Origin of the sequence: Rhizorhabdus antheiae, from assembly GCF_049889055.1 — a bacterium.
Lineage (GTDB): Bacteria > Pseudomonadota > Alphaproteobacteria > Sphingomonadales > Sphingomonadaceae > Rhizorhabdus.
Genome location: NZ_JBLTWO010000002.1, coordinates 507,050 through 618,340, shown reverse-complemented (window position 1 = coordinate 618,340; position 111,291 = coordinate 507,050). Strand labels below are relative to the sequence as shown.

Sequence of the window (111,291 nt, the reverse complement as noted above, 5' to 3'; positions counted from 1 at the left end):
TCAGCTATGTCCTTGGCCGTTTCGCGCCGGATGAAGAATCGGCAAGGGCGATCCTCGACTATGCATTGCTCTACGCCGACAGCGACCTCGGCAGCGTGCGCTATGCCGACTGGCCGCAGGGCGTGAAAGGCCATTTCCTGACCCGCTCGCCCCCCGAAGGCCATATCCTGCCATGATCTATGCGTCGGTCGATGCGGTCGACAAGGCCCTGCGCGATATCGGTGAGGCGGATGCCGACGCGATCGCGGTGGCGCGTCTGCGTCAGGACAGTCTGACCAAGCCGAGAGGATCACTCGGCAGACTGGAGGAACTGGCACTGTTCATGGCCGGTTGGCAGGGCAGACCGATCCCGACGTTCGACAAAGGGAAGGTCGTAGTCTTCGCGGGCAATCACGGCGTCGCCGCCCGCGGCGTCAGCGCCTTTCCGGTCGCCGTCACCGCACAGATGGTTGCGAATTTCCAGGCAGGCGGGGCGGCCATCAATGCGCTCGCCTGCGCCGCAGGTCTCGCGCTGGAGGTCGTCGCGATCGAACTCGATCGACCGACCGCCGACTTCACCGAAGGGCCGGCGCTCTTGGTCGACGAATGCCTCGAAGCGCTGTCGATCGGTGCGGGGACGGTATCCCCGGACCTCGATCTGATCGTGCTCGGCGAAATGGGCATCGGCAATTCGACGGCAGCGGCCGTGCTCGCAGCGCGCAGTTTCGGGGGCGCAGTAGCGCTGTGGACCGGGCCAGGGACCGGCGTCGACGATGCCGGGATGGCACGCAAGATCGCGGTGGTCGAGGCGGGGCTGGCGCGGCATCGCGACGCTCCGTCCACGGCCTTCGAGACGCTGCGTCGTCTGGGCGGTCGTGAGATCGTGGCGATTGCCGGCGCCGTCCTGCACGCGCGGCAATTGCGCGTCCCCGTCCTTCTCGACGGCTATATCTGCTGTGCCGCCATCGCTCCCCTTGCAGCGGACAATCCGGCGATCACGGCCCATTGCCTCGCCGGCCACCGATCGGCGGAACCCGGCCACATCCGCCTGCTCGAGCGGCTCGGCCTGCGCCCCTTGCTCGACCTCGACATGCGCCTGGGAGAGGGGAGTGGCGCGGCGCTCGCGGCGATGCTGGTCCGGGCGGCGCTCGACGCCCATGCCGGCATGGCGAGCTTCGCGGAAGCGGGGGTCGCTGACCGCGCATGAGACCGTTCGCGCTGCATCTTCTGCGTCACGGGGCGACCGCCGATGGCGGGCGGTTCAACGGGCGCACCGATGTGGTACCGACGGCGTCCGGAATAGGCGATTGCCTCGAACAGGTTGCGGACCTGAGCTTCGACCTGGTGGTAAGTTCGGACCTGCAGCGCTGTGCCGTCGCCGCCGAACGCATCGCTCAGGCGTATCGCGTCGACCTGCGGATCGATCCGGCCTGGCGCGAACTCGATTTCGGGCGCTGGGACGGGTTGGACGCTCGCGACCTCGATCCCGCCGCTTTGTCCCGCTTCTGGGACGATCCCGATCGACATCCGCCGGATGAAGGCGAGCGATGGTCCGATCTCGTCCGCCGCGTGGCGGATGCGCTGGCCGATATGGAGCGCCGTTCGACCCTGGTGGTCGCCCATGGCGGATCGATCCGCGCAGCGCTCGCGCATCTTTGCGGCTTCGACATGCGGCAGGTCTGGGCCTTCCAGCTGGGCAATGCCGCGCTGATCAGCCTCGAAATCTGGCCGGGCGATGGTGGCGTCGCGCAGATCGTGGGATTGCGCGCATGAAGGGGCTCGTTGCGGCCCTCCTGTTCATGACGCGCCTGCCGCTGCCACGGCGCATCGCGCGCATTGCGGACTTCGACCGGCTCATGCCCTGGTTGCCTGCAGCCGGGCTGGTCGTAGGCGTGCCGGTCATGGCGTCGGGCTTGTTGCTATACCCCCATGATCCCTGGGTCGCCGCGCTGTTCGCGCTGCTGGCCTGGATCGGTATGACCGGCGCGCTGCACCTCGACGGGCTGGCGGATGTCGTCGACGGCCTCGGCGCGGCGCATGGCGACCCCGAGCGGCTGTCGAAGGTCATGGCCGACCCGCATATCGGCAGCTTCGGCGTCGTCGCCATCGGGGCGCAGATCGCGACGAAGCTGGTCCTGCTGCACGCTGCCATTGTCGGCGAAGCCTGGCTTCCTCTGCTGTTCATACCCGTCGTGGCAAGGATCGGCCCGATCTTCTGGACGTTGAGCCTGCCGCCGCTCCATGGCGGTCTCGCGAGCGGCCTCCGCAGCGGCACGAAGCCTCGGCATCTTTTGATCTGGCTGGGTCTGCTCGGGCTGTCCTCAATCATCGCGCCGGTTCCACTGGCTGCGCTTCCTGCCCTGATCGCCTGGCATGTCTTCGTATCGCGCAAGCTTGGCGGCATTTCGGGCGACAGCCATGGCGCCGGGATAGAGCTGACCGAGAGTTGGCTGCTGCTGTGCGTCGTCGCTGCGGGCTGGGTGCGATGATCGAGCGCTGGACCTGGCATGGCGGCGCCATCACGGCCGCGCGCGACCGTTTTGGCGGCGCGGAAAGCGATTGGCTCGACCTCTCGACTGGTATCAATCCACGGCCCTGGCCGATCCCGCCATCGCTGTCGATCGACTGGGCACGGCTGCCTCACGACGAGGCGCTGGCCGGTCTGGAAGAGGCTGCTGCAGCATATTTCGGATGTGATGCCGCTTATGTCTGTGCAGTTCCGGGCAGCGAGATCGCACTTCGCCTGATCGGCGGCCTGCTGGACGGGGCGGGCACAGTCGTCGAACCCAGCTATCGCACCCATGTCGAAATGTTCGACCGGGCGGAATGCGTCACTCTCGTTCGGGCGATCGGCGGCGCAGGCACGGGCATGGCGATCGTCCTCGCCAATCCGAACAACCCCGATGGCAGGATCATCGACCGCGGCATCCTGCTTGCCTTGCAAGACGCCAAGAGTAGCCGCTGGCTCGTGGTGGACGAGGCCTATGCCGATACTCGCCCGGAGGTAAGTCTCGCCGGGGACATGTCCTCGCACCGGAAGCTGATCGTGCTGCGCTCCTTCGGCAAATTCTTTGGCCTGGCAGGTCTGAGGCTCGGCTTCGTGATCGGACCTCCGGATTTCCTGTCCCGTTTGCGTTCGATGCTCGGCGCCTGGCCAGTGAGCGCGGCGGCTGTCGCCATCGGCAGCCATGCCTATCGCGATCGGCTGTGGATCGCGGAAACCCGGGCGCGGCTTCCGGCCGATGCGGCGCGGCTCGATTGCGTTCTCGAACGACACGGCCTCGCACCGCGCGGCGCTTGCCCGCTTTTTCGGCTGGTCGAAACCGAACGGGCTGATAGCCTGTTCGAACATTTGGCGCGTCGCCACATTCTGGTGCGCCCCTTTGCCGAACATCCGCACTGGCTGCGCATCGGTATGCCGCGCGACGATGCCGCCCTCGACCGGCTCGATCGGGCGCTTGCCGGTGGCTGAGCCGGTCGCGGTTCTCGCGCTGGCGCTTGACGCTACGCTGGGCTGGCCGGACCGGCTCTATCGCCGGATCGGCCACCCGGTGGGCAGCTTCGCGCGGCTGATCGCGCTGTGCGAAGGCCGCTGGAACCGGCCCACATGGAGCGCAAAACGTCGTCGCATCCACGGGGGGCTGACGGTGCTGCTCCTCGTCTTGCTGGTCGGCGCCGGTCTGATCGCGATTGAAAGCCTCTGTCGGATCGTGTTCGGCCGTGCTGCGTGGATCGCCCTCGCGTTGCTCGGCTGGCCCGCGCTTGCGCAGCGCAGCCTGTTCGACCATGTCCGCCCGGTCGCGCAGTTTCTCGAGACAGGCGATCTGGCCGGCGCTCGTGACGCTGTCGGCCGGATCGTCGGCCGCGACGTGCAGGTCCTCGACGAGACAGGCGTGGCGCGCGCGGCGATCGAGAGCCTCGCCGAAAGCTGGTGCGACGGCGTCGTCGCGCCCTTGTTCTGGCTGATCATCGGAGGGCTTCCTGGCTTGTGGATCTACAAGGCGGTCAACACCGCCGACAGCATGATCGGCCACCGCGAGGAGCGCTGGCGCGCCTTCGGCTGGGCGGCGGCGCGGCTCGACGATGTGCTGAACCTGATCCCGGCACGGCTGTCGGGCCTGCTGCTCTGTCTGGCGGGCGGTGGGGGATGGCGGGCGCTGGGACGCGATCATGCCAAGCATGCGTCGCCCAATGCCGGATGGCCCGAGGCAGCAATGGCCGGCGCACTCGGTCTGCGCCTTGCCGGGCCCTTGCGCTATGACGGGCAATTGCTCGACAAGCCATGGATCGGTGACGGGCGGTCGGACGCGACGGCGGCCGACATTCGCCGCGCGCTATCGCTCTATGCCCGGGCGTGCGGACTTCTCTGGATCATTGCAGGAGGATGGGCATGGCTGCGCTGATGCTGCAGGGCACGGGTTCCGATGTCGGCAAGTCGGTGCTCGTCGCGGGGCTCTGTCGCGCGCTCGTCAACCGGGGCTTGTCGGTGCGGCCATTCAAACCCCAGAATATGTCCAACAACGCCGCGGTAACGATCGACGGCGGCGAGATCGGCCGCGCGCAGGCGCTTCAGGCGATCGCCTGCCGAGTGCCGCCGCACAGCGATTTCAATCCGGTGCTGCTGAAGCCGCAGGCCGACCGCACGTCGCAATTGATCGTCCATGGCAAGGTCCGGGGTACGCTGGGCGCCGCCAATTTTCGCGAGGCGCGCCGTCCGCTGCTAGACGAGGTGATGCAGAGCTTCCGCCGGCTCGAACGGGACTGCGACATCGTCCTGGTCGAGGGCGCCGGTTCGCCGGCCGAGATCAACCTGCGTGCAGGCGACATCGCGAATATGGGCTTCGCACGTGCGGCAGACGTGCCGGTGCTGTTGATCGGCGACATCGATCGGGGCGGGGTGATCGCGGCGATTGTCGGCACCCGCACGGTGATCGATCCCGAGGATGCGGCGATGATCCGGGGCTTCATCATCAACAAGTTTCGCGGCGATCCCGCCCTGTTCGAGGATGGCTATCGCCAGATCGAGATGCTGTCGGGCTGGAAAGGCCATGGTGTGCTGCCCTGGGTTTCGGCCGTCGCGCGCCTGCCGAGCGAGGACGCGGTCGTGCTGGAAAGGGACGCCACCGCAGGGCGGCAGGACCGTATCCTGATCGCCTGTCCGATCATCCCGCGCATCGCCAATTTCGACGATCTCGATCCGCTGAAGGCCGAAGCCGGGGTCGAACTGGTCATGGTTCCGCCGGGACGTCCGCTGCCGGCGGAGGCGGCGTTGATCGTCCTGCCCGGATCGAAGGCGACGATCGCCGACCTTGCCGCCTTCCGCGCCGAAGGCTGGGACATCGACCTGCGCGCCCATGTCCGGCGCGGCGGTCATGTTCTGGGTCTATGCGGCGGCTACCAGATGCTCGGCCGGTCGATCGAGGACGCGGACGGGATCGAGGGGCCGGCGGGCCGCGTCGAAGGACTGGGGCTGCTCGATGTCGACACCTGCCTCGCGCCGCACAAGATGCTGCGCGAGGTCAGCGGGACCGCGTTGGGGGCGAGGTTGAGCGGCTATGAGATGCATATGGGTGTGACGCAGCGATCGGCGGGCGTCGTGCCCTTCCTCCGCTTCGATGATGGCGGCGAGGATGGCGCGATCGATCCGACGGGCCGGATCATTGGCAGCTATGTCCACGGCCTGCTCGCAGAGGGCGGCTTCCGCGTGGCGCTGCTCGATCGTCTCGGTGCAGCATCGGACGGTCTCGACCATGGGCAGCGCGTCGATGCTGCGCTGGACGAGCTCGCTGAGGCGATCGAAACGCATCTCGACGTGTCGGCCATGATCGATCTGGCGCGAGCGGGCGGGGGGAGAGCGGCATGAATGCGCAGCATCTGCTGGTGATCGGCGGCGCTCGATCGGGCAAGAGCCGTTATGCCCAGCAGCGCGCCGAGGCGACCGGATTGCGCCGCATGTTCGTTGCGACTGCGCAGGCCTTCGATGCGGAGATGCGCGACCGGATCGACCGCCACCGCGACGATCGCGGTCCTGACTGGGAAACCGTCGAATGCCCGCTTGCGCTGGCAGAGGCGGTCACAGCTCATGCCGCGCCGGATGCTTTGCTGCTCGTGGACTGCCTGACCTTGTGGACCAGCAATCTGATCCTGTCCGATGCAGATTGCTTCGCTGCCACGACCCTGCTGGTCGAGGCCCTGGGGCAGGCGGATGGCCCCGTCATCCTTGTCACCAACGAAGTCGGCCTCGGCATCGTGCCCGACAATGCTTTGGCCCGGCGCTTTCGCGACGAAGCGGGCATAGTCAACCAGCGGATCGCCGCAGCGGTGCCGGAGGTCCAGCTTCTGACGGCGGGCATAGCGCTGTGCCTGAAAGGCTGAACCGTATCCGTGTCGTCGCTGCCGTTCGCCTGTCGGACATAGTCGCAAGAGACCTGCCCGAGACGCATTGGGCCGCGCGAAGCAGGAGGTTGCACCCTCTCAAGGAGACGCTTCCATGCCCGCATGGTTCATCATCACCGCCCATGTCCACGACCTTCAACGCTTCGTGTCGCGCTATTCTCCGGCGGTGGCGAAGCTGACCGAAGAGATGGGCGGGAAATACATCCTGCGCGGCCGAGGCGGGCTGGTGCTGGAAGGTGAGGGGGCCGATGGCGCGGCCGGCATCGTGATCGAATGGCCCGACAAGGAAAGCGCGCTGCGCTTCTGGAACTCGCCCGAATATGCCGAAGTGAAGAAGCTGCGCGAAGGTCTGGCCGATATCAGCGTGACCCTGGTCGAAGGCTGACCGCAGGGCGGATAGAGGCCAATGCAGGTCTCTCCAAGGCCTTGTCAGGCGGCAGTCTCTGCTCATCCAAGACAGCGCGGAGCACCAGCATGGGCGAAGCCAGCAGCCTGATCGACAAGTCTTCGCGGCGCTGGGCGATCCGTGCAGGTTCTTTCCTGGTGCCCGTCGCCCATGCGGCCGGCCAGAATGTCGTCACGGTCATGGGCCTGCGCTACCTGACCGACAATCTGGGCATGGCTGCCGGCGCCGCCGGGCTTATCTTCGCAGGCGTCAAGATCTACGACGGTTTCCTGGATCCGGCGGTCGGTGCCTGGAGCGACAACGCCCGGACACGCTGGGGCCGGCGTCTTCCTTTCCTGCTGGCCGGTGGCTTCGCTATGCCCCTGGGTCTGGCGCTGCTGTTCGGCGTGCCCGACCTGGGGTCGATCCTGCTGACACAGATCGTGGTGACGCTGGCGCTCGCGCTCCACGCGTCGGGTTTCACCCTGCTCACGATACCGGGCTTTGCGATGGTCATCGAAAGCTCGGCCGATCCGCATGAGCGGACGCGACTGATGGCGTGGCGCACTTATGGCAATGCCGTGGGGACCTTGCTCGGATCGACCCTGCCGGCCTGGATGCTGGCGCGTATCGGGGCCGACCGTGCCGGGCATCTGGCGATGGCGCTGACGGTCGGCGCGGTCGTCCTTCTCGCGACCACGCTCGCCGTGCGGCTGCTTGCGAGTGCGCCGCGCACCGTGGCCGCGCCCGATGCCCCGCGCGGCATCGATCTCGCTCGCCAGGCGCGTCTGGCCTGGGCGAACCGGCCTTTTCGCATTCTTGCTCTGGCGCATGTCCTGCTGCTGTTCGGTACCGCGATCGGATCGGCGGCGCTCGCCTATTTCAGCCGCCACGTGCTGAAGGTCGGCGACGGCCTGCTCGGTACCTATTTCATGGCCTCGACCGTAGCGCTGGTGGCATCGATGCCGATATGGGTCAGGCTGTCGCGCACCGTTGGCAAGAAGCCCTGCTACATCACGGCGATGGCGCTGTTCGCGGCGTCGCATCTGTCGTGGATCCTGGCCGCACCGGGCGAGGGACAGGTGGCGATCATCGCCCGCGCGCTCGTCAGCGGTCTTGCCGGCGGCGGCATGATCCTGTGCGCCTATGCAATGCTGTCGGATGCCGTGCGCTGGGACTATGTCCAGAGCGGGCAGCGGCGCGAGGGCGCTTTTGCCGGCTTCACCACATTGTTCGACAAGCTGTCGTCCGCCGCCGCACTTGCCGCGATGGGCGGCTTCCTGTCAGCCATGGGCTATGTCTCCTCGGCCGAAGCCGGTGCCGTGCAGGGCGAAAGCGCCATCCTGGCGATCAGGCTGTGCGTGGCGGCTGTTCCGGCTGCCGCGCTGTTTGCCGCGATCCTGGCGGTGCTGCGCTACGACCTCGACCCCGTCGCTCTCGTCGCCGCCGAAGCGGCAATGCTAACCAACGGAGAAACCGTGCAATGATAGGGAAGGCCCTCTTGGCGCTGGCGCTGCTCTGTGCTGCGCCTGTCGCAGCCCAGTCCACCGAGGGCGAACTGCCCCCCATGCCCGTCTGGCCGAAGGGCGTGCCGTCGATGAAGGGGTGGCCGGGCCTCGCGAAGGTTCCGGTGCAGGAGGACGTGCGCGACAAGGGCGAGACGGTCTGGAACGTCACCGTGCCGACGCTTCAGCCCTTTCTGCCGGAACCAGGCAAGTCCAACGGCCTGGCGGTGGTGGTCGCGCCGGGCGGCGGCTTTCGCCTGCTCGCCATCCACCATGAGGGCACGCGCGTGGCCCGCTGGCTGGCGGCGCACGGCGTCGCGGCCTTCGTGCTCAAATATCGCCTGATCCAGTCGCCGCCCGGCGAGAGCAACGATGCGATGCGCAAGCGCGTGCAGGAAACGCTCGAGCCCGGCATCGGCGGCAATCCGGGCGTCGAGGATGCGATCGAAGCGCTGAAGATCGTCCGCGCCAACGCGGTCAAATGGCGGATCGATCCGCACCGCGTCGGCATCATGGGCTTTTCCGCCGGTGGCCATGTCGCGGGGATGAGCATGTTCGCGGCCGATCCGGCGGAACGCCCGGACTTTGCCGGGCTGATCTACGGCTTTCCCTTCGGCAAGGTGAATCCGCCCATTCCGCCCGCCAATCTGCCTTTTCCGGAAGGCACGCCGAAAGAGCCCTGGCTTCAGCCCAAGCCCACGCCCGCGCCCGGCCGCCTGCCTCCCATGTTCCTCGCCATGGCGCAGGACGATCTGGCCGTAGGTGTCGGCTTCCGGACATTTTACGATCAACTCTTCGCGGCAGGCTATCGACCCGAAGTTCACCTCTACGAGCGCGGCAACCATGGTTTCGGCATGGCCGCGCGCGGAACCACGGCGGACCACTGGATCGAGGAATTCGGCTGGTGGCTCGACACGGAGATGAAAAGCAAATGACGTTGAACCGTCGCCAATTCCTCTCCTCCGGCGTCGCCGTCGGCGCCGCCATCGGCGTGCCGCGCATGGCGCTTGCCGCCGAGAAGGCCGATGTCGTCATCGTCGGCGCGGGACTATCGGGGCTGCGCTCGGCCGAAATGCTGGTCGAGCAGGGCCTCAAGGTCGTCCTACTCGACGCGAACAACCGCGTCGGCGGGCGTGTCCAGACGGTCCAGACCGTCGACGGCCCGATCGACGTGGGCGCGAGCCAGGTCGGGCGCGGCTATGCCCGCGTGCTCGACGCGTGCGAGCGGCACGGCCTGAAGCTGATCAGCGAAGACCGCGACCTGCTGACCTTCGGCAGCCATTTTTCGGGGGAGTGGATCGACGGAAAGAACTGGGCCGCCAATCCGCTCAATCAGTGCGTCGGCGACGAACGCAAAATCCCGCCGAACCTGATCGGACAGGCGCTGTCGGCGAAATATAATCCGCTCCAGGAGCTGGACGACTGGCTCGACCCGCGTTTCTCCGAATATGACATCTCGCTGCGCGAGCTTCTGACCCGCAAGGGGCACAGCGCGCAGGCGATCGAACTTGCAGCCTATTCCGCGCCCGGCATCGGCATCGACGAAACCTCGGTGCTGCGGATGTGGCAGGAAGAAGTGCGCGGGCGGATCGAACGGCGCATGAGCGAAGCGGCGGCGACCCCATCGGCCGAGAGCGGTGCCAAGCGCGACCACGCCTTCGGCGAGGCCAACGACCACAAATCCGTGGGCGGACTGGCTGCGATCAACAATATCGTCGGTGGATGCAGCGCACTGCCGCTCGCAATGGCCTCGAAGCTGGGCGACCGGGTGCGCCTGGGCAAGCGCGCGGTCGGTATAGCGCTGTCCGATACGGGCGGCACGGTGACGTGCAGCGACGGCAGCGTCTATTCCGGCCGCTTCCTGATCTGCACCATCCCTTTCTCGATGCTGCGCGAGGTGGAGATCACCGGCAACGCCAATCCGATCGCGCGTCAGGCGATCACGACCATGCCCTATGCCAACACCGCGCGTCTCTACGTCACGGTCGAACGACCCTTCTGGAAGGAGGATGGCCTGCCGCCCTCGATCTCAAGCGACGGTCCGATGGGGATGTTCTGGGCGATCGACAACCATAGCGGGGAGGGCGCGCATCGCGGCATGTTCGTCCTCGTCGGTCGCACCGCGCAGGCGGTCTCGGTGCTGGACCGGGCCGACGCCGAAGCTTTGCTGATCGGAGAGCTCGCCCGGCTGCGCCCTGCGTCCAGGGGCGCGATCCGCGTCGCGACGTGGAAGGACTGGCTGCGCGATCCGCTGCAGCGCGGCTGCGGGTTCAGCCTGGCGCCGGGGCAGGTCAACGCCTTCGCCCGCGACATGATCAAACCTTGGCAAGTCATGCATTTCGCGGGCGAACATACGCGACGCACCGATTTCGGCATGGAATCGGCGATGGAAAGCGCCGAACGCGCCGCAATCGAAATCCTCGAGCGCACTGCGTGAGCAACCCGGCGCTCGACAACGGCTATGATGAAGTCGTCGTCATAGTGGCCGACGCCGAGGCCACGGCGGGCCGGCTCGGCGTGGTGCTGGGCTATGTGCGGGAATCGTGCGGCAATCCGGATGCCAGCTTCCTCGACCTGCACGCAATTGCGCCCGCCGATGGCTGGCAGGAACTTGTCATCGTGCAGCCGCAGGCGGGGCGGGGGCGGATCCGCCTGTTACAGTCGCCCGGTTCCGTGCCGCCGGTCCGGCGCATGGGCGCTCGGCCCTGGGACATTGGTGGCTTTTTCGACATTTCGCTGCGTTCGCTCGGACCGATCGACGATCTGCTTGCTGGGTTCTGCCGCAATGGCTTTGCGGCCCACGCGCCCGTCACGCGCTTTTCCATGGGCGGAACCGATGTTCTGGAGGCGCTGGCCCATGATGGCGACGGCCTGTGCTTCGCGATGGTGGAGCGGCTTTCGCCCCCGCTGACGGGATGGGACCATATTGACGGACCTGCCAGCAACCCGTTCAATTCGGTCATTCCTGTCGACGATATGGAGGCAGGTCGACGCTTTGTGACCGAGGTGCTGGATTGGACGGTTCTGGTCGATACGGTGCTGACACATGAGGGTGGGCGGAATGTCATGGGTTTGCCCTTGGATATGGCGCGGGAGTGCGATGTCGCGGTGCTGATTGCGCAGGCGCGAGGCCAGATGGAGGGTTCGGTCGAGCTGATCCGCTATCCGTGCGAAGCGCTGGACTTTCGAAGCGACCGGCCGGATTGGCGCGGCTTTGCGTCCTTGTGCTTCCCGGTCAGCAACCTGACGACGCTGCTCGCTCGTGCAGAGAACAAGGGGGCCGAAATCGGGGCTGCGCGACAGGTTCGCTGGGGATCGAACATGATCGTCCGGGCAGGTTGGGTGATGACACCTTGGGCCGCGCGGCTGATATTCTATGAGGGTCAAGCATGAGACTGGGACTGATCGCAGCCATGATCGCGGGGGTGGTGGGGACGACGATCTCCGCCGCCGAACCGCCGGCGCCGGATTATGCGCAGGGTCGCTACTGGAGCACGGTGACCAGCCTGCCGCAGGGCGCAGCATCGGTGAAGGCCATGCGCGGCGTCGACATCTTCTGGATTCACCCGACCACCACGCGGTCGACGACCGACTATAACCATGATCCGCTCGATCCGGCCGTGCTGAAGTGGACCGAAGAAAGCGCCGTGCAGCGACAGGCGAGCGCATTTTCGGCCTGTTGCCGCATCTTCGCCCCGCGCTACCGGGCGGCGACGAGCAAGGCGCTGATGGACCCGGCCCGCCGGGACGCGGCCTTTGCCCTGGCTTATTCGGATGTCGAACGCGCCTTCGACTGGTATCTGGCGCATGAAAACAAGGGCCGCCCCTTCATCATCGCCGGTCATAGCCAGGGCGGGGCGCATAGTGCATCGCTGCTCGAAAAGCGGATCAAGGGGACGGCTCTGCAACGGCAGCTGGTCGCGGTCTACATCATCGGGATCAACCTTATGGACGGCGATCTCGCTCCCCGCTTCGCAGGCGTACCGCTCTGCGCGGAACCGGCGCAGACGGGTTGCTTCGTCCAGTGGAACTCGATCCTGGCGGGAAGCGACCTCACGCCGAACCTGAAGGCCTATGCCGCCGCCTTCGCCGCGCAGAATGACGGCCGGGACGGGGGAAGTCCGCTGTGCGTGAATCCGGTCACCTTCGACAGGCGTCGTCCCCGCTCGCCAGCGTCGGAAGCCAGGGGAGCTGTCGCCGGCGATCCAGGCTTCGGGGCGATGGGAGCGATCAAAGCCGGGGCAGTCGCCGCCGAATGTCGCGATGGCCTGTTGCTGGTTCAGCCGGCGGCGGAACTGGAGCTCAAGCCATTGCCCGGAGGATCGATGCATTTTCACGATGTCGGCCTGTTCTGGGCTGATATTTCCGCCAATGCGACGCTTCGTGCGCGCAGCTGGCTCAAGGCGCATAAGCGCCGCTAACCCATGGAAGACACACGCATGCTGAAACTCACTGTTCCTCTTCTCGCTCTCGCTACGCTGTCCGTGCCGGCCCACGCACAGGATGCCGCCGCAGGCAAGCGGGCCTTCCTGAAATGCGCAGCCTGCCATTCGATCAAGCCGGGCGATCCAAACAAGATCGGCCCGAACCTGTCGGGCGTGGTCGGGCGCAAGGCCGGCACGGCCCCGGGCTTCCGCTATTCGGCGGCGATGAAAGCCAAGGGGGCGGGGATCAGATGGGATGCCGCGACGCTCGACAAATGGCTGACCCGCCCGTCGGCGCTGATTCCCGGTACCTCGATGGCCTTCGGCGGCATTCCCAACCCCACCGAACGCGCGGCGCTGATCGCCTATCTCAAGAAGCCGCTCCCCTGATGATCGGCCTCACGCTCGATCGCCGCGCCCTGCTCGCCGGGGCGGGTGCGCTGTTCGCCGCCGCACCAATCGCAGCCGCCTTCGGCAAGCCCGTCGCGGAACGTCGCTTCATGCTGAGCGGCCCGGGCGGGCGGGAGATCAGCGTCAGCGAATGGAAACCGCGTGGACGGACGAAAGCGCTGCTGCTGTTCAGCCACGGCGCCGCTTCGTCGCCGCGCTTCTACGAGGCGCTGTTTGCGCCCTGGCTCGACGCCGGCTTCCACATTCTGGCGCCGCTCCATGTCGACTCTGCCGAGCATCCCCGGATCAAGGATTTTCCCGGTCTTGCCAGCTGGAAGGCGCGGATCGAGGACATGCGCACCTTGTCCGCGCATGTCGGCGACCGCCCCTGGATTGCAGCTGGACATTCCTATGGCGGGCTGGTCGCGCTGACCATGGGCGGGGCGGCGGCTGTGCCGCCCGAGGGGGTTAGCGGGCCGCTGTCCGACCCGAAGGCCCGGGCCGTCGTCGCCTTCAGCCCGCCCGCGCCGATCCCCGTGCTGTGCACGGCGGACGGCTATGCGAAGCTGGCGATGCCTGCGCTGATCCAGACGGGCACCAAGGATATCGTTCCCGGCATTACGGGCACCGACAGCGAGGGCTGGCGCGGCCATCTCGTACCTTATGAGGCGGCGGCACCCGGTGGCGATCGCTACGGGCTCGTGCTCGAAGGAGTCGACCATTATTTCGGCGGTGCGATCTGCCGCTATGATCTGCCGGGGCCGAAGCAGGTCGAGCGGCTCGCCGATGCAGCGCGCATTTCGGCGCTATTCGTCGACGCCCATGGTCGCGGCGACCATGCGGCCGTCAAGCGCTTGAATGCGCTCGTGACCGACGCCCTGCCGAGGCGGCTGCTGCACAAATAGAGCAGGGTGCCCTGCCAACGAAAAGGGCCGCGCCGGGATATGCTCCGGCGCGGCCCTTTTCTTGATCGGCTTCTCCGCCGTCAGTCCTGCAGCGCGATCTCGGCAATGGTCTGGTTGAAGCCCTCGGCGGTGTGCGCCTGCGCGGCTTCATCGGCGTCCTTCAGCTGGAGATAGAAGAGCCGGCGCAGGAAATCCTGGCGGCGCTCCTCGCGCTCCTCCAGCGCAGCCTGATCGAGTTCGAGCGTTTCGATACCGGCAGCCAGGTCCAGACCCGAAGCCTTGGCGACGCGCTCCGCGCTGTCGAGCCGATCGCGCAGAACCGACAGTTCGTTGGCGAGCGTCATGATCATAGCCATCGCATGATCGAGACCGGGAGTGTCGTAGAAGTCAGGGCGCTTGCCACGGGCGTGGCGGATCACGTGGGGGCGTTCCTGGGTCATGTCATGGGCTCCGGTCATGCCGCCATCTTCTTTTCGAGGGGTTTGCGGGCGATCAGCACCTCCCAGCCACCACCGGGCGCGAATTCGCCGGCGGTGAACTCGCGCTCGGCCACGGCCTCGCTCGCTTCCTGGCTATAGCCTTCGGCGGCGGCGGCGAACTCCATCACCGCCATCGGTGCGGTGTCGAAGCGGACGTCGGCGCGGTCGAAGCCGGCCTTCTCGGCCAGAGCGAACTGGTCCATGTCGCGCATTGCGCCCCAGAAAGGCTCGTTATTGTACCAGGTCTCGTTATCGAGGATGAACTGGGTGAACGGGTCCATCAGGTCGAAGGGCGGAAGATCCGCATGGATCATCAGTCCGCCGGGCGCGAGCAGGCGGTGCGCCTCGGCAAAGATCCTGGGCATGGCCTTGCCCGACGTTTCGTGGAGCAGGATGTGGCTGACGACGAGGTCGAAATGGTCGTCGGGGAAGCTCGTCTCCTCCGCGCTCATCTGCGCATAGTTGACCTCCAGCCCCATGCCGGCCGCACGGGCATGGGCATAGCGCACGCAAGGACCGCCGACATCGATGCCCCACACCTCGGCCTCGGGAAACAACTCCTTGTAGGGCAGGGTGGAGTGTCCCACCGTGCACCCCATGTCGAGGATCCGGCGCGGCTTGAACTCGGGCATGTGGCGCTTGAGATAGTTCACCACCGAGCGGCCCATGTCGTCGTTGTTCGGGCCGGTATAGCCCATCGAGTAGAGATAGACGCCCCGGTCGTAGAGTGCACCGACCGACACATCGTCCTCGCAGACCTCGCTGCAATAGCCGCCTGGCATGCAGTGAATGTCGAGCGCTGTGACGTAACGCGGCGGCGTGAAACCTTCCGGGATGACAAGCTGCGCCTTGGCGGCTGCGGACAATTCGCGCGCCTTGGCGATGAGCTCGGGCAGCTGACGATCGATCGAACCGTTGACCGACTCCCATAGCAGTTCCTGGGCGATCCGGTTGGCGGCCGCATAATGCTGGAAGTAGATGTCTTCGACCATGCCGCTGCGAATGTCGCGGCGATCGGCGGGCGGGCGGCCATGTGTCCTCTCGAACTTTTTGGCGACGCGCGTCTGATAGACCGGGGTCAGGCCGGGCAGCAGGGTCGACTGAATGAAGCCCTTGAAGCTCTTCGCGAACTCCTGCCGCGCCGCTTCGTCTGCGGTGGCCTTGGGCAGGATCGGATGATCCGCCTGCTGAAATGTATTGAGCATGGAGGCGACTCCGTCTGGATCCTTTGCGCGGCCGGAACATGGCGCTTCTTGATGGCTTGCGGCAAGGCTTGGCTCGAATGGCTGTCCGCGTGGCGGATAGCATAAGGCCGGACGCTGCGGAGGATTTGATATCGCGCAACTTTGACCATAGAAATTCCCCCCAACCCCGAGGAATGGGCGCAGATGGACGATCAGAATTTTTCCCGCCGCGAGAGCCTGGGCCTGGCAGCCCTGATGGCCGGCATGGTGGCGTTGCCCGGAACCGCCGAAGCTGCGGCGACCAAGGGCGCTAAGCCCGCCGGCAAGCCAAAGATCGACTTCATCACGAAGATCGACTTCAAGGATCCGAAATGGACCCGCGATACCTATGCGCGGATCGATGCCGACATCGACCCGACCAGGGAGAAATGCGGCTGGATCAAGGGCAAGGCTTACGGCGTGCGTCCGAACGAAAAGGTCCGTCCGCTGTTCGGCGTCGAAGGCTTCAGCTTCGTTCGCGTGAAGAAGCTCGAGGACGGCTCCTATCGGCGCATGCTGCGCGAGGTCGTGTTCTACCGGAACCTCGAAACCGGCGAGATCATGAAGGAATGGGACAATCCCTACACCAATGAACGGGTGAAGGTGGTGCCGATCGCCAATGATCCGTTCAACTTCACGATCAGCGAGTTTCAGCCCGAGGCGCCTTCCTATGGCGGCTTGCAGAAGAGTGAACCGAAGAAGATCCCGTTCCTGCAGGATTGGGAATATGGCCCCAACGGGACGATGATCCTCCACACCGGCATCGACATGCAATATCCGAACGCGCTTCAGCCTGACAAATGGGTGCGCGAGAGTTCGGGTGTCATGAACCGCGTGTCCGAGCACTTCATCTATGCGGTGAAGAAGGAAGACGTCGAAAATCCCCATCTGACCCACATTCCGCACATCGGCGCGTGGAGCCGGATCACCCCCTGGCTCCCCTGGATGCTCATGGGACAGGCTGAAGGGCATATCAGCTACTTCACCCATTTCCAGACTGCGGAGAATGGCGAGAAGGACTTGCCGGCGGACCTCGTTGCCGCTGCCCGGGCGATGGACGAGAAATGGCTGCATGCCCCAACCGAGGATTATGGCCCCTCGCTGTCGAGCCTCGAAAATTATGCGCGCGAGCAGAAGCCCGCTCCGGTCCCTGCGGGGTGGAGCCCGCCGAAGCCGCCGGCTCCGCCCGCGCCTTTCCCGGTGAAGGCGCCCGCGTGATCGATTATCGGACGGTCCCCTCTCTTGCCGTCCGACCGGGCCTCCGCGCGACCGCTTTGGTCGCGCGGAGGCCTTTTCCGTTTTTGCAGACTTAGGGAATGGCCGCGATGGCGCATGGACTGACCGCCGAGGGACGACGGGAACTGGCGGCCGGATGGCCGATCATCCTGGCCGCCGCGCTCGCCATCGGCGTCGGTATCATGGGCATCGGCTTCTATTCGCTGGGCCTGTTCGTGCAGCCGCTCCAGGCCGAGTTCGGTTGGAGCCGCGCCGAGGTATCGGGCGCTGCGGCCAGCCAGCAATTCGGAATCTTTCTGTCCGCACCGCTGGTCGGGTGGCTGGCGGACCGCTGGGGTGCCCGACCGATCGCCATCGCCAGTTTTCTGGTGACGCCGGTGGCGCTCATCGCCTTGTCGCGGGTCGGCAATTCGGTCGTGGAATGGGATCTGCTGTGGCTTCTCGTCTCGCTGGCCGGGGCGGGAACGACCCCGGCCATCTGGGCTCGGATCGTCTCGCTGCGCTTCGATCATTCCCGTGGACTGGCGCTGGGCCTGATGCTGATGGGCACCGGCACGGCGGCAATGCTCGCACCGGCGCTGCTCGGCCCGGTCTTTGCGGACGAAGGGTGGCGAACGGCGGTGCTGGTCATGGCGGGAGCAACCCTGCTGGTCGGACTTCCGGCGAGCCTGATCGTCGGCACGGCTGACCGCCCGGCTCCCGGTGAAAGGCTCCGCGGGCGCTTCGAGGCGAACCGGCAGACGCTAACGCTGCTCGTGATCGCCTTTCTGCTCGGCCTGATCGTGGCCGGGCTCATCGTCCATCTCGTGCCGATGCTGGTCGATCGGGGCATGGCCCAGGCCGATGCCGCGCGCATGGCGGCTGCGGTCGGCGTCGCGGTGCTCGTCGCCAGGCTCGTGGTGGGCTATCTGTTCGACCGCTTCCACGCGCCCTATGTCGCCGCGCTTTTCCTGCTTTCGCCGGTGATCGCTGCGCTGCTTCTGCTGGGGGGCGGGCCGGTGTTGATCGCAGCGCTCATGCTCGGTCTTGCCGCAGGCGCCGAGGTCGACATGCTTGCCTATTTCACTGGCCGCTATGCGGCGCTCCGCAATTATGGCGCGACCTATGGTGGCGTACTCGGCCTCTTCTGCCTGGGGGCGGGGCTGGGACCGATGCTATTCGGTAAGGCCTATGACGCGCTCGGCGGCTATGATGCGGCGCTGTCGATCTCTGCGGCAGCGCTGCTGGTCGTGGTCGGGATGATCGCGACCCTCGGACGCTACCGCGCGCCCGCGGACTGAAGCGCCCGCTTCAGAGGCCCAGCGCGCCGGGGTTCATCAGGCCCTGCGGATCGAGTTCGCGCTTCACCGCGCTCAACAGGCCCTTCGCCCGGTCCGACAGGCGCGACTGATAGGGGTAGGCGCGGCCGATCTGGAAATGCCCGGCACCGAAGCGCTGGAGCAGGGCGACGATGGCTTCCTTGACCTCGTCGGCATAGACTTTCGCCTCGGCATTCGCCGGATAGTCCTTGATGCTCGCAATATGGTCCGCGCCGAGCGTCGCCAGATGATAGTCGGTGCGGGCATCGGGCCAGTAAAGCGCGATCTCGTAGAGGAAGCCCGAGGGACCGACCGGCGAGAACATCGTGCCGGTCCACACGCCGAGACGGTCCATCTCCGCCTTGCGCTCCGCCAGCAGAGCGTGGAAGGCATCGTTGAAGGCGACCGCCTGGTCATGCGCCAGCACGCCGTGGATCGGCACCCAGCGCTCGCCGCCTGGCCCCAATATGTTGAAGAGCGGCGCGAAGGGCACCGAGCGGACGAAGGTCGGCACGGTATTGGCGATCTCGCGACCATAAGCGCCGACGATGCGGCGCAGCTGCACCGCCTTGTGCGCAGCATCCTGCGCGTCGAACCCCTCGACGATGAAGTGGCACATATACTGGCCGGCGCGCATCGGGTTCTCTCCCGCCAGCGCCATCTTCATCAGGGTTGCCAGGCCCTTCAGCTTGTCGGGTGCCTTCTGCATGACCTGCAGCGCGATCTTCAGCCGGGCGCTCATCCCTTCCTGTCGGGCGATCTGCCCCTGCGACAGCGCCAGGTCGAGGCCGAAATGGCTGTCGTCTAGCCGAGCCAGCTGTGCCTTGCGAACACCGGAATGATAGTCGGCGAAGCTGTCGAAGGCGAAGGACACCGCCTCGGCATGCTCGAGGATCGGCAGCAGGGGCAGGCGGATGTGCGCCTTGACCCCGAACGCACCGCAGTCACCGGTAAACAGGCCGGTCAGGTCGGGGCCATAATGGCGCATCGCGTCGCAGGCATTGGTCGTCAGCAGGTCGCCATTGGCGAGCACCACGTCGAAGCCGATGACCGACTGCGCGGAAATGCCGTGCGCGGTGCTTCCATGGCTCAGCGTGTTCTGGCTCATCGACCCGCCGACGGTTGCGGCCAGGCCCGAAAAGGGGCCCCAGAAGGGCGTGCGCAACCCCTTGGCGTCGAGTGCTGCCTTCAAATTGGCCCAGGTCACGCCGGCGCCGACGGTGACGACCGCATTGGTCTCGTCGATCGATATGGCGTCGAGCGCGCCCGTGTCGATCAGCACATGGCCGCCCTCGGGACGGATATAGCCATCGGTATAGGACGCACCGCCACCGCGCGGGATCATCGCGACCCCTGCCTTCGAGCAAAGCCGTGCAAGCGCTTGAAGATCATCGACACTTTGCGGGCGTACCGCTGCGAGCGGCAGGCCGCCGGTGCGATAGACGTCATTGGCGAAATAGCGCAGCCGGTCTTCGCCGGTCTCCACCGCGTCGGCGCCCAGCGCCTGCCGGAGAGAGTGGATAAGGTCGGTCATTGCCATGCGCCCCGTGTCTAGCCTTTGGATATCTCATGCCATGCGACCCGGCGGAGCGGAACCGGTGGGGTATTCTATCCGGTCTGCGGACAGATATGGTTGGCTGGCTGAGACACCGGACCGCAGGCGCATCATGTCGCATCGGTTCGACGGGAATCATGATGACGACGGCACCCGAGATTATCGCTCTGACCATCGAGGCAGCGACGCCCGAGGCGCTAGCGCCCTTCGGTCAGATTGTGGGCCGGGTGCCCGGCGTCACGCCCATATCGGTCGATTTCTACAAGGGGGCTGTGAAGATGAGCTATCCGGCGCGCTTCACCAGCGAGCATCCCGTCGAGATCACCGTGGCGCAGATGGACCGTCGCCCCGGCGAGGTTCGCTATATGGAGCGGCATTTCCAGCACACCCAGGTGTTCATGCCGCTGGGCGGCAAGCCTTTCGTCGCGGTGATGGCGCCGCCATCGGAAGGCGATCTGCCCGAACTGGACCAGGTCCGCGCCTTTTTGTTCGATGGCAGTGCGGGCTTCGCGCTGCATCTCGGCACGTGGCACGAGTTCCCCTTTGCGGTACAAGACGGGACCGACCTCGTCGTGATCCTGTCGAGCCAGACCGGCTATGACCTGAAGGGCAAGGACGCGGTGACCGAGGAGGCGCATGGGCCCGACCTCGACAAGAAGGACATCGTGGCGCGCACAGGCCACGTCTTCCGTTTCGATATTCCGGAGTAGAATGATGGCCGATCGCATCAATCTCGACCGCAAGGTCTTTCCCAAGGGCAGCCAGCCTGTAGTCCTCGGCGACCAGACGACCGACGCCCTCGCAGGCATGGTGCTCGCTCTCCTCGGCGAAGTTGTGGTTCTCAAGGACCGGCTCGACGCCAATGAGCGGCTGTTGAAGGCTGCCGGGCTGCACGGTCCGGCCGACATCGACGCTTTCTCGCCCGACGCCGAGGTGCGTGCGCATCGCGGCGGCTATCGCCAGGCGATCTACGATCGGGTGCTCGGCGTGGCGCGCGACCGGCTGCTGCCCGAGGCGCTGGCCGAACACCAAGCTTATGAGGGCGAAGTCGCCCGCGTCGCCGCCGACTGATCTCCGGAGGAAATATTCATGTCCGAGATGAACCATCAGCATTTCGGCCACGCGGTCATGCCGCAGGCCACCCATGACGAGCAGGCGATGGAGGATCATTTCCTCGCCATGCGCATGTGGACCAACCGCAACCTCGATCCGCTCGATCGCCGCCTGCTCGACGAGGTGATCGTGCCGCAGATCACGGCAAGGACCGGCGCGCCGCCCAAATCCAGTGCGCAGGTGCGCCAGGCGCTCGAAGCGCATCCGTTTCACCAGCTCTGGCTGACCCTGTCGCTCTTCTATCAGGATCGTATCTGGCAGGTGCTTGACGGCGCGATCGACCGGCAGTTCGACGAACTGGCCGCGAAGGTCGAGGCCCAGGTCGCATCGCCCAAAGGCAGCTTGAGGCTGAATCCAGATCTCGAAATCCCGCGCTACATTGCCGCGATCGACCATCATCGCATGCCGGGCAGCTATACGGTCGACACGGCCGACAAGGATTTCCGGGCGGGTGCGCTCTATGATCGCTTCGCCTCGACCTATTTGCGCAACCTCAACGGCGGGTGGAAGAATGACGGGCGTGGCCACACGCTGGCGAGCCATGTCCATGATTTCTATCCGGATCTGAAGCCCCGCCGAATCCTCGATCTCGGCTGCTCGGTCGGCCATTCGACCGTCGCCATCGCCCAGGCCTTTCCGGACGCCGAAATCCATGCGATCGACGTCGGCGCGCCGATGCTGCGCTATGGCCATGCCCGCGCCGAGGCGATGGGCGTCGCGATCCATTTCAGCCAGCAGAATGCCGAAGCGACCGACTTCGAGGACGGCTATTTCGATCTCGTCACCTCGTCCGCCCTGATGCACGAGACCTCGGCCAAGGGCATGCGCGCGATCATGAAGGAATGCTTCCGCCTGCTCCGGCCGGGCGGAGTCATGTGCCATGTCGACGTACCGCCCCGGCACGAGCATCTGTCGCTGTGGGACCAGATGCGCTGCGACTTCGAAAGCCATTACAACAACGAGCCCTTCATGACCTCGCTGGCGCGGACCGACTGGGTCCAGGTCGCCGAGAAGGCGGGGTTCGAGCGGGAAGCGGTCGCCGCCGGCTATCGCAAGGGCACCTTCTTCCTGAAGCCCGAGCGGTCGGACTTCTTCACCGAGGGCGATCCGAACGGACGGACGCTGCTCGGCTCCTGGTATGCCTGCTCCGCGGTGAAGTGACATGCCGGTAGAGATTAACGGGCTGCTCAACCACAATATTTCGAGCGAGACCCATCCGCTGCCGTTCGAGACTTTCGATCCCGAAGGCATAGCGCGGATGGCGCGGCTCCATGACGAATGGGGCTATGACAAGGTGTTGGTCGCCAATGCGGCGTCGATGCCCGACAATTTCACCATTGCCGGCTATGTGGCGGCTCAGACCAAGCGCCTGGGCGTCATGCTGGCGCACCGGCCCGGCTTCATCCCGCCGACCATGGCGGCACGGATGCTGGCCACGCTCGACCGGCTCATGCCCGGCCGGGTCGGGGTCCACATCATCACCGCCGCGAGCGACGAGGAAACGCAGGCCGACGGCGACTATCTGAGCAAGGTCGAGCGCTACGACCGCGCGCGCGAATATATCGGCCTGCTCCGGCGGATGTGGACCGAGCAGGCACCGTTCAGCCATGACGGGGACTGGTTCCGCTTCACCAACGGCTTTGCCGTGGTCAAGCCGACCAACCCGCAGATCCCCGTCTATTTCGGGGGCATGAGCCCCGCCGCGCTCGCCGTCGCCGGGGAATGTAGCGACTGCTTCGCGACGTTGTCGGACACCGTCGAGGGCATGACCGAGGTGGTGGCGAAGGTTCGGGCCGAGGCTGCGCGCCATGGCCGCGATCCGCGCTTTCTGATGTCGATCCGCATCGTCATCGCCGATAGCGAAGAGGCGGCCTGGGGGCGCGCCGATGCGATCCGTGACGCGGTCGCGGCCAATATGGGCAAGCTGGCCGTCAACGCGCCGGCGGCCAAGGCCGATGGCTTCCGCCGGACCGAGGCGCTTGCGGCACGCGGCGACCGTCTCGAAAAATGCTTCTGGAACGGCATCAACCAGCTGCGCGGCGGGCAGAGCAATTCGGGTGCGCTGGTCGGCACGCCCGAGCAGCTGACCGATGCGCTGATGGATTATTACAAGGCTGGGGTCTCGGCCTTCATCCTGCGCGGTTTCGATCCGGTCGAGGATGTGATCGCGATCGGCCGCGACCTGATCCCTTCGCTCCGCGCCGCGGTCGCGCATCACGATCTGGAACTGGTGGCCTGACATGCTGATCGATACGATGACCGCAGTCGTGACGCGCCGCAGCCTGCTCGGTGGGATCGGGGCGGGAGCAGGGGCTGCCCTGCTCGGCGCTCCGGCCGTTGCGGCCGGCGGCAGCGGACCGACACGGCCGCTCGACATCAAGGATCCCCGCGAGAACCTGTACGGTTTCGCCAAGATGTGGGGAACGATCGGCCCCAAGCCTGTCATCAGCGCCTATCAGGGCGTCCAATATGCCGTCGTGAAGGGCAAGCGCGCCAAACCGCTGTTCGGTTTTCAGGGCTTCGCCAATATCCGCAACCTGATCCTGCCCGATGGCAGCGTGAAGGTGATGGGCAAGGAATGCGGCTATTTCACCGACCTTGCGAGCGGCGCGATCATCGACGTCTGGGATAATCCCTGGACCGGCGAGCAGGTGCAGACCTGGCCCTTCCTCAACGACAAATTCCGCGGAACGCTGGGCCTCACGCGCAAGGTCTATGAGGTCAACGGCAGCAAGACCGTCAACAATGATGCGCAGGGCGGCAGCGATGCCGAGCCTTTCCGGCTACCCTGGCAGGTCATCGGCGACCAATATCTGCTGGGTTGGGACTATGCCCATGAATATGTAAACCCGGTCACGCCCGAGGGCTGGCCAAAGGCTTCGTCGGGCCGGGTGGTCAATCCGTCCGAGCATTTCGTCCTCTACACCCCGCGCGCGGAGATCGACGACCGATCGGTCCTGTCGGCCCGTTATCAGGGCGGCTTCATGCGGCAGGGGCCGTGGTGGCCGTGGATGAAGATGGGCCAATCCGGCGTGGACGGCGTGCTGATCGGCCGCATGCACTCCTACAAGATCACCGGCACCCATGCCGACATCCCGCGCGCGGTGCTCGATCGCGTCGAAAGAGACCGGCCCGATCTGCTCGGCGAACCGACCGATGGCCCGGATGCCGGCGTGGTCGATACCTTCGGCAAATATGCGCGCGACATGCCGCCCGAGGTTTCGGGTTACAGGAAGCCCTGACGCATCAGTCGCGCGCTACGCGCTTGATGAAGGGCATCGCCTTGTCGAGCGCGCGGGCCGGGCAGTCGAGCGGCATCATGTGACCGCAGCGTTCGACCACCACAAGTTGCTTGTCCTTCGCGGCGACGAGCTCCAGCGCCTTGGTTCCTTCGCGATCCAGACGGGTCTCATGGTCGTCGGCCGACCACAGCAACAGCGTGGGGGCGGTGATCCTCGGCAGATCGTCGGGTGTCCGGCTCGTCGGGGTGGACTTTGCTGCTGCCATGGCGGCGCCGGGGACCTGCAGGACCCGGTTGTTGAGCAGCGTCCATTCCTCGGCCAGCGCGGGCGTCACGACCGTCTTGTCGGTCACGTTGTACAGCAAGATCTGCCGCCAATATTCGGGCATATGCCATCCCGGATGCCGGGCGTCGTCGGCAAGCGCGTCCTTGAGCGTCTGTGGCATGCTTGCCATGTCGAACCTGACCGGTCCGACGGCGATATTGTTGAGGATGACGCCTGTCACGCGCTCCGGACGCGCGGCGGCATAGGCCGCTGCAGGCACGCCAGCGCTCGACGTCCCGACGATGAGAAAGCGCTTGGCCCCCGCCATGCCGGCGAGTGCATCGATCACGCGATAGCGATGCTCGAGCGAATAGTCCGCACTGGGATGGGGGCCGGACAGGCCCATGGGCGACTGATCGTAGCGAATGACGGTGTACCGCCGACGCAGGCGCTCGGCCCACAAATCCCACTGACGCAGGCTGGCGAAGGAGCCATGGAGCAGCAGGATCGCCGGGCCATGCCCCTCGATCGCATAATGGACCGTCTCTCCGTCGATCTCGGCAAAGCGGGACGCGGGCACCGCATAGCGCGCCCGCAATTCGCTTTCGCTCGGGCTGGCCGGCGGAGGGGCAGAGGGCTCTACCACGGGAGCCTGGCCGGTCAGCGCGCCGAACGCCACCACTGCCGTCAACAATCGCCGCATCACAGTCGCTCCGCCTGCAGCCGCATGATCACATAGCGTCCGTTGTAATTGCACGAGGAGCCCTCCGCACGGCTCAGCTCGGTGGAGAAAGTCAGCTGGGAGAGGCCGAAAAATTCGTGTGATGCGGTCGCTTCATGCTCGGGATCGGCTTCATAGCCATAACGCAACCGCCAATTGCCGTCGGCCTGGCGCTCGAACTTCTCGGCGAAGCTCAGCGAGCGCGAGTTGCGACCGCCACTGGCGCCACCCTTGGTCGAGATGATGACGGCGGGCGAACCGTCGCGACGAAAGATCTCCATATCGGCGTCCCATTCGTAGAGCGTCGAGCCATCGGGTGCCAGGGTCGTCCCGTGCAGCGCCCACAGACCATAGATGTCCGGGGTCACCTTCATTTCACGGTCCTGTCGAGCCAGGTCCGCAGATCCTTGGCGGTTTCGCTAGGCAGTTCGAGCATCGGATAATGACCGACATCGGGATAGTGGATCACATCGACCTTCGCCTGCTCGAACTGCGACACCGCCTTGCTCGCCAGCGCCTTGGGCAGCACCGGATCGCGGTCTCCCCATTGCAGCAGGATCGGCGCGGTGACCTGCGCCGCGTCGTCTGCCGCGCCCTTGGCCCAGACGGCTTTCTTGTTGGCTTCCCAATATTCCTTCACCCGCGCGAAACCGCCGGGGATGGTGTTGGTCTGGTAATACCAGTCGACCGTCGCATCGGTCAGCCGCTCGGGCCGCCCATAGAGCTCCGAGAGCGACTGGCGATAATAAGCGCGCGGATAATAGTTCGGGACGATGTTTTCGTGCGTCCAGATCATCGCCCACATCAGGCGGCTGAAATCGGTCGGGGGCGGGGCCTCCAGGGGGAGGGCGGACAGCGCCAGCGCAGTGACCTGATCGGGGTGGCGGGCGGCATAGAGCGTCGAAATCGTCGCCCCGCTCGAGGTGCCGACCATGGCGAAGCGTTTGAGCCCCTTGGCCGCGACGACTTTTTCGAGCAGCGCCACCACCCCGGGCATGCCGGTCGACGGGGCGGTTTCGATCGAAAGGCCATAAGGTGGCCAGTCGAAGCGGATGACGCGATATCTGTCCTTCAGCGCGTCGGCCCAGCCATCCCACTCGCGCAAGTTCGTCATCGAGCTGTGCAGCATGATGACGACCGGCCCGTCGCGCGGGCCTTCGTCGCGCATGTGCAGGGTTGCCGTGCCGACTGTCTCGAAGGTCGACGGCGCCGTCGCCTGCGCGCTGCGGACCTTATCATAGGACGGGTTCCACCAGCCCGCGCGCATCGAACCGAGCAGAAGGGCGGCGGCGATGAAGAGCAGTCCGACGAGCTTTAGCAGGCTTTTCATCGTTCCTCCGGGCTGAGCCGTGTACCTTTACAGCCTATGACCTGGCGGTCTCGCCGCGATCCGGCTTTGCCGCCTGTCCGCGCGTCGGATAATCCGGCGGCGAAGCTGGCTGCTGTGGAGTGGCGGGAACAGCCTGACATCCGCAATTGCTTGCGTGGAGGAGCCGATATGATCGATCGTCGCAACCTGTTGACGGGGGTGACCGCGTCGGCCGCGATGCTGGCCCTCGCGGCACCAGCAGGCGCGGCTCGGCCCAAGTCCGATAGCGCTCTTGATGTCGAAAGCGCCGACGGGCGGCTGCACACCTTCATCATGATGCGCGGCGCGCTCGACGAAGGGCTCGTCACGAGCTGGGTGTCCGCACGCTATTATGGCGTGATCGACGACCGTATGGACCCGCTGTTCGCGGTCGTCTCGGCTGTCTATTCGCGCTACCGGCAGGTTGCGGATGGCTATGAGGCGGTCAATTTCGAGCTGGCCTGGTTCACCGATCCGGTCACCGGCAAGGCGCTCGATATGTGGCGCAACCCCTATACCGGGCAGGACTGCAAGGTGCCGACCGGCGGACTGCCGCCATCGAAAATCCGCTTCGGACGCGATCTGTCCTTCCACATCGCGCGCGAGATCCCCGGCCTGTCGATGGAGCACGACATATTGCCGTTCGACGTGCGCGGCGACGATGTCTGGGTGACCGAGCGTTCGCGCACCGCAATGACCTTTCCCGGCGCTGCCAGGCCGTTCCGTTATTCCGAAAGCAACACCTTCCACGCCAAGCGTCACGACCTGACGCGGCCCGGCGCGACCCGCGTGACCAGCGAGGTGAGCTTCACCAATGTCTGTTCCTGGCGGCCGTGGATGGGGATGGGCGATCGCCCGGGGCACCTGACCGCCACCGGCATCGGTCGTCAGAATGCGAACCCGGACTCGCTGCCGCCGGCCTTCGTCGAAGCGACTGCAGCGCGGCGGCCCGAGGTGTTGAAGAACCCGGCGGCTCTGCTGCAGCCCCTATGGGACGCGAAAGCCTAACAGGCCTCAGGACTGAGCTCGCAGCTTCATGTTCCTTGCCGCCAGCGCATAGAGCAGGCTGGCGCCGACCACGCAGGGAAGCACCACCATCGCGATCGACCAGCCGACCTTGGTCGGGTCGCCGAAGACACGTTCGGTCAGCGTTGCCACGAGCAAAGGCCCCAGCGTCGCGCCCAATAGCGTGTTGAGCACGAGGGTGAGCGAGATCGCGCTGCCGCGCATGTTGGACGGAACCAGCGTCTGCAGCGTGGCGAACATCACCGTGCCCACGCAGGCAAAGACGGCATTGGACGAGGCGATCAATATGGCAGCGAGGCGAGGGTCGCCGGCAAGCACCGCCAAGCCCGATGGGATCGCACAGAGCGGCGCCAGTCGGAGGATCGCGAAGCGCGCGCCATCGCGCCCCTGCTGCATCGCGCGATCGAGCAGCCAGCCCCCGAGCAGTGGACCCGTGGCCGAAAACGCCATGGCGAAGGGTCCGAGCCAGGCACCGAGAAAGGCGGGGCTCACTCCATAGCCGCGAAGCAGCAGACTGGGCGTCCAGGCGCCGGCGCCATAGGCGGCGGTGAAGCAGATGGCGAAGCCGAGATAGAGCGGCAGGGTGACGCCGCGATTGGCCCACAACCAGCGCAGTTCGGCAGCGCCGGCTACGCCCTTGGCCGAGGCGGGTATGGCCGCGCCCTTGCGTTCGGGCTCCTGGGTCAGCAGCGCGATCGCGGCTGCCACGCCGATCCCGCCAGCCCCGAACAGGACGAAGGCGATACGCCAAGGCGCGAGCGCTTCGAGCAGGGGGATACCTGCAAAGGCGCCCTGGGCCGCATGGGTGAGCACGAGCCCGGTCAGCGTGATCGCGAGGCCATTCGCGAGACCCTGACCCATCATGTACAGGCTGATCGGTCGGCCTCGCCGGTCGGCCGGGAACAGGTCGGCGATCAGCGAGATCGCGCAGGGGCCGAGCGCCGCCTCGCCGAGGCCGACCATCAGCCGGGCGGCAAAGAGCGAACCGAAGCCCTGCGCAAGGCCGCTGCCGATGGTCGCGACGCTCCACAGTGCGATCCCGGCAGCCACGAGTCGCTTGCGCGATGTCCGGTCGGCGAGCAGCCCCATCGGCATGCCCATCAGCGCATAGAAGAGCCCGAAAGCGAGCCCCTGGAGCAGGGCGATGCGTTCGTCGCCGATGCCGATATCCTGGCGCACCGGATCGACGACGATCGCCAGAACCCCCCGATCGATGACCGAGAATATCCCGGCCAGGAAGAGGAGGGCGACCATAGCCCACGCTTGCGCGGGGGATGGCCAGCGGCTTTCGCTGTCGCTGCTCACAGCAGGCCCGCGGCGCGGGCGCGCGTCTTTATATAGTCGCCGAGCCAGTCGAGGTTGCGGAAGCGCAGCGTGCCGCGTCCGACCGCCGTCGAGCTGTGCGCCATACCGGCGACGAGACGGAGCGCCTTGGCCATCAGGAAAATCTCGCCGGCGGCCACTTCCTCGGGTGTGAACGGGCGGATCGATTGATAGCCATTTTCGAAGGCATCGCCATAGGCCGGGTCGAAGCCGTAGAAGAGATTGCCCCAGACGAAATTCTTCACATCCTGCATCAGGAAGTCCTCGCCCGCCGCGTCGAAGTCGAGGAGGGTGATCTCGCCATCGTCCGCGACATGGACGTTCGACGGGTGAAAATCTCGGTGGCAGACGCCGAGGGGTACCTTGCCGGACGCAGCAAGTTCGTCGAGGCGTCGGTCGAGATTGGCGGCGATCACCGGATAGTCGTGCGGGTCGTCGGGCCGATCGTAGACGAAATCGATCAGCGCCGGCATGCAGATATTGTAGTCTTTTGCCGTCTTGGTCGTGAAGACATGGTGGGCCCCCGCCCAGGCATAGCCGGCCAGATGCATGTGCGCGAAAGCCTCACCGATGCGATGGGCCGTGTCGGTCGACAGGCGTTCGCCGAACTTCACGCCGGGCGCCCAGTCATACATCGCCACCGCGCGCACCCCTTCGGGCGTGTCGGCCTTGAAGTAGAGCGCACCGTCGCGTTGCGGCACGGCTACCGATGCCGGGAAGCCGTGCACGCGCAGATAATCGAGAAAGCCCAGCTCATAGGCAACGTCGTCGGGTTCGCGATAAGTCTTGCGCCAGACCCGCAGCGCATATTTCGCTTGTGCGTCCTGAACCAGATAGACGTCGTTCATCCCCCGGTAGAGCAGGAAAGCGGTGACATCGCCCGCCATCGGATAGCGGATGCGGACCTGGTGGGCGATCCAGTCCGGGTGAAGGACCGAGTGCGAGACCTGCGCCTGCGGAAGGTGGAGGTCAGTTGAGGAAAGAGCGAATTTCATGGGCCAGTATCTCCGGCGCGATATCGAATATGTCGCGGTCGAGATCGGGCAATTCCCGCACGACCGCATCGGGAAGGAGCCGGGCCGCCTCGAGCGAGACAGCGCGCAGATCCTCGGCGGGTTGCAGGACGAGGACGGGGCATGAGACATGCTGGAGGCGGGTAAAGTCCCACCCCCAGACGCCCTTATAGGCCCAGGTGAAGCGATCGAGCACGGCGGCCTTGTCCGCGAAGTTCAGTACAGCCTTGGCCAGCGGCACCCGGTCGTCGCGCGAGGCGACGACATAGGTCCACAGGCGCTGGAGCAGGTCGAGTATGACCTTCCCCTCCTCGTCCGGGGGCGGGAACCCCTCGGCTTCGGCCAGCTTCTTCGCGCGGCTCGGCGCATCGTACATCGGAATGCCGGTCATCACCGCCCTGCGCACCCGTTCGGGTCGCAGGATGGCGAGTTCCGCCGCCAGCAGCGTGCCGGTGTGGAACCCGTAAAGATCCACCTGATCCAGCCCGAGACCATCCAGCGCATCGGAGAAGGCCGCAGCATAGCCCGCCATGCCAGGAGCCGTGGGCGGAGCATCCGACATGCCATGACCTGGCGTGTCGAAGGCATAGACCCGGCGGTCGGTGGCAAGCTGTGCGATCAGCGGTTCATACTCGAAGCTCGAGGAGGGGTTCTGGTGCAGCATGACGAGCGCCGGCATGGCCGAGGCGATCTTCACGTCGTCCGGTCCTGCGGTCCGGTAATGCATGTGGCCGAAGCGGCACGCGGTATAGCCGCGCCGGATGAAGCGCGGATTGGGCGGGATCGAGGCGAAGGTCTGCGTCATGAGCCGGGCGGGAGGATGCCCGGTCCCGCCGATCCACTGCATCCCTTCGCGATTCTGTCCGCTGTTCGGGCAGTGCGGGCGGTTTGATTCACAAGAAAAGGGGCGGCACCTCTCGGTACCGCCCCCCAATCTCGACCGGACCGGCCGCTATGGTCAGAACTTGTAGCTGCCGCGGATGCCGACGGTGCGCAGTTCGGGCAGACCGACGTTGAGATAGCCGAAGGCGGCGCCTGCAAGGGCGAAGCTTGGTTCCAGAATGTTGTTCTGGGCGACGGCGGTATAGTCCTTGTTGTTGAACAGGTTGGTCACGAAAGCTTCGAGACCGAACTTGCCCTTGTTGAAGCCGATGCGGCTGTTCACCTGCACGCGGCTCTTGATCCAGGTGATGTTGGCCGCATCGACGAACTGACGCGACTTGTAGGACAGGTCGGAACGTACGAACCAGCCCATGTCTTCCGCAATCTTGCCGCTGTACTGCGCACCGATATTCGCGGAATATTTCGACGTGAGGGGGAGTTGGTTGCCCCGGAAGCCATCACCGGTAACCCCGGTAAGCCGGGTGATCGACGGGTCGGCGAAGGAGCGGATCGAGCTCTTGTTGATCGCACCCGACGCATTGATCGTGAGACCGTCGACCGGCTCAGCGTTGATGTCCAGTTCGAAGCCGCTGACGCGCGTCTTGCCGGTATTGGCAACGCCGCTGACGATCGAGGGCAGCGCATTCGGGACTGTCGTATCAAGGAAGATGACCGAGCGGTTATTGTGCTGGTCGGACCAGTCTGCGAGATAGGCCGCCGCCGTTACGTAGAGACGCCCATCGAGGAACTTGCCCTTAAGGCCCAGCTCATAGTTGGTGAGCTTTTCAGGGCGAACGATAACCCCAAGCCCGATGCTTTCGGCCGCCGCGAACTCACCTGCCGTGCCCGACAGGAAGGAGGTGTTGAACGAACTCAGCGTGACGTTGGCGGCCTTCGACCAGGACGCATAGACCATCATGTCGGGGGTCACGTCGTAGTTGACGATGACGCGCGGCATGAAGTTGTCGAACGACTTGTTGAAGAAGGAGGTGAGCGGAGCGAAAGTTCCGGCCGGCAGGCCGAATTTGCTGGCCGCTGCCGCGCCGATCGTCAGCGACCGACCGCCCGCATAGGCATAGACCTTGTCGCGCTGCCAGCGACCTTCAGCGCTGATGTTGAGCGCCTCGGTGACGTCGTAGCTGACGCTGCCGAACACGCCCCAGGTCTCTGCCCGGCCAGGAGGGGTCAAGGTGTTGGTCGCACGCGCAGCGCCGAACTGCTCTTCGTTGAACACGCTGAGCAGCGCGCCACGCGACTTGGTGTCGAGATAGCTGGCACCGAGCATCGCCTTGAGTGCGCCACCCTTGTCATAGGATGCGCGAACTTCCTGCGAGAAGTCCTTGTTCTTGCGCTCGACGAGGAAGGGGAACGTCCAGAAGGTGCGCAGGCCATTGGTTGCGTTTGCGAGCGGGTTCCTCAGCAGCGAGCTGTCATAATTGTCGAGGTCCGCCATCTGCGAATAAAGTTCGTTGTTATAGCCGGTCAGCGACGACAGCGTGACGCCGGTATCGCCGAGCTCATAGTCGACGTTCAGGTGAAGGTGATAATATTCGCGGACCAGGCCATAGCCCCGCGTACCCTTTTTGGGGTTGGTGACGCGCTGCGTCGGATTGGACAGGATGCGAGCGAGAAGAGCGTCTTCGGTGGTGTTCTGCGCGGGGCTGAAGCCGGCGGGCAGCGACGGAAGAGCGCCGCAAATGAACGGGTTGGTACCGTTGAGCGTGCAGTTGGCCAAGCCGGGGACGATGACCGTGCCATTGCTGTTGCCGCTGCGGGCGGGAATGTTGACGCTCCCGTTGTTCGCGCGGATTTCGTAAGCCGACAGCATGCCCTGGGCCGAAGGACCGTCATCATCCTCCGAATACATGCCCATCGCCTTGATCTTGAGCGAGTCCGAGGGAGTCAGCTCGAGCTGCAGCGTTCCGGTGCGGGTCTTCTGGTCGCCGAGGGTCTGATTGGGGTTCACGGCATTCTTGTAGGAGCCATCCTTGGAGAAGGTGCGTCCGGTGATCCGGAAGCTGAGCAGATCATCGACGATCGGGCCTTCGAGTGCGGCCGAGACGTCGTAATTGCTGCGGGTACCGCCCATGGCCGTTATCGAACCGCCGAACACATCGCCTGGCGTCTTGGTCACGACATTGATGGCACCGGCGAAAGCGTTGCGCCCGAAATAGGCGTTCTGCGGCCCCTTGAGCAGTTCGATACGGGCCGGATCGATCACGGCGTTGAGCGCGGTGCTCGATGCAACCGGAACCCCGTCGATAAAGCTCGCGGTCAAGGTCGACGTGGTGGTCGAGGGCGTCATGCCGCGCAGCGAGATCTGCTGGAAGGAGCGGTCGTTACGGCCGGAATTGGTGTTGGACACGTTGATGCCCGGCGTGTTGAGCACGACATCGTTCACGCTGGTGATACCGCGCTGCTCGATGTCCTTGCTGGTCAGTGCGGAGATCGCGATCGGCGTGTCCAGCAGGCTTTCCTCGCGCTTGCGTGCCGTCACGACGATCATGCCGAAGCCGGCGTCTTCCTCTGCGGCTTGCGGTGCTGCTTCTGCGGCTTCAGCTGCCTCTGCGGCAAACAGCGACTGGGGTGCGATCAGGGCGGTGCTCGCGATGGCGATCGACAGGATACTGAGCGAAGTTGAGGTGACGTAGCGCTTCATGTTCTTCCCCCTATTCGGCATCGAGCGATTTCGAAGCCGCAAGAATAGCCACCGGAAAACCCGGTTGTTTCGAATTGCGAAGCAGTTTACGGGCCGTGCAGCTATGAAGAAGCCGGCATCTCTTCGGTCCTGCTTTCGGATGTCGAGGCTCCGTCCGATCGCCTCCATTCACAACGCACAGACTAGTGAATATCCGCCAATCGGAGATTCCGCTATCCGCCGTCCGGTGGCGGACAATGCGCGGCAACGTGCCTCCATCCAAGGCAAGGTCTGGCGGGAACGCGATCCGCAACCGCTCTGCCAGATGGGGAGTTTCTCCGAATGTCGTTTACGGATCAAGCACATGGCGCGTCCGGCCTGACGAAGCCCACCAAGGCGGGATTTGCGCTTGGACAGGTTGCGGGACAGTTGTTCCGCGATGCACCATCGCTCCTCCTGCTTTTTTATCTTACCAATGTGATGGGTATCGCTCCCGCCATTGCGGGGGCCGCGATCTTCGTCCCCAAGGTTTTCTTCGGCGTGATCTTCGATCTGTCGATCGGCGTTACCTCGGACCGCATGGCTGCGCGCATGCCGCGTCGCCGCTGGTTGCTGATCGGAGCATTGGCCGCGCCGTTCGCGATGCTCGGCCCCTTCGCGGTTCCAGAAGCGGCCACGACGATCCAGGTGGCCTGGGTATTCGTTACCTTCAGCGCCTATATGGCGGTCTATTCGACCTTTTCGGTCCCCTATCTGGCGCAGTTCGCGGAGATGTCGTCCGATCCGGTCGAACGCACCGAGTTGATGGGATGGAAGCACGGCTTCACCGGGCTTGGCGTTCTGCTGTCCTCGTCCTTCGCGCCGATGCTCGTCAATTCGCTCGGCATGGACCGGCGCGCGCATCTGATCACGATGGTGGTGCTCGGGCTGATCTCGATGAGCTGCCTGCTCGTGGCATGGCGCTTCGCCGGGCGCATCCGCCAGCCTGCCTCGACCGCCAGGGTCTTTGCACTCAAGGATCTGCCCCGGGCCTTTGCCGACCGGCGGTTCGCCATATTGTGCCTGTCTGCCGTGGTCATGACGGTGGGGGCGGGCATTTCCTACGCCGGTTTTCCCTTCTTCGTGAAATATGCGATGGCGCGCCCCGAGCCGCTGCACGACATCGGCGTGATGTCGGCAATCATGGCTGTCGCCGTCATGGCGGGCTCTCCTTTATGGGTGATGGTTGCGCGCCGGATCGGGAAGAAGCGGACCTATGTCATCGCGGCCAGCGGCCACGGCCTTGTCACTCTGCTATGGGGACAGATGGCCGATGTGCCGATGCCGGTGGCATGGGGCCTGGCGGCCGTAATGGCGGCGTGCAATGCAGGTTGGGGGACCATCGTTCTCTCGCTGCTGTCGGACTGCATTGCCCATGCCCGCGACGAGCATGGCGAGAATCGCGCCGGGACCTATTCGGCAATCTGGTCGGTGATCGAGAAGGCCGGGATAGCCTTTGGCGGTACGCTGGTGGTCGGCGCGCTGCTGTCGGCCTGGGGCTTCGACGCCACCGCCGCACGGGCGGGCGTCGCTCAGTCGGCAGAGGCCATAGCTGGGACGATCATGGCCTATTCGGTCGTACCCGGCGTCACCAAGCTGATCGCCGCCTTCATCATCTGGCGCTTCGTCCACGAAAAGCCCGCCTCGACCGGGGAAACGCTCGCCCATGCCTGAACCCCTTGGCCTGCTGCTGATCGGCTGCGGTCGCATATCGGGTGCCCATCTGGCTGCGCTGGACGGCGCTGGGGACGCGCTGCGCCTGGTCGCGACGGTCGACAGCGACAGGGCCGCCGCCGAACGGGCAGGAGCCCCCTTCGCCGCCAAGCCGTTCACCGATCTGGCAGAAGCGCTTGCCCTGCCGGCGGTCGATGCGGTGCTGATCGCGAGTCCCAACGCGCTGCATGGACTGCAAAGCCTCGCCGCGCTCCGCGCCGGCAAGCATGTGCTCGTGGAAAAGCCGCTTGCGGAAAGCGGTGCGGAGGCACGCGCGCTGGCAGAGGAAGCCGAGCGGCGCGGGCTGGTGCTGGCTGCCGGACACACCTATCGCCATAATGCGGCCGTCGCGACGCTGGTCGACACCATGCCGCACTGGGGCGCTCTGCGCGCGGTGGAGGTCTCTTCCTGCGTATTCTGGGACGGTCCGCAAGCGCCCTGGTGGGCCGAACGCACTGCTGAACAGGGGCTGATCCTGTCTCTGTTCGCGCCGCACTCGCTCGATTTCGTCCAACTCGTCATGGGCGACGACGATCCGCTGGGGGTGCAGGTCGAGGCCGCGCGCTGGCAGATGGGCTGGCAGGGGGAGGATGAGGCGATGATCCTGCTCGGCTATCCGGGCCGTCGCATGGCGAGCGTGCACATCTCCTACAATCAGCGCCGGGTGTTCGACCGCAAGATCCTTCATTTCTCCGAGGGCGTAGCCGAGATCGAGGACGGCGAGATATTGAAGTGGAACGGAGAGATTCTCGTATCTCCGCCACCCGGTGTGCTGATCGAACCTACGGCTATGGGTGGCCGCAAGCTCGGCCATTTCTTCACGCAGCAACTGCGCGAGTTCGCTGCCGCGGTCCGGGGCGAGGCACATCGTTGCCCGACCGGGCACGACGCTGCGCGGCTGATCGACCTCATCGACCGGGTCAAGGCCGCCGCGCGAGCGACGAGCGCTGGTGCGATCGACCCGCCGATCGGAGCCTGACGATGTTTTTGCTGCTCGCGGCGCTCGCCGCCGCCACGCCGCCCGCCAATGGCTACATACCGCCCAAGGTCGCAGCGCCAGCGCCGCGCTTTCCCCCGGTGGTGGCGGGCGCAGCATTCGCCGACTGCCGCGACTGTCCGGAGATGGTGGTGATCCCGCCGGGCAGCTTCGTCATGGGATCGACGGCGGAAGAGCGCCGCACGCTGGGCGTGCTGGCGATGTTCGACCGGATGGAGGAGCCTCGCCACAAGGTTGCGATTGGCTATCGCTATGCGGTCGGGCGCTATGCGGTGACCTTCGACGAGTGGGACGCCTGTCTCGCCGATGGCGGATGCAACGGCTACCGCCCCGATGATGCAGGCTGGGGACGCGGCCGCCGTCCGGTGATCAACGTCAATTTTGCCGATGCCCAGGCCTATGTCGCCTGGTTGTCGCGCCACACGGGGCAGCGTTATCGCCTGCTGTCGGAAGCCGAATGGGAATATGCGGGCCGCGCGGGAACGGAGAGCTGGTATCCGTTCGGCAATGAAATCGACCCGTCGAAGGCCAATTACGGCAATCATCACGACCGCACCACGCCGGTCGGCTCCTATCCGCCGAACCGCTTCGGTTTGCACGACATGACCGCCAATGTCGCGCAGTGGGTCGACGATTGCCACCATGAGGATTATGTCGGCGCACCCGTCGACGGCTCGGCCTGGCTGAGCGGCTCCTGCACGCTGCGCAATGTGCGGGGCGGTGGCTGGAGCCTGTCGGGCTGGAGCGTTCGCGTCGCCCAGCGGATCGGCGATCCGCCGGGCGCGCGCAATAATCATCTCGGCTTCCGCGTCGCCCGAGACCTGCCGCAGGACTAAGGCTGCGTCGTCGCGAAGGCTTCGATCAGGTCGAGCTTCTCCTTGAACGGATCGAAGCTTGCCGTGGCGTTGCCGTTCATATCGTGCTGGAGCAGGGCCTCGTTCGCGCGGTCATAGGCGGGCCAGCGGGGCAGGGCCTTTCCGTTGGGATCGCCGGACTTCACGAAATTGACCACATAGGCGTTGGCGAGCGCGGCCGCCTTCCTGTCCTGCGCGGTCGTGTCGGTTCCATAGCGAGCGGCGACCGTATCGAAGAAATAGGGAATGTCGGTGGCATGGGGGGCGCCGGCCTTCCACTCGGCGCGCTTGCTTTCCGCGACATAGCCGAAGCGATAGACATAGGCTTTCCGACCGGCTGCCAGCGCATGGCGCGCTACGAAGCGCGCCGGTTCGCCCATATAGTGATCGCCGGTAAGGTGGCGGGAAAGGTCACGGAAATCGGCGCTGCCATCGGGGTCATAGGCCTTGCGGAGGGCCGGGCCCTGCGCGCCGAAGCTGGCGAACAGGGCGTCCTTGTCCCGTGCGAAACTGATCCCGGCGTCGGCGCTGGTCATGCCGATCATCACCGATACCGGCGCGATCTTGCCCGCATCCATCAGCTTGTCGCTCAGGCCGGCAAGCACCGCCCCTTCCGCCACGAAGCCACCGACATAGGTGGGCGGTGTCGCGAAGCGCTCGGCAAACAGGTTCGAGCCCTGCACCGTCGCAGAGGGGAGGGCTCGAAGGGCGGCGAGACCTCTGGCGCCGCTATCGGAAATTCCGTGGCGCGCGGCAAAGTCTATTCCGACCTGTTCGCCCTGGGCGATCGATGCGGTGGGGAGAAGCGAGCGCCCACCGCCGGACATGGCGATCGCACCGTGAAACAACCCGCGCGCCGACGGCATCGTCATCAGGTTGATCACCGCCGTGCCACCGGCGCTCTCGCCCATGATCGTGACGCGCGCCGGATCGCCCCCGAAGCCGGCGATGTTCCGCCGCACCCAATTCAGCGCCGCGACCATGTCTTCCATCGCGAAATTGCCGACCGGCTTGCCCGCCTCGGCGGCGAGCGCGGGGTGCGAGAAGAAGCCGAACCGGCCGAGCCGATAGTTGAAGCTCACGAACACTACGCCGGACCGGGCGAAGGCCGAGCCGTCGTAAATGGCAGGGGAGGTGCCGCCCGTTACGAAGGCGCCGCCATAGATCCAGACGAGTACAGGCAAGCCAGAGTTTGGCTTCGCGGAAGCGGGCTTCCAGACGTTGAGATACAGGCAGTCTTCAGATGGTGTCGTGCGCAGCGGCGCTTCGTCGCCGGGAGAGGGGTTCTGCATGCAATCATGGGCGAAGTCGGTCGCCGTACGCGCGCCGCTCCACGAAGCGGCCGGCTGCGGACTGCGCCAGCGATTGGTGCCCAACGGTGGGGCCGCATAGGGAATGCCGCGAAACTGCGCGACATCGCCTTCCAGCAGACCCACGACTGCACCGGTCGCGGTGATGGCCTGCGGACTCGCGGCGCCGACCGAGACTGGGGCGCCCAGCACCGCCAGGGCGAAGAGAAAGACCTTCATTCGTCAAGCTCCCTGTTTGACGACAAAAGGGCCGGACGTCTGCACGCCCGACCCAGCTTGTCTTTGCTATTCGTGAGATGGTCCTGATCTCAGAAGGCGACTTTCATCTGCACGCCTGCGGTGCGCAGTTCGGGCAGACCGACCAGCAGCGCCGAACTATAGGCGGTGCGCCCGAAGGTCGGAGTGAAGGTGAAGTTGTCGGCAATGCTCGTGTAGTTCTTGTTGTTGAACACATTGGTCACGAACAGTTCGAGGCTGACTTTGCCTTTGCCGACACCCGTGCGGAAGTTCACCACGTGGCGATCTGGCGTGCGCACGACGTTGGCCTGATTGGACCACACGCCCGACTTGTAGTTCCAGTCGGTGCGGGCAAACCAGGTGCCGTCCTCGACGCCGCGGATGTTGCCACCGAACTCGACCGCTGCGGTGGCCGAATATTTCGATGCAAGGGGCTGTTCCTTGCCGGAAAAGTCGAACACACCGGTCAACTGGCTGACCGCACGGCCCGAGAAGCGCTTGATGTCGCTGAGGTTGATGGCGCCTGCGGCGCTCAGCTTGATCAGATCGTTCACGCGCAGGGCAACGTCGCCCTCGATGCCGTAGAGATCGACCGCGCCCGAGTTCGCGTTACCGCTGACGAAGGTCTGATTGTTCGGATTGAGCACAGTGGGGTCGGGAACGATCACCAGGATCTGGTTGATCTGGTCGCGCCACTTTGCATAATATCCGGCCAGGGTGAAGGTAGCCTTGCCCCCGAGCGCACGCCCCTTCACGCCCACCTCATAGTTGGTGACCTTTTCCGGATCGACCGACAGCGTGATGCCGGCGGCCTTGGCCGCCTGCTGCACGGTTGCCGACTGGTTGATGATGCCGGTGCTGAACGATCCCGGATTCACGCCCTTGGCCGCCGATGCATAGACCATCAGATCGGGATTGATCTGATAGTTGACGATCGCACGCGGGAGAAAGTTCTTATAGGTGCGCTTCGTCAGCAACGAGTCCGCGGTATAGGTTCCAGCCGGGAGATAGATGCTGCTGTTCAGCGTCAGCCCAGCCGGGCCGACATAGGCATAGAGCGTATCGATCTGATAGCGACCTTCGATGCTGAGCGAGAGTGCGTCGGTTGCCTCGAATGTGGTTCCGAAGAAGGCGCCAATGGTCTTGGCGCGATCGAAGCCGCTGGCGGTCGGGAACACGCTGATGCCCAAGGCACCGTTGCCGCCACCGAGGTCCGAACGCACCTTGGCATCGAGCAGGCTGGCGCCGACCACGCCGCTGATCCGGCCAAACTCATAGTTAACCCGCCCTTCGAACGAATGGTCGAGTTGTTCGCGCTCGACGAGGAACGGGAAGTCGAAATAGCTGCGCGAGTTGGGGCCGCCAAAGGGGTTGCCAAGGGCGGTGGTGTCATAGCCGTCGAGATCGGACAGCTGGCTCCAATGCTCGTTGTTATAGCCTGCCAGCAGCGAGACCGAAAGCGCGTCGGACAGTTCGTAGTCGAGCGTGGTGTGCAGGTGGTAGGACTGTCGGAACAGACCGTAATCCTGCGTGCCCTGTGAGGGAGAGAGGATCCGGCCACGCGGAGAAGCAAGGAAGTTCGCGATGAACGAGTCCTTGAGCGTGTTCGACGAAACCGGGTTGACGAGGCCCGGCGTCACGCCGCAGAAATAGGGAAGCTGGATCGTTGCCCCACCGGGAAGACCATCGACATCACCCGTAAGGGTGCAGTTGGACTGGCCACGCAGCAACAGCGTGCCGGTGCTGTCGAGATAGTTGGGCGCGGTCGTCACATTCTGCGCGTTCAGCCGCGTATTGGCGGCGACGCCATCCTTATCTTCCGCATAGAAACCGAATGCCTTGATCGTCAAGCGTTCGGTGGGCTTGGCTACGATCAGTAGCGTGCCGCTCGTGCTCTGCTGGTCGCCCAGCGTGCCGCCATCATAAGCGTTCTTCCACGAACCATCCTTGGCCCAGCGATCGCCGGTCAGGCGGAAGGTAAGCAGATCGCCTAGGATCGGGCCTTCCACTTCAGCCCGCAGCCGATAGTTCTTGCGGGTGCCGAGCATCCCGGTGATCGCGCCTCCCCACTGATCGCTGGGGGTCTTGTTGACGATATTGATGGCGCCGGCAAAGGTGTTGCGTCCGAAATAGGCGCTCTGCGGGCCCTTCAGCACTTCGACCCGTTCGGGTGTGCCGACGGAGTTGAGCATCGAGGGCGATGCCACGGCCACGCCGTCGATGAACATCGAGGTCGTGGTGGAGAGTACGCCCGATGGGGTAAAACCGCGCAGGATGATCTGCTGGAACGACCGGTCGGCACGGCCCGACGCATTGTTGTTGATGGTGAAGCCGGGCGTGTTGGCAGCAAGATCGGCGACCGAGACGACAGCGCGCTTCTCGAGCTCCTCGCTGGTCAGCACCGAAAGCGTGACCGGCGTCTGCAGCAAAGTTTCCTCGCGCTTGCGCGCCGTGACCACGATTTCGCCGGCTGCAGTCGCGGACTCCGTTTCTGCGGCGCCTTCGGCATGGGCCGGCATGGCAACGCCGAGCGCCACCATCATCGAAACCGCCGAAACCGAAGCGAAAGAACGCTTCAGGATAGCATCGTTCATGATATTTCCCCTTTGTTGTTTGCCGGGCGACGGCATCGCGCCCGGGTTCGTCCCTGCTACGGCGCTTTGCGCGCTCTCGATCCGCTCCGGACGAGCGGTTTGGCCCGCTACTCGCGAGCGGTTGATGTGATTATGAAAAGGCAATAATTACTGTGGGTTGGTAGCCATATAGTCGAGCGTGTCGAAGCGCAGCTTGGTCCAGCTCTTCCGGTCGAAAATCTCCGGAGTGTGATCCTGCAGGCCTTTCAATGCCTTGGCAGGAATGTCGTCCAGTGACCGCACCTTCACGCCAGCGGCGCGACCATGGGTGCGGCCTGGCCGCGATCCCATGCCGAGCCACGGGTGCCAGGAGCCAAGATTCTGAAAATGGTGGAAGGCGTCGGCCGAGCTCACATTGTCGTCGAATGCCTGAGCGACAGCGGCGCCAATAGTCGAGATCGTGTCCCAATAAGCGATCGGGCCGGACGAGAATTTCGGATATTTCTCGGGGCTGATCGGGTTAGGTCGCGCCATGTCCGCCATTGCGCCGACGAACAACGTACCGCCAAAGGCCTCCATACGCATCGGTTTCGGGGTCAGTTCGGCACCCATCGCGACCATGCCATCGGGGCCGTGGGTTACCGTGAAAGGTCCGCCCAGAAACTGGAACGGCTTGCGAACTTCCCCCGTGATCGGGTTCTTCCATTCTTCGAGCACATCATCGGTGTCGAACGCGCAATAGACGCCACATTCGAAGGTCTTGGCCTGGTAGCGATTGCCCGGCAAAGGCGTCCACTCGTTCACGCTCAGATGGTTGAGCGTGAAGAAGGGCTCGAGATTGCCCTCGCCCGTGAACCCATAGATGTTGAGCCGGTAGAAGATGTTTACCGTTTCCTGCTCGCATGATCCGGCGACACGGGCCCGAACGCGGGCGCGGATGGCCGGGTCTTCGAGACGAGCCATGGCTTCGGCGTCCGAGATGAGCAGCGATGCCGCGCGCGCGCCCTTTGGGCCGGCTGCTCCCGCTATTGCCGGGACCGCGGCAAGGCCGGCCGCCAGTGGCAGGGCAGACATTAGGGAACGACGAGTCAGGTCGGCAGTCATCTGGCTGAATCCCTCTGAACGGCGCTTAAACTGCTGCTCTTGTTTGTTATAGAATGACGACATTTGCGTTCAGGCGACTGCGATAATGCGGCTCTGTCCGCCTGTCGGAACTGTATGGCAAACGGGGGCCTGGCCGGCGGCCGAGATCAGCGGCCACCGGTTACGTCGAGCGTGGTACCGGTGATGTAGCTTGCCTCGTCGGACGACAGGAACAGCACCGCGTCCGCGACTTCGCGTGCCGTGCCCAGACGGTGGAGAGGAGTCATGCGGATCGGCGAATATTCGAGACCGTCCTCGTGCATCTTCTTCAGATAAGGTCCCGCCAGTTCGGTATCGATCGGTCCGGGGGCGACTGCGTTGATGGTGATGCCGTCGTCCGCCAGTTCGATCGCGAGCGCGCGGACGAAGCCCGTGACGCCTGCCTTCGCCGTCGAATAGGCGCTCGCCCCGACATGGAAGGCATTCCAGACGGTGCCGTTGCGCGCTCCCGACGACAGGCAGACGATCCGGCCATAGCCCCGCTCGCGCATTCCGGGCACGAACGCCCGCGTGCACAGGAACATCGATCGCAGCGAGAGGATCATCGTATGGTCCCAGTCGGCAACCGACAGATCGGTAACCCGGCCGCTGCGGCCGCCGCCGACATTGTTCACGAGGATCGACACCGGACCGATCGCAGCGGCAGCCTCGGCCAGTCCCGCGACGCTCTGCTCGTCGGTCACATCGCACGGCACCGCCAGCGACGGGTGGCCAGCGTTCAGCAGCAGGGCAGCCACCTCCGCCAACCGTTCCTCATTCCGTTCGGCCAGCACGACCCGCGCGCCTTCCTCGGCGAGACGAAGCGCGGTCGCCTTGCCGATGCCCAGGCCTGCGCCGGTGACGACCGCAACCCGTCCGGCCAGCCGCATCAGGTCGCGAGCCCCCGGATGAACGCGATCGCTTCATCCTCACCGACGACGTCGGCATATTTGGCGTTCATGTCGAACAGATTGGCCTCATGCGGCGCGGCATGGCGATCGCCACAGGCGTCGGCAATCACGGCGGTTCGGAAGCCATGGCTCATCGCATCGACGCAGGAGGCGCGGACGCAGCCCGAGGTCGTCAGACCGGTGAGCAGCACAGAGTCTACACCCATCGCAGTCAGCGTCGATGCCAGCGACGTGCCGAAAAAGGCGCTCGGATATTGCTTCGACACGACCAGTTCGTCCTCGAACGGCTCGAGGCCGGGGCCCCAGGCGCCCATCGGGTTCCCCTTGACGAAATTGCGCAGCGGGGCGGCCTTTTCGAAGAAGCGCCCGCCGTCGATCGCCTGCGGGTGATAGACGACATTGGTCAGGATCACCGGCACGCCTGCGGCCTTTGCGGCGGCGCGTACCCGCAAGGCGGAAGCAATCGTTTCCTCGACGCCCGCGTAAAGTTCGCAGGCAGGATCGAAATAGCCCATGCAGAAGTCGATCAGGATCAGCGCGGGCCGGGCGCCGAACCCGACGCGCCGATCATAGGCCTTCTTGTAGTTGGCCAGCAGGTCTTCGGTCTCGCTCACAGGGTGCTGTCCTCGGGATAGAGCCAGGGCTGGACGGCGCGTTGACCTGCCTCGAACCGGTCGATGTCCCCGGCGAAGCGGGCAAGGACGAGATCGGTCTCGTCCCATCCGTTGAGCAGGGCGAGGCGTCGTTCCGGGGCGATCGAGAAGGTCACAGGCTCGGCACTGCCGACCGTTACGGTCTGCGCTTCCAGGTCGACTGTGAATTGCTCACCCGACGCAGCGGATGCCAGAAGGCCGGACGCGGTTTCGGACGGCAGAATCACCGGAACGATGCCGTTGCGCAGGCAGTTGTTGTGGAAGATCTCGCCCAGCGCCGGCGCGATCACGGCTCTTACCCCCAGGCCATGGAGCGCCCAGACCGCCTGCTCGCGGCTAGACCCCGAGCCGAAATTCGCGCCTGCGACGATCACCGGAGGATCGCGGAAAGGTGCCGTGTTGAGGACATAGTCTTCGATCTCGCTGCCGTCCGGCCGGTAGCGGCGATCGTGGAAGGCGTGCTTCCCCAGCCCCTCGCGCGCGGTGAGCAGCAGGAAGCGCGCGGGAAAGATGATGTCGGTGTCGATATTCTCTTCCGGCATCGCAGCGGCATGACCGGTGACGGTGGTGAAAGGGGTCATGCCAGATAATCCCTCGCGTCGGCGATATGACCGGCGATCGCGGCGGCGGCGGCCATCGCCGGGCTCATCAGATGCGTGCGGCCGCCGGCGCCTTGACGGCCCTCGAAATTGCGATTGCTCGTGGACGCGCACCGGTCGCCTGGCGCGAGCCGGTCGTCGTTCATGGCGACGCACATCGAGCAGCCTGCGAAGCGCCACTCGAAGCCCGCGTCGATCAGGATGCGATCGAGGCCTTCGCGTTCGGCGGCTGCACGGGTGGCCATGCTGCCGGGAACGACGATCGCCTTTATGCCGGACGCGACCTTGCGGCCCATCGCGATGGCGGCGGCGGCGCGGAGATCCTCGATCCGGCCATTGGTGCAGGATCCGATGAAGACATGGCTGACCGGGGTCCCTAACAGCCGCGCACCCGGTGCAAGGCCCATATAGGCCAGCGCCTTCTCCGCCTCGCGGCGCTCGGAGGGATCATCGATCCGGGCGGGGTCGGGAAGGGCGGCATCGATCGGCAGGGTCTGGTTCGGGCTGGTGCCCCAGCTGACCTGCGGCGCGATCTCGGCAAGGTCGAGCGTCACGACACGATCATAGCGGGCGCCGGGGTCACTCCGCAGGCCGTCCCAATAGGCGCAGGCCCGCGCGAATGCCTCGCCTTTCGGGGCAAGCCGACGCCCGTTGACGAAGGCATAGGTCGTCTCATCGGGCGCGACCAGGCCGATGCGGCTGCCCGCTTCGATCGTCATGTTGCACAAGGTCATCCGCTCCGCCATCGACATGGCAGCAATGGCGGGCCCGACATATTCGACCGCATGACCGACCGCGCCATTGGCGCCGATCCGTGCTATCAAAGCGAGCGCGATATCCTTGGCGAACACCAGCGGATGCCGTTCGCCGACCAGTTCGACCTTCATCGTCCTGGCGCGGGTCTGGCGCAGCGCCTGCGCGACCATTACCGTCGATTGCTCGCTCGCGCCGATCCCGAAGGCGAGCGCACCGAAGGCGCCATGGGTGGTGGTGTGGCTGTCGCCGCAGACGATGGTCGTGCCGGGCAGGGTGAAGCCCGTTTCCGGCCCGATGACGTGGACGATGCCCTGTTCCGGCCCATTCACGGCCGCATAGGGCACGCCGAACTCGCGCACATTGGCTTCGAGTTCGGCGATCTGCGAGGCGGCCAGCGGATCGTCGATGGTGCCGCGCTGGCTGGTCGGTATGGCGTGGTCCGCCACGGCGAGGTGGGTTTCCGGACGGCGCAGCCTGCGTCCTTTGCCGCGCAGCGCGACGAAGGATTGCGGGCTTGACACCTCATGGACGATGTGGCGGTCGATGTAGAGCAGGGCTTCACCATCGCCCAGATCGGCGACGACATGCGAGTCCCACAGCTTCTCGTAGAGCGTCCTGGCGGTCATGGTGCCCTGTTTCCTGCGAGCGGCACGCCCGCCTCGACATAGGTCTCGATCCAGCGCGCGAAGCGGACGGGGACTTCGAGCGGGGGATAGTGGCCGACGTCGGGCATCAGCACCTTCGATATGGTGGCGTTCGACAAATAGCGGGTGATGGCGTTGACGGCGGACTCGGGCAGTAGCGGGTCGCCGCTGCCCCAGACGAGGAAGGTCGGCGCCTTGATCTTCGCCATCTCGATCGCGGCCTGCTTGCCGTCACCGATCCGCGCGACCATCGCGATCGGATAGGGTTCGGGCGCGCGGCGGTTGAAGTCCCAATATTCGGCGCGCGTCTTGGCGCTGATCCGTGCCGGGTCGCCCGAGAAGAAGGACAGATACTGGTTCCAGAAGTCGAGGTCCTGATAGCCCGTCTTCCTGACGCGCTCCTGTGCGGCGAGGAAGGCCGGGGTCTGGACCATGTGGCTCGTGTCGACGGGATCGGACGGGGTGTTGGACAGGATCAGCCGCTCGACCATCTCAGGCCGCTTGGCCGCCAGATACATCGCCATCGTCCCGCCGCTCGACACGCCGATCGCTGCGGCTACGCGCTTCACGCCCAGTCCTTCGAGCAGCCCTTCTGTCACCTCGACCGGACGGACGGTCTTTGCAGCCTCCTCGGTCGCGGGCGAGGACAGGCCATAGCCGGGGATGTCGAAGCGGATGATCCGGTAGCGCGGCTTGAGAAGGGTCGTGATCCGATCCCAGGTACGCAGGCTGCTCTGCGAGCCGTGGATCATCAGCAGGACCGGCGCCCTGCGGGGGCCCTCATCCTTGTAATGGACCTCCATGCCCTTGATGGTCATGTAGCGGCTCTGCGCATCGCCATATCGCTGGCGCAGTTGCGCGACCGTCAGGCGCGGTGTCTGCGGCGAATCTGGGGCGGTGGCGGCGATCTGTGCCGGGGCGGGCGCGAACGGAACCGACAGCGCGATGGCGGCCCCACAGAACAGCACGTGCAACGGTTTCATGGCTTCTCCGGCGCAGGCGTCAAACATCAGGCTCGTCCCTCAGCTATCTGCCAATGGCGCATTTTCCGAAAGCCATGCATCTCTATCCGACTGGTGGTGAGCCATGCCCCATGGATCGACAGTCGAGCGCCGGCTGTGGCGATTGGTGCTATCAGCAAGCCCGTGATCCGGGTGCAGTCCGAGGGTTAGGCAAGGCAGATGATGATCGACCGGCGCACATTCTCCCTCGGCGGGCTTGGCCTTGCCGCTCTTACGGCAGGCGCGCCCTTGCTGGGCGCGAGCAAGCGCAAGGCGCCGATGCCGACCGGGCCGGACCGGCGGAAGCCGGGGCAAAGCGACGTCATCGTGCTGGGGGCGGGCGTTTCCGGTCTGCAGGCGGCCTGGATGCTCGAGCAGGAAGGCAAGACCGTCACCGTCATCGAGGCGCGCGAGCGCGTCGGCGGGCGTATCTGGACCCTGCTCGATCAGCCTGGATACCCCGAAATGGGCTTCAACTCGATGGCCGAGGGCTATGGCCGGGGCATCGATGCGGCCGGCCGGGCCGGCGTGGAGTTGCACGAAGTCGGCGCCCGCTATCGCTATGGCGCGCCGCCGCTGCTTTGGATCAACGGCAAGCCGATGACCCGCGCCGAATGGGCTGGTTTTCCGGGCAATCCTTTCCCGGAAAAATTCAAGGCGCTGATGCCCGGCGAACTCGTCGGCAAGATCGTCTCCGACAATAACCGGCTCAGCGACTGGACGAGCTGGCACGACCCGGCCAACGCCGCGCTCGACATCTCGCTGCACGATTATCTGAAGGCGCAGGGGCTGTCCGACGCCGCGATCCATCTCTGCCACGATCTGGCCCCCTATTATGGCATCGATGCCTGGGGCGTTTCGTCGCTCATGATGGAATATAATGACGGCTTCATCAAAGCCCAGATGGGGGCAGGGACGGGCTCGCTCTCGGTCAAGGGCGGCAATATCCACCTCGCCACCGGCATGGCGAAGTTGCTCAAGGGCGACGTGCTGCTCGGGCGCGAGGTGGTGGCGATCGATCAGGATGGCGCCGGCGTCAGCGTTCACTGCGCTGACGGCTCCACCTTCAGTGCCCCCCGTCTGATCTGCTCCTTGCCCTTCTCGGCGCTCCGCAACGTCAAGCTGATGCCGGCGCTGGAGGGCGTGCCGGCTCGCGCTGTCGCCCAGCTGGGCTATCAGCCGATTTCGATGGTGTTCGTCACGGCGAACGCGCCCTTCTGGGAAGAGGACAAGCTCGCGCCCGGCATGTGGACCGACGGATTGCTCGGCAATGTGATGCCGCAGCGCTACGGCGCGACGCCCGAGGAAATCACCGGCTTCATCGTCCAGGCGCGCGGCAATCTCGCCCTCTACTGGGACCGCATGGGACCTGATTTGGCCAAGGCCATGGTCGTTGGCCAGCTCGAGAAATTGCGTCCCGCCGCCAAGGGCAAGGTCGCTGCGCACAGCTATTTCAGCTGGGCGGGCGAGCGCTTCAACGGCGGTGACGTGTCCTATTTCGGTCCCGGCCAGGTCAGCTGGGTGGACGAGATGATCCGCCCGGCGGGACGTATGCATTTCTGCGGCGAGCATACCGCGACGGCGGCGCGCGGTCTCGAAGGTGCGCTGGAGTCCGCCGAGCGTGTCGCGCTGGAGGTTTTGACCGCCTGATCCGTTCGGGCGACTGTCGGCCGTCTGAGACGGCAAGATATCGGAAGGTGAGTGTTCGATGGAATATGATTATGTCCCGCTGCCGCAGCGCAAGCCGCTGATCTGGCCGAACGGCGCCCGCGTCGCGCTGATCCTCACCTTCAATCTCGAAACCTGGGATCTGACCAAGGACACCGACAAGCCCTATTATGCCGGCGGTCCCGCGATCCTCCCGGACGTGCTGCCCGGAAACACCCCCGATTTCCCCAACTTCACCTGGCGCGAATATGGCCAGCGCGTCGGCCTGTGGCGGCTGATCGACCTGTTCGACGAACTCGGCGTCAAGGCCAGCTGCACGACCAACGCGGTCACCTTCGAACGGCGCAAGGCGATGACCGATGCCGTGCTCGAACGCGGTTGGGAGTTGCTGACCCACAATTGGGAGCAGGGCGAACTGCTGTCGAGCTTCGCGCATGAGCCGGCCAAGGAGCGCGACATCATCCTGCGCAGCCTCGACCAGTTCGAAAAGTTCACCGGACGCAAGTCGAAGGGCTGGCTGTCCTCGTCGCTGCGCGGCACGCTGCAGACGGCGGATATCCTCGCCGAATATGGCTGCACCTTTTACTGCGACATCATGAACGACGATCAGCCCTATCTGCTGCGGACCCCGCACGGACCGATCGTGTCGGTGCCCTATTCGAACGAGATCAACGACTTCACCTTCATCACGCGCAAGAATTACACGACCGACGAATATCGCGATGCGCTGATCGAGGAACTGAACGTGCTCCATGCCGAGGGCGCGAAGACCGGCCGGATCATGAACCTCGGGCTCCATCCGCACGTATCGGGGCGCGCCCATCGCATCCGCGCGCTGCGCGAGTTCATCGAACATGCCAAGTCGCTGCCCGGTGTGTGGTGGGCCACCCGCGAGGAAATCGCTAAATGGTATCTCGCCAATCATGAGAGCCATATCCCCGGCCAGCTCGACGGCGGCGCCAAGTGAGCAAGCCCCGTACCATCCTGGTCGTTGGCGGCGGCGTCGCCGGCATGACCGCCTCGGCTGCGCTGGCGCAACAAGGGTTCGAGGTCACCCTGCTCGAATCCGCGCCACAGTTCGGCGAGATCGGCGCTGGGCTGACGCTGACACCCAATGCGATGAAGGGCCTCGACTTTATCGGCATCTGCGAGGAGGCCGCTGCGGTCGCTGTCGAGCCGACCCGTCAGCGCATTCAGCATTGGCAGGACGGCCGGACGCTCGTCGCGATGGATCGGTCGACCCAGCGCGCAAAATATGGCGCACCTTATATCACGGTGCACCGCGCCGACCTGCACGGGGTGATGACCCGCGCAGCGGAGCGGGCGGGCGTGACGATGATCGCAGGCGCTGCGGTCGTGTCGAGCGAAGGAACGACCGTGACGCTGGCCGATGGCCGGACTTTCGGCGCGGATGTGCTGGTCGGCGCCGATGGCGTGAAGAGCGTCATCCGCCAGCGCTTCGGCAACGACAGCCCGCATTTCACCGGTCATGTGGCCTGGCGCTGCCTGGTGCCCGTTACCCCCGATATTCAGGATCTATCGGACTTTCCGGGTGTCATCATCGGCCCCGGCGCGATGATGAATCGCTATAATGTGCGCGGCAGCAAGGTGATGAACTTCGTGTTCTTCGCCCGCCAGGACGGCTGGAACGAGGAAGGCTGGATGACGCCTGCCGACCCGGCCGAACTGCAGTCCATCTTCGGTCACTGGTGCGCCGACGCTCAGCGGCTGCTCAAGGCTGCCTATGCGCAGCCCCTGTTCAAATGGGCGATCAACGCCCGCAAGCCGATGCCCAGCTGGGTGCTCGACGGCAATGTCACGCTCATCGGCGATGCTGCCCATGCGATGACGCCGTTCCTGGGTCATGGTGCGGCCAGCGGGATCGAGGATGCCGTGGTGCTGGCGCGCGCGCTTGCGGCATCCGACAGCGCCGCCGAAGGCCTGACTCGCTACGAGCAGGCCCGATACGAGCGTGCGACCTTCATCCAGCAGGAATCGAACGCCAATGCCGATCGCATGCAGGGGCAGGACACCGATCTGTTCGGCCTGGGCGAAATGAAGGACGAGGAGTCGCTCGGCCTGTTTACCTATGATCCGCGGACGGTGGAGATATGAGCGTGGCGCCGACGGCATTCGAAGGACACGCGATCTCTGCGCAGACCGCGACCTTCCTCGACGAAACGCACCGCCTGCTGATCGACGGTGAATGGGTCGACGGTTCGGGCGAGATGGAGACGCGCGACCCGGCGACGGGTCTGGTCCTCACGCGCTTCCACATCGGCGGGGCGGATGAGGTCGACCGGGCGGTCAAGGCGGCCCGCGCTGCATTCGAGGGGCCCTGGGGCAGTATGACGGTCGCCGAACGGACGGCGCTGATGCATCGCCTCGCGCGGGTGATGGACAGCCATGCGACGCTGCTGACCGAACTCGACATCATCGACAATGGCATGCCGCGCTTCATCGCCGGGCTGACCACGGCCAACTGCGTCGAGATGATCGACTATTATGCCGGCGCGATCATGCGGATCGAGGGCACGACGACCGCCCCGCCGCGCCACATCGCGTCGGAGACCGAGGCGCTGACCTACACGCTGCGCGAACCGGTGGGCGTCGCCGGGCAGATCGTGCCGTGGAACGTGCCGCTTTCGACCGCGATCCTGAAGCTCGCCCCGGCACTGGCCGCCGGGTGCACGGTGGTGGTGAAGCCGTCGGAGGAAACCCCGCTCTCGGCGCTCGCGCTGGGCCGGATGATCCTCGACGCCGGCATCCCGGCGGGCGTCGTCAACATCGTCAATGGCGTTGGTGCGCAGGCAGGACAGGCGCTGGCTGAGCATCCCGGCATCGACAAGATATCGTTCACCGGATCGAGCGCAACCGGCAGGCGGATCATCCAGGCCGCCCTCGGCAACCTCAAGAAGGTCAGCCTGGAGCTGGGCGGAAAGAGCCCGGTCGTGGTCATGCCCGATGCGGATCTGTCGCTCGCCATTCCTGGCGTCGCCATGGCGACCTTCTTCCTGCAGGGCCAGAACTGCATGGCGGGCACGCGCGTGTTCGCGCATGCCGCGATCCATGACGCGCTGATGGAGGGCGTCGCAGCCTTTGCCGGCCAGATGAAACTCGGCCACGGGCTCGATCCGGCCACGCTGCAGGGACCGATGATCTCGGATGCCCACAGCGCCAAGGTCATGGGCTACATCGACCGCGCCAGATCCGACGGGCTCACGCTGGTTGCCGGCGGCAATAGGCTCGACCGGCCCGGCAACTTCATCGAGCCGACGATCTTCACCGGCTGCGACAACGCCATGCCGCTGATGCGCGAGGAGATCTTCGGCCCGGTGATGGCGGTCCAGAGGTTCGAAAGCGACGACCTCGACGCCATCGCCGCGCTTGCCAACGATACGCCCTATGGTCTGTCGGGCAGCGTGTGGACGCGCGATCTGTCGACCGCCCACCGTCTCGTTCGGCGCATCCGCGCCGGGCAGGTGTCGATCAACTGCCATGGCGCTGTCGGTACCAACATTCCGTTTGGCGGTTATGGCCAGTCGGGTTGGGGGCGCGAGTTCGGGCAGGAGGGTCTCGACGCCTATCTCGAAACCAAGGCGGTGACGGCGCGCCTCTGATTGCGTTGGCGGCGCCATGCTGTAAGGCATGACGCATGGCCCGCAAACGCTCCCGCTACGACTATGATGACGAGCCCGCTGCCGACGAGGCACCGAAGCCCGTGGTTCACTGCTGGCTGTGCGGTCGCCCCACCGGCAGCACGATCATCTGGCACCACCCGATCCCGAAGAGCCGGGGCGGGCGCGATGTCGTGCCGATGCACGGCATCTGTCAGCAGACGCTGACGGTGAACTTCACCAATTCGGAGCTTCAGCGCGCGGGCATGGATGTCCAGCAGCTGCTGGACAATCCCGCCGTCCGCAAGTTCGTCGACTGGGTCGCGAACAAGGATCCCGATTTCACCGCGACGATCGCGAAGAAACAGCGCTGATCAGGCGCTGCCCATCGGGGCGTTGGACAGGTCGTAGCTGATCGCGGCCGCCGTCGCCTTCAGATCGTCGAGATAGGCTTCGAGCGCGGCCGACAGCTTCATCGCCGCGACGAAGAACACCATCGTCATCGCCGCTTCGAAATGGCCGTTGCGGAAGATCGGTACCGCGATCGATGAGGTCTTGCCCGGCGTCAGGTTGAAATGGTTGCGGCCCTGCACCGCATAGCCATCGGCGCGGATCCGCTCCACGTCCAGGCTGACTTCGGCGGTGGCCAGATAGTTGAGGTTGATGTCCTGTGAGACGCGCATGAAGCGCAGGATCATCTCGCGCTCTTCCGGATCGGCGAAGGCCATCGACACTTTGCCCGAGGCGCTGTCGAGGATCGGCAGGGTGAAGCCCGGATAATAATGTTCGAAGGTCAGCGAGGAATTGGCGTGGGTGCTGTCGCGCAGCATCATCTCACGCCCGACGCGGATCGCGATCGAGACCGGCCAGCCAACGCGCGCTGTCAGGCCCACGATATGCGGGCGGGCGATGCGGACCAACTCGTCGTCATGCTGGAAGCCGGTGGCCAGCGTCTGCACGAGGGCGGTCGGGCGGTAGCGCTTGCGCGAGGGTTCCTGCTCGATCAGGCCTTCGTAGAGGAGCGTCTGAACGATCCGGCAGGCGGTGGGGTAGGGGACTTCGGCGGACTTCGCGATCTCCATCATGGAGAGCGAACCGTGGCGATTGATCGCCTTGAGAGCGGCAATGGACCGTGTGATCGATCGGATAGGAACGCCTTTTTCCATGTGAACGACTCCCCTTGGCACCCAGATGTCGCAAGAGTGCCAAGAGAATGTCATATGACCGATTTGTTCAACAAATTATTCGCCTGCCGGATAAATGTCTCCGCAGATCGGAACACATCAGCGGGCCCGCCAATCACCAGCCCGGCACGATGACCTGTCGTACCGCCTTGCCCTCGGCGAGTTTGTCCATCAGTTCGTTGATCTCTTCGAGCGGGCCGACCGAGGTGAGCAATTTCTCCACCGGGAGACGACCCGAGCGCCACAAGGCAATGTAGCGCGGGATGTCGCGCGAGGGAATCGAAGAGCCCATATAGCTGCCCATCAGCGTCTTGCCTTCGGCGACAAGCGACAGCGCATTGATCTCCAGCTTTTCCGACGGGTTCGGTAGGCCGACCGTCACGATCCGTCCGCCGCGCCGTGCTGCTCTATACGCCTGAGCAAGAACGGCGGCCTTGCCGACGGTTTCGATGACGACATCGCTGCCGAACAGCGCGTCATCCTCGCCGGGCGCGACGGCGGCTGCGGCGCCGAGTTCGAGCGCGAGGGCGCGCTTCTCCGGGGACGGGTCGACCGCAACCACCGGCTGTGCGCCCGAGGCCAGCGCGCCGACCAGCGCGGCGAGGCCCACGCCGCCGAGGCCGTAGATCAGCACGCTCTCGCCGGGTCGCACCTGCGCCGTGTTCATTACCGCGCCGACGCCGGTCAGGACGGCGCAGCCGAACAGCGCGGCGATCTCTGGTGGGATATCCTTGTCGATCCGGACCAGCGAGCGGCGGTCCACGACGGCCTGGGTCGCGAAGGCCGAGACGCCGAGGTGATGATGCACGTGCGTGCAATGCTGGTGCTCGACATAGGAAAGGCGCGTCCCACCGCGTATGAGTTCGCCCTTGCCATTGGCCGCAGCCGCATTGGCGCAAAGATAGCCCTGGCCGGAGGCGCAGGCGACGCAGTGGCCGCAGGACGGGAGAAAGACCAGCACCACGCGGTCGCCGACCGACAGGCTGCCATCGCCTTCGTCGCCGAGCGCAAGCACCGTCGCGGCGGCTTCGTGCCCCAGCGCCATCGGCATCGGGCGGGGCCGATCGCCATTGATCACCGAAAGATCCGAATGGCAGAGGCCCGCCGCGTCGATCCGGACCAGCACTTCGCCGGGGCGCGGATCGGCCAGTTCGAGCATTTTCACCTCGAGCGGCCGGGTCTGCGCATAAGGCGCAGGGTTGTCGCCGCTCCGGGATAGAACGGCGGCAGCGATGCGACGCGACGCCATCAGCCGGCCTTGCCCCATTTGCGCTCGAACGCCCAGACGTCCTCGAACCCGATCAGCGAGCAGAATTCGGAGAAGTCGAACAGACCATCGGGCTGGCCGATGCCATCCTGCTTCAGGTCGACGAGCGCTTTCTCCATCGCGGCACAGGCCGCAAGGCTCGTCAGCGAGGGATAGATGGCATAGGCATAGCCGATCTCCGCCAGCACGGGGGCCAGCGGGACCGGCGTCTTGCCGTGGTTCGACATATTGGCCATGCAGGGCTTGTCGAGGGTTGCGCAAGCCTTGCGCATTTCCTCTTCCGAATGCAGCGCTTCGGGGAAGAGCACGTCGGCTCCCGCCTTGGAATAGGCTTCCATCCGGCGCAGCACCCCGTCCAGCCCTTCGCTTTCGCGCGCATCGCTCCGGGCGATCACGACGAAGTCCTCCGACGAGCGCGCATCGACCGCGACCTTGATCTTCTCGACCATGTCCTCGGTCGAGATCAGCCGCTTATAGGGGGTGTGGCCGCACTTCTTCGGGAATTCCTGATCCTCGATCTGGATCGCGGTGACCCCCGAGGCCTCATAGCCCTTTACCGTGTGATGGACGTTGAGCAGCCCACCATAGCCGGTGTCGCCATCGGCGATGACGGCGGCGTTGCTCGTGCGCGCCAGCGTTTCCATCCGGTTGCGCATTTCGGTGTAGGTCGCGATGCCCGCATCGGGCAGGCCCCAGGCCGACGCCGTCAGCCAGTAGCCGGTGCCATAGACGATATCGAAGCCGACCTTGTTGGCTATGACAGCCGCCAGCATGTCCTGAATGCCCGGCACGACGAAGAACTGGCCCGCTTCGAGCTTCTGGCGAAGGATCGGATTTGCCACTTGTATCTTGTCCTTATGCCTTGGCCCAACGCGGCGGGGTGGGGGCGGGGAGGCCCGTTTCCGCGAGGCAATTCCTGCGCAGCGTTTCGATGTCCGGGCCGAAGTTGAACACGCCGATCTCGCCGCGCTCGGCGCGCATCTTCGCGCGCAGGCTTTCTGTCGCGGCGCCGTCGACCTCCCCGTTCACGAGCACGACGCCATAACGCAGCGCGCCCTTTTCGGTGACGAGGCCCTGCCGCAATTCCTTGACCAGCAGCGCCGGATCGCGGTCGAGTGGATCGCCCCAACCGCCGCCGCCCCAGGTCACGAAGTGCAGGCGATCACCCGGTTCGACCGGATAATCCTCGATCTTGTTGCCGACGACGATCTCGGTGCCATCGGCCTTGATCAGCACCTTGCGCGCGCGTGCGCCCGGATCGCCGCCATTGACGCCCCAGGGCGGGACGAACCAGCGGTCGTCGTGGATCGCGATCGTGCCGGGCTCAAGAAAGCGATAGACCATGTCGATCCCGTTGCCGCCGCGGTGCAGGCCCGCGCCGCCGCTGTCGGGCACGGTCTCGTAGCGCTCGATGACCAGCGGGAAATAGCGCTCCAGAAACTCGTTGGGGACGTTGGTGAAGCCGGGGAACAGCGAATGGCCGTCGGGGCCGTCGCCGAGCGGCCGGCCGGGAATGCCGCCGAAGCCGATCTGGAAGAGCTGGAACCACTTACCGTTGCTGTCGGTGCCCGCATAGAAGAGATGTGGGCTCGACGAGAAACCGGCGGCGTTCAGGAATTCCGGCGTCTTCTGGCCCAGCAGGCCGCCAAGGATATCGAACAGCCGGCCCAGCACATGGGTGCGGCCCGACAGCGCGGCCGGGAATTTCGGCTTGAGCAGCGATCCTTCGGGGATTCGCACGTCGATCAGATCATAATAGCCGTCGTTGAACAGGATCTGCGGGTCGAAGATCATGATCATGTAGATGCCGAAGAACATCCGCATCATGTTCTCGTTGAGGAACATGTTGATCGACGCCTGGCTCTGCGGGTCGGTACCGGCAAAGTCGAGCACCACGCGGCCATCCTCGCGCCACATCGTGCACTTGATCTTGTAGGGGCCGAAGCCCTTGCCGTCGTCGCAGATATAGTCCTCGAAGCTGACTGGCTCCTCGCCGATCGAGCTTTCGATCAGCTGCTTCATCGCGCGGTGGTTGCGTTCCAGCAGCAGGTCGGTCGCCGAGACGAAGACATCGTCGCCGAAGCGCGCGGCCATCTCGATCACCCGGCGCGCGGCCACGCGGCACGAGGCGATCAGCGCGTTGAGGTCCGCCTTGCACCAGTCGGGGGTACGGGTCTGGTGCATCACCAGCTTGATCAGATCCTCGTTATACTCGCCCTTCTTCCGGATCTTGACCGGCGGGATGCGGACGCCTTCCTGGAAGATCGAGGATGCGTGGATCGGCATCGATCCCGGTACCATGCCGCCGATGTCGGACTGGTGACCGAACATCGAGGTGTAGGCGATCAGCCGTCCGTCCTTGAACACCGGCAGCAGCACCAGCCAGTCGTTGGAATGGCTGATGGCGCCGCCGACCGAATAGGGGTCGGACAGGAAGATCAGGTCGCCGTCCTCCACGGTGCCGTCGAACCCGTCGAGGAACGGGCCGATATAGGAGCCGAACTGGCCGACGATCATCTTGCCGCTATGGTCGGCGATCAGCGGAAAGGCATCGCCCTGCTCGCGGATGCCGGGCGACATGGCGGTACGGACGAGCGTAGCGTCCATCTCGATCCGCGCGTTGCGCAGTGCATTCTCGATGATGTCGAGCGTGACGGGGTCGACCGGAACCGTGGCGAAGGGCGTCTGGTTGGCCTGGATGATCTGTGCGGGCATGGTGCGATTTCCTCAGGCGAGATGGATCAGGATGTTGCCGACATGGTCGACCTTGCCGGTGCAGCCGGCTTCGATCAGCGTGGTGGAGTCCATCTCCACGACGATCGCGGGACCCGGGATGACGTCGCCGGCGCGCAGAAGCGAGCGCTCGTAGATCACCGCCGGCACCATCGCGCCATCGGCCCAGAGCTCATGGTCGCGGATCTTCGCGGCGGACGGATCGCCATTGCCCTGTTCAAGCGGAGGCGCGGGCAGGTCGAGCGCCGGCCCCATCGCCACGGCGCGCAGGTTCACCAGCTCGTGGGCGCTGTCCATGTTGAAGGTGAACAGGCGCTTGTGCTCGGCGTCGAAGCGATCGGTCACGCCCTTGAGGCCGTCGCGGCGCAGCACTTCGGCGTCGATCGACAATGGCACCTCGAAGGCCTGGCCTTCATAGCGGATGTCGAGTTCGAACTGGCTGGTGACGTCAGCCTCCGAAATGCCCTCGGCGGTCAGTTCGGCACGGGTCTGCGCAGCCATCTCGTCGAGCAGGGCGATCACATCGGCCTCGTCGGTCTGGTCGATCCTGCGGCTGAAGGAGCGAGCGGTCTCGGTCCGCATGCGGGTCGTCGCATCGCCCAGCGCGCACAGCACGCCGGGGCTGACCGGCGAGACGGCGGGCCAGCTGCCCATCAGGCGCGCGACCGCGTTGACGTGGAGCGGACCGGCGCCGCCGAAGCCCATCAGCGCGAAGTCGCGCGGATCATAGCCCTGCTGGACCGAGATCATCCGCAGCGCGCCGAACATATTCTCGTTGACGATGTCGATGATGCCGCGCGCGGCCTCCATCAGGCCGATGCCCAGCGCGTCGGCGATCGTCTGGACGGCCTTCTTGGCGCCCTCGCGGTCGAGCTTGAACGTGCCGCCAAGCAGATTTTCGGGCAGATAGCCGAGCACGACATTGGCGTCGGTGACGGTCGGCAGGGTGCCACCCTTGCTGTAGGCGACCGGTCCCGGAACCGCGCCCGCCGACTGCGGGCCGACGCGCAGCGCACCGGTCAGCTCGGGCACATAGGCGATCGAGCCGCCGCCGGCGCCGACCGTCTTCACGTCAAGCGCCGAGGCGCGAACCGACAGATGGCCGACTTCGGTGGTGCGCTGGCGCCGCGCCTCGAGATTTTCGATCAGCGCCACGTCGGTCGAGGTGCCGCCGACGTCGAGGGTCAGAATATTCTTGATGCCGGCATTGCGGCCGACCCAGATCGCGCCGGTGACGCCGCCCGCCGGACCCGACATCAGCAGCGAGACCGGATGCTCCTCGGACTTCTCCGACGACATCAGGCCGCCGTCCGAGCGCAGCAGCGAGAGCGAACCTGCCATGCCCGCGCCGCGCAGGCGATCGCGCAGGTTGCGGACATATTTGCCCACGACGGGGCGTACGGCTGCATTGGCGACCGTGGTCAGGGTGCGCTCATATTCCTGCATTTCGGGCAGGACCTGATGCGACAGTGAAATGGGCAGGCCCGGCATGATCTCGGCTGCCAGTTCGCCGATCCGGCACTCATGCGCGCCGTTGAGGTAAGCGTTGACGAGGCTGACGGTCAGCGCTTCGACCCCGCTGTCGCGCAGCGCGATCAGCGCATCACGGACCTGCGCCTCGTCGAGCGGGGCGAGCTCGCGGCCGTGCGCGTCCATCCGGCCCCGGACCTCGATCGTGTCCTCGAGCGCGGCGAGCGGCACCGGCTTCGGCCACACGATCCATCCCGCCAGACCGCCCGGCACGAAGCTGCGCGCGATCTGCATGACCTGGCGATAGCCGTCGGTGGTGATCAGCCCGACGCGCGCTCCCTTGCCCTCCAGCACCGCATTGGTGGCAACGGTGGTGCCGTGCAGGAAGAACTCGACGTCGGACGGGCTGATCCCGGCCTTCTCGCAGATCGCCGTCACGCCGTTGAGGATGCCCTCCGAACTGTCGTGCGGGGTCGACGGCGTCTTGTTGCGCCAGAACTCTCCGCTGCTCTGGTTGAACAACAGCAGGTCGGTGAAGGTGCCGCCCACGTCCACACCCAATCGATAGGTCATGTTATCCCCGATGGCTTGTCGCACGGCGGAATCGCCGCCTTGGTTTCGAACGATGTTGCTATGCCTCCGGCGTCGGCGCCGGATATTTTCGGACAGACTTATCCGCCAAGCGGCTTTTCGGATGCCGCATCTGCGCAGGTTAGGGGCCTTGGCGAGCTGCATAGGAGCCTTTGATTGCAATGGCTTGAGCCGGAAATATGAAGCGCCGTGCGATCTTCCGCTGGCCGGATAGGCCGGCTGTCGCCCGCTGAAGTCGCGGCGCAAGGCGTGCAGTTCGGGTCCGGACAGGAACAGGAGCGTCATCATGCCCGCATGGCTGGTCGTAACCGCAAAGCTCAGGGATCGCGACGCCTTCATGGCCTGCGGCTATTCCCAGAAGGCGGCCGAGATATTGGAGGCCCATGGCGGCCGTTATGTCGTCCGGGCACCGGGGGCGACCGTCCTAGAAGGCAGCGGAACGGATGGCGCGTCGGTGGTCGTGTCGGAATGGCCGGACCGGGAAGCGGCTTTGTCCTTCTACAACTCTCCTGAATATGCGGACGCCAGACGGCTTCGCGAAGGTCTGGCTGACATCGACATAGTGCTCGTCGGCGCTTGAACCGGCTTCCATAGCTCGCCGGGTGCGGGGCAGCATGAAGGCGAGGCGGTGGCGGAAGACGCCGAATTCGCGATCGATCATCCATTTTGTGACCGGTGTGCGAGCAGTTTCCGACAAGAGTCTGTTTCGATGCTTGCTGGATGGCGACGAGATCGATCACGGGCGCACTGTAAACTGGAATGCCCAGGGGGACTGCAAACCTCTGGTGGTAGATCAGCCGGCAGTAAGGGAGATTTCGGCATCATGCAGGAGATCGACTGTCCGTATTCGCTGGCGTTGTCGCTGACGGTCGAACCGGCCTGGCGCGGGAATGCCTGAATATTGTTGAACGGCTGCTGGAGGCGCAAGGCTCCGTCGGCCGTGGTGCCATCGAGAACTTCGAGCCGGACGCGCGTGCCGGCGAGGAACGAGGCATCGCCATGAGGGCGTCTATCGCCCGCGTCATGCGCGGCTTCCAGCAGGAGGTCGAAGCCATGGAGTTCCCGATCCACCGGTCACCGACTGGGTGGAGCGGCTCTCCCGAGGCTGACGCGCAGTGGCTTAGTGGCGGCTTCCACAGTTAAGGGGAAAGTCGTTGTTGGAAGAAGTATTGATCCTGCGCTGGGTCCACATCGTTTCCATGGTCTATTGGCTGGGTGGCGAGTGGGGGGTGTTCCAGACCAGCTTCAACATCATCAATCGCAAGCTCTCGATGGAGGAGCGCAGGCGGCACATGGAAACCGCCTATCGCATCGACATCCTGGCGCGGACCGGCATTATCCTGCTGCTCCCGCTGGGGCTGCACATGGGCCACATCTATGGTCTGCAGCCTTATGGCGGGAATTTCCTGACCGCGATGTGGGTGTTCGTCGCGGGCTGGCTCGCCCTCTGCTGGAGCGCGTTCATCAAGCGTGAGACCGATACGGGCGTGATGCTGACCAAGCTCGACGAGAAGATCCGCTGGGTTCTGATCCCGACGCTCTTCGTGGTCGGCATCTCGTCGCTGCTCGGCCATGGGCCGCTCGAGGCGGGCGAAGGGTCGCGCTGGTACGCCACGAAGCTGACGCTCTATGGCTTCACCCTGTGCATCGGCCTCGGTCTGCGCTGGATCATGCGCCTGTGGACGGTTCGTTTCCGCCGACTGGCGGAGGGTCCCAACCCGGCCGAGGAAGCCGCGCTGGAACGCGAGTTCCTCTATGGCCGCCTGATGGCCTATGTCTATTGGATCACCATTTCGGGGATCTGCTTTCTGGGAACGGTCAAGCCGTTCTGAGAAACGCGAGAAGCGCAAACGGGAAGGGGCGGTCCGATCGGGCCGCCCTTTTCAATTGGGCCTTCTATTGTGAGGTCGCATCCTCGCGCGCCAGTTCGGCATCGAGCAGCGCGGAATATTTGTCCGCCATGGCCTTGCAGGCGCCGGGCGCGCGCATCGGGTCGGGAGTGGCGCCTGATCGTCGCGCCATTGCCCTCAGGTCAGCGCCCGAATGCTCCGCATGGTTGGACAGAAGTATGTCGCAGGGTTCGTCGCGCAGCATCGCCAGGCTGCGGCGGAAAGCGGCGACGAGCTCGGGATGGTCGCGGTAACGGTAGCTGCCGGCCGTCAGCGAGTTGAGGCTGGCCGCGAAGAATATCGGGATGCAACCGGCTTTCGGGCTGCAAGAGCGCCATGACCAGCCCATCGATCCCGGCGTATGCCCGGGCATAGCCCGCGCCTTCATCGTGACGCGGCCGAAGCGCAGCCTGCGCCCGTCCTCGACCACGGTTACCCTCTCGACCCGAGGGTAGGCGATCAGGCTCGCCCGCTGCGGGTCCTCATCGCCGCTGAGGCCGCGTCGCAATGCGGCGGCGGCGGAGGCCGACGCATACACGCGCGCACCGCTTTCGCGCACGATGGCGGCGATCGCTCCCGCATGGTCATAATGCGGTTCGGTGACCAGGAGCCATCGGATCTGATCGATACGATAGCCGAGTTCGGCGAGATGCGCGCGCAGGACGGGCAGCCCCTCGGGCAGACCGGCGTCGATCAGGATGAGGCCCTGGCCGGTGTCGATCACGGCCTGCTTGACCCGCCTGGGCCCGACATAGCCAAGCCCCGGCAAAACGCGCAGCGGCGCGTCCGGCTCGAGCCAGCGCGCCGCGTCGGTTCCGGTGATCGGCCGGGTCAAAGGGTCGTCCCCGCCGGCTGCTCCCGCGAGGAGCCCGGCGGCGAGGGCGAGACCCAGCGCGCGGATCAATTGCGATAGTCTTCCTGCTTGAGGGTGAGCAGCTTCAACGGATCGCGTGCGCCGTCAGGATTGACGCGGGCGAGCATGGCCACCCAGTCCTTGGGCATGCCGGAATAGCTGGTTTCCTTGCGACCGACGCTGCGCAGACATTGCGTACCCATGCCCGCCGGCATCTTCCACCAGCGCGCATAGTCACTGAGGTCGGTGCCATAGCCTGTCGCGCTGGCACAGTGGACCTTCGGATCGAGCGCTTCCTTTGCCGGGCTGGTGATCATCGACATGTCGTTCAGGCGGCGCGACGGCAGGCCCGGTGTCTCGGTGACGGCGGCGGTATGGGTCTGGAAGCTGATCTGGTCGCCGATGTGGTAGAACAGCTCGGGGATATGCTCGACCGTGAACTTCGTATTGGCGATGGCGCCGTCGAAGATCAGGTCGTTGTTGGGCGTGTAGCGCACCGTGGTGGGGCCGACCGGAACGAAGGGCACGTCGACCATCTCTCCGGTCAGCGGATTGCGGAGCTGGTCGGTGCGCTCGCTGCTGCCCGGAGCGGTGCGAAAGCCGAGTTCATATTGCGTGGTTTCGAGGCCGCCGTCGGGCAGTGGCGTGACCTTCATGACCGCGCCGAACACCAGCTCGCAAAGCGGTGTCAGCTTGGCCCCCTGCTGGGCATAGTTGCGACCGCGGAACCACCAGTAGACGATGCCGGAATCGGTGCGCAGTCGCATCCGCCGCATCATCGCGATGCGGGCTGCGGGATCGGTCGGAATGCCTTCCTCGCGGGCGAGCGTCGCGGCAAATGAGGGCGCGGCGTCCAGGACGCCGGCTCCCGCGAGTCCCGCGCTGGCAAGCCCGACGCCGGTCAACATGGTACGGCGGCTGAGGAGGAAGGTCTCGTCGCTCGTGTCGGACTTGGTCATTCTGATGCTCCCCTCGATTTCGACTGAGTCAGGCCGTCTCCACGGCGCCCCGCTCGATCAGCGTCTGGATGCGCTCGTCCGGATATCCCAGGCTTTGCAGGATCGCGCGCGTGTCGGCGCCGGGGCGCGGCAGGACTACGCTGCTTCCGGGGCGCTTTCCGTCCATCTCGAGCGGGACGGTGGGCAGCCGGGTTTGTTTGCCGTCGTCGAGCACGACATCCTCGAGCCCGCCCGTTGCGAGTTGCGGATCGTCGAACATATCCTCGGGCCGACCGATCGGCGCGAAGGGCAGGCCGGTGCCTTCGAGCTTTGCGACGATCTCCGCCCGGGTCATCGACGCCATCAGCGCGCGGATGCGCGGCAGGATTCGCTCGCGGGCAAGAACGCGCTCATTGTTGCTCCGGATCTCTTCGTCCGCCCACAGATCATCGAGCGCGAACAGCGCGCAGAACCTCTCCCACAGGCTGTCGGACACCACCCCGATGAACACCGGTTCGTCCTTGGTCTCGAACACGTCGTAGATCGCCCAGGCGGAGATGCGCGCGGGCATCGGCGCCGCCGCCTTTCCGGTGACGGCGAACTGCGCCATATGCTGGCCGACGAGGTAGATCGTGGTTTCGAACAGGCTCGCCACGACCTTCTGGCCCTTGCCCGTACGATGCCGCTCCTCGAGCGCGGCGAGGATGCCGATCACGCCGAACATGCCGCCGGTCACGTCGACCACGCTCGATCCTGCCCGCAAAGGGCGTCCCGGAGGGCCGGTCATATAGGCCAGGCCGCCCATCATCTGCGCCACTTCGTCGAGCGCGGTGCGATCCTCATAGGGTCCCGGAAGAAATCCCTTTTCCGAGCAATAGATCAGGCGCGGATTGGCTTCGGACAGGGCATCGAAGGACAGGCCGAGCCGGTCGAGCGCGCCGGGACGAAAATTCTCGACCAGTATATCCGCGTCGACGCACAGATCGCGCGCGACGGCCTTGCCTTCTTCCGACTTGAGATCGAGGCAGATCGAGCGCTTGCCCCGATTGTACATGGGGAAATAGCCCGCACCCGAACCGAGCAGGCGGCGCGTGCGATCGCCGCCGAGCGGCTCGACGCGGATGACGTCCGCGCCCAGACCGGCAAGGATGTGGCCGACCGTCGGCCCCATGACCATGTGGGTGAATTCGATGACCTTGATCCCGGCGAGCGGGGTAGGTCCGGTCTTGCCGGTCAACGGGCAATCCTTTCCGCATAGTCGAGCATCGGGCCCGCATCGGGGGTGAAACCATAGAGCGGCTCGCCCGGCAGCGCCTCCGCCAGGATCGTCCGAACAGCGAGCAGTTTCTCGAGGTCGATGCCGGTCCGGAGCCCCATGGAATTGAGCATCAGCACGAGATCTTCGGTAACGAGGTTGCCCGACGCGCCAGGCGCGTAGGGGCAGCCGCCGAGACCGCCCAGCGAGGAATCGAGCGTGGTGATGCCTTCCTCCAGTCCAGCCAGCGCATTGGCGAGGCCGAGCCCGCGGGTGTTGTGGAGATGAAGCGTGGTCAGCTTGTCGGCACCGATGGCGGCCTTGACCTTGCGGACGAGGCGCCGGACCTGCGCCGGGTCGGCATAGCCGGTGGTGTCGGAGAGGCTGAATTCCTGCGCGCCGGCCTCGGCAGCGGCGACCGCGAGGCGGACGACCTGGTCCTCCGATACGGCTCCTTCGATCGTGCAACCGAATGCTGTGGAGAGGCCGACGGCAAAGTGCACGCCGCCATCGCGCGCGATCCGGGCGACCTCGGCAATCTCGGCCAGCATCGCCGGATGGTCCTTGCGGACGTTGCGCAGCGAGTGCGTCTCCGACATCGAAAAGGGGATCGACATGCCATGGACGCCCGCTTCCACGGCGCGGGCAGCCCCCTTGGCGTTGGGGACGAGGGCGACGACGTTCAGCCCCTCGATAGTCCGGGCGAAGGCAACGATCTCGGCGGTGTCGGCCATCTGCGGCAGCAGGCTCGGCGGCACGAAGCTGCCGACCTCGATCTCGCGTACGCCGGCAGCGGCTTCTGCCGCGATCCAGGCCTTCTTGGCCTCGGTCGGCAGCACGGCCTTGATCGATTGCAGCCCGTCGCGCGGGCCCACTTCGGAAACGAGAATATCGGTCATGCGGCTTTCCCAGCGTAGATCCATGGACGGCGGGCGCGATCGGCTGCGGTCCAGGCGTCGATTTCGGGGAGGGACTTGAGCGTCAACGAGATGACGTCCAGCGCTTCGAGGAGCATCTGGCGCGGTTCTTCCTCGATGGCGAAGGGCGTCGTCTTGCCACCAGCAGTAACGGTTTGGGCCGTCAGATCGACGTCGACCATCTGCCAGGCGAGACCGTCCACGAAGGCCCGGTCCAGCGCGATGGGCAATAGGCCGTTGCGGATGCAGTTGGCGCGGAAGATCGGAGCGAAGCTCTCCGCAATGATGCAGCGGATGCCATATTCGGCCAGAGCCCAGACGGCATGTTCGCGGCTCGACCCGCATCCGAAATTGGCGCCGCCGAGCAGCAGGCGAGCGCCCTGCGCTTCCGGTCGGTTGAGCGGAAAGTCCGGATCCGGCACGCGCGTCGCGACATCGGTGTAACGCCATGGGGCGAACAGCCCGTCGGCGAGCCCGGTGCGCCCGGTGCTCTTCATCTCGCGGCTCGGGATGATGGTGTCGGTATCGACATTGTCGCGCAGCAGCGAGATTGCGATCGAGGAGAGGGTGGTGAAGGGGGTCATCGGGCAAAGTCTCGCGGATCGGCGATGGCACCGGCGATCGCGCTGGCCGCGACGGTTTCCGGGCTGGCGATGTGCGTGCGGATGCCGGGGCCCTGGCGGCCCTCGAAATTGCGGTTGGTGCTGCTGATCGTCCGCGACCCCTCCGGAAAGCTCTCCCCGCCGGCGTAGAAGCAAAGCGAGCAGCCGCTGGCGCGCCATTCGAAGCCGGCTTCGGTGAAGATCCTGTCCAGCCCCTCGGCCTCGGCCGCGCGCTTGACGGACGAACTGCCGGGAACGACCAGAGCCTTGCGGATCGACGGCGCGATCCTGCGTCCCCGCAGCAGATCGGCGGCGCGGCGCAGGTCCGACAGGCGGGCGTTGGTGCAGGAGCCGATGAACGCCGCATCGATCGGTGTGCCGGCGATGGCCTGGCCTGCTTCGAGGCCGATATAGGCGTGAGCACGCTCGGGCCCCTCCGGCACCGTACCGGACACTCCGACGCTGTGCTCGGGACTGGTGCCCCAGCTGACCATGGGCGCGACGGCAGAACCATCGATCAGGATTTCCCGGTCGAAGGTCGCGCCCTCGTCGGTGGCGAGCGACGCCCAATAGGAAGCGTCGAAGTCCGCGGGGGCGTAGCGTCGGCCTGCAAGATAGGCGTAGGTCTTTTCGTCCGGCGCGATGATCGCAGTCATGGCCGAAAATTCGGTGGCCATGTTGCACAGGGTCATGCGCCCCTCGATGTCGAGCGCTCTGACCGCCTCTCCCGCAAACTCGACGACATGGCCGGCGCCACCGCCGGCGCCATGCTTTGCGAGCAGATGGAGCGCCAGGTCCTTCGGCGTGACGCCTGCCGCAAGCCTGCCGCTGACGGTGATGCGCATCGTCTTCGGCCGGTCGAGCCGCAGGACGCCGGTCGCCATGGCATGCTCGGCTTCGGACGATCCGATGCCCCAGGCAAAGGCGCCGAGAGCGCCCTGCGTGCAGGTGTGGCTATCGGGCGCAACCAGCGTCACGCCGGGCAGGACGATGCCGAGCTCGGGCGATATGACGTGGGTGATGCCCTGATCGGGATCGTTGACGTCGAACAGGGTAATCCCCGCCGCCTGCGCCGCCGCGCGGGTTTCGGTGATGAACGCACTGCCGCCCGGCATCAGCGTGTCGTCGCCGCGCCCGATCCGGGTGTCGACGATATGGTCCATGACCGCGAACACCCGTGCCGGATCGCGCACGGCACGATCGTTCGCCGCCAGCGACTTGAGCGCGGAGGCACCGGTCCGTTCATGAAGGAAGACACGATCGATCGCGATCAGATGCGCGCCGCCGGCGGTCTGCGCGACATGATGCGCATCCCAGATCTTCTCGAAAAGCGTCTTGGGAAAATATGTCATCGGCCATTCTCGCCGGACGCGGAGACGCACCGCCCCCGCGACAGCTTCACCCCCTCTTAGCGTCCAGATCGACGATGACCTTGCCCATCGACTTGCCTGACAGCAGTCGCTCGATCCCGTCGTAGATTCCCTCGATGCCGATGTTGCGCTGGCTGTCTACCTGGATGCGGATCAGCCCGCGCGCATAGAGATCGAACAGGCGCTTGCGGGCATCCTCCCAATGCGGGGTCAGCAACCCGTTCATGAAGCCACGCACCGACGCGCCCTTGTAATAGATCGCGTGGGCGATGCGGGGGGCGTTCACGATCTCCGGCTTGCCTTCCAGGTCGGACGCAGCGCCGCCGACCACCAGGCGGCCATGATTGGCCAGATTGGCGAGGAAGGCATCGAAAATTGTCCCGCTGACCGTGTCGACGGCGACGTCGATACCGCGCGGATATTCGGAAGCGAGAACCGCGCCGACATCTTCGGAGCGATAGTCGATCACGCGTTCCGCCCCGAGCGACGAGACGAAGGCGCATTTTTCCGCACCGCCGGCCACGCCGATCACGCGGCAGCCCTTGAGTACGGCCAGCTGGACAAGAAGATGGCCCAGGCCGCCGGCCGCTGCGGAAATGGCGACGGTCTCGCCGCTCTTCACCTCACCGATCCGTTCGAGCGCGACCATCGCCGACACCCCGGTCGAGGCCAGAGCGAGATAGTCCCGCGTGGCAGCGGGCGCGGGGGCGAAGCTTGCGACCGGCCCCGTGTTCTGCTCGCGATAGCCGCCGGTGAAGCGGACTGTGACGGCGGCATCGCCCGGTGCGAAGCTGGAAACGCCTGCGCCGACCGTCTCGACCACGCCGATCGCCTCGACGCCGGTGAAGGTCGGAAGGCTGATCTTCACATAGTCGACCGCATTGCGGGCGATCTGCGTATCGAAGATCGCGTTGACGCCGCAATGGAGGTTGCGGACCCGGATTTCGCCGCGGCCCGGTTCATCGACCGGCAGTTCGACGATGTCGGCCCCTTCGCGGAAGGAGGGCGCGATCCGCATCAGCCGGATCGCGCGATAGGTGTCGGTCGTCATGCGCTCAGTTCCGGCCGTCCCGGACGGGGAAGCCGAGGCAGCCGGGATTGAAGATGCCGCGCGGGTCGACGACGCCCTTCACGGCGTCCAGCACATCCTTGAAGGCCTCGTCGCGGCTCTCGCGATAGGCGGTATAGGCGCGCCCGATCTGAAAATGGGCGGCACCATATTTCTTGCAGATCGCCTTCACCTGCTCGCGCGCCTCGTCGACCACTGCAGTCGCTGCCGCATTGGGGCCGAGCTGCTTGAGGTTCTTGAGGTGCGCAGGCTCGACCATCGATTCATGGATCGGGCGATAGCCCTCTGGCCAGAAGAACACCGGCTCGATCACCAGTGCGGTCGTCGACAGCGACGAGAACAGGAAGCCGTTGAAAATTCCGTGCTGGTCGAACCTTTGCTGCATGGAATCGAAATAGGCGCGGATTTCGGCGAACATGGCCGGCGCGGTGGACAGCGAGGCCTGGCCATGAACCGGCACCCAGCTTTCGCCTTCGGGCCCGAGGATCGAATTAGGGGCGGGGAAGGGCATTGCGCGGATGACCTTGGCGATCGAATTCTCGATTTCGACCCCTTCGAACCGGGCGGCGATTTCCCGAGCCGTCGCCAGATCGGCAGCGACCGCTTCCTTGCAGCGGCCTTCCGCCGTGATGTGCAGCGGATACTCCTCCTCGGGAATGAAATTGCGGCCGCCCATCGCGATCTTCGCGGCGGCGAGCAAGCCTTTGCCGAAGGATTTTTCCTTGGCGATGACCTTGCCGAGCGTCTTGACGTCGCTTGCCATCGACATGCGCTTCATCCGTACGCGGGTAAGCCCCGGATCGAAGCCGCAACTTTCGGACGCGATGCCGGCGCGGGTCATCTCGGCCAGCGCTTCGAGCATCGTCTCGCCGGTCTTGAACGAGAAGGATACCGAGTCCTCGAACGCCGGGGTCCGGATGAGGCGCAGGGTGATCTCGGCCTTGATGCCAAGGGTACCGGAATCGCCCATGAACAGCCCTGCGAGATCCGGGCCATAGTGACGATAATGCGGCGTGTTGCCATCCGGCCCGCGCGCGCCGGTGCGCAGGGTCCGGCCATCGGCGAGCACCATCGTGATCGCGACGACGCTTTCGCTCGACGTTCCATAATGACCGGCGCCGAACATGGCGTTGAGCTGCGACAGACCCCCGCCGATGGTCGAATAAATGCCCGACATCGGGCCCCAGAAAGGCGTGCGCAGATTATGCGGCTTCAAGGCTTCGTTGAGGGCAAGCCAGGTGCAGCCGGCTTCGACCGTCACCGTCATGTCTTCGGGGCTGACGCGCAGCACCCGGTTCATGCGCCGCATGTCGAGCGTGATGGTGTTGGCGGTCGCGGGGATGTAGCTGCCGGTATAGCTCATGCCGGCGCCGCGCGGCGCGATATCGACCCCGGCATCATTGGCGGCGGTCACCACGGCGGCGAGTTCGGACGTGTTGCCGGGCGCGACGGACAGCATCGTGACATGTTCGCTGCGCGACCAGATGTCCTCGCTGAACAGGCGCAGGGTCTGCTCGTCGGTGGTCACGTGATCGGCCCCGACAATCGCCTCCAGACGGGCGCGCAGATCTGCGGGGGCGGGGGCGATGCGGCTGAGGGTCATGCTGTCTGACATCGATGATCTTCCGCTGTTTGTCTGAGTGCGGCCTGCCGGCACCGCAGCCGATTGATGTTGAAACATGTCAAAAACGGCATGGTGCCGTGTCGCTCGGCACGGCCCTTATCCGGCTGTCGGGCAGGGGAGCGAGACGACCGACAGAGTCATCCGTCGCGCGCCAGCTCTTCGCCGACCTCACCCGACGCGACGTCGCCGGACGTCGTCACGGCTTCATTCTCCTGCTGGACGATCCGCAGGATGCGGGCGATGAATTCCTGGTTCCACATCTGGCGCTCCGCCGATGCACCGCGATCGGGAACATAGGCGTCGATCTCGCCCTGGGTGAGAACGCCCTTTGCCAGCAACAGGCGCTCGAGCGTGTCGCTGCGCTGGCGTGCCACCGCGAGTTCCTGCGCGATCGACATGGTGATCGCCAGGACGCGTTCGACCTGGGGTTCGAGGAAATAGGGGCGCTTGCCCGCAGGTTTGGCGCCGGCTCCAGCCAGGGCATCGGAAAAGCTCATGCGACGGCTCCGATCACATGCCAGGCCGCCTTGCGGCCGTAATCTTCGGTATCATCCTCTTCCGCATCCGGGAAAAGCTCGCGATCGACCACGCCGGTGACGCCGCCATGGATCAGCTTGTCGGCGTCGAAGCCGGCTGCGATCATCTCGGCGTCCAGATCCATCTCGTGCATGCGGCTCCAGAAGGGCTCGTTGTTGTAGAAAGCGTCCCAGTCGCGCATCGCCTGTTCGAACAGCGGCATGTCCGGCGCATATTGCGGCTGCTCGACGTGCAGCACGATGCCGCCCGGCTTCAGCAGGCGGCGCGTCTCGGCGAAGATCGCGCGGAGCGCCTTGGTCGACAGTTCGTGCAGGAACATCGTCGTCTGGATCCAGTCGAAGCTGGCATCGGGATAGGCCGACAAATCCTCGCCGCTGGCCTGGACGAAGCTGATGTTGTCAACGCCGAGCGACTTGGCGCGGGCGAGGCCATAGCGCAGCACCGGCGCGCCAAGGTCGACGATCGTCATTTCCGCTTCCGGAAAGGCCTGCGCCAGAGGCAGCGAGGAATGGCCGACGGTGCCGCCGATCTCGAGGATCTTCTCCGGCTTGAAATCGGGCAGGTTGCGCCGGACCCATTTGACCACGGCATGGCCGCCGCCATCGCTATATTTGCCGAGCAGGCCGCCCGTCGTGACAAAGCCGCCATGGTCGTAATTGGCGCCGTTGACGACATCGCCGGGGAAATATTCGCTGTGATAGCTGCCGGGCATGCAGTGATGGTCCACCGCCGACACGTAGCGCGGAATCGCCAGCGACGGATCGAGCGACAGCCGCTTGTCCCCTTCGGTCAACGCCTGGGCCACCGCATTGAGCTGCTCGCGCTGACGCAGGGCGGTCCAGCGGCCGGCCTGCTGGCGCTGCTCCATCGTCATGCGCCGCAGCGCGGACCATGTCTGGAAGGCGGGATCGTCGAGAAGAGCGCGCCGGGCCTCGTGCCGGTCGGCCATCGGCCGGCCATGCTGTGCCTCGAACGCCGGAACGACCCGCGTCTCGAACGCAGCTTTCACACCCGGCACGACGCGCGCGGCGAGGTGCCGGTTCATCTGGGCGAGGAAATTTATCCGCTCGATCTCGTCATGGCTGGTCTGCGGGAAAACCGCGTGGCGGCCAATGACGCGATAATCGGGCGGGCCGTCATAGCCGGCGCTAGGATCGTTCGCGATGGGGGTCTCATCGGCGGGAGACGGGGTGTCTGATGAAGAGATCACGGCCTTCCTCATTTGTTATATTCATATGCTATATTGACGCGTGTGACGATGCAAGGTTCAACAACCGGACTGACCGGCAGACGGTAAGAAGGACAGATCGATGCATATTTTCGCTATGTTCAACCTGAAATCGGGCGTCTCGGACGAGGAGTATCTCGCCTGGGCGCGCAGCACCGACATTCCGACGGTCAACGCCCTGCCGTCGATCGCCAGCTTCCGGGTGTTCCGCACGACCGGCGTGCTGGGAAGCGATGCCAAGCCGCCTTTCGGCTATATCGAGGTGCTCGACGTCGCCGACATGGTGCAGTTCGAAAAGGATATATCGACTGCTGCGATGGCTGAGGTTGCAGCCGCGTTCAACGGCATGGTCGAGGTGACCTTCCTGACCACCGAAGAGGTGGAGGCATGAAGTTCGCCGGCAAGGTTGCGGTCGTCACCGGATCGGGGCGCAAGCAGGGGCTGGGCGAGGCCATTGCTCGGCGTCTTTCGGAAGACGGCGCAACCGTCGTGATCGCAGACATCGGCGGATCTCGCGACAGCGCCACGCCCGACGCGATGATCGGCGCCGAGGCGGAAATGCGCGAGGTGGCCGAATCGATGCCCGGTGCAGCATCGACCTTCTGCTGCGACGTGCGCGACCCGGATCAGGTGCAGGCATTGGCTGCGCATGCCGTGTCGGCGCATGGCGGGCTCGACATCTGGGTGAACAATGCGGGCATCGGCTATATCATGAAGCCGCTGGGCGAAGTGTCGCCCAGCGACTGGCGCGCGGTGATCGACGTGAACCTGACCGGTGCCTGGTTCGGCCTGCAGGCCGCAGCGGAGGTCATGATCGCGCAAGGGCGGGGCGGACGCATCGTCAACATCGCGAGTCAGGCGGCGAAGTCGGGCTTCATGCATGCGCAGGCCTATACCGCCTCGAAACATGGCCTCGTCGGGCTGGTGCGCTCGGCGTCGATCGAACTCGGCGCGCATGGCATCACCGTGAACAATGTCTGCCCCAACCATGTGACCACTGGCCTGGGCAAGTGGCAGAACGAACATTTCGCAGCCGTGCAGGGCATCAGCGTCGAGCAATATCTGAAGAATATGGCGGCGCGCATCCCGCTCGGTCGCCCCGGCCTGCCCGAGGATACGGCCAATGCCGTGGCCTTTCTCTGCTCGGCCGAGGCCTCCTACATCACCGGCGAGAGCATGAACGTGTCCGGGGGCGAGGAGCCGCACTGAGGATGGTGTCCCCCGAGTCTCCAAATCCCGCGCACCTACTGATCGATCACGCGCTGTCGCTGCGCTGGGCGGACATCACGGATGAGGCCCGCCTTCGTGCAAAGACCTTCCTGCACGATTCGCTCGCGGTCGGTGTGGCGGGGCGCAATGCTGCGCACGCCGACGCGGTGCTTGCCATCGCGCAGGGATGGGGGCGCGGGGACGACGCGGGCGTGCTCGGCCGTCCGGATGTGCGCTTGCCGGCTGCATCGGCGGCGTTCGTCAACGCCTTCCAGATTCACGGGCAGGAATATGACTGCGTGCACGAGCCCGCCGTGCTTCACCCCATGGCGACCGTGCTTGCCGCGCTGCTCGCCGAAACGGCGCGCGGCGAAGCGGTGGATGGCGAGCGCTTTCTGACGGCGATCGTCGCCGGGGTCGACGTCGCGGTCACGCTCGGCATCGCCGCGCCGGGCGCGCTCAAATTCTTTCGTCCGGCGACGGCAGGCATATTCGGCTGCGTCGCTGCAATCGCGAACCTGCGGGCGATGCCCCGCGAACAGGCGCTCGATGCCTTCGGCCATGCCCTGGCCTTGGTGTCGGGCACGATGCAGGCGCATGTCGAAGGCAAGCCGGCATTGCCGTTGCAGGTCGCGAACGCAGCACGCGGCAGCCTGCTTGCCATCGACCTTGCACGCAGCGGGATGCCCGGCGTCACGCGTCCGCTGGATGGCCCGTTCGGCTATTTCGCGCTTATGGAGGAGCGCGAGGCGCTCGCCCAGGCGCTCGGGCAGTTGGGGCAGAGACACCGGATCTGCGAGGTCAGCTGGAAGCCCTTTCCGACCGGCCGGGCGGGACATGGCGGGATCGTCGCGGCGCAGCAGCTGCGCGACGAGCAGGGCCTCACGGCCGACACTCTAGACAGCTTCGTCTATCATGCGCCGCCGCTGATCCACCGCCTCGTCGGACGGCCAGCGAGGAAGGGTATGGAGCCGGGATATGCGCGACTTTGCATGCAATATCTGGTCGCCGTGACCTTGTTGCGCGGCACCGTGTCGCTCGCCGATTTCGAGCAGGTTGCGCTGAACGATCCAGACGTGCTGGCGCTGGCGGAGCGGATCAGCGTCATCCCCGACGGCAATCCGGACATGGCGGCATTCGTCCCGGCGCGTGCAACCGCGCGCTCCAAGGACGGGTGCGAACTGGTGCAGCTTGTCACAGCGCAACTCGGCTCGCCGGGTTGGCCGCTTACCGAGGCGCAGCACGCGGCAAAGGCTCGCGCTTGCCTGACATTTGCGGGGCTTGCCGACGCCCATGACCGGCTGGAACAGGCGGTGCGGAGCCTTGATCGGGAGCCCGACGCGCTCGCGGCGATCCGTCGCAGCGGCATCGTCGCATAATCGCTTGTATTTGTACTATCTATATATCATTTAATATCGGTACAGCGGGGGACTCGCCATGACCTTATTGAAGTGCGCCACGCACGTCGTCGCCGATCTCGACAATGCCATCGCCCGCTACGAAAGCTGGATGGACTATCGCACCGTCGAGCGGGGTGAAGTGCCGTCCGATCTGGCAGCGGCATGGGATGCTCCTGCCAGCGCGAACCGGTCCTATGCCGTGTTGCAGCCGGCGTCAGGTGCGGAGGTCTTTCTGCGCTTCGTCGAAGGCGATCCGGTACCGGACTATCTGCCGATCCGGACCTATGGATGGGCTGCCATCGAGCTCTGCGTGACCGACGTCGAGGCGGTGAATGCGAAGATGCTGCAGAGCCCGTTCGAGGTCATCGGCCCGCCCAAGCCGCTCGACGGGTTCGCGACGGTCAAACCGATGCAGGTGCGGGGCGCGGATCAGGAAACGGTTTATCTGACGCAGATCCTGCAGCCGGGGCCCGATACAGGCCTGCCGCAGCCGCAGTCGCTGGTCGACCGCCCATTCATCATGGTGCTGGCCTGTCCCGACCTGCGCAAGACCGCCCAATGGGTGAAGGACGTCTTCGGCCTGCCGATGATCGATCCGGTCGCGATCCGCTATTCGATGATCGAGAAGGCGTTCGGCCTTCCCGAGACGACGAAGATCGAACTGACGACCGCTCGGGGCGGGGGGCAGGTCTTCCTCGAACTCGATCAATATCCCGATGCTGCGACCGAACGCCCGCGCCATGCGGGGGCACTGCCTCCCGGTGTCGCCATCACGACCATGGTCTATCCCGATTTCGATCGGCTCGAAGGGCATTGGTCGAGTGCCCCGGTTGCGCGCGCGGGCGCCGTCTATGGCGGACGCCGCACGGGCGTGGTGACCACCCCAGAAGGCGCCTTGCTCGAGATCGTCGAAGGCGGAGAGATCTGATGAACGCTGTGCCCGTCAAACGCGGCTTCGTGGACCTCCCCCACGGACAGATGCATTATCGCATGGCGGGCGACAGCGGCGAGGCGCTGCTCATCCTGCACGCCTCACCGGGCAGCTCACGCCAGCAGCTGCGGACGATCGAGGATTTTGCTGCGGACGCGCGGGTCGTCGCGCCCGACACGCCCGGCAACGGCGACAGCGTCGCGCTGTTCGATCGCGAACCGACAATTTCCGAACTTGCCGCAGCAATGCTGCAATTCCTCAGTGCGGTCGGGCTCGACCGTGTGAGGGTCTATGGCTCGCACACCGGCGCGGCCATCGCCACCGAACTCGCCATTCTCGCCCCCGAGCGCGTCTCGGCCCTGGTCCTCGACGGGGTCAGCCTGATGCAGGGCGAGGAACTGGACGAGGTGCTCGCCCGCTACGCCTTCCCGTTCGAACCGGATCTCGACGGCGCCTATCTGATGCGGCTGTTCCAGTTCTGCCGCGATCAATATCTGTTCTTCCCCTGGTACCGCCGCACCCGCGCCGGACGGCGGGACGGGGGGCTCGGCAATGCGGCTGACCTCCACGCATGGATCACCGAGGTGATGAAGGCGAGCACGACCTATCATCTGAACTACCGTGCGGCGTTCAAATGGCCCGCCGACCAATGCCTGCCGCTGGTCCAGTGCCCGACGCTGGTGACCGCCGCCGTCAACGACCCGCTCTATGACTCCAGCGTCGAGCTCGAAAAGCTGCTTGCGGACGGGCGCTTCGAGGAACTGCCGCGCCTCGACGCCGAGGATTTCCGGGCGTCGCGCAAGGCGGCGATCGACAGCTTCTTCGGCGGGCTGGCCTGAGCCATGGAGCTGGGGCTTTCCTTCCTGACGCTGCTGCATCTTCTGATCCCGATCTACTGGCTCGGTGGCGATCTGGGTGCCTTCTACGGATCGCGCTTCATGGTCGATCCGGCACGGTCGGTCCCCGAGCGGATGATGGCGCTGAAGATCCTCAACAATATCGACATGGCGCCGCGCACGACGTTGATCCTGGCCTTGCCGACCGGCTTCGGTCTGGCGGTCGCCAAGGGGTGGATCGATGCCCCGGCCTTCGCCGCCGTCGGCGTGTGGGTGCTGGGTCTCGCCTGGCTTACGCTCGCCTGGATGGTGCACCTCAAGCACGGGCCGGCCGGTGCGGGTTACAAGCGCGTCGACATGGGCGTTCGCTATGTCGTGCTGGCGGGGCTGATCGGCAGCGCCATCGCGGGCCTGACCGGCGCCGTCACGCTGCCGCTGTTCATCTCGCTCAAGCTGCTCGCGCTCGCCGTCTGCATTGCCATCGGTCTGCTGGTCCGCCGCCAGCTCGTGCCGCTGTTCCCGGCGATCATAGCGCTGCGCGAACATGGGCCGACGCCCGAAGGCGACCGCACGATCGCCGGCGTCATCGCCATCACTCAGCCGACCGTGATCATGTTGTGGATCGTGGTCCTGATCGCCTGCCTGCTCGGCATAGCCACTCCCGTTTGAGTGCGACCAAATCCCCCCGAACCCACAAGGAGACTTCCAGTGCAGAAGCATCGGACCATCAGCGGCAAGATCCTCTACACGTCGCGCAAGCCGGGCCGCGAAGGCGAGGAGCGCGGCCGCGAGGAGTTTACCTGGACGCTGCACAGCGATGGCAAGCGCACCCTGCGCGCGCGCTGCGAGATCGACGAGCCTGCGCCCACCGTGCATCGCGACATCACCTACAGCCTCGATGCGAACGATCGCCCGATGGATTGCTTCGTGCGCCTCGTGATCGGTGACGCATTCATGGGCGCCGGCCTGTTCATCATCCATGAGGACCGGGTCGAGTGCGAAAGCTATGGTCCGTCGATCGGTCGCATCTCGCAGACGATGCCGATCGATGCGCCGTTCGACGGCTTCGGCACCCATCCGATCGTCGCGGACGCCTATATCACCCGCAAGATGGACCGCAGCAAGGGGCCGCATAAGCGCAAATTCCCGTGCTTCCTGCCATCGCCCGACCACCGTGGAGCAACCCCGCCGCTGATCTCCAAATCGGAGATCAATCTGGCCTTTGTCGGACAGGAAACGGTGACCGTCCCGGCGGGCACGTTCGACTGCTATAAATATGAATTCTCCGACGAGGATGCGAGCATGATCTCGGTCGGCGGCGAGGCACATCCGCCTTATCAGGTGTGGGTGACGGCCGACGACGACTCGATCTTCGTGCAGGGCGGCGTCGGTGGCTATATGCAGACATGGTACGAGCTGGTCGAACTCAACCGCTGAGTCCATCGGAATGCACAGGGAAGGGCGCGTGCGCGAAAGTGCGGGCGCCCTTCTCCTTTTTGCTACCAGGCGGCCAGCGGTTCGACTTCGCGCGCCCATGACGGTGGCGTTCCTTCCGGCAGGACCGGCGCATATCTCGCACCGATCGGCAATGGACTGGGCGTGTCGCTCCACTGGGTCACGATCGCATTTGCGCCGGGCGAGCGCATGATCTGGAGGAAGCCGGTTTCCGAAACATGGGGTCCGTGCAGGATGCCGGGCGGGCGGTAGAAATAGGCGCCAGCGCTCATCCGGCCCTCCGGTGCCCACATTGCGCCCTGGAGCATGAACATCTCCTCGGCATGATCGTGCATCTCGGCCGCGAGCATCGTGCCATCCGCCGGCACGCCATGCGCCATGCCCGTCAGCAGAAAGGTGCGGCCGCTATCGTTCGGGCCGAGACGCAGCACCTTGCGAGCGAGCCGCAGGTGGGACAGCTTCGGATCATAGGTCGATATGTCCCACGGCATTTTCGTCGTCTCGATCGCAATCGGGTCCGCGATCCCGGCCATGGCACTGCGATCGCCATGGGCGTGACGAAAGACCAGCAGGACCGCGCCTGCTGCGGTCGTCCGTGCGCCGAGGCCGGAGCCTTGCGGCAGGAACCCATAAGCATGATAGCCGCGCGCAACGCCGTCGATCTCGATCGTGCCGTCGAGCACCAGAAACTCATCGGCCTCGGCCTCGACGGGATTGGGCCCCGACGAGAAACCGGGCGGGTACCGCACGATCAGCGTCTTTTCCGTGCCGTCGGGATCGCGGTTGAGCAGCTTTTCCGCGGCACCGTCAGACCTGACGGTCCAGCTCAGATTCTGCGCGTGCACGAATTCGATATGGGGCCGTGCCATCGTCGGATCCCTTCTCTGGTCAGGCGACTTCGATGGCTGCGGCCGCCGCGCGGAAGCTGCGCCGACTGGCCATGAGAATGAAGAAGGCGGCAAGGCCGCAGCCCAGAAACACGCTGCCCAGCGACCAGGCTATCCCTGACGGCGACGTGAACACGGTGTCCGAAAGGAACCCGACGATGAAATTGCCCGCCGTCAGCGCGATCAGCCCGGACGCGATGGTCTGCAGGGCCATGATCTGCGCGCGCAGGGCGTTGGGGGTGATCTGCGCGAAGCCGCTGTAAACCGCGGACGTGTTCCAGTTCAGGAACAGCGCATTCAAAGCGTAGCCGAGCAGCGCCAGATTGCCACTGGGGGCGAGGCAGGCCAGCGTCCCGAACACGAACATCGATGCCGAGCAGCCCATGGCGCACAGGATCGGCGCGTCGGCATGGCCCCGGCGCTTCAGCCAGGCGATGACCCAACCGCTGTTGACCGCAGCAAAGATCGAGATCGGTAGCCCGACGGCGCCGAGGATCTTGCCCGTCTCCGCTGCCGTCCAGCCATGCGCGCGGATGAACAGCGCCGGAAACCAGCCGACGATCGCATAGACACAGACGAGGTTAAGCACCGAGCCGAGCATGAACATCCCGAACGCTCCGGGTCGCTCGACGAACAGGAGCAGCAGCGGCTTCAGGCTCAGTGGAGGCGCTACCGCCGTACCGCCTTGCCGTGCCGGTTCGCGCGCCGTCAGGATGAGGATGACCGCCAGCAGCAGGCCCGGCGCGCCACACAGTACGAACACGACCTGCCAGGGCTGCATCGTGCCGAACAGGCCGGGCACGCCAGCGATCAGCCGTTCCGCCCAATCGAGGAACAGGCCGCCCAGGGCCATCGCGGTCGCGGTACCGAGCGAACTGCCCGTCACGAAGATGCCATAGGCCTTCGGGCGGATGTCGGGCTCGAAATAGTCGGCGATCAGCGACGTCGCGACGGGCACCAGCGCCGCTTCGCCGACGCCGACGAGCATGCGCGCGAGGAACAGTTCGTGGAAGTTGCTCGCGAAGGAACAGCCGATCGTGGCTGCGCTCCACAGCATAAGCCCGCCGAACAGCAGCGACACCCGGCGGCGTCTGTCGGACACCATGCCCAGCGGCAGGCCGAGCACCGAATAGACCAAGCTGAACGCCATGCCCTGGAGCAGGCCGAACTGTGTGTCGTTGATCGCCAGCGCCGCTTTCAGCGGCTCGATCAGCAAGGCGATCGACACACGGTCGAGAATGGCCAGCGCATAAGCGAGGGTGAGCAGGGAGAGGACGTACCAGGCATAGGAGCGTCGCGGCCAGGCGCTCTGTGGCCGGGAGTGACTCATGTCCGCATGGGGCATCACGATATGGCCTCTGCCTGCGCCGGTCCGCTTGCCATGGCCAAGGCCTGATCGAGCGCCGCTGCCGCTATTGCGTGGTCCTGCGGAACCCTGAAGGCCGTCGCATCGGGCAAGAGCGCAAGAAGCGACGTCGCGGACGCCATGGACGGGTCATCACCCATAGCTATCAGGACGGGCACTTTCACGCCTTGCCAGTCGGAAGGCTGATTGGCGGCCATGGCAGCAGCAATCGCCTGGCCATAGTTTATCCGCTGTTTGAGCATTCCGGTGAGCGCGCGATGCAACTCGTCCGGATCGGCAATCTCGCCGGCACGCGCCGCCTCCGGTCGTGCGTCATGCCAGGGCCACTGCACGCAACCGTCACGAAGCATGTGCCAGAAGCGGTGGAGGTGCGATCCGGCGAGGGGATCGAAGGCGATGTCGGGCGTCAGCGCAACATCGACGCCTCCGAAAGTCGGCGCTCCCCAAATGGCCAGTGAGGCCACCCGATCCGGCCAGCGTGCGGCGATCCGAGCGCCGATCGGCGCAGCAAGGCCGATGGACATCACGTCGCAGGCATTGCTCTCGAGAGTGTCGATCAACGCCGCCAGCGCATCCGCCAGCGCGTCGGCGGTCGCGCCATCGGGCGGGAGGGGATCGGAATCGCCGAAGCCCGGCAGATCGGGGACGATGACCGGTCGGATCGGCGCGAACGCATGCGCCCATTGATGGGCTTCGAGCGTGGAGGGGGCCGACAGGATGAGCATCGGGCGGCGTGCATCGGTGGACGCAGATGCATAACGGCTCCAGTGCAACTGACCATGGTCCAGCGCGAGATATCCTCGGGTGTCATCGGACCTGTCATGCGGAGGGACAGTTCCCTCGTCAGCCGTTCTCGCTCTGGCGAGCGTTTCGCTTATCCATTCGATCCACGCCTCCCGATCTGTACCAAGGCGCTGGACCGAAAGCGCCGGGTTGCGATCGCACGGCACTTTCGCGAGGTGCAGGAACAGGACATCGTCTTCACGTGCGCCGACGATGGTGGGGACCCGAACCGCGAGCAGGTCGCCGATCGGATTCCAGCGCATCGCCGCCGTATAGGCATCGGCATAATGCGGACCGGCACTGAACAGGTCGATGCCATAATCCTCCAGCCATTCGGCCGAGGGCGGCTCCGCTGCTATGCGACGGTCCGGGGTGCAGGAAAACCAGGGAAACCAGCGCAGCATATCGCGCGTGCGGCTCCATTCTGCGGCGAGCCAGGCTCCGGTCGGTTCCGGCGCGAAAGGGCGCATATAGGCTGCGATAAAGGCGTCGTCGGCAGGCTGATCGGGGATCGACAGTCCGTCGAGCAACAGCATCGGCATGCGCCCCCCGCGCACAGCCAGCGCCAGCGCGATCTTGGCGCTGGTGTGGGTCGCGTAGACCGGGGCGTCCGACAGGCCAAGGGCATCGAGCGCCGTGCCGAGAGCCTCGGCGAAATCGGGGACCGTCGGCGCTTCGATATCGAGCGGATCGGAATTGCCATATCCGGGGGTGTCGAGAGCGAAGACGCGAAACCGACTGGCGAGCATTTTCATCAGCGGTACGTGCAGCCGCGATGAGCGGGGGGAATCGTGCAGCAGGACGATGTTCGGGCCCGAGCCTGTGACCCGGTAATGGACCATCCGCCCGGCCCCTGCCGGCGCAGGAACGCTGACATAGCAACGAGTGATCGACGCACTATAGCCTGCACGCATAAGGTCCGCTCACCCGTACTAATTGATATATTAATATACCTATTGATGTGCCATCATCCGATGCTTGTCCAGCCCCGGATCACACCGCCAAACAGGGAGCGCGATGACCGCCTTGACCGACAGTTCAGCCCAGAAACCCCTCGCGCCGAGAGACGGCGTTGCAGGGTGGACCGTGGTGGCCGGCTCGATGGTCGGGCTGGCCGTCGGGCTCAGCCCCTTGCCCTTCTATACCATCGGGATGTTTGCGCCCGAGCTCCAGCGCGAGTTCGGCTGGAGCTTCGCGTCTTTGATGGGCTCCATCACCGTGCAGTCGGTGGTGGTGATGGCGACCGGTCCGATCGCGGGCTTCGCCGTCGATCGCTACGGCGCGAAGCCGGTCGCGCTCATCTCGCTCCTTCTTTTCGGGCTCACCTTCATGAGCCTCGGTCTCAGCGGCGGGAATATCTGGATCTATTATGGGCAGTGGGTGCTGATGTCGACGCTCGGCGCGGGCACGCTGACGGCGACCTGGATGCACAGCGTCAATGGCTGGTTCGAAAAGCATCGGGGCCTCGCCATCGGCATCGCCAGCACCGGCACCGGCATCACCGGCTTCCTGATCAAGCCCTTCGCCGCCTGGCTGATCGGCAGCTATGGCTGGCGCACGGGATTCTTCGTGATCGGGGCGCTTCCGATCGTCATCGGCATGCCGGTCGTTGCGGCCCTCTTTCGCGAACGCACGAGCGCGGCGGGCGCAGCAATTCTCTCGACGACGGGAGAGGCGGTCGTGGAGGCCGGGCTGACCGTGCGCGAAGCGCTGCACGACCGCCGCTTCTGGATCATGACCTTCGCCTTCCTGCTGATCGCCTTCGCCCTGACCGCGCCGACGCCCAATCTCGAAAACATCTTGCGGACCCAGAAATTCTCGCTGGCTGAAATCGGCTCGATCACAGCCGGCTTCGGACTTTCCGTCATAGCGGGGAGGATTGCCGGGGGCTGGCTGCTCGATCGCTTCTGGGCACCGGGCTGTGCGCTCGCCATATTGATCCTCCCGATGATCGGCAGCTACATGCTGTCCCAGCCGGGAATCGACGCCAGCCATGCGGCCCTTGCAGTCGTCACGCTGGGCCTTGGCGCAGGCTTCGAGTTCGACCTTCTGGCCTATCTGATCGCCCGCTATTTCGGGCGGCGTGCCTATGGAATGATCTACGGCACCTTCTACACCGTGATCGCCTTTGGTGGCGGGATGGGGCCGGTGATCTATGGCCGGGTCTTCGACGCGACCGGGCGTTATGATGCCGCACTGCTGTCGGGGATCGGTTGCCTGTTCGTCGGGAGCCTGTCCTTGCTGGCCATGGGGCGATATCCCCGCTGGTCGCAGGATGCTGCATGACCAAGCTGATCGAAGCCGCCAGCCTCGGCTATGTGCTCGGCCAGGCCGACCCCGCGAGCGACTTGACTAAGCGCGGGCGACCTCCGAAGAGCGGCCAGCCGGATCAGCGGAACGTGGCTTTCGCCACGCTCGCCACCAGCAGGGGAGGGATAGTGCTCGATCGCCAAGGCGCAGTGCCGCTCTATCACCAGATCTATCTGAGCCTGCGCGACGAAATTCTTTGCGGACAACGCCCTTATGGCAGCGTCCTGCCGACCGAGCAGGAACTGTCCGCCCATTACAGCGTCTCGCGCATCACCGCCCGCCGCGTTCTGAACGATCTGGCTGATCAGCATTATGTCGAGCGCCGCCGCCGTCTGGGCACCCGGGTGATCTTCAAATCGCCGGCCAAGCCGATCGAAGCGAACATCGACCAGGCTGTGGACAGCCTGATGGCGCTGGGCGAGGGCACGACCGTCAACGTGATCTCTGTCGAGCATCGCGCAGCGACCGACATCATCGCCAATGCCCTGAAGATCGAAGAGGGCGCCGACGTCATCCGCGCCGTGCGCGTGCGTTGTCTCGAAGGAATCCCGATCGGCTATATCGTCAGCTATGTGCGCGGCGAACTGGCGGAGGTGATTTCCGAAAAGACCCTGCCACGTGCGCCGCTGCTCAAGCTTCTCGACGAAGCCGGCCATCACGCCGAGCGCGCCGAACAGACGATCGGTGCCATGCTCGCCGACCCGTCACTGGTCGAGGCGCTGAACGTCGAGCCGATGTCGGCCATCCTGCGCATCACCCGGACCGTTTATGACAAGAATGATAGACCGTTCCTGCGGACCTATGCGCATTACCGGTCCGACCGCTTCCATATCAGGCTCGACCTCCAGACGCCTGCCGGCTGATCGTCCTGGTTGGCCTTGTGGTCGGGTGTCGTTAGTCTCGTTCCAGCCATGGCGTACCGAACCCTGATGATGATCGCATTGGCACCTGCGCTCGCCGGATGTAGTGCCGGGCTGGCCGAGTGCGAGCGCGAGGCCAGGTCCACGCTGCCGGAGCAGGCGGGCTATCAGCGCATTTCTGCGCGCGAGGAGCCTGGTGAGACGCCCGCGATGACCTACTGGATCATCGAATATCTCGTCACCGATCCGGGCGGAGCGCAGCGACGCGAATATGTCCACTGCGCCTATATGCGGGATATGGAAGACGCTCAGGTTCAGCGCCTTGCGCCGCCTCGCGCGCGCTGACGCTGGCCCCTTTTCTAGCTGCCATTACCCTCGCCGGTGCCCGGCGCGATCGAAAAGGGTTTGAGCCTGATCTTCGTGCGATGATCGTCCGACGCCACGTCTCCCCCGCTGACGGTCTGGCCGCGATAATAATGTTTCTGCCACTTGTCGCCGCTGGTGGGCGAATTGGGGTCCTTCAGATCGCTGAGAAAGCCGGCGCGGCTGGCGGACCAGGCCTTGAACTCGGCGTAGAGTTCCGGATCGTCCTCGATCGCGCGGAACTCTGGATCGAACCGTTCGATATCGCCGCGCCGTATCGGGTAGATATGGCAGAAGACTTCGCCGGGATCGAAGCGGATCACGCTGTTCGGGCGGGTGAATTGCCAGTTCATGGTGAAGGTGAAGGGCGTCCAGTCGGTTTCCACGACACCTGACAGCGGGGCGATCGCATCCTTCGGGCGGTTGATCGGCCCCTGCACCATCAGGTCGTAGCCAGGCTCGGTCCGGAACACCGCGTTGACGTGGAAGGTGACGATGCCGTGACCGAAATGGCTGATCGCGGGCACTTCGCCGGCAACATCGGGGGTGATGGTGATTGCGTCGAGCCCCGGTTTGCCGTTCCACCAGGCCGAGAAGCCCTGGGTGCAGAGCAGCTCCCAGCCATGGGCGTTGGCGATGTTCAGGGGCAGGCAACGATAGGCATAGCGCTGGCTGGTGGCGTCCATCCAGTCGCGTTCATGCGGCGCAGGACGGATCGCGAAGGGCTTGCGTGGAAGGCCGTAAGCCGTGAGCTTGGCGCGGTCCGCCATCGATATGCCCCCTGAGTCCGTTTTCGCTGATGCGTTCGGTCTTCAGTAGAGCGACACGGGCGGTCTTGGAACCGTCGAGATGGGGCAGGACGAGATAAGCAAGCGGCCGGCGCTGGGCCGGCCGCTTCATGCCCTCAGCGGACGCTGCCGCGACGGATCAGGTTGACGATCGCGAGCAGGATGACCGCGCCCAGGAAAGCGCTCAGCCAGCCATAGATCCCGCCACCGCCCAGCGTCGGGCCGAACAGCACGCCGCCGATGAACGAGCCGATGATGCCGACGACGATGTTGAGGATGATCCCCTGCTGCCCATCGGTGCGCATGACGATGCTGGCGAGCCAGCCGATGATGCCGCCGACGATAAGAAAGATGATGAAGTCGATCACGATGTCCTCCTGCGTGCCGTTACGGGTCCGGTCCCCGCCGGATCTCCTGCCGACACTACGTGTATCGGCGCAGCTTGTTCCGTTCGGTAACATGGAGGAAGCATCGGGAAACACAAGAAAAGTGCCCACTCCCGATGGAAGCGGGCCCCGATGCGTACCGGTGCGATACGATCAATATTTCTGTTGTCGTTCGTAGAGGGTCTTATAATGCTGGATCCGCGTCACGCGGAGGCCGGGCATGCCCGACCGTTCCACCGCGCGTTGCCATCCGGCGAATTCCTCCACGCTGAGGCCGTAGCGTTCACACGCTTCATCGACCGTCAAAAGGCCTCCGCTGACTGCGGCCACGACTTCAGCCTTGCGGCGCACGACCCACCGCGTCGTGCCGGCCGGAGGCAGACTGTCGAGCGTGAGCGGTTCGCCGAGAGGACCAATGACCTGATGCGGGCGGATCTTCTGATTCTCAAGCATGCGATACCTCGAACATGGTCCGTCGACCGTGACTGTTTCCCCGCAGCCGTCCTAAAGGGGCGGCTCCAAAGGAAAGTTTTCGCGGTAAGGTAAATGCGGTGATCATGATGTTCACCGCGCTCTTCCGCTGAAAAGCGCAGCGGCAGCTGCATGAAAGCTGCCCTGCGCATTACCCATCGCCGCTGACTGCCCTGGCCCCGCAAGCAGGACGGCGACTGCTGGATGAACCGGATCGATCTGCTCCTCATGGATATCGTCGGACAGGGCCAACCGCGCGGTGGGTGTGGCAGCCTGATGTTCGGCGATGAGGGCGCAGAGCGTGGTGAAGTCCAGCGGAGCTTCGACCGATTGGGCTGTATCGATGCGGAATTCGTTGATGTTGATCTTCATTCCGGCACCTGCCCATTTCCGTGACACACCAAGGAACGGCGGGGCGGAGCGAATCTTTAGGGCTGAAACGAACTTTCCGACCCGGAGTTTTGCGGAGTGCATCGGCAATGGGGGCTTGATCGTCCGCATTTAGGATATTGATTCACCGCCTTTTCTTGAAAAAGCCCCGAAATGCGCTGCCGAGCCGGGCCGGTTCTGCTATGCGCCCGCCGATGGACGCGGAATTTCAGCTCGAAAAGGCGGTCGACGGCTCGCTCAAGGGGCGTCGGATCGTCGTCGCCATGTCCGGCGGCGTGGACAGTTCGGTGGTCGCTGCGCTCGCGGCGGCAAGCGGTGCCGAGACGATCGGGGTCACGCTCCAGCTCTACGACCATGGTGCCGCCGTCGGACGGACCGGCAGCTGCTGCGCGGGGCAGGATATTCGCGACGCGCGCGCCGTCGCCGATCGCCTGGGTATCGCCCATTATGTGTTCGATTATGAAAGCCGTTTCCGGGATTCGGTCATCGCCGACTTTGCCGACGAATATGCGGCGGGACGGACGCCGATCCCCTGCGTGCGCTGCAATCAGGGGGTGAAGTTCACCGACCTGTTCGGCATCGCCCGCGACCTCGGCGCCGACTGTCTGGCGACCGGTCATTATGTGCGCCGTATGCTGGGTGAGGGCGGACGCCCCGAATTGCACCGCGCCGCCGATCCTGCCCGCGACCAGAGCTATTTCCTGTTCGCGACCACGCGCGACCAGTTGGACTTTCTCCGCTTTCCGCTGGGCGGTATGCCTAAGCCCCGCGTCCGCGAGATCGCGGCCAAGATCGGCCTGGGCGTCGCGGCCAAGCCCGACAGCCAGGACATCTGCTTCGTGCCCGACGGCGATTATGCATCGATCGTGAAGAAACTGCGCCCCGAGGCGGCCGAGGAGGGCGATATCGTCGACCTGTCGGGCAAGGTCGTCGGCCGTCATCGCGGGCTGATCCATTTCACCGTCGGGCAGCGACGCGGCATCGAGATCGGCGGTAGCCCCGAGCCGCTCTATGTCGTCCGGCTCGAGCCGGCGACCAAGCGGTTGATCGTCGGCCCACGCCGCGCGCTGGCGGTGGCGGCGGCGCGGCTCGAGGATATCAACTGGATCGGCGAAGGCCATGAAGGCCCGATCACCGCCAAGGTGCGCTCGCTGGCGAAGCCGGTCCCTGCGCGCTTCGACGATGGCCTGCTCAGCTTCGACCAGCCCGAATATGGCGTCGCGCCGGGGCAGGCAGCGGTGCTCTATGCCGGCAACCGCGTACTCGGCGGCGGCTGGATCGCCGAAACCGTGTCGGCCCGGCTCATGGACGCCGCCTGATCCTGTCGTGCCGGCTCACGCGAGGGTGAAGCTGCCTTCGATCACCGTCACGCAGGTGCCACCGAGATAGACCCGGTCCCCGGCGAGTTCGACGTCGAGATGACCGCCCCGCGCCGACGCCTGATAGGCGGTGAAGCGGGTGCGACCGAGCCGCTCCGCCCAATAGGTGGCGAGCAGGCAATGGGCCGAGCCCGTGACCGGATCCTCATCGATGCCCGCGCCCGGCGCGAAGACGCGGCTGACGATGTCGGTGCCGTCTCCCGGCGCTGTCGCGATGAACAGGATGTCGCCAAAGGCGCGCATGGCCCGGAAGTCGGGATCGAGCGCGCGGATTGCGGCTTCGTCGGCAAAACGGAACAGCGCATAGCCACCGTCGCGCCACAACGTCTCTTCCGGCATCGTGCCGAGGGCCGCCGCCTCGGCCGGCAGATCCTTCGGGGTCATCGACCAGGCGGGCAGAGCGAGGCGATAGCCCTCGCCGTCACGGTGGACCTCCAGAACGCCGGCCTGCCGGGTGGCGAAGCGCACCGCCTCGGGGGCACCGTCCCGCGACAGCAGGGCGTGGCCGGTCGCGAGCGTCGCATGGCCGCACAGCGCCACCTCGACTTCGGGCGTGAACCAGCGCAATTCGAAATCGGCTTCCGGCCCTGCCCAGGGAACGATGAAGGCGGTCTCGGCCAGGTTGTTCTCCGCCGCGATCGCCTGCAGCGTCGCATCGTCGAGCCAGGCTTCGAGCGGCATGACCGCCGCCGGATTGCCGGCGAAAGGGCGATCGGCAAAGGCGTCGACCTGCTGAAACGGAATTTTCATGGGCAGATATCCTCGGATCGTTCGCGATGCCCGGCGGGGTCGGGGTGGATCAGTATCTCGACGCCGGGAAAGGCCTCGCGCAGCTTGGCCTCGACCTCGTCCATCACCCGGTGCGCCTCGCCGACGGTCATGTCGGGATCGACCCAGACGTGGAACTGCACGAAGTCCTTATGCCCGGCGGTGCGAGTCTTGAGGTCATGAATGCCGTGGAGCTCGGGGTGGCGCTCGGCAACCGCGATGAAGGCGCGCCGACGCTCTTCGGGCCATTCGCGGTCCATCAGCTGGTCGATCGCTTCGCGCGACGCACCATAAGCGCCGTAGAGAAGCCACAGCCCGATCGCGACGCCCGCCACCGCATCGGCGCCGGCGAGGCCCAGCTTCGCCTCGATCAGCAGCGCGGTGATCACGGCGGCGTTGAGCAGCAGGTCGCTCTGATAGTGGATCGCATCGGTCCCGATCGCCACCGATCCCGTCCGTGCAATCACCCGGCGCTGATAGCTGACCAGGGCGAGGGTCAGGAACAGCGCGACGATCGACACCCAGATGCCCGCGGTAGCATTGGCCGGTCTCTCTCCGGCCGCCAGTTGCTGGACCGAGTGGAGGATGATCCAGAAGGCCGACAGGCTGATCAGCACGACCTGGAAGAAGGCCGCGATCGCCTCTGCCTTGCCATGGCCGAAGCGATGCTGGCGGTCGGCGGGCATCGCGGCGAGCCGGACGCTGTAGAGCGTGACCAGCGATGCGATCAGGTCGAGCACCGTGTCCGCCAGCGAGCCGAGCACGGCGGCCGATCCGGTTTGCCAGCTGGCATAGCCCTTGAGCAGGATCAGCGTCGCCGCGACAGACACCGACGCCATGCCGGCGCGGACATTGGGCGACAGGCTCATGCGATATCGCTCATGGGTAGAGCATGCCTTCGCTCCAGCCTTCGCCCTCGCGCAGGAACAGACGGCGTTCGTGCAGGCGATGGGGGCGATCCAGCCAGAATTCGATCCGCTCGGGTACCACGCGAAAGCCCGACCAGTGCGGCGGCCGCGGCACGGGCTGCCCCTCGAAGCGGCGCACCATCTCGTCATAGCGCGCCTCGAAGGTCTCGCGGCTGTCGAGCGGGCGCGATTGCTCGGACGCCCAGGCGCCGAGCTGGGAATCCCGGTGCCGGGTCGCGAAATAGGCGTCGCCTTCTTCGGGGCTGACCTTCAGCACCGGCCCTTCGATGCGGACCTGCCGGCGCAGCGATTTCCAGTGGAACAACAGGGCCGCGCGGCCGGTCTCGAGGATCTGGCCGGCCTTGCGGCTTTCATAGTTGGTGTAGAAGACGAAGCCGCGCGCATCGTGGCCCTTGAGCAGGACCATGCGGACCGACGGCTGCCCGTCCTGTCCGACGGTCGCCACCGCCATCGCTTCTGGATCATTGAGTTCGCTGGCCTTGGCCTCGGCGAACCAGTCGGCAAACAGAGCAAAGGGATCGGTGGTCATGTTGTGCTGGTCCAGGAGAATCGGTGAAGAAGCGGCCTCATACCACGGCGGCGGCCGGCTCGGGGTGATCCGCATCAAGTCCTGTGGCAAGGCGTTCAAGCGCGGTCCGAAGCTGGTTTCGGTCTGGCGCCGGTCCAAGGCACAGGCGCACGCCCGATATGAGTTGCGGCTCGATCAGCGGCGCCGAGGGTTGGGTCACCTTCACCCCGGCACGCATCGCCCGCGACGCAAAGCGTTCGGCGGCGAGTTCGGACAGGGGCAGCCACAGATGCGGGCAGCGGCGATCATCCGGTGGAACGAAGGCAGCGCCCAATATCTCTCGTGCGATCGCTCCGCGCGCCGTCAGTTCTTCCGCGGTTTCCGCCATGATGTCGTCCGCGCTGCCGTCCTCCATCCACTGGCAAGCGATGGTCGGGCCGATCGCGCAGGGCGCATAGACATGGGCGCGAACCTGGCGGAGCACCCGATCGAGCAGGTCGGCATCGGGCAGGATCAGATAGCCTGTGCGCAGGCCCGGTGCGAGCGCCTTGGACGTGCCGTTGATGTAGAGGGTGCGCTCGGGCGCGTAGCTGGCGAGCGGCGGGGGTGCGAAGCCGGCGGCGAAGGCCGAGTAGAGGTCGTCCTCGACGATCCACAGCCCGTGCTTGCGCGCCAGCGCAGCGATATCGCGCCGCCGCGCGTCGCCCATCGTCCGTCCCGTGGGGTTCTGGAGCGTGGGCATGGTGTACAGCACCCGGGCGCCGCTCTGGGCAGCGCGTTCGAGCGCTTCGGGCTTTATACCTTGCTCGTCCATGTCGAGACCGACCAGCTTCAGGTCGCAGCTCTGGGCGATCGACCGCACGCCGAAATAGGTGGCGGATTCGGTCAGAACCGTGTCGCCCGGCCGGCACAGTGTGCCAAGCGCATAAAGCATCGCCTGCTGCGCGCCGTCGGAAATCACCATGCGATCGGCACGCGCATCGCCGAGCCCGCCGATGCGGCGGATCCAGGCGGCGGCCGCCTGGCGGTGGCGCTCATGACCGGCGGGCGGGGCATAGTCGAGCAGCAGGCCGGTGTCGGCCCGACGCGACAGCTTCGCCAGCGTTGCCGCGAAGCGTCGCTGGGCGGGGGCTGAGGGGGGCAGATTCTGCGCAAGGTCGATCGCGCCGCCATCGGGATCATGGGCGGAAGCGCTCGGGGCGCTGCGGTCGGCGACGAAACTGCCGCGTCCGACGGTCGCACTGAGCAGACCCTGCCGTGCCGCCTCGCCATAGACCGCGGTCACCGTACCGATGCCGATGCCCAGCCGGTGCGCCAGCTCGCGATGCGGTGGCAAGCGCGTGCCCGGCGACAGGGTGCCATTTTCTATGTCCCGCCGCAGTGCACCGAGCAGGCGGCCCGATACGGTCGGATGTCCTTCGTCGAGAGTCGGGATCCACATGGCGTTGCCTATAATGTCATTGTGACAAAACTCGAATTGAGAATCGTTACAATAGGTCGCAATGGCCTCGTGTCAATCCGTTGCAAGCCGACTCGGAAAGGGTTGAAGGAGGTCAACATGCTGCGCGTCACGATCATGGCTGTCGTCACATTCTGGCTGGTTGGATCGATTGCCGTCTGGGCGTCGTCGCATCTGGCCGTCGCAGCAAGCTCGGCGACCGGGAAGTCTCCGCAAGAAAAGATGGCGGACGCAAGCTATCGCGTCGCGCGACAATTGGGACGGTGACATGACGCCCGAATTGCTGATTGCCCTTGTGACATTCTGCTTCGTCTCGAGCGTGACACCGGGGCCGAACAACATGATGCTGCTGTCGTCGGGCGCCACCTTCGGCTTCCGCCGCACCGTACCCCACATGATCGGGATCAGCTTGGGATGCGTCGTGATGATGTTGCTGCTCGGCTTCGGGCTGGCCGGTATCATCGGGCGCTTTCCCTGGCTGTATCGCGCCCTGCACATCCTGTCCGCCGCCTATCTTCTTTATCTGGCGTGGCGGATCGCGACGTCGGTTGGGGTCGGCGGGCGGTCGGCGAGTGCGCGGCCGCTGACCCCGCTCGACGCGGCGGCCTTCCAATGGGTCAATCCGAAAGCCTGGGCAATGTGCCTTGGCGCGACCACCAGCTTCGCCCGGCCCGAACATTTGACCGGCGACGTCATATTGATCGCGACCGTCCTCGCGCTGGTCGGCTTCCCCGCGATTACCTTATGGGCCGGCGGAGGAACGGTGGTGCGCCATCTCCTCGACCGACCCAAGGCGTTGCGGGCGTTCAACCTCGTGATGGCGGCTCTGCTCGTGGCGTCGCTCGTGCCCGGCCTGATCGAACTGGCCGAAATGGCTTGATCGCAACCATTTGGGGGGACATTCTGACACATCATTGTCGAAGGTCCCCCCGATGAAATCCTTCCTTTCGTCCGGTTCAGCCCTGATCGGTGCGTCGCTTTTGGCCGGCTCTGCGCTCGCGCAAACCGCCAGTTCCGCCGACCCCTACATGGCGCTCGAACAGGTCGACGGCGCAGCGGCGCTCGCGCAGGTCCGCCAGTGGAACGACCGCTCGCTGGCCGAGCTCGAAAAGCAGCCGGGCTTCGAAACCTATCGCAGCCGGGCCCTTGCGCTGCTGTCCGACCGCCAGAAAATCGCTGCGCCGGACCGGCTGCTGGCGGGGCGGGTTCTCAACTTCTGGCAGGACGCCGATCATCCGCGCGGCCTGTGGCGGATCGCCTCGGTCGAAGGCTTCGTCGCGGGCAGGCCCGAATGGCGGACGCTGATCGACGTCGGTGCGCTCGGCAAGACGGAGGGGCGTAGCTGGGCGTTCAAAGGCGCGACCTGCCTCGCCCCCGCCTATGTCCGCTGCATGGTCGCCCTGTCCGACGGCGGCGGCGATGCCGTGGTCGAGCGCGAGTTTGATCTCGATCGCGGGGCCTTCGTAGAGGGCGGTTTCATCGTGCCCGAGGCGAAGACGAACCTCGCCTGGGACGGCGCGGACGCGCTTTATGTGGCGACCGACTTCGGCGACGGCAGCAAGACCGACTCCGGCTATGCGCGTCTCGTCAAGCGCTGGACGCGGGGAACGCCGCTGGCGTCGGCCGTGCTGGTGGCGGAAGGCGAAAGCACCGACGTCTCGATCAGCGCGCGGAGTTCCCATGACGGCAAGCGCAGCTGGGCCTGGGTCGATCGCCGTACCGACTTCTTCCATGGGACGATCCGCCATGTCGCGGCCGACGGACGGCTCGTGGCGTCGCCGCTGCCCGACGATGCCGAGGTCAACGACGTGATCGATGGCCGGCTGATCGCGACGCTCAAGAGTCCGTGGGAGGGCCGGCCGGCGGGCGCACTTGTCGCCTATCCGATTGCCGATCTGCTGGACGGCCGGAAGCCGGCGATCGAGACCGTGTTCGTTCCCACGGCACGACAGGCGATCGAGGAGGTCGAGACTGGCGGTCAGGTGATCTGGATCAAGCTGCTCGACGATGTGTCGGGCAAGCTGGTTGCAGTGCGCCGGGGCGGGGAGGGGCGCTGGACGGCGACGACGGCGGCGTTGCCCGACAAGGCGACCGTCCACATCCGGGCAGTCTCCGGCAAGGACGATCGCGCCTTTGCAACGGTCGAAGCGATGCTGACCTCACCTGCGCTCTATGTCGCGTCGCCGACCGGCAAGGCAGAGGTCGTGCAGGCGCTCAAGCCTCGCTTCGATGCCACGGGCATGACCGTCGAGCAGCGCTTCGCCACCTCCAAGGACGGCACTCGCATTCCCTATTTCCTCGTCCGCAAGGGCGGCGCGAGCGGACCGGTGCCGGCGCTCGTCCATGCTTATGGCGGGTTCGAGGCGGCGCAGACGCCCGTCTATCTGGTCAACGAACCCTATCGCTCTGGTCCGGCCGCGCTGTTCTGGGTCGAGGACGGCAATGCCTATGTCCTCGCCAATATAAGGGGCGGCGGCGAATATGGGCCGGCCTGGCATCAGGCCGCGCTGCGCGAGAAGCGGCAGAATGCCTATGACGATCTTTACGCCGTCGCCGAGGATCTGGTGAAGGCCGGGATCAGCGAGAAAGGGCGGATCGCGGTATCGGGCCGGTCGAACGGCGGCCTGATGGCGGGCGTCGCGATGACCCAGCGGCCCGACCTGTTCGGTGCGGTCGTGATCGGTTCACCTTTGCTCGACATGAAACGCTATTCGCACCTGCTCGCGGGCGCCTCCTGGATGGGCGAATATGGCAATCCGGACATTCCCGCCGACTGGAGCTTCATTGCGCTCTATTCGCCCTATCAGGCGCTGAAGGCGGGCGTGAAATATCCGGTGCCCTTTCTCTACACCTCGACCCGCGACGATCGGGTCCATCCGGGGCACGCCCGCAAGTTCGCGGCCAAGATGGAAGCGATCGGTGCGCCCTTCCTCTATTTCGAGGCGCTCGAAGGCGGACATGCGGCGGGTGTCGAGCCCAAGGAGGACGCGCTGCGCGCCGCGCTGGTGACGAGCTACCTCAACCTGCAACTGCCGCGCTGACGGATCGCGGCAGTTGCGCGCAACACAGGCGTCATAACTCTTCATTGCACTGCACAACGGGATGTGCTGACACTTGTCGCTATGATTCAGGCGGCTTTGCATCACCAGACGGTCTATCGTTACGACCGGCCCGTTTCGCTGGGGCCGCAGGTCGTGCGGTTGAGGCCGGCGCCGCACAGCCGCACCGCCGTCAACAATTTCTCGCTGCGCATCACGCCCGAAAGCCATTTCATCAACTGGCAGCAGGATCCGCACGGCAACTGGCTGGCACGACTCGTTTTTCCGGAGAAAACGACCGAATTCTCGGTCACGGTGGACCTGATCGCCGATCTGGTGGTGGTCAACCCGTTCGATTTCTTCGTCGAGGATTATGCCGAGACGCGTCCTTTCACATATGACGAGCGGATCGCCGCCGACCTCGCGGCCTATTTCGACCAGGAGCCGCAGGGTCCGCTGTTCGAGGCTTTCGTGGCGCAGTTCGCGAATGTCGAGAAGAGAACGATCGATTTTCTCGTCGACCTCAACGTCGCGATCAACCAGCGGGTCGGCTATGTCATCCGCATGGAGACGGGTGTGCAGACGCCCGAAGAAACGCTCCAGATCGGCACCGGCAGTTGCCGCGACTCCGCGTGGCTGCTGGTACAGGCTGCGCGCAGGCTTGGTTTCGCGGCGCGCTTCGTGTCGGGCTATTCGATCCAGCTGACGCCCGACATCGTTCCGATCGATGGTCCGAAGGGTGTGTCCGCCGACGTCTGCGATCTGCACGCCTGGGCCGAAGTCTATGTGCCGGGCGCAGGCTGGATTGGCATGGACGCCACGTCCGGCATGTTCGCGGGCGAGGGGCACATACCACTGGCGGCGGCGCCGCATTTTCGGTCGGCTACCCCGATCGAGGGCTTCCTGCTCGAGCCTGCTCATGTCGACTTTCACTTCGACATGTCGGTCCAGCGCATCGCCGAGGCGGTGCGCATCACCAAGCCCTTCACCGAGGATCGCTGGTCGGCGCTCGACGCGCTGGGCGAGAAGGTCGACGCTGATCTTGTCGCGCAGGACGTACGGCTGACGACCGGCGGCGAGCCGACCTTCGTCGCGCTCGACGATCCCGAGGCGCCCGAATGGAATGGCGATGCGGTCGGCCCGACCAAGGCGGGCTATGCCGACCGGCTGATCCGCAGGATGCGTGAGCGCTTTGCCCCGGGCGGCATGCTCCATCATGGGCAGGGCAAATGGTATCCCGGTGAAAGCCTGCCGCGCTGGGGCTATTCGGTCTACTGGCGCACCGATGGCATTCCGGTGTGGAAGAACCCCGCGCTGATCGCTGGCGATACTACCGGGCACGCCATCGGCGAGACCGAAGCCGAAGCCTTCCTGGCGGCGCTCGCCGACGATCTGGGCGTGGGTGCCGAGATGGTCGTGCCGGCTTTCGAGGACCCCGTGGAATGGTCGGTCAAGGAAGCGCAGCTTCCGGCCAATGTCGATCTGACCGACCCCAAGATCGACGATCCCGAGGCGCGCGCGCGGATGGTCAAGACCTTCGAGCGCGGCCTGAGCCGGCCTACGGGCTTCGTTCTTCCGATCCAGGCGTGGAATGCGGCGCAGGCGCCGACGCCCGGCCGCTGGCGGTCGGAGCGGTGGCAGCTGCGGCGTGGACGGCTGTTCGTGGTGCCCGGCGACAGCGCGATCGGCTATCGGCTGCCGCTCGGTTCGCTGCCTTTCGTGCCGCCGTCCGACTATCCCTATCTCCACCCGCGCGACACGACCGAGCCGCGCGAGCCGATGCCGGACTTCTACCAGCAGCGCACGCAGACGGTCGCGCCCGCAGCCGACGGGCAGGCGCGACAGGACCGGCAGGAGCAGGTTCCGATCGAGGGCGCGGTCCGGACGGCGGTAACGGTCGAGGCGCGTGAAGGCCATCTCGCGGTCTTCCTGCCGCCGACGGAGCGGTTAGAGGACTATCTCGATCTGGTCGCGGCGGTCGAGGCCACCGCCGCCCGCACGCAGCTGCCGATCCGGCTCGAAGGCTATGCGCCGCCGCCCGACCCGCGCCTCAACGTGCTGAAGATCACCCCTGATCCCGGCGTGATCGAGGTCAATGTCCAGCCGGCGTCGAGCTGGCGCGAGACGGTCGAGATCACCACCGGCCTCTACGAAATGGCCCGCGAGATCGGGCTCACCGCCGACAAGTTCATGGTCGACGGGCGCGCGATCGGAACCGGTGGCGGCAATCATATCGTGCTCGGTGGCCGTTCGGTCAACGACTCGCCCTTCATCCGCCGGCCCGATCTGTTGAAGAGCCTGATCCTTTACTGGCAGCGGCATCCGTCGCTCAGCTATCTCTTCTCCGGGCTGTTCATCGGTCCGACCAGCCAGGCTCCGCGCATCGACGAGGCCCGCCATGACGGGCTGTACGAACTGGAGATCGCACTGGCGCAGGTGCCGGGGCCGGGCGAGGGCGCGCCGCCCGCGCCGTGGATCGTCGACCGGCTGTTCCGCAACCTGCTCGTCGACGTGACCGGCAATACCCACCGGACCGAGATCTGCATCGACAAGCTCTTCTCGCCCGATGGCCCGACGGGGCGACTGGGGCTGGTCGAGTTTCGCGGATTCGAAATGCCGCCCGAACCCCGGATGAGCCTCGCCCAGCAATTGCTGCTTCGCGCGCTGACCGCCTGGCTGTGGCGCGAGCCGCAGAAGGGTGGGCTGGTTCGCTGGGGCACGGCGCTGCACGATCGCTTTCTGTTGCCGCATTTCGTCTGGGCCGATTTCATGGAGGTGCTGTCGGATCTGCGCCATGCGGGCTACGACTTCGATCCCGCCTGGTTCGAGGCGCAGCGGCAGTTTCGCTTCCCGATCCATGGAACGGTATGCGCGGGCGGCGTGACGCTGGAAATTTCGCACGCGCTCGAACCCTGGCATGTGCTGGGCGAGACCGGCGCGATCGGCGGTACCGTCCGCTATGTCGACAGCTCGACCGAGCGGTTGCAGGTCCGGGCGACCGGGCTGGTGCCGGGGCGGCATGTGATCGCGGTCAACGGCCGTGCCGTCCCGATGACGCCGACCGGGGTGCCGGGCGAGGCGGTCGGCGGGGTGCGTTACAAGGCGTGGAAGCCGGCCAATTGCCTGCATCCGCTGCTGGAGGCCGATGCGCCGCTAACGTTCGACGTGCTCGACCGCTGGAATAACCGTTCGCTAGGAGGTTGCGTCTATCATGTCGCGCATCCCGGGGGACGCAATTACGACACCATGCCGATCAACGATCTCGAAGCGGAAGCGCGGCGCCGGGCCAGGTTCCAGGACCATGGCCACACGCCGGGCACGGTCGCGATACCGATGGCGGAGAGGCCCAGCGAATTTCCGATGACGCTCGACCTGCGCGCGCCACCGATCTTGTAGGGGCCGTCATGCAGGGGGAGATGATGGCGGAACTGCCCGGAATGCCGAGCCTCGGAGAGGGCTGGCTTCGCAGCTATATCGCGAAGGCGGGCGCAGCCGACGTCGTGCGCGGCGACGTGGGGCGCGGCGCGCGCTGGTGGCAGAGCCTGTTCGACGGCGTGGCGCGGCAGAGCGAGGGCCGGCTCGACATGCTGCAGCAGCGCATGGTCCGGCAGGTGCGCGAACTTGGCACGGCCTATCGCTTTCCCGGCGAGGAAGTCGAACGGCCCTGGCCGGTGTCGACGATGCCGCTGCTGATTGGCGAAGACGACTGGGCGATCATCGCGGCGGGCGTGTCGCAGCGCGCCGACCTGCTCGAACGGACACTCGACGATCTTTTCGGCGAGCAGACGCTGATCGCCGGTGGAGCGCTGCCGGCAGCTCTGGTGACGGGCAACCGCGCTTTCTGGCGCTCGCAAATCGGGATCAAGCCACCCGGCGGCTACCATCTTCACATCTACGCTGCGGATCTTGGCCGCGACCCCAGCGGCCAGTGGCGCGTTCTCGACGACCATGTCCGCGCACCGGTCGGCGCGGGCTATGCCCTCGAAAACCGCCTCGCGTCGACGCGGCTGTTCGGCGCGCTCCAGACAAGGCTGCACGTCGAACGGCTCGCTCCCTTCTTCTCGGCCTTTCGGGAAGGCCTGTCGGCGGTTTGCCGGCGGGCGGAGCCGCGAATCGGCCTGCTGACGCCGGGGCGTTATAATCAGAGCTATGCCGAACAGGCGCACCTCGCCCGCTATCTGGGCCTGTTGCTGGTCGAGGGCAGCGATCTCGCGGTGCGTGAGGATGGGCTGTTCGTCCGCACGATCGAGGGCCTCAAGCGGGTCGATGCATTGTGGCGGCGGATCGACTCGCGCTTCCTCGATCCGCTGGCCTTCGATGCAGGGTCGGCCATCGGCGTGCCGGGGCTGATGGATGCGATGGCGGCGGGGCAGGCGGTGATCGCCAATGCGCCCGGAGCCGGCGCGGTTGAGTCGACAGCCATGGCCGCCTTCCTGCCGACGCTGGCGCGGCGGTTGATGGGCGAGGATCTGATCCTCCCCAATATCGCGACCTGGTGGTGCGGGCAGGACGTTCCGCGCGCGCAGGTCGAGGCGCGGCTTGACGAACTGCTGATCGCACCGGCCCTCGGCGAAACGCCGATGGGCTTGCGCAAGGGACGCCCCGTGCTGCCCTCGACACTGTCTGGCGAGGATCGCGCGCGGCTGCTCGACGATATGCGCCGCCGGCCGATGGACTATGTCGGACTGGAGGATGTGCATCTGTCGACCGCTCCGGTGGTGATCGACGGACAATTGGTGCCGCGCCCCTTCACCCTGCGCGTGTTCGCGGCGCGCGACGCCAATGGCGAATGGACGGTGATGCCTGGCGGCTTCGCGCGGATCGGGGACGAGTCCGATGCCCGCGCGACGGTGATGGGCGAGGGGGCCTTTTCGGCCGATGTCTGCGTTGTCGGCAACCGCGCGGTCGAGCCGGTATCGCTGCTTCCGCAGAAGCTGCCGATCCGCCGCAATCCCGGCACTCTCCCCAGCCGGGCGGCCGACAATCTCTTCTGGCTCGGCCGCTATCTGGAGCGCGGCGAGGCGACGCTGCGGCTGATCCGTGCGACGCTCGGCGGGTCGATCGTGGCCGACGGCGGCGCCGCGCTGGTGCCGCTGACGCTCGACCGGCTCGGCACCATGTTGATCGCCTCGGGGGCTGCGGCGCCGCTCGTCCATGAGGATGAGGAGGATGAGGAGGATCTGTTCGCCGAGGATGTCGGCGAGACGCACGACCTGCGCGAACTGGCGCTGCTGGCGCTCGACGGCGACAGCCCGGCGAGCGTCGCGACGCTGATGCGCCACGCGCGCAGCATCGCCAGTGGCACGCGCGACCGGTTGTCGGCGGACGTGTGGCGGCTCGTCGAGGCGCCGCTGCCCAAGGCCCTGTCCGAGGATGCCGAAGCTACGCTGGCACGCGCGATCGAGATGCAGGAGCGTTTCCTGGCGCTGGCCGGGCTTGCGGCGGAGAATATGGGCCGCACGGCGGGCTGGCGCTTCCACGATCTCGGCCGCCGGATCGAGCGCGCCTTGTGGGGCTGCCGTCTGGTGCGCTGTTTCGGTGGCGACGACGCCTCGTCGGACGACCTGACGACGCTGCTCGACCTGTGCGACAGCCAGATCAGCTATCGCGCGCGCTATCTGACCGGCCTGTCGCTCGAACCGGTGCGCGACCTCGTCGCGCTCGATCCCTATAATCCCCGCTCGATCGCCTATCAGCTCGAGAAGATGGCGCTGCATTTCGGCCAGCTTCCTTCGCTTGGCGACGATGGCATGGCGGAGCCGCACCAGATGATTTTCTACCGGCTCGACGCGGCGATCCGGACCGCCACCGCCGACACGCTCGATCCGGCGACAATGCTTGGGATCGAGAATATGCTGTCCGAACTGTCCAATGCTGTCGGCAGCCGCTTCTTCCTGCAGGGCAGTGAAGGTCTGCGCATGGCCGGCATGACATTGGCTTGATCGGGGGCCTGATCGAGATGATAATGCGCTACAAGGTCAGCCACCGCACCCGCTTCCGCTATGCCCATCCGGTTGCCTTCGCCCGGTGCAACCTGCGGCTGCAGCCGGTAGAATGGTCGGGACAGACCGTCCACGATCATCGCCTCCAATTGTCGCCCGGCGCGCGGATCGCCGGCACCCGGCCGATCGGCTATCTGGGTCACGTCACCCGCATGGTGGTCGACAAGCCCTCGCGCGAGATATTGATCGAGAGCATCTTCCGGATCGACGTCGATCGCCCGACGCCGGAACCACAACCGGACGATCCGACCGTAGCCGAGATCGCGGCGCTCGTGCGCGCATCGACCGATCTCGGCCCGGAAGGGCCGGCCAATTATATCTACCCGTCGCCGTCTATTCCGCTCGATCCCGAGATCACCGCCTGGTGCGCCGAGGATCTGGCGGCCGATCGCGGGATCGTGGAGGCGGGGCTTGCGCTCGCCACGCGTATCCATGCCAATTTCACCTATGACGGCAGCGCCACCGCAGTCGACACCGCGCCCATCGAGGCGTTCGAGAAGCGGCACGGCGTGTGCCAGGACTTCGCCCAGATCATGATCGCGGGGCTCCGCGGCGTCGGCCTTCCGGCCGCTTATGTGTCGGGCTATCTGCGCACCATCCCGCCGCCGGGCAAGGAACGTCTCGTCGGCGCCGACGCGACCCATGCTTGGGTGGTGATCTGGTGCGGACCGGGCCGGGGCTGGATCGGCTTCGACCCGACCAACGCCTGTCTGGTCGGCAGCGACCATATCGTGACCGCCATGGGCCGTGATTACACCGACGTTGCCCCGATCGACGGCGTCTTCACCGGTCAGGATGGTCAGAAGATCGATGTGGCCGTCGACGTGGAGCCTATAGACTAGGCAGCCGCCAGCACGAGCGTAAGCAGTCCGAGGCCGGTTGCCATACGGATGCGCAGCCCGATCCAGCCATCGGGCACATGGTAGCGCCGTGCCAATATCCGGTCGACGAAGGGCGATGCGAGCAGCAGCAGTCCCAGCGCGACCAGCGATGGTCCCGGCCAGCGCCAACCAAAGCACCAGGGCAGGAAGGTAGCCCAGGCCGCCAGGCTCGGCAGGACCGCAACCAGATAGGGCCAGCTGGCGCGCTCATTGGCCAGCAGCGCTGCCATCCACCACAGGCCACCGAGAAAGGACAGGATCAGCCCGGCATAGAGGCAGCCCGCAGCAAGCGCGATCCAGCGACCTTCGCCGCCGCCCAGCGCCGCGACGACGCACAGCGCCTGCGGGAGAATGCCGGACAGGCCGAACAGGACGAGCGGGCGGGGGAGCGAGGTCGGAGCCATCGCCGGACCGTGGCGTTGAGCCCGTGATGAGCAACATGATCTTTGGGGCAGGCGAGCGGCAATGGCCCAACGGGCAGGTCGCCGCCGGGCGACCGAGGGTGCATGGCGGACATATGGCTGACCCGTCCAGCAGCGCCGTTCCGGCGAGCGTCCCAGCCGTCACCGTCTGGTATGACGGCGCCTGCCCGCTATGCACCCGCGAAATCGCCTTGATGCGCAGGCTCGACCGCAGGAGACGGATCCAGTTCGTCGACGTCGCCGACCCCTCGTCCAGCTGCCCGCTCGACCGGTCGGACCTGCTCGCGCGCTTTCACGCCGAGGAGCAGGGCCGTATGCTGTCTGGGGCTGCCGCCTTTGCGGCGATGTGGCGCGCCATTCCGCTGCTGCGACCGTTCGGGCTGCTTGCACGGTTCGGCCCGGTCGAACGGCTGCTCGAGCGGCTCTACATGCATTTTCTGCGCTGGCGACCGGCGCTGCAGAGGAGATTGAGATGAGCGAAGCCACCTATCGTCGCGTGCCGACGGCCCGGCTGTCGCGTTTTCTGTCGCTGGGCCAGATGGCGGGCGGGGTTGCGGGCGGCGTGCTCGCCGAAGGCGCACGGCGGCTGTCGCGCGGCGAGCGGCCACAGCTGTCCGAACTGATCCTGACACCGGCCAATGCCAAGCGGGTGACCGAGCAGCTGTCGCGGATGCGCGGCGCGGCGATGAAGCTCGGTCAGATGATCTCGATGGATGCGGGCGACGTGCTGCCGGCCGAACTGACCGCCATCCTCTCGAAGCTGCGCGAATCCGCGCACCGCATGCCGCCGTCGCAGCTCGACTCGGTGTTGCGGGCCGAATGGGGCAAGGACTGGCGCCGGCGCTTCGAGCGTTTCGATGCCACGCCGATGGCGGCCGCCTCGATCGGGCAGGTCCATCGTGCGACGATGCCCGGAGGCCGGGCGCTGGCGGTGAAGGTCCAATATCCGGGCGTCGCCGCCAGCATCGACGCCGATGTCGACAATGTCGCGAGCCTGCTCGGCATGACCGGCCTGCTGCCCGAGACTCTCGACATCGCGCCGCTGCTGGAGGAGGCCAAGCGCCAGCTGCACGAGGAGGCCGATTACCGGCGCGAGGCCGAGCAGATGAAACGCTATGCCGGGCTGCTCGAGGGCGAGACGGGTTTCGCCATCCCCCGTCCGGTCGACGATCTGTGCGGAGACGCGATCCTGGCGATGGATTATATGCCGGGCCAGCCGATCGAGACGTTGCGCGACGCCCCGCAGGCGATGCGCGACACCGTCATGGAGCGGCTGTTCGGTCTGGTGCTGCGCGAGCTGTTCAGCTTCGGCTACATGCAGACCGACCCGAATTTCGCCAATTATCGCTGGCGTCCCGATAGCGGGGAAATCGTGCTGCTCGATTTCGGAGCGGCCCGCGCGGTGGAGCAAAGGACGGTCGCAGCCTATCGCCAGCTGATGGCTGCAGGTCTGTCCGAAGACCGTGACGCGCTGCGGGCCTCGCTGGTCGAGGTCGGCTTCGTCGCGCCACAGACGATCGAGCGCCACGGCGCCGCGCTCGATGCGATGATCGACGTGATGATGCGGCATCTCGGCCGGCCGGGCCTGTTCGACTTTTCCGATCGCGCCTTCGTGGAGCCGCTGCGCCGCCATGGCCGGACGATCGCCGCCGACCGGACCGCCTGGCATATTCCTCCGATCGACACGCTGTTCGTCCAGCGCAAGATCAGCGGCACCGCGCTGCTGGCGATCCGCATGGAGGCGAAGCTGCCGCTGCGCGACATGGTGGCCGAGGCGATCGCACATGGCGGCTGAAGACCCTCGCGCGGGGCAGGCGGCGATCGTCTTCGGCGCGAGTGGCGGCATCGGTCGCGCGCTGGCGACGGCCATCGCCGCCAGCGGCCGGTTCGCAACGGTCCACGGTGGCGGCCGAAAGGCCCCGGAAGGCTTGCCGGATACGGTAAGCCCGTTTCATTTCGACCTGACCGATGAAGCCTCGATCGAGGCGGCCGTCGGCGCGATCGAACAGCCGATCGGGCTGGCGATCGTCGCGACCGGCCTGTTGCACGATGGCGGACGGGGTCTGTCGCCCGAGAAGAGCTGGCGGGCGATCGACGGGGTGGCGATGGCGCGGCTGTTCGAAATCAACACGATCGGGCCGGCGCTGATCGCCAAGCATGTCATTCCGCGCCTGCCGAGGCAGGGCCGGGCGGTCTTCGCGGCCTTGTCGGCGCGGGTCGGCTCGATCGGCGACAACCGGCTCGGCGGCTGGCACAGCTATCGCGCGAGCAAGGCGGCGCTCAACATGCTGCTGGCCAATTTCGCGATCGAACTGGGCCGCACCCATCCCGACGCGATCGTCGCGGGTCTGCACCCCGGCACGGTCGACACCGGCCTGTCCGAACCCTTCCAGCGCGGTGTGCCGACCGAAAAGCTGTTCACGCCGGAAAAGTCTGCGACCTGCCTGTTGCAGGTGCTCGATGGCCTTACACCCGAGCAGAGCGGATGCATTTTCGCCTGGGACGGTCAGCCTATTCCCTGGTGAAAGGACGGGCGCCCTGTCGGAGGGCGCCCCCCACGGTCAATGCTTCTCGATCTGGCTCACGTCGCGGATAGCGCCGCGCGCGGCGTTGGTGGTGAGGGCGGCATAGGCGCGCAGCGCGGGTGAGACCGCGCGCTTGCGCCCGAAGGGTTTCCATGCCTTGTCGCCGCGCGCGATCATTTCCTCATGCCGCGCCGCCAGTTCGGCTGCGTCGACGTCGAGGGTGATGCCGCGATTGGGGATGTCGATCAGGATCGGATCGCCCGTCTTGACCAGCGCGATCAGCCCGCCCTCGGCCGCTTCGGGCGAGACATGGCCGATCGACAGGCCCGATGTTCCGCCCGAGAAGCGCCCGTCGGTAATCAATGCGCAGGCCTTGCCGAGCCCCTTCGACTTCAGATAGCTGGTCGGGTAGAGCATTTCCTGCATGCCCGGCCCCCCCTTGGGGCCTTCGTAGCGGATAACCACCACATCGCCTTCCTTGACCTCGTTGCCGAGGATCCCGGCAACGGCCGCGTCCTGGCTTTCATAGACGCGCGCGGTACCATGGAAGGTGAGGATGCTGTCGTCGACGCCGGCGGTCTTCACGATGCAGCCTTCGGGGGCGAGATTGCCGAACAGGACGGCAAGGCCGCCATCCTTCGAGAAGGGATGCTCGGCGCTGCGGATCACGCCGGTCTCGCGGTCGAGATCGAGTTCCTTCCAGCGGTTGCTGGTGCTGAAGGCGACCGTGGTGCGGACGCCGCCCGGCGCCGCCTTGAAGAATTCGCGCACGCTCTCGCTGCTCGTCCGGCCGATGTCCCAGCGCGCGAGCGCATCGCCCAGCGTGGGGGCATGGACGGTCGGCAGGCTGGCATCGATCAGTCCCGCCTTTTCGAGCTCGCCAAGGATCGACATGATCCCGCCGGCACGGTGGACGTCCTCCATATGGACGTCGTTCTTGGCCGGCGCGACCTTGCACAGGCAGGGGACGCGGCGCGACAGCCGGTCGATATCGGCCATGGTGAAGGGCACCTCGCCCTCATAGGCGGCGGCGAGCAGGTGGAGCACGGTGTTGGTCGACCCGCCCATCGCGATATCCAGGCTCATCGCATTTTCGAAGGCGGCGAAGCTCGCGATCGAGCGGGGGAGTGCGCTGGCATCGTCCTGCTCGTACCAGCGCCGGGCGAGGTCGACGATCGTGCGGCCGGCCTCGCGGAACAGCTTCTCGCGATCGGCATGGGTGGCTAGGACCGAGCCGTTGCCCGGCAACGACAGGCCCAGCGCCTCGGTCAGGCAGTTCATCGAATTGGCGGTGAACATGCCCGAGCAGGAGCCGCAGGTCGGGCAGGCCGACCGCTCGATGACCTGGACCTCTTCGTCGCTATATTTGTCGTCGGCGGCGACCACCATCGCGTCGACGAGGTCGAGCGCCACGGTCTGCCCGCGAATATCGGCCTTGCCGGCTTCCATCGGCCCGCCAGACACGAAGATCGCGGGAATGTTGAGGCGCATCGCGGCCATCAGCATGCCCGGCGTGATCTTGTCGCAATTGGAGATGCAGACCATCGCGTCGGCGCAGTGGGCGTTGACCATATATTCGACGCTGTCGGCGATCAGGTCGCGGCTCGGCAGCGAATAGAGCATGCCGTCATGGCCCATGGCGATGCCGTCATCGACCGCGATGGTGTTGAACTCCTTGGCGACGCCGCCCGCTGCCTCGATCTCGCGTGCGACCAGCTGGCCGAGGTCCTTGAGGTGGACGTGGCCGGGCACGAACTGGGTGAAGCTGTTGGCGACGGCGATGATCGGCTTGCCGAAATCCTCATCGGTCATGCCGGTGGCGCGCCACAGGCCGCGCGCGCCGGCCATGTTGCGGCCATGGGTGCTGGTGCGTGAACGGTAATGCGGCATCGATCGCTCCGGTGTTGGTCGCCTCTCTCTTACTGCCACCGCTACGCCTGTCGCATCATGTCGTAAAATATATTATAGAGCAGCTATTAGGTTGCAGGAGATATGATGGACATCCGCCAGCTTCGCCATGCGCTGGCCGTCGCCGACACGCTCCACTTCGGCCGCGCCGCAGAGCGCCTCGGCATGACGCAGCCGCCGCTGAGCCAGTCGATCCTGGCGCTGGAACGCGAACTTGGCGCAAGTCTGTTCCTGCGGTCGCGGCGCAGCGTCGCGCTGACCGCGTTCGGCCGGCAGTGGCTCGAGGAGGTGCGGCCGGCCGTCGCTGCGATCGACGAACTCGGAGACAGCGCGCGGCGGCTGCTCGCCGGGCAGGCGGGGCGGCTCGCCCTCAGCTTCGTCAGCACCGCCGACTATAGCGTCCTGCCCACGATCGTGCAGCGCTACGCCGCCGCCTTTCCCGACGTGAGCATAGCGCTGCAGGAAGCAACCAGCGACGTCCAGATCGAGGCATTGCTCGAAGGCAGGGCCGATGCAGGAATCATCATCCCCAGCCTGGCCTCGCTGCCGCCCCGGCTGAGCTATCGGGCGCTGCTGCAGGAGCCCCTGATCGCAGCGGTGCCCGAGGCCTGGGTCGAAGAAGGGCGGCTGACGCTGGTCGACGGGCATCTCGCCGGTTACGCCTGGATGGAGGAGCCATTGCTGCTCTTCCCCGCGCGAGTGTCGCCCGATTTCCACGAGCTCGTCACCGGCTTCTACCGCGCACAAGGGCGCGAGCCCGTGATCCGACAGGAGGCGATCCAGATGCAGACCATCGTCAGTCTGGTGTCCGCCGGCATGGGGCTCGCGCTGGTGCCGAGCTCGATGCGGCACCTCGCTCGCACGGGAACGCGCTATCTGCCGCTGGCCGAGCCGGCTCCTGTGCTCGAAACCGGGCTTGCCTGGCTGAGCGCCAACCCAGCGCCGACCTTGCTGGCGCTGATCGAGGTCGTCTCGGCGATCAGCGGATCGGACGGACCTCCACCACCTTGAGGTGCGAGAAGAACGTGCCACGCGGCACCATCGCCTGGAACTGCGACCAGCGTCCGGCGAGATAGCGGCAGCTCTTCGGATCGACCTGCGGGCCGATCGGGCCGATCTTCACCGGGACCGGCGTCACCACCTCATAGGTGACGACCCGGTCGACCTGCGGCTTCCAGTCATCGCGCACCGCAAGCCGCTCGCGTACGTCCTCGACGCTGGTGATCCGGTCGAATGTGCCGAAGCTGCCCGGCATTTCGGGCGTCTGCGTGCCACCGATCGCCATCTGGAAGCGCGTGCCGACGGGCAGGGTGCTGTCATAGGCGCTGTACCAGTCTGGCCAGGGGGAGGCCCCGCCGACCAGCAGTGCATAGGCCTTGGTCGCGGCCTCATCGTCGGCATAGCGCCAGCGATTGGCATCCCACCAGATCTTGCCCGGCGGGCTGTCGAGCGAGTCGGCGCCCTTGCCGCAGGACGGTGCCGGGACGGCGGCGGCCGTGCGTACGGTTCCGGTCTGCGCACAGGCCGCCGCCAGCAGCAGGAGCAACGGCGTCGCACGTTTGACGATCTTCATGTTTCGTACCCCCAACAATTCCCCTGCGCTGTGATAGCTTGGGGTGGAGGGGTGAGGCGAGCCTCTTCGTGGGGCGGATCAGTCGCGCAAGCGGACGTCAGAATTGCCCCAGCGCGCGCGTTGGGCTCGTTCGCGCTGGACCTGGGCGGGGGACTTCATGGTCCGGAAACCGCGCGCATAGCGACGGCGGCGGCGCGCGCGCCAGTCGTGGACGACAGCGATGACGACCCAGCCGAGGATCACCGATCCGAAGAGCGACAGCGCGCCCCATTGGATGATCGGTTCGTTGATCACTTCGCTGCTCCTTGACTGGGTCCCAGGCTTCCGGGTGGTCCTATAATAGCAGGCTGGCGGTGAAGCGGGTGTAAACGACTGTAATGTGCAGCTCGTTTACAATTGCTCCGTTGATGCCCCTTGAAAGCTGACAATGCCGCCTCATATCGGAGATGCGGGCCGGGCCCCTCTGGCGATCCTGCGGGATCGTGATGTCGGACCGCATCGGGTGATCTCGATGCCGGGTCCGGTTCCAAAACCCCGCGACAGGTCCCCCGATCGATCAGATCGAAGGGAACCCGCAATGTCCACCATGATGTACCGCCTGACCGATATCCGCCACCGGATCGAGGAAGAGATTCGATCGGAGCTGTCGCGCCGCTCGCCCAGCTTTCTGCGCCTTCTCCGCCTGCGCCGCCTTGACGCGCTGGTGCGCGAGCGGCTGTCGATGCGACTCCGGACGCTGGCGCCGGCCTGAGGCAGGGCTCAGCGGAGTCCGATGGCTGCCGCGATCAGCGCCGATCCGGCAAAGATCGCCGCCGCAAGCCAGCGCAGCGTTCCGATAAGCGCAGAGGACGAGTCCGCTCGCGCGCTCGGCGCCGGCGCCTCAAGGCGCGCGACCGCCGCCCGAATAAGGCGCGGCGCATCGTCGCCAGCGCGGAGCAGTTCGCGGCCGACCGACTCGAGGGTGGTTTTCCACCGCGCCGGCGACAGGCGGTGCATCGCGATGCGCAGGGTCGACCGCTCGATCGCCTGCGACAGGTCGAAATCGGGGACGATGCCCGACAGCACGCCGTCGATCGTCATCAGCGCCTTGAAGATCAGCAGCAGATCGGCGGGCAGGACCAGCTTTTCGGCGCGCATGAGGGCCATGAAGTCGGCGACCATCGCCGCGAGCACTATGCGCTGTCCGCCATGCCGCGCGATCAGCCGGTTGGCGGTCCGGTGGATGTTGGCGGCGGGCACGACCCCGGTCGACCAGTGCTGCAGCACGCTCGCCAGTTCCTCTGGATCGGAGGTGGCGAACGAGCGGACGAAATCGATGAACTCTTCCCGGCGGCGCGGCGAGACATGGCCCAGCATGCCCAGGTCGAGCAGGGCGATCCGATTGCCCTCCAGGCACAGCAGGTTGCCGGGATGCGGATCGGCATGGAAGCGGCCGTTGATCAGCACCATGTCGAGGACGAGATCGGCGCCGAGTTCGGCGATCGCCTGCGGCTCTACGCCTATGCTGCGCAAAGCTTCGGCGCTGCTCGGCGGGACGCCGTCGACATGGTCCATGACGAGCAGCGTTTCCGACGTCCATTGCCAGTGGATCTCGGGCACCACCACGCGCGGATCGTCGCGAAAGTCGGCACGCAGCCGTTCGGCGTTGCGGCCCTCATTGGCGAAGTCGAGTTCCTCCAGCACGGCATCGGCCAGGCTGCGGACGAGTTCAGTGGGGGCATAGCGCCGCATCTCGGCGCTGCTCGCCTCGGCTATGGTCGCCAGCTGCGCGAGCAGGCGCAGGTCGGCGCGCATCCGTTGGTCGATGCCGGGGCGGCGGATCTTGAGGACGACCGGGCGCCCGTCATGCGTGGTCGCGCGATGAACCTGCGCCATCGATGCGGCTGCCAAAGGCTGGACGTCGAAGGACGCGAAGGCCTCTTCCGGCGGTTCTCCAAGAGCTTGCTCGACGATATCGCGAATCCGTTCGAAGGGCAGGGTCGGGGCGTTGCTGTGCAGCGCCTCCAGTTCGGCGATCCAGTCGGGCGGCAGCAGGTCACTGCGGGTCGCAAGAATTTGACCCAGCTTGATGAAGGTCGGTCCCAGCGCCTCCAGCGCGAGACGGGTGCGGCGCGGTAGGGCATCGTCGCCAGGATCGCCGCCCTCCGATGCCGCGCGATCGAGGCCGAGGCGCGAGAGCAGAACGCTTAAACCGAAGCGCGAAGCGATACCCAGGATTTCGGCCAGACGCTCCCGGTCCCGCGCGGCCACGCACAAGCTCTGCAGCATCGCCGATCAGCCGATCGCCCGGCCCGCCGCCTTGGCGATCAGCCGGTTCACATAGTCGATCTTGCCGGTGACCGCCGGCGACAGGTGGAAGGGATAGAGGTCGGGCTGCCCCATGCTGCGGTTGATCGTGTTGAGCGCGAAGCTCCACGGGATCATCTGCCGGCCCAGCGCCTCGGTCGAGGCGGTGTAGGGATCGAAATCGACATGGCCGGCGGGGGTGGCATCGGGGCCGTCGAGCGCGGCCATGCGCATGTCGAATCCACCGATCGAGGCGAGCGTGTCGACCATGTGCAGATAATGGGCGAAGGTCTCCGCGAAATCCTCCCACGGATGCGACGTCGCATAGTAGCTGACATGCTCGTCGGTCCAGATCTTGGATCCCTGGGCGGCATAATGATCGGCGAGCGCCTGCGAATAATCGAGGCGGTCGTCGCCGAACACCGCGCGACAGGCCTCGAGCTCCGCGGGGTCGATTTCGACCAGCCGGGCCCAGTAATGATGGCCGACTTCATGGCGAAAATGTCCCAGCAGGGTGCGATAGGGCTCCCCCATCCGCGTTCGCGCCCGTTCGCGCTCCGCATCGTCCGCCTCGATCAGGTTGAGCGTGATGAGACCGTCGTCATGGCCGGTATAGACCTCCGGTTCGCCCTGTATCTCGGCTGAGGGGTCGTAGAGAAAGTCGAATGCAAGCCCCTGAATATTGGCAGATTCTTGACCCTTGGTTTCCAGGGGGAGTCCAAGCTTGATCAGCGTGTGGAACAGGCGCCGCTTGGCGGCCTCGATGCGCGCCCAGCGTTCCGGCACCGTCGAAACGGTCAGGTCGGGTATGGTGTGGTTGTGACGGCACGCCCGGCAATAGGGGCTGTCGTCGGCCGCCGGGACCAGCCAGTTGCAAACGCCGTGATCGTCATTGTTCGCGCAGACGACCACGTCACGCGCCTGGCCGCCCTCGCTACGCCAGGTGGTTGCGCCATCGCCCAGGAAGAGAAAGGCGTCCACATCGGGGGCGTAGCCGAGGGTGAAGCCGCAGCCCGGACACACCCGCGCCTCGAAATGGAGGGGGCGGTGGCAGTTCGGGCAGGGGAAAGGCGCCATGATGAGGGCAACTCGCTTGCAGTTGGAACGATCAGGCCGCAGAACGCGGGGCAGGCCGGGCAAGTTGCCGCCCGATCGATGTATTTTTCACTTGCGGAACGGCACGCCGGCACACATCTCACTTGTGGCATTTATGCAACAGGTGCGACGTTAGGATGACGACGACGACGATGGCTGATCTCTATTCGAAGCTGGGGCTGAAGCGCGGGGCGGACGAGGCCGAGATCAAGAAGGCTTATCGCAAGCTGGCGAAGGAGCTTCACCCCGATCGCAACAGCGAAAATCCCAAGGCAGCCGAGCGCTTTGCGGAGCTGACGGCCGCCTATGACCTGCTGTCGGACCGCGACAAGCGCGCGCAATATGACCGGGGCGAGATCGACGAGCAGGGCAATCCGCGCGGCCCCTTCGGCTTTGGCGGGCGCGGCGGCGGCGGGTTCAACCCCGGTGCGGGCCCGGGCGGCGCCAGTTTCGAGTTCGGCGACGGTGCGGACTTCGGCGATATCTTCGAAGGCATATTCGGCCGGTCGCGCGGCGC

108 protein-coding genes (2 of these 108 only partly in view) are annotated in these 111,291 nt (G+C 65.6%); 57 read left to right on the top strand and 51 right to left on the bottom strand.

Annotation, left to right across the window (positions count from 1 at the left end; genetic code table 11):
- The 16 genes from ACNI3R_RS07305 to ACNI3R_RS07230 all read left to right on the top strand — a co-directional run.
- On the top strand, positions 1-176 hold the end of the coding sequence (locus ACNI3R_RS07305; RefSeq protein ID WP_426181308.1) for a DUF1636 domain-containing protein. The gene continues 235 nt to the left of window position 1, outside the view; the window shows 176 of its 411 coding nt (coding positions 236-411); its start codon lies beyond the left edge, outside the window; it ends in the stop codon at positions 174-176.
- A complete protein-coding gene (cobT, locus tag ACNI3R_RS07300) occupies positions 173-1,186 on the top strand; it encodes a nicotinate-nucleotide--dimethylbenzimidazole phosphoribosyltransferase (RefSeq protein ID WP_426181305.1) in 1,014 nt (337 codons plus the stop codon). Before ACNI3R_RS07305 ends, cobT begins: the two co-directional genes overlap by 4 nt.
- Positions 1,183-1,752, top strand: coding sequence for a histidine phosphatase family protein (locus tag ACNI3R_RS07295; protein ID WP_426181302.1), 570 nt, complete (start codon positions 1,183-1,185; stop codon positions 1,750-1,752). Before cobT ends, ACNI3R_RS07295 begins: the two co-directional genes overlap by 4 nt.
- Positions 1,749-2,468 carry an adenosylcobinamide-GDP ribazoletransferase gene (locus ACNI3R_RS07290; RefSeq protein WP_426181300.1) on the top strand — a complete coding sequence of 240 codons (720 nt, stop codon included), beginning with the start codon at positions 1,749-1,751 and terminating at the stop codon, positions 2,466-2,468. The genes ACNI3R_RS07295 and ACNI3R_RS07290 overlap by 4 nt, the downstream gene beginning before the upstream one ends.
- Positions 2,465-3,451: a threonine-phosphate decarboxylase CobD gene (gene cobD / locus ACNI3R_RS07285; RefSeq protein WP_426181484.1), complete on the top strand. Its 987-nt coding sequence runs from the start codon at positions 2,465-2,467 to the stop codon at positions 3,449-3,451. Before ACNI3R_RS07290 ends, cobD begins: the two co-directional genes overlap by 4 nt.
- A complete protein-coding gene (cbiB, locus tag ACNI3R_RS07280) occupies positions 3,408-4,382 on the top strand; it encodes an adenosylcobinamide-phosphate synthase CbiB (RefSeq protein ID WP_426181297.1) in 975 nt (324 codons plus the stop codon). Before cobD ends, cbiB begins: the two co-directional genes overlap by 44 nt.
- Positions 4,370-5,842 (top strand): cobyric acid synthase, encoded by a 1,473-nt coding sequence (locus ACNI3R_RS07275; RefSeq protein ID WP_426181294.1) that lies wholly within the window; start codon positions 4,370-4,372, stop codon positions 5,840-5,842. Before cbiB ends, ACNI3R_RS07275 begins: the two co-directional genes overlap by 13 nt.
- Complete coding sequence (gene cobU, locus ACNI3R_RS07270) at positions 5,839-6,354, top strand: bifunctional adenosylcobinamide kinase/adenosylcobinamide-phosphate guanylyltransferase (protein ID WP_426181292.1); 516 nt, start codon at positions 5,839-5,841, stop codon at positions 6,352-6,354. The genes ACNI3R_RS07275 and cobU overlap by 4 nt, the downstream gene beginning before the upstream one ends.
- A 115-nt stretch (positions 6,355-6,469) precedes the next feature.
- Positions 6,470-6,760 (top strand): DUF1330 domain-containing protein, encoded by a 291-nt coding sequence (locus ACNI3R_RS07265; RefSeq protein ID WP_426181289.1) that lies wholly within the window; start codon positions 6,470-6,472, stop codon positions 6,758-6,760.
- Between the two features lie 89 nt (positions 6,761-6,849).
- Entirely contained in the window at positions 6,850-8,247 is a 1,398-nt protein-coding gene (locus tag ACNI3R_RS07260) for an MFS transporter (protein ID WP_426181286.1), read from the top strand.
- Positions 8,244-9,200, top strand: coding sequence for an alpha/beta hydrolase (locus tag ACNI3R_RS07255; protein WP_426181283.1), 957 nt, complete (start codon positions 8,244-8,246; stop codon positions 9,198-9,200). Before ACNI3R_RS07260 ends, ACNI3R_RS07255 begins: the two co-directional genes overlap by 4 nt.
- Positions 9,197-10,702, top strand: coding sequence for a flavin monoamine oxidase family protein (locus tag ACNI3R_RS07250; RefSeq protein ID WP_426181281.1), 1,506 nt, complete (start codon positions 9,197-9,199; stop codon positions 10,700-10,702). Before ACNI3R_RS07255 ends, ACNI3R_RS07250 begins: the two co-directional genes overlap by 4 nt.
- A complete protein-coding gene (locus ACNI3R_RS07245; RefSeq protein WP_426181279.1) occupies positions 10,699-11,658 on the top strand; it encodes a VOC family protein in 960 nt (319 codons plus the stop codon). Before ACNI3R_RS07250 ends, ACNI3R_RS07245 begins: the two co-directional genes overlap by 4 nt.
- Positions 11,655-12,686, top strand: coding sequence for a DUF3089 domain-containing protein (locus tag ACNI3R_RS07240; protein WP_426181276.1), 1,032 nt, complete (start codon positions 11,655-11,657; stop codon positions 12,684-12,686). The genes ACNI3R_RS07245 and ACNI3R_RS07240 overlap by 4 nt, the downstream gene beginning before the upstream one ends.
- 18 nt (positions 12,687-12,704) lie before the next feature.
- Complete coding sequence (locus ACNI3R_RS07235) at positions 12,705-13,079, top strand: c-type cytochrome (RefSeq protein WP_426181273.1); 375 nt, start codon at positions 12,705-12,707, stop codon at positions 13,077-13,079.
- Positions 13,079-13,984 carry an alpha/beta hydrolase family protein gene (locus ACNI3R_RS07230; RefSeq protein WP_426181271.1) on the top strand — a complete coding sequence of 302 codons (906 nt, stop codon included), beginning with the start codon at positions 13,079-13,081 and terminating at the stop codon, positions 13,982-13,984. The genes ACNI3R_RS07235 and ACNI3R_RS07230 overlap by 1 nt, the downstream gene beginning before the upstream one ends.
- Positions 13,985-14,064: 80 nt before the next feature.
- Here ACNI3R_RS07230 and ACNI3R_RS07225 read toward each other — a convergent pair whose 3' ends face one another.
- Complete coding sequence (locus ACNI3R_RS07225) at positions 14,065-14,442, bottom strand: hypothetical protein (RefSeq protein WP_426181268.1); 378 nt, start codon at positions 14,440-14,442, stop codon at positions 14,065-14,067.
- Positions 14,439-15,668: a class I SAM-dependent methyltransferase gene (locus ACNI3R_RS07220; RefSeq protein WP_426181266.1), complete on the bottom strand. Its 1,230-nt coding sequence runs from the start codon at positions 15,666-15,668 to the stop codon at positions 14,439-14,441. The genes ACNI3R_RS07225 and ACNI3R_RS07220 overlap by 4 nt, the downstream gene beginning before the upstream one ends.
- Before the next feature lie 183 nt (positions 15,669-15,851).
- Here ACNI3R_RS07220 and ACNI3R_RS07215 point away from each other — a divergent pair, with 183 nt between their 5' ends.
- Both ACNI3R_RS07215 and ACNI3R_RS07210 read left to right on the top strand, forming a co-directional pair.
- The gene (locus tag ACNI3R_RS07215) at positions 15,852-16,904 is read left to right on the top strand and encodes a DUF1838 family protein (protein ID WP_426181263.1); all 1,053 of its coding nucleotides are present in this window, start codon (positions 15,852-15,854) and stop codon (positions 16,902-16,904) included.
- A 107-nt stretch (positions 16,905-17,011) separates the two neighbouring features.
- A complete protein-coding gene (locus tag ACNI3R_RS07210) occupies positions 17,012-18,202 on the top strand; it encodes an MFS transporter (RefSeq protein WP_426181261.1) in 1,191 nt (396 codons plus the stop codon).
- 10 nt (positions 18,203-18,212) lie between these two features.
- Here the strand turns inward: ACNI3R_RS07210 and ACNI3R_RS07205 are convergent, their stop codons facing one another.
- Positions 18,213-19,754 (bottom strand): FAD-binding oxidoreductase, encoded by a 1,542-nt coding sequence (locus ACNI3R_RS07205; protein WP_426181259.1) that lies wholly within the window; start codon positions 19,752-19,754, stop codon positions 18,213-18,215.
- A 158-nt stretch (positions 19,755-19,912) separates the two neighbouring features.
- On the opposite strand from ACNI3R_RS07205, the gene ACNI3R_RS07200 reads away from it, so the two are divergent.
- The 5 genes from ACNI3R_RS07200 to ACNI3R_RS07180 are packed head-to-tail and all read left to right on the top strand — an operon-like array spanning position 19,913 to position 24,130.
- The gene (locus ACNI3R_RS07200; RefSeq protein ID WP_426181257.1) at positions 19,913-20,485 is read left to right on the top strand and encodes an ureidoglycolate lyase; all 573 of its coding nucleotides are present in this window, start codon (positions 19,913-19,915) and stop codon (positions 20,483-20,485) included.
- Position 20,486: 1 nt separating this feature from the next.
- A complete protein-coding gene (locus tag ACNI3R_RS07195; RefSeq protein ID WP_426181255.1) occupies positions 20,487-20,846 on the top strand; it encodes a hypothetical protein in 360 nt (119 codons plus the stop codon).
- A gap of 18 nt (positions 20,847-20,864) precedes the next feature.
- Complete coding sequence (locus tag ACNI3R_RS07190; protein ID WP_426181252.1) at positions 20,865-22,049, top strand: class I SAM-dependent methyltransferase; 1,185 nt, start codon at positions 20,865-20,867, stop codon at positions 22,047-22,049.
- Between the two features lies 1 nt (position 22,050).
- On the top strand, positions 22,051-23,127 hold the full coding sequence (locus tag ACNI3R_RS07185; protein WP_426181250.1) for an LLM class flavin-dependent oxidoreductase: 1,077 nt from the start codon (positions 22,051-22,053) through the stop codon (positions 23,125-23,127).
- 1 nt (position 23,128) lies between these two features.
- Positions 23,129-24,130 (top strand): DUF1838 family protein, encoded by a 1,002-nt coding sequence (locus ACNI3R_RS07180; RefSeq protein WP_426181247.1) that lies wholly within the window; start codon positions 23,129-23,131, stop codon positions 24,128-24,130.
- 4 nt (positions 24,131-24,134) lie between these two features.
- On the opposite strand, the gene ACNI3R_RS07175 is transcribed toward ACNI3R_RS07180, so the two are convergent.
- From ACNI3R_RS07175 to ACNI3R_RS07165, 3 genes are read right to left on the bottom strand one after another with little or no spacing between them, the layout of a single operon-like run.
- The gene (locus ACNI3R_RS07175) at positions 24,135-25,097 is read right to left on the bottom strand and encodes an alpha/beta fold hydrolase (RefSeq protein WP_426181244.1); all 963 of its coding nucleotides are present in this window, start codon (positions 25,095-25,097) and stop codon (positions 24,135-24,137) included.
- Positions 25,097-25,489 carry a Cap15 family cyclic dinucleotide receptor domain-containing protein gene (locus ACNI3R_RS07170; protein ID WP_426181241.1) on the bottom strand — a complete coding sequence of 131 codons (393 nt, stop codon included), beginning with the start codon at positions 25,487-25,489 and terminating at the stop codon, positions 25,097-25,099. Before ACNI3R_RS07170 ends, ACNI3R_RS07175 begins: the two co-directional genes overlap by 1 nt.
- Positions 25,486-26,445, bottom strand: coding sequence for an alpha/beta fold hydrolase (locus ACNI3R_RS07165; protein ID WP_426181238.1), 960 nt, complete (start codon positions 26,443-26,445; stop codon positions 25,486-25,488). The genes ACNI3R_RS07170 and ACNI3R_RS07165 overlap by 4 nt, the downstream gene beginning before the upstream one ends.
- Before the next feature lie 168 nt (positions 26,446-26,613).
- Between ACNI3R_RS07165 and ACNI3R_RS07160 the strand changes: the two genes are divergently transcribed.
- On the top strand, positions 26,614-27,471 hold the full coding sequence (locus ACNI3R_RS07160; RefSeq protein WP_426181236.1) for a DUF1838 family protein: 858 nt from the start codon (positions 26,614-26,616) through the stop codon (positions 27,469-27,471).
- Positions 27,472-27,477: 6 nt separating this feature from the next.
- On the opposite strand, the gene ACNI3R_RS07155 is transcribed toward ACNI3R_RS07160, so the two are convergent.
- The 4 genes from ACNI3R_RS07155 to ACNI3R_RS07140 all read right to left on the bottom strand — a co-directional run bounded on the left by ACNI3R_RS07155 (position 27,478) and on the right by ACNI3R_RS07140 (position 33,366).
- A complete protein-coding gene (locus ACNI3R_RS07155; RefSeq protein WP_426181233.1) occupies positions 27,478-28,743 on the bottom strand; it encodes an MFS transporter in 1,266 nt (421 codons plus the stop codon).
- A gap of 47 nt (positions 28,744-28,790) precedes the next feature.
- A complete protein-coding gene (locus ACNI3R_RS07150; RefSeq protein ID WP_426181231.1) occupies positions 28,791-29,807 on the bottom strand; it encodes a phosphotransferase enzyme family protein in 1,017 nt (338 codons plus the stop codon).
- Complete coding sequence (locus ACNI3R_RS07145) at positions 29,782-30,672, bottom strand: alpha/beta fold hydrolase (protein ID WP_426181228.1); 891 nt, start codon at positions 30,670-30,672, stop codon at positions 29,782-29,784. The genes ACNI3R_RS07150 and ACNI3R_RS07145 overlap by 26 nt, the downstream gene beginning before the upstream one ends.
- Before the next feature lie 111 nt (positions 30,673-30,783).
- A complete protein-coding gene (locus ACNI3R_RS07140) occupies positions 30,784-33,366 on the bottom strand; it encodes a TonB-dependent receptor (RefSeq protein ID WP_426181226.1) in 2,583 nt (860 codons plus the stop codon).
- A 321-nt stretch (positions 33,367-33,687) separates the two neighbouring features.
- On the opposite strand from ACNI3R_RS07140, the gene ACNI3R_RS07135 reads away from it, so the two are divergent.
- The 3 genes from ACNI3R_RS07135 to ACNI3R_RS07125 are packed head-to-tail and all read left to right on the top strand — an operon-like array spanning position 33,688 to position 36,930.
- Positions 33,688-35,058, top strand: coding sequence for an MFS transporter (locus ACNI3R_RS07135; protein WP_426181223.1), 1,371 nt, complete (start codon positions 33,688-33,690; stop codon positions 35,056-35,058).
- Positions 35,051-36,076: a Gfo/Idh/MocA family protein gene (locus ACNI3R_RS07130; protein WP_426181220.1), complete on the top strand. Its 1,026-nt coding sequence runs from the start codon at positions 35,051-35,053 to the stop codon at positions 36,074-36,076. Before ACNI3R_RS07135 ends, ACNI3R_RS07130 begins: the two co-directional genes overlap by 8 nt.
- A 2-nt stretch (positions 36,077-36,078) precedes the next feature.
- Positions 36,079-36,930 carry a formylglycine-generating enzyme family protein gene (locus ACNI3R_RS07125; protein ID WP_426181217.1) on the top strand — a complete coding sequence of 284 codons (852 nt, stop codon included), beginning with the start codon at positions 36,079-36,081 and terminating at the stop codon, positions 36,928-36,930.
- Here the strand turns inward: ACNI3R_RS07125 and ACNI3R_RS07120 are convergent.
- The 8 genes from ACNI3R_RS07120 to ACNI3R_RS07085 form a co-directional block, all read right to left on the bottom strand.
- Positions 36,927-38,477, bottom strand: a complete 1,551-nt coding sequence (locus ACNI3R_RS07120; RefSeq protein WP_426181214.1) for a carboxylesterase/lipase family protein — start codon at positions 38,475-38,477, stop codon at positions 36,927-36,929. The two genes, ACNI3R_RS07125 and ACNI3R_RS07120, sit on opposite strands and share 4 nt — an antisense overlap.
- 89 nt (positions 38,478-38,566) lie before the next feature.
- Positions 38,567-41,089 carry a TonB-dependent receptor gene (locus tag ACNI3R_RS07115; protein WP_426181211.1) on the bottom strand — a complete coding sequence of 841 codons (2,523 nt, stop codon included), beginning with the start codon at positions 41,087-41,089 and terminating at the stop codon, positions 38,567-38,569.
- A gap of 147 nt (positions 41,090-41,236) precedes the next feature.
- Positions 41,237-42,031, bottom strand: coding sequence for a DUF1838 family protein (locus ACNI3R_RS07110; RefSeq protein ID WP_426181208.1), 795 nt, complete (start codon positions 42,029-42,031; stop codon positions 41,237-41,239).
- A 287-nt stretch (positions 42,032-42,318) separates the two neighbouring features.
- On the bottom strand, positions 42,319-43,080 hold the full coding sequence (locus ACNI3R_RS07105) for an SDR family NAD(P)-dependent oxidoreductase (protein ID WP_426181206.1): 762 nt from the start codon (positions 43,078-43,080) through the stop codon (positions 42,319-42,321).
- Positions 43,080-43,715 (bottom strand): isochorismatase family protein, encoded by a 636-nt coding sequence (locus tag ACNI3R_RS07100; protein WP_426181203.1) that lies wholly within the window; start codon positions 43,713-43,715, stop codon positions 43,080-43,082. Before ACNI3R_RS07100 ends, ACNI3R_RS07105 begins: the two co-directional genes overlap by 1 nt.
- Complete coding sequence (gene leuD, locus ACNI3R_RS07095) at positions 43,712-44,335, bottom strand: 3-isopropylmalate dehydratase small subunit (protein WP_426181200.1); 624 nt, start codon at positions 44,333-44,335, stop codon at positions 43,712-43,714. The genes ACNI3R_RS07100 and leuD (ACNI3R_RS07095) overlap by 4 nt, the downstream gene beginning before the upstream one ends.
- The gene (gene leuC / locus ACNI3R_RS07090; protein ID WP_426181197.1) at positions 44,332-45,735 is read right to left on the bottom strand and encodes a 3-isopropylmalate dehydratase large subunit; all 1,404 of its coding nucleotides are present in this window, start codon (positions 45,733-45,735) and stop codon (positions 44,332-44,334) included. The genes leuD (ACNI3R_RS07095) and leuC overlap by 4 nt, the downstream gene beginning before the upstream one ends.
- Positions 45,732-46,736, bottom strand: a complete 1,005-nt coding sequence (locus ACNI3R_RS07085; RefSeq protein WP_426181195.1) for an alpha/beta fold hydrolase — start codon at positions 46,734-46,736, stop codon at positions 45,732-45,734. Before ACNI3R_RS07085 ends, leuC begins: the two co-directional genes overlap by 4 nt.
- A 198-nt stretch (positions 46,737-46,934) precedes the next feature.
- Between ACNI3R_RS07085 and ACNI3R_RS07080 the strand changes: the two genes are divergently transcribed.
- Genes ACNI3R_RS07080 through ACNI3R_RS07060 form a run of 5 tightly spaced genes read left to right on the top strand, consistent with a single transcriptional unit; the run spans position 46,935 to position 52,413 of the window.
- Positions 46,935-48,404 (top strand): flavin monoamine oxidase family protein, encoded by a 1,470-nt coding sequence (locus tag ACNI3R_RS07080; RefSeq protein WP_426181192.1) that lies wholly within the window; start codon positions 46,935-46,937, stop codon positions 48,402-48,404.
- Between the two features lie 58 nt (positions 48,405-48,462).
- On the top strand, positions 48,463-49,389 hold the full coding sequence (locus tag ACNI3R_RS07075) for a polysaccharide deacetylase family protein (protein ID WP_426181189.1): 927 nt from the start codon (positions 48,463-48,465) through the stop codon (positions 49,387-49,389).
- Positions 49,386-50,537 (top strand): FAD-dependent monooxygenase, encoded by a 1,152-nt coding sequence (locus ACNI3R_RS07070; protein ID WP_426181186.1) that lies wholly within the window; start codon positions 49,386-49,388, stop codon positions 50,535-50,537. The genes ACNI3R_RS07075 and ACNI3R_RS07070 overlap by 4 nt, the downstream gene beginning before the upstream one ends.
- Positions 50,534-52,042, top strand: a complete 1,509-nt coding sequence (locus ACNI3R_RS07065) for an aldehyde dehydrogenase family protein (RefSeq protein ID WP_426181183.1) — start codon at positions 50,534-50,536, stop codon at positions 52,040-52,042. Before ACNI3R_RS07070 ends, ACNI3R_RS07065 begins: the two co-directional genes overlap by 4 nt.
- Before the next feature lie 35 nt (positions 52,043-52,077).
- The gene (locus ACNI3R_RS07060; protein WP_426181180.1) at positions 52,078-52,413 is read left to right on the top strand and encodes a hypothetical protein; all 336 of its coding nucleotides are present in this window, start codon (positions 52,078-52,080) and stop codon (positions 52,411-52,413) included.
- Here the strand turns inward: ACNI3R_RS07060 and ACNI3R_RS07055 are convergent, their stop codons facing one another.
- The 5 genes from ACNI3R_RS07055 to ACNI3R_RS07035 form a co-directional block, all read right to left on the bottom strand.
- Positions 52,414-53,205 carry an IclR family transcriptional regulator gene (locus ACNI3R_RS07055; RefSeq protein WP_426181177.1) on the bottom strand — a complete coding sequence of 264 codons (792 nt, stop codon included), beginning with the start codon at positions 53,203-53,205 and terminating at the stop codon, positions 52,414-52,416.
- 133 nt (positions 53,206-53,338) lie between these two features.
- Positions 53,339-54,472, bottom strand: coding sequence for a zinc-binding dehydrogenase (locus ACNI3R_RS07050; RefSeq protein ID WP_426181174.1), 1,134 nt, complete (start codon positions 54,470-54,472; stop codon positions 53,339-53,341).
- Positions 54,472-55,332 (bottom strand): isocitrate lyase/PEP mutase family protein, encoded by an 861-nt coding sequence (locus ACNI3R_RS07045; RefSeq protein WP_426181171.1) that lies wholly within the window; start codon positions 55,330-55,332, stop codon positions 54,472-54,474. The genes ACNI3R_RS07050 and ACNI3R_RS07045 overlap by 1 nt, the downstream gene beginning before the upstream one ends.
- Before the next feature lie 13 nt (positions 55,333-55,345).
- Positions 55,346-57,205: a hydantoinase B/oxoprolinase family protein gene (locus tag ACNI3R_RS07040; protein ID WP_426181168.1), complete on the bottom strand. Its 1,860-nt coding sequence runs from the start codon at positions 57,203-57,205 to the stop codon at positions 55,346-55,348.
- A gap of 12 nt (positions 57,206-57,217) precedes the next feature.
- On the bottom strand, positions 57,218-59,266 hold the full coding sequence (locus ACNI3R_RS07035) for a hydantoinase/oxoprolinase family protein (protein ID WP_426181165.1): 2,049 nt from the start codon (positions 59,264-59,266) through the stop codon (positions 57,218-57,220).
- Positions 59,267-59,570: 304 nt separating this feature from the next.
- Here ACNI3R_RS07035 and ACNI3R_RS07030 point away from each other — a divergent pair, with 304 nt between their 5' ends.
- Complete coding sequence (locus tag ACNI3R_RS07030) at positions 59,571-59,864, top strand: DUF1330 domain-containing protein (RefSeq protein WP_426181163.1); 294 nt, start codon at positions 59,571-59,573, stop codon at positions 59,862-59,864.
- Between the two features lie 77 nt (positions 59,865-59,941).
- Here ACNI3R_RS07030 and ACNI3R_RS07025 read toward each other — a convergent pair whose 3' ends face one another.
- Positions 59,942-60,355 (bottom strand): hypothetical protein, encoded by a 414-nt coding sequence (locus ACNI3R_RS07025; protein WP_426181160.1) that lies wholly within the window; start codon positions 60,353-60,355, stop codon positions 59,942-59,944.
- A gap of 86 nt (positions 60,356-60,441) precedes the next feature.
- On the opposite strand from ACNI3R_RS07025, the gene ACNI3R_RS07020 reads away from it, so the two are divergent.
- Positions 60,442-61,116 (top strand): hypothetical protein, encoded by a 675-nt coding sequence (locus tag ACNI3R_RS07020; RefSeq protein ID WP_426181157.1) that lies wholly within the window; start codon positions 60,442-60,444, stop codon positions 61,114-61,116.
- A gap of 64 nt (positions 61,117-61,180) precedes the next feature.
- Here ACNI3R_RS07020 and ACNI3R_RS07015 read toward each other — a convergent pair whose 3' ends face one another.
- The 10 genes from ACNI3R_RS07015 to ACNI3R_RS06970 form a co-directional block, all read right to left on the bottom strand.
- Complete coding sequence (locus tag ACNI3R_RS07015; RefSeq protein ID WP_426181155.1) at positions 61,181-62,077, bottom strand: MBL fold metallo-hydrolase; 897 nt, start codon at positions 62,075-62,077, stop codon at positions 61,181-61,183.
- Positions 62,074-62,985: a hypothetical protein gene (locus tag ACNI3R_RS07010; protein WP_426181153.1), complete on the bottom strand. Its 912-nt coding sequence runs from the start codon at positions 62,983-62,985 to the stop codon at positions 62,074-62,076. The genes ACNI3R_RS07015 and ACNI3R_RS07010 overlap by 4 nt, the downstream gene beginning before the upstream one ends.
- 28 nt (positions 62,986-63,013) lie before the next feature.
- The gene (locus ACNI3R_RS07005) at positions 63,014-64,201 is read right to left on the bottom strand and encodes a CaiB/BaiF CoA transferase family protein (protein WP_426181151.1); all 1,188 of its coding nucleotides are present in this window, start codon (positions 64,199-64,201) and stop codon (positions 63,014-63,016) included.
- Positions 64,198-65,118 carry a hydroxymethylglutaryl-CoA lyase gene (locus ACNI3R_RS07000; RefSeq protein WP_426181148.1) on the bottom strand — a complete coding sequence of 307 codons (921 nt, stop codon included), beginning with the start codon at positions 65,116-65,118 and terminating at the stop codon, positions 64,198-64,200. The genes ACNI3R_RS07005 and ACNI3R_RS07000 overlap by 4 nt, the downstream gene beginning before the upstream one ends.
- Positions 65,115-65,720, bottom strand: a complete 606-nt coding sequence (gene leuD, locus ACNI3R_RS06995) for a 3-isopropylmalate dehydratase small subunit (protein ID WP_426181146.1) — start codon at positions 65,718-65,720, stop codon at positions 65,115-65,117. Before leuD (ACNI3R_RS06995) ends, ACNI3R_RS07000 begins: the two co-directional genes overlap by 4 nt.
- Entirely contained in the window at positions 65,717-67,090 is a 1,374-nt protein-coding gene (locus ACNI3R_RS06990) for a 3-isopropylmalate dehydratase large subunit (protein ID WP_426181143.1), read from the bottom strand. The genes leuD (ACNI3R_RS06995) and ACNI3R_RS06990 overlap by 4 nt, the downstream gene beginning before the upstream one ends.
- Positions 67,091-67,136: 46 nt before the next feature.
- Positions 67,137-68,159 (bottom strand): zinc-binding dehydrogenase, encoded by a 1,023-nt coding sequence (locus tag ACNI3R_RS06985; RefSeq protein WP_426181140.1) that lies wholly within the window; start codon positions 68,157-68,159, stop codon positions 67,137-67,139.
- 4 nt (positions 68,160-68,163) lie between these two features.
- Positions 68,164-69,792, bottom strand: a complete 1,629-nt coding sequence (locus ACNI3R_RS06980; RefSeq protein ID WP_426181137.1) for an FAD-binding oxidoreductase — start codon at positions 69,790-69,792, stop codon at positions 68,164-68,166.
- A 146-nt stretch (positions 69,793-69,938) separates the two neighbouring features.
- Positions 69,939-70,298: a hypothetical protein gene (locus ACNI3R_RS06975; protein ID WP_426181134.1), complete on the bottom strand. Its 360-nt coding sequence runs from the start codon at positions 70,296-70,298 to the stop codon at positions 69,939-69,941.
- The gene (locus tag ACNI3R_RS06970) at positions 70,295-71,548 is read right to left on the bottom strand and encodes a class I SAM-dependent methyltransferase (protein ID WP_426181132.1); all 1,254 of its coding nucleotides are present in this window, start codon (positions 71,546-71,548) and stop codon (positions 70,295-70,297) included. Before ACNI3R_RS06970 ends, ACNI3R_RS06975 begins: the two co-directional genes overlap by 4 nt.
- 100 nt (positions 71,549-71,648) lie before the next feature.
- On the opposite strand from ACNI3R_RS06970, the gene ACNI3R_RS06965 reads away from it, so the two are divergent.
- The 7 genes from ACNI3R_RS06965 to ACNI3R_RS06935 are packed head-to-tail and all read left to right on the top strand — an operon-like array spanning position 71,649 to position 77,379.
- On the top strand, positions 71,649-71,957 hold the full coding sequence (locus ACNI3R_RS06965; RefSeq protein ID WP_426181129.1) for an REDY-like protein HapK: 309 nt from the start codon (positions 71,649-71,651) through the stop codon (positions 71,955-71,957).
- The gene (locus ACNI3R_RS06960; protein ID WP_426181127.1) at positions 71,954-72,775 is read left to right on the top strand and encodes an SDR family NAD(P)-dependent oxidoreductase; all 822 of its coding nucleotides are present in this window, start codon (positions 71,954-71,956) and stop codon (positions 72,773-72,775) included. Before ACNI3R_RS06965 ends, ACNI3R_RS06960 begins: the two co-directional genes overlap by 4 nt.
- 2 nt (positions 72,776-72,777) lie before the next feature.
- Positions 72,778-74,154, top strand: a complete 1,377-nt coding sequence (locus tag ACNI3R_RS06955) for an MmgE/PrpD family protein (protein ID WP_426181123.1) — start codon at positions 72,778-72,780, stop codon at positions 74,152-74,154.
- A gap of 58 nt (positions 74,155-74,212) precedes the next feature.
- On the top strand, positions 74,213-75,103 hold the full coding sequence (locus tag ACNI3R_RS06950) for a VOC family protein (RefSeq protein ID WP_426181120.1): 891 nt from the start codon (positions 74,213-74,215) through the stop codon (positions 75,101-75,103).
- On the top strand, positions 75,103-75,945 hold the full coding sequence (locus tag ACNI3R_RS06945) for an alpha/beta fold hydrolase (protein WP_426181117.1): 843 nt from the start codon (positions 75,103-75,105) through the stop codon (positions 75,943-75,945). The genes ACNI3R_RS06950 and ACNI3R_RS06945 overlap by 1 nt, the downstream gene beginning before the upstream one ends.
- Before the next feature lie 3 nt (positions 75,946-75,948).
- A complete protein-coding gene (locus ACNI3R_RS06940; RefSeq protein WP_426181114.1) occupies positions 75,949-76,611 on the top strand; it encodes a hypothetical protein in 663 nt (220 codons plus the stop codon).
- A gap of 39 nt (positions 76,612-76,650) precedes the next feature.
- Positions 76,651-77,379 (top strand): DUF3108 domain-containing protein, encoded by a 729-nt coding sequence (locus ACNI3R_RS06935; protein WP_426181111.1) that lies wholly within the window; start codon positions 76,651-76,653, stop codon positions 77,377-77,379.
- Positions 77,380-77,441: 62 nt separating this feature from the next.
- Here ACNI3R_RS06935 and ACNI3R_RS06930 read toward each other — a convergent pair whose 3' ends face one another.
- Genes ACNI3R_RS06930 through ACNI3R_RS06920 form a run of 3 tightly spaced genes read right to left on the bottom strand, consistent with a single transcriptional unit; the run spans position 77,442 to position 81,347 of the window.
- The gene (locus ACNI3R_RS06930) at positions 77,442-78,266 is read right to left on the bottom strand and encodes a cupin domain-containing protein (protein ID WP_426181109.1); all 825 of its coding nucleotides are present in this window, start codon (positions 78,264-78,266) and stop codon (positions 77,442-77,444) included.
- A 19-nt stretch (positions 78,267-78,285) separates the two neighbouring features.
- Positions 78,286-79,614 carry an MFS transporter gene (locus ACNI3R_RS06925; protein WP_426181107.1) on the bottom strand — a complete coding sequence of 443 codons (1,329 nt, stop codon included), beginning with the start codon at positions 79,612-79,614 and terminating at the stop codon, positions 78,286-78,288.
- Between the two features lie 14 nt (positions 79,615-79,628).
- The gene (locus ACNI3R_RS06920; protein ID WP_426181105.1) at positions 79,629-81,347 is read right to left on the bottom strand and encodes an alpha/beta fold hydrolase; all 1,719 of its coding nucleotides are present in this window, start codon (positions 81,345-81,347) and stop codon (positions 79,629-79,631) included.
- 103 nt (positions 81,348-81,450) lie between these two features.
- On the opposite strand from ACNI3R_RS06920, the gene ACNI3R_RS06915 reads away from it, so the two are divergent.
- From ACNI3R_RS06915 to ACNI3R_RS06905, 3 genes are all read left to right on the top strand, one after another.
- Positions 81,451-82,719, top strand: a complete 1,269-nt coding sequence (locus tag ACNI3R_RS06915) for an MFS transporter (protein WP_426181103.1) — start codon at positions 81,451-81,453, stop codon at positions 82,717-82,719.
- Positions 82,716-83,606 carry a GntR family transcriptional regulator gene (locus ACNI3R_RS06910; protein WP_426181101.1) on the top strand — a complete coding sequence of 297 codons (891 nt, stop codon included), beginning with the start codon at positions 82,716-82,718 and terminating at the stop codon, positions 83,604-83,606. Before ACNI3R_RS06915 ends, ACNI3R_RS06910 begins: the two co-directional genes overlap by 4 nt.
- A 66-nt stretch (positions 83,607-83,672) precedes the next feature.
- A complete protein-coding gene (locus tag ACNI3R_RS06905; RefSeq protein ID WP_426181099.1) occupies positions 83,673-83,948 on the top strand; it encodes a hypothetical protein in 276 nt (91 codons plus the stop codon).
- A 14-nt stretch (positions 83,949-83,962) separates the two neighbouring features.
- Here ACNI3R_RS06905 and ACNI3R_RS06900 read toward each other — a convergent pair whose 3' ends face one another.
- The 4 genes from ACNI3R_RS06900 to ACNI3R_RS06885 form a co-directional block, all read right to left on the bottom strand.
- Positions 83,963-84,736, bottom strand: a complete 774-nt coding sequence (locus ACNI3R_RS06900; protein ID WP_426181097.1) for a DUF6065 family protein — start codon at positions 84,734-84,736, stop codon at positions 83,963-83,965.
- 134 nt (positions 84,737-84,870) lie between these two features.
- The gene (locus tag ACNI3R_RS06895) at positions 84,871-85,119 is read right to left on the bottom strand and encodes a GlsB/YeaQ/YmgE family stress response membrane protein (RefSeq protein WP_165324875.1); all 249 of its coding nucleotides are present in this window, start codon (positions 85,117-85,119) and stop codon (positions 84,871-84,873) included.
- A gap of 174 nt (positions 85,120-85,293) precedes the next feature.
- On the bottom strand, positions 85,294-85,593 hold the full coding sequence (sciP, locus tag ACNI3R_RS06890) for a CtrA inhibitor SciP (RefSeq protein ID WP_426181095.1): 300 nt from the start codon (positions 85,591-85,593) through the stop codon (positions 85,294-85,296).
- A gap of 111 nt (positions 85,594-85,704) precedes the next feature.
- Positions 85,705-85,983, bottom strand: a complete 279-nt coding sequence (locus tag ACNI3R_RS06885; RefSeq protein WP_426181093.1) for a hypothetical protein — start codon at positions 85,981-85,983, stop codon at positions 85,705-85,707.
- A 212-nt stretch (positions 85,984-86,195) separates the two neighbouring features.
- Between ACNI3R_RS06885 and mnmA the strand changes: the two genes are divergently transcribed.
- Positions 86,196-87,320, top strand: a complete 1,125-nt coding sequence (mnmA, locus tag ACNI3R_RS06880) for a tRNA 2-thiouridine(34) synthase MnmA (RefSeq protein WP_426181091.1) — start codon at positions 86,196-86,198, stop codon at positions 87,318-87,320.
- A 15-nt stretch (positions 87,321-87,335) separates the two neighbouring features.
- Here the strand turns inward: mnmA and ACNI3R_RS06875 are convergent, their stop codons facing one another.
- The 4 genes from ACNI3R_RS06875 to ACNI3R_RS06860 are packed head-to-tail and all read right to left on the bottom strand — an operon-like array spanning position 87,336 to position 91,026.
- Positions 87,336-88,130 carry a PhzF family phenazine biosynthesis protein gene (locus tag ACNI3R_RS06875; protein WP_426181089.1) on the bottom strand — a complete coding sequence of 265 codons (795 nt, stop codon included), beginning with the start codon at positions 88,128-88,130 and terminating at the stop codon, positions 87,336-87,338.
- A complete protein-coding gene (locus ACNI3R_RS06870; RefSeq protein ID WP_426181087.1) occupies positions 88,127-89,017 on the bottom strand; it encodes a cation diffusion facilitator family transporter in 891 nt (296 codons plus the stop codon). Before ACNI3R_RS06870 ends, ACNI3R_RS06875 begins: the two co-directional genes overlap by 4 nt.
- Positions 89,018-89,027: 10 nt before the next feature.
- Entirely contained in the window at positions 89,028-89,681 is a 654-nt protein-coding gene (gene pdxH / locus ACNI3R_RS06865) for a pyridoxamine 5'-phosphate oxidase (RefSeq protein WP_426181086.1), read from the bottom strand.
- Positions 89,644-91,026 carry an aminotransferase-like domain-containing protein gene (locus ACNI3R_RS06860; protein ID WP_426181084.1) on the bottom strand — a complete coding sequence of 461 codons (1,383 nt, stop codon included), beginning with the start codon at positions 91,024-91,026 and terminating at the stop codon, positions 89,644-89,646. Before ACNI3R_RS06860 ends, pdxH begins: the two co-directional genes overlap by 38 nt.
- 117 nt (positions 91,027-91,143) lie before the next feature.
- Here ACNI3R_RS06860 and ACNI3R_RS06855 point away from each other — a divergent pair, with 117 nt between their 5' ends.
- The 6 genes from ACNI3R_RS06855 (at position 91,144) to ACNI3R_RS06830 (ending at position 100,926) form a co-directional block, all read left to right on the top strand.
- A complete protein-coding gene (locus tag ACNI3R_RS06855) occupies positions 91,144-91,311 on the top strand; it encodes a hypothetical protein (protein ID WP_426181082.1) in 168 nt (55 codons plus the stop codon).
- Between the two features lies 1 nt (position 91,312).
- Positions 91,313-91,924: a LysE family translocator gene (locus tag ACNI3R_RS06850; protein WP_426181080.1), complete on the top strand. Its 612-nt coding sequence runs from the start codon at positions 91,313-91,315 to the stop codon at positions 91,922-91,924.
- A gap of 52 nt (positions 91,925-91,976) precedes the next feature.
- Positions 91,977-94,085, top strand: coding sequence for a prolyl oligopeptidase family serine peptidase (locus tag ACNI3R_RS06845; RefSeq protein ID WP_426181078.1), 2,109 nt, complete (start codon positions 91,977-91,979; stop codon positions 94,083-94,085).
- 81 nt (positions 94,086-94,166) lie between these two features.
- Positions 94,167-97,478, top strand: a complete 3,312-nt coding sequence (locus ACNI3R_RS06840; RefSeq protein WP_426181076.1) for a transglutaminase family protein — start codon at positions 94,167-94,169, stop codon at positions 97,476-97,478.
- Between the two features lie 8 nt (positions 97,479-97,486).
- A complete protein-coding gene (locus ACNI3R_RS06835) occupies positions 97,487-100,024 on the top strand; it encodes a circularly permuted type 2 ATP-grasp protein (RefSeq protein ID WP_426181074.1) in 2,538 nt (845 codons plus the stop codon).
- Positions 100,025-100,047: 23 nt separating this feature from the next.
- Positions 100,048-100,926, top strand: coding sequence for a transglutaminase family protein (locus tag ACNI3R_RS06830; RefSeq protein ID WP_426181072.1), 879 nt, complete (start codon positions 100,048-100,050; stop codon positions 100,924-100,926).
- Here ACNI3R_RS06830 and ACNI3R_RS06825 read toward each other — a convergent pair.
- A complete protein-coding gene (locus ACNI3R_RS06825) occupies positions 100,923-101,369 on the bottom strand; it encodes a DUF3429 domain-containing protein (protein ID WP_426181070.1) in 447 nt (148 codons plus the stop codon). The genes ACNI3R_RS06830 and ACNI3R_RS06825 overlap by 4 nt on opposite strands.
- 113 nt (positions 101,370-101,482) lie before the next feature.
- Here ACNI3R_RS06825 and ACNI3R_RS06820 point away from each other — a divergent pair, with 113 nt between their 5' ends.
- Genes ACNI3R_RS06820 through ACNI3R_RS06810 form a run of 3 tightly spaced genes read left to right on the top strand, consistent with a single transcriptional unit; the run spans position 101,483 to position 103,912 of the window.
- Entirely contained in the window at positions 101,483-101,863 is a 381-nt protein-coding gene (locus ACNI3R_RS06820; RefSeq protein ID WP_426181481.1) for a thiol-disulfide oxidoreductase DCC family protein, read from the top strand.
- Positions 101,860-103,182: an ABC1 kinase family protein gene (locus tag ACNI3R_RS06815; RefSeq protein WP_426181068.1), complete on the top strand. Its 1,323-nt coding sequence runs from the start codon at positions 101,860-101,862 to the stop codon at positions 103,180-103,182. Before ACNI3R_RS06820 ends, ACNI3R_RS06815 begins: the two co-directional genes overlap by 4 nt.
- Positions 103,172-103,912, top strand: coding sequence for an SDR family NAD(P)-dependent oxidoreductase (locus ACNI3R_RS06810; protein ID WP_426181066.1), 741 nt, complete (start codon positions 103,172-103,174; stop codon positions 103,910-103,912). The genes ACNI3R_RS06815 and ACNI3R_RS06810 overlap by 11 nt, the downstream gene beginning before the upstream one ends.
- Before the next feature lie 36 nt (positions 103,913-103,948).
- Here ACNI3R_RS06810 and ilvD read toward each other — a convergent pair whose 3' ends face one another.
- A complete protein-coding gene (gene ilvD / locus ACNI3R_RS06805; RefSeq protein ID WP_426181064.1) occupies positions 103,949-105,802 on the bottom strand; it encodes a dihydroxy-acid dehydratase in 1,854 nt (617 codons plus the stop codon).
- A 105-nt stretch (positions 105,803-105,907) separates the two neighbouring features.
- On the opposite strand from ilvD, the gene ACNI3R_RS06800 reads away from it, so the two are divergent.
- Positions 105,908-106,831 (top strand): LysR family transcriptional regulator, encoded by a 924-nt coding sequence (locus tag ACNI3R_RS06800; RefSeq protein ID WP_426181478.1) that lies wholly within the window; start codon positions 105,908-105,910, stop codon positions 106,829-106,831.
- Here the strand turns inward: ACNI3R_RS06800 and ACNI3R_RS06795 are convergent.
- Both ACNI3R_RS06795 and ACNI3R_RS06790 read right to left on the bottom strand, forming a co-directional pair.
- Complete coding sequence (locus ACNI3R_RS06795) at positions 106,800-107,393, bottom strand: hypothetical protein (RefSeq protein ID WP_426181062.1); 594 nt, start codon at positions 107,391-107,393, stop codon at positions 106,800-106,802. The two genes, ACNI3R_RS06800 and ACNI3R_RS06795, sit on opposite strands and share 32 nt — an antisense overlap.
- Before the next feature lie 78 nt (positions 107,394-107,471).
- On the bottom strand, positions 107,472-107,687 hold the full coding sequence (locus ACNI3R_RS06790; RefSeq protein WP_426181060.1) for a hypothetical protein: 216 nt from the start codon (positions 107,685-107,687) through the stop codon (positions 107,472-107,474).
- A 283-nt stretch (positions 107,688-107,970) separates the two neighbouring features.
- On the opposite strand from ACNI3R_RS06790, the gene ACNI3R_RS06785 reads away from it, so the two are divergent.
- The gene (locus ACNI3R_RS06785; protein ID WP_426181058.1) at positions 107,971-108,144 is read left to right on the top strand and encodes a DUF465 domain-containing protein; all 174 of its coding nucleotides are present in this window, start codon (positions 107,971-107,973) and stop codon (positions 108,142-108,144) included.
- Positions 108,145-108,152: 8 nt separating this feature from the next.
- Here ACNI3R_RS06785 and ACNI3R_RS06780 read toward each other — a convergent pair whose 3' ends face one another.
- The gene (locus ACNI3R_RS06780) at positions 108,153-109,661 is read right to left on the bottom strand and encodes an ABC1 kinase family protein (protein WP_426181056.1); all 1,509 of its coding nucleotides are present in this window, start codon (positions 109,659-109,661) and stop codon (positions 108,153-108,155) included.
- Between the two features lie 6 nt (positions 109,662-109,667).
- Positions 109,668-110,756 carry a zinc-binding metallopeptidase family protein gene (locus ACNI3R_RS06775; protein ID WP_426181054.1) on the bottom strand — a complete coding sequence of 363 codons (1,089 nt, stop codon included), beginning with the start codon at positions 110,754-110,756 and terminating at the stop codon, positions 109,668-109,670.
- Positions 110,757-110,926: 170 nt separating this feature from the next.
- On the opposite strand from ACNI3R_RS06775, the gene ACNI3R_RS06770 reads away from it, so the two are divergent.
- A protein-coding gene (locus ACNI3R_RS06770; protein WP_426181052.1) for a DnaJ C-terminal domain-containing protein crosses the window boundary here: on the top strand, positions 110,927-111,291 show its start. Its footprint extends 601 nt past the window's final position; 365 of the gene's 966 nt are visible here — the first part of the coding sequence; it begins with the start codon at positions 110,927-110,929; its stop codon lies off the right edge, out of view.

Bases quoted from the DNA above. Each gene is read 5' to 3' on its own strand.
- ACNI3R_RS07205 (WP_426181259.1), bottom strand. From the start codon at position 19,754: ATGACCGACCTTATCCACTCTCTCCGGCAGGCGCTGGGCGCCGACGCG.
- ACNI3R_RS06795 (WP_426181062.1), bottom strand. From the start codon at position 107,393: ATGAAGATCGTCAAACGTGCGACGCCGTTGCTCCTGCTGCTGGCGGCG.
- ACNI3R_RS07210 (WP_426181261.1), top strand. From the start codon at position 17,012: ATGGCGCATGGACTGACCGCCGAGGGACGACGGGAACTGGCGGCCGGA.
- ACNI3R_RS07230 (WP_426181271.1), top strand. From the start codon at position 13,079: ATGATCGGCCTCACGCTCGATCGCCGCGCCCTGCTCGCCGGGGCGGGT.
- ACNI3R_RS06905 (WP_426181099.1), top strand. From the start codon at position 83,673: ATGATGATCGCATTGGCACCTGCGCTCGCCGGATGTAGTGCCGGGCTG.
- ACNI3R_RS07120 (WP_426181214.1), bottom strand. From the start codon at position 38,477: ATGAAGGTCTTTCTCTTCGCCCTGGCGGTGCTGGGCGCCCCAGTCTCG.
- ACNI3R_RS07065 (WP_426181183.1), top strand. From the start codon at position 50,534: ATGAGCGTGGCGCCGACGGCATTCGAAGGACACGCGATCTCTGCGCAG.
- ilvD (WP_426181064.1), bottom strand. From the start codon at position 105,802: ATGCCGCATTACCGTTCACGCACCAGCACCCATGGCCGCAACATGGCC.
- ACNI3R_RS06990 (WP_426181143.1), bottom strand. From the start codon at position 67,090: ATGACATATTTTCCCAAGACGCTTTTCGAGAAGATCTGGGATGCGCAT.
- ACNI3R_RS06860 (WP_426181084.1), bottom strand. From the start codon at position 91,026: ATGTGGATCCCGACTCTCGACGAAGGACATCCGACCGTATCGGGCCGC.
- ACNI3R_RS06920 (WP_426181105.1), bottom strand. From the start codon at position 81,347: ATGCGTGCAGGCTATAGTGCGTCGATCACTCGTTGCTATGTCAGCGTT.
- ACNI3R_RS06940 (WP_426181114.1), top strand. From the start codon at position 75,949: ATGGAGCTGGGGCTTTCCTTCCTGACGCTGCTGCATCTTCTGATCCCG.
- ACNI3R_RS07085 (WP_426181195.1), bottom strand. From the start codon at position 46,736: ATGAAACCGTTGCACGTGCTGTTCTGTGGGGCCGCCATCGCGCTGTCG.
- mnmA (WP_426181091.1), top strand. From the start codon at position 86,196: ATGGACGCGGAATTTCAGCTCGAAAAGGCGGTCGACGGCTCGCTCAAG.
- ACNI3R_RS07220 (WP_426181266.1), bottom strand. From the start codon at position 15,668: ATGCTCAATACATTTCAGCAGGCGGATCATCCGATCCTGCCCAAGGCC.
- leuD (WP_426181200.1), bottom strand. From the start codon at position 44,335: ATGACCCCTTTCACCACCGTCACCGGTCATGCCGCTGCGATGCCGGAA.
- ACNI3R_RS06950 (WP_426181120.1), top strand. From the start codon at position 74,213: ATGACCTTATTGAAGTGCGCCACGCACGTCGTCGCCGATCTCGACAAT.
- ACNI3R_RS06915 (WP_426181103.1), top strand. From the start codon at position 81,451: ATGACCGCCTTGACCGACAGTTCAGCCCAGAAACCCCTCGCGCCGAGA.
- ACNI3R_RS06815 (WP_426181068.1), top strand. From the start codon at position 101,860: ATGAGCGAAGCCACCTATCGTCGCGTGCCGACGGCCCGGCTGTCGCGT.
- ACNI3R_RS07235 (WP_426181273.1), top strand. From the start codon at position 12,705: ATGCTGAAACTCACTGTTCCTCTTCTCGCTCTCGCTACGCTGTCCGTG.
- ACNI3R_RS06875 (WP_426181089.1), bottom strand. From the start codon at position 88,130: ATGAAAATTCCGTTTCAGCAGGTCGACGCCTTTGCCGATCGCCCTTTC.
- ACNI3R_RS07255 (WP_426181283.1), top strand. From the start codon at position 8,244: ATGATAGGGAAGGCCCTCTTGGCGCTGGCGCTGCTCTGTGCTGCGCCT.
- ACNI3R_RS07150 (WP_426181231.1), bottom strand. From the start codon at position 29,807: ATGAAATTCGCTCTTTCCTCAACTGACCTCCACCTTCCGCAGGCGCAG.
- ACNI3R_RS07145 (WP_426181228.1), bottom strand. From the start codon at position 30,672: ATGCAGTGGATCGGCGGGACCGGGCATCCTCCCGCCCGGCTCATGACG.
- ACNI3R_RS06945 (WP_426181117.1), top strand. From the start codon at position 75,103: ATGAACGCTGTGCCCGTCAAACGCGGCTTCGTGGACCTCCCCCACGGA.
- ACNI3R_RS07275 (WP_426181294.1), top strand. From the start codon at position 4,370: ATGGCTGCGCTGATGCTGCAGGGCACGGGTTCCGATGTCGGCAAGTCG.
- ACNI3R_RS06810 (WP_426181066.1), top strand. From the start codon at position 103,172: ATGGCGGCTGAAGACCCTCGCGCGGGGCAGGCGGCGATCGTCTTCGGC.
- ACNI3R_RS07080 (WP_426181192.1), top strand. From the start codon at position 46,935: ATGATGATCGACCGGCGCACATTCTCCCTCGGCGGGCTTGGCCTTGCC.
- ACNI3R_RS07265 (WP_426181289.1), top strand. From the start codon at position 6,470: ATGCCCGCATGGTTCATCATCACCGCCCATGTCCACGACCTTCAACGC.
- ACNI3R_RS07240 (WP_426181276.1), top strand. From the start codon at position 11,655: ATGAGACTGGGACTGATCGCAGCCATGATCGCGGGGGTGGTGGGGACG.
- ACNI3R_RS07030 (WP_426181163.1), top strand. From the start codon at position 59,571: ATGCCCGCATGGCTGGTCGTAACCGCAAAGCTCAGGGATCGCGACGCC.
- ACNI3R_RS06910 (WP_426181101.1), top strand. From the start codon at position 82,716: ATGACCAAGCTGATCGAAGCCGCCAGCCTCGGCTATGTGCTCGGCCAG.
- leuD (WP_426181146.1), bottom strand. From the start codon at position 65,720: ATGACCCCCTTCACCACCCTCTCCTCGATCGCAATCTCGCTGCTGCGC.
- ACNI3R_RS07180 (WP_426181247.1), top strand. From the start codon at position 23,129: ATGCTGATCGATACGATGACCGCAGTCGTGACGCGCCGCAGCCTGCTC.
- ACNI3R_RS07170 (WP_426181241.1), bottom strand. From the start codon at position 25,489: ATGAAGGTGACCCCGGACATCTATGGTCTGTGGGCGCTGCACGGGACG.
- ACNI3R_RS06820 (WP_426181481.1), top strand. From the start codon at position 101,483: ATGGCTGACCCGTCCAGCAGCGCCGTTCCGGCGAGCGTCCCAGCCGTC.
- ACNI3R_RS06785 (WP_426181058.1), top strand. From the start codon at position 107,971: ATGTCCACCATGATGTACCGCCTGACCGATATCCGCCACCGGATCGAG.
- ACNI3R_RS06780 (WP_426181056.1), bottom strand. From the start codon at position 109,661: ATGCTGCAGAGCTTGTGCGTGGCCGCGCGGGACCGGGAGCGTCTGGCC.
- ACNI3R_RS06955 (WP_426181123.1), top strand. From the start codon at position 72,778: ATGGTGTCCCCCGAGTCTCCAAATCCCGCGCACCTACTGATCGATCAC.
- ACNI3R_RS07200 (WP_426181257.1), top strand. From the start codon at position 19,913: ATGATGACGACGGCACCCGAGATTATCGCTCTGACCATCGAGGCAGCG.
- ACNI3R_RS07250 (WP_426181281.1), top strand. From the start codon at position 9,197: ATGACGTTGAACCGTCGCCAATTCCTCTCCTCCGGCGTCGCCGTCGGC.
- ACNI3R_RS07130 (WP_426181220.1), top strand. From the start codon at position 35,051: ATGCCTGAACCCCTTGGCCTGCTGCTGATCGGCTGCGGTCGCATATCG.
- ACNI3R_RS06885 (WP_426181093.1), bottom strand. From the start codon at position 85,983: ATGAAGATCAACATCAACGAATTCCGCATCGATACAGCCCAATCGGTC.
- ACNI3R_RS06775 (WP_426181054.1), bottom strand. From the start codon at position 110,756: ATGGCGCCTTTCCCCTGCCCGAACTGCCACCGCCCCCTCCATTTCGAG.
- ACNI3R_RS06870 (WP_426181087.1), bottom strand. From the start codon at position 89,017: ATGAGCCTGTCGCCCAATGTCCGCGCCGGCATGGCGTCGGTGTCTGTC.
- ACNI3R_RS06975 (WP_426181134.1), bottom strand. From the start codon at position 70,298: ATGAGCTTTTCCGATGCCCTGGCTGGAGCCGGCGCCAAACCTGCGGGC.
- ACNI3R_RS06850 (WP_426181080.1), top strand. From the start codon at position 91,313: ATGACGCCCGAATTGCTGATTGCCCTTGTGACATTCTGCTTCGTCTCG.
- ACNI3R_RS06800 (WP_426181478.1), top strand. From the start codon at position 105,908: ATGGACATCCGCCAGCTTCGCCATGCGCTGGCCGTCGCCGACACGCTC.
- ACNI3R_RS07155 (WP_426181233.1), bottom strand. From the start codon at position 28,743: ATGGTCGCCCTCCTCTTCCTGGCCGGGATATTCTCGGTCATCGATCGG.
- cobD (WP_426181484.1), top strand. From the start codon at position 2,465: ATGATCGAGCGCTGGACCTGGCATGGCGGCGCCATCACGGCCGCGCGC.
- ACNI3R_RS07195 (WP_426181255.1), top strand. From the start codon at position 20,487: ATGATGGCCGATCGCATCAATCTCGACCGCAAGGTCTTTCCCAAGGGC.
- ACNI3R_RS07260 (WP_426181286.1), top strand. From the start codon at position 6,850: ATGGGCGAAGCCAGCAGCCTGATCGACAAGTCTTCGCGGCGCTGGGCG.
- ACNI3R_RS06980 (WP_426181137.1), bottom strand. From the start codon at position 69,792: ATGTCAGACAGCATGACCCTCAGCCGCATCGCCCCCGCCCCCGCAGAT.
- ACNI3R_RS07060 (WP_426181180.1), top strand. From the start codon at position 52,078: ATGGCCCGCAAACGCTCCCGCTACGACTATGATGACGAGCCCGCTGCC.
- ACNI3R_RS06845 (WP_426181078.1), top strand. From the start codon at position 91,977: ATGAAATCCTTCCTTTCGTCCGGTTCAGCCCTGATCGGTGCGTCGCTT.
- ACNI3R_RS07140 (WP_426181226.1), bottom strand. From the start codon at position 33,366: ATGAAGCGCTACGTCACCTCAACTTCGCTCAGTATCCTGTCGATCGCC.
- ACNI3R_RS07175 (WP_426181244.1), bottom strand. From the start codon at position 25,097: ATGCGGCGATTGTTGACGGCAGTGGTGGCGTTCGGCGCGCTGACCGGC.
- ACNI3R_RS07075 (WP_426181189.1), top strand. From the start codon at position 48,463: ATGGAATATGATTATGTCCCGCTGCCGCAGCGCAAGCCGCTGATCTGG.
- ACNI3R_RS07000 (WP_426181148.1), bottom strand. From the start codon at position 65,118: ATGACCGATATTCTCGTTTCCGAAGTGGGCCCGCGCGACGGGCTGCAA.
- ACNI3R_RS07215 (WP_426181263.1), top strand. From the start codon at position 15,852: ATGGACGATCAGAATTTTTCCCGCCGCGAGAGCCTGGGCCTGGCAGCC.
- pdxH (WP_426181086.1), bottom strand. From the start codon at position 89,681: ATGCGGATCACCCCGAGCCGGCCGCCGCCGTGGTATGAGGCCGCTTCT.
- ACNI3R_RS07035 (WP_426181165.1), bottom strand. From the start codon at position 59,266: ATGACCTATCGATTGGGTGTGGACGTGGGCGGCACCTTCACCGACCTG.
- ACNI3R_RS07050 (WP_426181174.1), bottom strand. From the start codon at position 54,472: ATGGCGTCGCGTCGCATCGCTGCCGCCGTTCTATCCCGGAGCGGCGAC.
- ACNI3R_RS06960 (WP_426181127.1), top strand. From the start codon at position 71,954: ATGAAGTTCGCCGGCAAGGTTGCGGTCGTCACCGGATCGGGGCGCAAG.
- ACNI3R_RS07185 (WP_426181250.1), top strand. From the start codon at position 22,051: ATGCCGGTAGAGATTAACGGGCTGCTCAACCACAATATTTCGAGCGAG.
- ACNI3R_RS06985 (WP_426181140.1), bottom strand. From the start codon at position 68,159: ATGACGACCGACACCTATCGCGCGATCCGGCTGATGCGGATCGCGCCC.
- ACNI3R_RS06830 (WP_426181072.1), top strand. From the start codon at position 100,048: ATGCGCTACAAGGTCAGCCACCGCACCCGCTTCCGCTATGCCCATCCG.
- ACNI3R_RS07110 (WP_426181208.1), bottom strand. From the start codon at position 42,031: ATGGCTCGTCTCGAAGACCCGGCCATCCGCGCCCGCGTTCGGGCCCGT.
- ACNI3R_RS07190 (WP_426181252.1), top strand. From the start codon at position 20,865: ATGTCCGAGATGAACCATCAGCATTTCGGCCACGCGGTCATGCCGCAG.
- ACNI3R_RS07055 (WP_426181177.1), bottom strand. From the start codon at position 53,205: ATGGAAAAAGGCGTTCCTATCCGATCGATCACACGGTCCATTGCCGCT.
- cobU (WP_426181292.1), top strand. From the start codon at position 5,839: ATGAATGCGCAGCATCTGCTGGTGATCGGCGGCGCTCGATCGGGCAAG.
- ACNI3R_RS07160 (WP_426181236.1), top strand. From the start codon at position 26,614: ATGATCGATCGTCGCAACCTGTTGACGGGGGTGACCGCGTCGGCCGCG.
- ACNI3R_RS06930 (WP_426181109.1), bottom strand. From the start codon at position 78,266: ATGGCACGGCCCCATATCGAATTCGTGCACGCGCAGAATCTGAGCTGG.
- ACNI3R_RS07040 (WP_426181168.1), bottom strand. From the start codon at position 57,205: ATGCCCGCACAGATCATCCAGGCCAACCAGACGCCCTTCGCCACGGTT.
- ACNI3R_RS07115 (WP_426181211.1), bottom strand. From the start codon at position 41,089: ATGAACGATGCTATCCTGAAGCGTTCTTTCGCTTCGGTTTCGGCGGTT.
- ACNI3R_RS07290 (WP_426181300.1), top strand. From the start codon at position 1,749: ATGAAGGGGCTCGTTGCGGCCCTCCTGTTCATGACGCGCCTGCCGCTG.
- ACNI3R_RS07165 (WP_426181238.1), bottom strand. From the start codon at position 26,445: ATGAAAAGCCTGCTAAAGCTCGTCGGACTGCTCTTCATCGCCGCCGCC.
- ACNI3R_RS07105 (WP_426181206.1), bottom strand. From the start codon at position 43,080: ATGCGGCTGGCCGGACGGGTTGCGGTCGTCACCGGCGCAGGCCTGGGC.
- ACNI3R_RS07010 (WP_426181153.1), bottom strand. From the start codon at position 62,985: ATGACCAAGTCCGACACGAGCGACGAGACCTTCCTCCTCAGCCGCCGT.
- ACNI3R_RS07135 (WP_426181223.1), top strand. From the start codon at position 33,688: ATGTCGTTTACGGATCAAGCACATGGCGCGTCCGGCCTGACGAAGCCC.
- cobT (WP_426181305.1), top strand. From the start codon at position 173: ATGATCTATGCGTCGGTCGATGCGGTCGACAAGGCCCTGCGCGATATC.
- sciP (WP_426181095.1), bottom strand. From the start codon at position 85,593: ATGCTTGAGAATCAGAAGATCCGCCCGCATCAGGTCATTGGTCCTCTC.
- ACNI3R_RS07125 (WP_426181217.1), top strand. From the start codon at position 36,079: ATGTTTTTGCTGCTCGCGGCGCTCGCCGCCGCCACGCCGCCCGCCAAT.
- leuC (WP_426181197.1), bottom strand. From the start codon at position 45,735: ATGACCGCCAGGACGCTCTACGAGAAGCTGTGGGACTCGCATGTCGTC.
- ACNI3R_RS07295 (WP_426181302.1), top strand. From the start codon at position 1,183: ATGAGACCGTTCGCGCTGCATCTTCTGCGTCACGGGGCGACCGCCGAT.
- ACNI3R_RS06925 (WP_426181107.1), bottom strand. From the start codon at position 79,614: ATGAGTCACTCCCGGCCACAGAGCGCCTGGCCGCGACGCTCCTATGCC.
- ACNI3R_RS06835 (WP_426181074.1), top strand. From the start codon at position 97,487: ATGCAGGGGGAGATGATGGCGGAACTGCCCGGAATGCCGAGCCTCGGA.
- ACNI3R_RS06900 (WP_426181097.1), bottom strand. From the start codon at position 84,736: ATGGCGGACCGCGCCAAGCTCACGGCTTACGGCCTTCCACGCAAGCCC.
- ACNI3R_RS06965 (WP_426181129.1), top strand. From the start codon at position 71,649: ATGCATATTTTCGCTATGTTCAACCTGAAATCGGGCGTCTCGGACGAG.
- ACNI3R_RS06855 (WP_426181082.1), top strand. From the start codon at position 91,144: ATGCTGCGCGTCACGATCATGGCTGTCGTCACATTCTGGCTGGTTGGA.
- cbiB (WP_426181297.1), top strand. From the start codon at position 3,408: ATGCCGCCCTCGACCGGCTCGATCGGGCGCTTGCCGGTGGCTGAGCCG.
- ACNI3R_RS06840 (WP_426181076.1), top strand. From the start codon at position 94,167: ATGATTCAGGCGGCTTTGCATCACCAGACGGTCTATCGTTACGACCGG.
- ACNI3R_RS06825 (WP_426181070.1), bottom strand. From the start codon at position 101,369: ATGGCTCCGACCTCGCTCCCCCGCCCGCTCGTCCTGTTCGGCCTGTCC.
- ACNI3R_RS07225 (WP_426181268.1), bottom strand. From the start codon at position 14,442: ATGACCGGAGCCCATGACATGACCCAGGAACGCCCCCACGTGATCCGC.